This window comes from Serratia symbiotica (assembly GCF_000821185.2).
GTDB lineage: Bacteria > Pseudomonadota > Gammaproteobacteria > Enterobacterales > Enterobacteriaceae > Serratia > Serratia symbiotica.
The window spans coordinates 2,984,570-3,099,912 of sequence record NZ_CP050855.1 but is presented as its reverse complement, the minus strand read 5'-3'; the positions used below and the strand labels follow the sequence as shown (position 1 = coordinate 3,099,912).

Genomic DNA, 115,343 nt, shown 5'->3' with positions numbered 1-115,343 from the left:
CATGGCTGTCGTCAGCTCGTGTTGTGAAATGTTGGGTTAAGTCCCGCAACGAGCGCAACCCTTATCCTTTGTTGCCAGCGATAAAGTCGGGAACTCAAAGGAGACTGCCGGTGATAAACCGGAGGAAGGTGGGGATGACGTCAAGTCATCATGGCCCTTACGAGTAGGGCTACACACGTGCTACAATGGCGTATACAAAGAGAAGCGACCTCGCGAGAGCAAGCGGACCTCACAAAGTACGTCGTAGTCCGGATTGGAGTCTGCAACTCGACTCCATGAAGTCGGAATCGCTAGTAATCGTAGATCAGAATGCTGCGGTGAATACGTTCCCGGGCCTTGTACACACCGCCCGTCACACCATGGGAGTGGGTTGCAAAAGAAGTAGGTAGCTTAACCTTCGGGAGGGCGCTTACCACTTTGTGATTCATGACTGGGGTGAAGTCGTAACAAGGTAACCGTAGGGGAACCTGCGGTTGGATCACCTCCTTACCGAAAGATATTGATTTGTGTGGCGTGCTCACACAGATTGTCTGATGAATGTCGATGAGCAAGAAAACCCTTTCGTTGAAAGGCGCTAGAGGCGACTGAGTGGTTAACACCGTGGTTGCTTGACTTTGCCAGCAGAGTTGCGCCTTTACACGGAAATAGCCAATCAGCGATTTGCCAGGCAATTTCTGTGTCCCCATCGTCTAGAGGCCTAGGACACTGCCCTTTCACGGCTGTAACAGGGGTTCGAATCCCCTTGGGGACGCCATTGTGATAATGAGTGAAAGACATTATCACCGACTATCTCAAAGCTGACTTGCGAGTCGGGTTTGAGATAGTGCTCTTTAACAATCTGGAACAAGCTGAAAATTGAAAAATGACGGCTGAAGCTTATCCCTGCGTAGAGGTATTGGGGTAAGGGTCAAGCTGTCATGGTGACACTCACCTGTTTGCAATGCGAAGTGAGACACCTTCGGGTTGTAAGGTTAAGTGACTAAGCGTACACGGTGGATGCCTAGGCAGTCAGAGGCGATGAAGGGCGTGCTAATCTGCGAAAAGCACCGGTAAGGTGATATGAACCGTTATAGCCGGCGATACCCGAATGGGGAAACCCAGTGTGATACGTCACACTATCGTTAAGTGAATACATAGCTTGACGAAGCGAACCGGGGGAACTGAAACATCTAAGTACCCCGAGGAAAAGAAATCAACCGAGATCCCCCCAGTAGCGGCGAGCGAACGGGGGCCAGCCCAGAACCTGAATCAGCGGGTGTGTTAGTGGAAGCGTCTGGAAAGTCGCGCAGTAAAGGGTGATAGCCCCGTACACAAAAATGCACTGGCTGTGAGTTCGATGAGTAGGGCGGGACACGTGACATCCTGTCTGAATATGGGGGGACCATCCTCCAAGGCTAAATACTCCTGACTGACCGATAGTGAACCAGTACCGTGAGGGAAAGGCGAAAAGAACCCCGGCGAGGGGAGTGAAAAAGAACCTGAAACCGTGTACGTACAAGCAGTGGGAGCACCGTTGAGGTGTGACTGCGTACCTTTTGTATAATGGGTCAGCGACTTATATTTTGTAGCAAGGTTAACCGCATAGGGGAGCCGTAGGGAAACCGAGTCTTAACTGGGCGAAGAGTTGCAAGGTATAGACCCGAAACCCGGTGATCTAGCCATGGGCAGGTTGAAGGTTGGGTAACACCACCTGGAGGACCGAACCGACTAATGTTGAAAAATTAGCGGATGACCTGTGGCTGGGGGTGAAAGGCCAATCAAACCGGGAGATAGCTGGTTCTCCCCGAAAGCTATTTAGGTAGCGCCTCGTGAATTCATCTTCGGGGGTAGAGCACTGTTTCGGCTAGGGGGCCATCCCGGCTTACCAACCCGATGCAAACTGCGAATACCGAAGCATGTTATCACGGGAGACACACGGCGGGTGCTAACGTCCGTCGTGAAGAGGGAAACAACCCAGACCGCCAGCTAAGGTCCCAAAGTCATGGTTAAGTGGGAAACGATGTGGGAAGGCCCAGACAGCCAGGATGTTGGCTTAGAAGCAGCCATCATTGAAAGAAAGCGTAATAGCTCACTGGTCGAGTCGGCCTGCGCGGAAGATGTAACGGGGCTAAACCATGCACCGAAGCTGCGGCAGCGGCGCTGATGCGTTGTTGGGTAGGGGAGCGTTCTGTAAGCCGTTGAAGGTGTCCTGTGAGGGGTGCTGGAGGTATCAGAAGTGCGAATGCTGACATAAGTAACGATAAAGCGGGTGAAAAACCCGCTCGCCGGAAGACCAAGGGTTCCTGTCCAACGTTAATCGGGGCAGGGTGAGTCGACCCCTAAGGCGAGGCTGAAAAGCGTAGTCGATGGGCAACAGGTTAATATTCCTGTACTGGGTGTGACTGCGAAGGGGGGACGGAGAAGGCTAGGCAGGCCGGGCGACGGTTGTCCCGGTTTAAGCGTGTAGGGGGGCGTTTTGGGTAAATCCGGAACGCCATACAGAAACCCTGAGGCGTGATGACGATGCACCAAGGTGCAGAAGCTGTTGATGCCCTGCTTCCAGGAAAAGCCTCTAAGCATCAGGTCACCTTTAATCGTACCCCAAACCGACACAGGTGGTCAGGTAGAGAATACCGAGGCGCTTGAGAGAACTCGGGTGAAGGAACTAGGCAAAATGGTGCCGTAACTTCGGGAGAAGGCACGCTGGCATGTAGGTGAACTCCGTATCGGAGGGAGCTGAAGCCAGTCGCAGAGACCAGCTGGCTGCAACTGTTTAATAAAAACACAGCACTGTGCCAACACGAAAGTGGACGTATACGGTGTGACGCCTGCCCGGTGCTGGAAGGTTAATTGATGGGGTTAGCCGCAAGGCGAAGCTCTTGATCGAAGCCCCAGTAAACGGCGGCCGTAACTATAACGGTCCTAAGGTAGCGAAATTCCTTGTCGGGTAAGTTCCGACCTGCACGAATGGCGTAATGATGGCCAGGCTGTCTCCACCCGAGACTCAGTGAAATTGAACTCGCTGTGAAGATGCAGTGTACCCGCGGCAAGACGGAAAGACCCCGTGAACCTTTACTATAGCTTGACACTGAACATGGAGCCTTGATGTGTAGGATAGGTGGGAGGCAGTGAATCGTGGACGCCAGTCTGCGAGGAGCCACCCTTGAAATACCACCCTTTAATGTTTGATGTTCTAACTTTGCCCCGTGACCCGGGGTGAGGACAGTGTCTGGTGGGTAGTTTGACTGGGGCGGTCTCCTCCCAAAGAGTAACGGAGGAGCACGAAGGTCAGCTAATCACGGTCGGACATCGTGAGTTTAGTGCAAAGGCATAAGCTGGCTTGACTGCGAGAGTGACGGCTCGAGCAGGTACGAAAGTAGGTCTTAGTGATCCGGTGGTTCTGAATGGAAGGGCCATCGCTCAACGGATAAAAGGTACTCCGGGGATAACAGGCTGATACCGCCCAAGAGTTCATATCGACGGCGGTGTTTGGCACCTCGATGTCGGCTCATCACATCCTGGGGCTGAAGTAGGTCCCAAGGGTATGGCTGTTCGCCATTTAAAGTGGTACGCGAGCTGGGTTTAGAACGTCGTGAGACAGTTCGGTCCCTATCTGCCGTGGGCGTAGGAAGATTGAGAGGGATTGCTCCTAGTACGAGAGGACCGGAGTGAACGCACCGCTGGTGTTCGGGTTGTCATGCCAATGGCATTGCCCGGTAGCTAAGTGCGGAACAGATAAGCGCTGAAAGCATCTAAGCGCGAAACTGGCCTCGAGATGAGTCTTCCCTGGGTCTGAGAGGTCCCTGAAGGCACGTTTAAGACGAAGACGTGGATAGGCTGGGTGTGTAAGAGCAGCGATGCTTTGAGCTAACCAGTACTAATGAGCCGTGAGGCTTAACCTTACAACACCGAAGGTGTGTTATAGGCAGGGGTGGAGTTATTTTCAGCGAGTTCCGAGATTGGTTCTGGTGGTTACGTGAGTAACGGCCGAGAATGAAACAGACTTTGCCTGGCGGCGATAGCGCGGTGGTCCCACCTGATTCCATGCCGAACTCAGCAGTGAAACGCCGTAGCGCCGATGGTAGTGTGGGGTCTCCCCATGTGAGAGTAGGACACTGCCAGGCATCAAATAAACGTTATCAGTATGACCGCTGATAATACGCAAAATAGGCCAAGTCAATTTTGCGGGCATCGTGAGATGCAACGTAGAAGAACCGGAGGAGCGGTAGTTCAGTTGGTTAGAATACCTGCCTGTCACGCAGGGGGTCGCGGGTTCGAGCCCCGTCCGTTCCGCCACCTAATTGAATTAGGTCTGCCAACTTTAGCAGGCGCAATATTAGACGTAATTTAGGGGCGTAGCTCAGTTGGTAGAGCACCGGTCTCCAAAACCGGGTGTCGCGAGTTCGAGTCTCTCCGCCCCTGCCATATTAAATAGCCCTTTGCGAAAGCGAAGGGCCTTTCGTTGTGTGCCGGGTATGGCGCGTTGCACGTTAGCACAACCGGGTTGGCTGTGGTGACCGAAGCGGTGACTTGGAGGTGAAAGTCCTCTACACACCCGATAAGGGGAAGTGTTAGCCGAACGGCAACTCATCCAGCACAGTTTCCGCTGCCTCTTTTGATACCGTAGGGTAAACCGCTTTTCAATCAGCCATAAACGCCTTGTGGTGCGTTGAGGCAACATATTTAATTGAGTTGCGGATCGGGTGGATGACGAACAACGGGATTTCTGTATTGGGTAAATGTTGTTTATCGCTTCCGGGAACCCCATCAGGCCATCAACACAGGCAATCAGAATATCGTTCACGCCACGATTTTGTAGTTCGGTCAGTACCGACAGCCAGAAGTTAGCGCCCTCATTTTCAGACAAATAGAGGCTCAGGCTCTCTTTTTTACCGTCTAGAGCCAGCGAGAAAACGGGGAAAACTGCCTTGCTTTGATAGCGCCCGTCTTCACGGATTTTATAGTGGATCGTATCCAGCCATGCAAGGAGATACACCGTTTCTAGTGGGCGTTGCTGCCGTTTTTCAGCTCAGGAATAGCTTTATCGGTGACGGCGCTGAGCGTGGCACTGGAGACACTAAATGCGTATAAATCTTCGATTTCCTGGCTGATGTCTTTATAGCTCATATCCAGCGCGAACATACCGATGTTCTTGCGCTCGATTTTATCGGACAGCGTGGTCTGATGTTTTTTCATGAGATGAGGTTAAAAGGAGCCATTATGGTCGCCTAGAGTGGCCAGCTCAAAAGCATCGGTTGGCGTTTTGACCGTTTTTCTTGGCGAACCTTGGCTTCAACGCCCTAAGCCGGATGAGAGTCGAGCTCAGTAGCCAGTGCACTTCGGTTAACTGCTTGATCAGCATGGTTAAGATGCCGCTTTACCTGCCAGAGCCTGACCATTCTGAAGTGCTTTCAGGGCTTTATCAACATCGAAGGGTTGGGACATATATCATTAATTTTATCGGTATTTTACTGGAATGATACAGAATTTCTAACACTCCCTCCTACTCGATTTCTGTTATTCCTCTAACAGTCCCAAGATCAAGGCACTGTTCTGCTTTACCGGCTTAATGAGCATATTTTTCTGGTTTATACCGCCACCGGTGTCTGAAGCGGTTATAGCGCCTCATTCTGCGGTATTTAAGGGTATTTTCAGCAGTTGCCGGATCAATGTCTGCTGGTCACTGTTCTGTAGCCAGACAGCGTACAATGGGCGGACGATAGGTGGGATCTCACTGACTGCGACCAACTGCGGATATTCTTTTTCCCATTGTCTGGGCAGGAAGGCGCAGCCGCCAGTGGTTTCTAGTAACTGGCGGGTTAGGTGCGCGGAAGTCGTTGTGAGTATTGGAACGTTATCGCCTGCCTGCATCCTGCTTTCCTCTTGGTGAAAGTTGGCACCCCATTCCAGTTTGATATACGGCATCAGTGCCTGTTTTTCGCAGCGGCTGGCCGAGAACAGGCGCAGCGAGAAATTGCCCAATAGTTGGCTGGTCAACTCACCCATCTTGGGTGGCTCTGTGGTAATAAGTAAATCAAGCTGTCTTTCATGTAGCTGTTTTACCAAAGAATGCCTTAACGACACCCTGGCTTCTAACTGGAGCGCCTTGCGCTGCTGATAAAGCGATTGTACCCAGGGGGTCAGATAGGCTTCCCATAATAAAGCGGTAGCACCAATCGACAGCTCAGTATGCTGCAACGTTCGCACTACTTCTTTTTTCGCCAATTGCCAGGTGTTTATCAGGCTTTCGGCATAGGGGAGTAGCCGCTCACCGGCGGGTGTCAGGCGAATATTGTTGCGGTGACGGGTGAATAAATTTGCGCCCAATTGGTTTTCTAACTGGCGGATGCGGAAACTGACTGCAGACTGCGTTAAGTACAAGGATTCTGCGGCTCTGCCAAAGTGGCGTGTTCTACTGACCTCTAAAAAGGTTTTCAGTAATTCGGTATCCACACCTATCTCCAAAAATTTTTGTCGTTAAGATTTAAATGTTTTGTTTTACAGAATGTCAAGCCTATCTAATACTCCGCGCCATAACAGCACGACCATGAGAAGACTAGGAGCGTGTCAGATGGCGGATAGTTTCACCACGACCAATCGTTTTTTTGATAATAAACATTATCCCCGCGGGTTCTCCCGTCACGGTGATTTCACCATTAAAGAAGCGCAATTGCTAGAGCGTTTCGGGTATGCATTCAACGAGCTGGACGCTGGCAAACGCCAGCCAGTCACTGCAGAAGAACAACAGTTCGTCGCAGTGTGTCACGGTGTACGTGAGCCGGTTACCGAGCAGGAAAAAGTCTGGGCTAAATATCTGGTGCGCACACGCCGCCCGAAAAAATTCCATACTCTGTCTGGCGGTAAACCGCAGGCTGATGTCGTGGAAGACTATACCGACAGCGATGATTGATGGGGCCTGATGGCTTCATTTCACTCCAGGCGGCGATGCAACTGCAACAGCAGACGATCCATGCTGCGGTAGCCCAGTGCTTCGCCCAAGTGGCGTTTATCAATATCTCTATCTCCCGCTAAATCAGCCAGTGTGCGCGCCACTTTCAAAATTCTTTGCCAGGCACGAACCGATAATCCCAGGGTGTGTAAGGTGTTTTCCAGAAACTCAGCGTCCGCTGTCTGCAACGAGCAATCCCGTTCCACTTCTTGATTGCTCAGTAGTGCATTGATTTTACCGGCTCGATGAAGCTGCCTAACGCGCGCCTGCATAACTCGTGTGCGCACCTGAGCGCTATTTTCTCCCTCTGTCCGGCGCTTGCTGAGAATACCCGGCGGCAATAGTGGCACTTCGATCGACAGGTCGAAACGATCGAGAAAAGGCCCGGAAAGTCGGCTCAAATAACGCAACACCTGCTGAGGGGAAGCGCGGTTATGCGCACCCTGATGGTGCCCGGTCGGGCTGGGGTTCATCGCGGCGATCAACTGCACCCGTGCGGGAAAACAGACTTTTGCGTTGGCGCGTGAAATCACGATCTCACCGGATTCCAAGGGTTCACGCAGCGCGTCGAGCACCTTGCGTTCGAATTCAGGTAGTTCATCCAGAAATAATACTCCGTTATGTGCCATGGAGATCTCACCTGGCTGCGGCAAAGATCCTCCCCCGACCAACGCGGCCATCGAGGCGCTGTGATGCGGCGCGCGAAAAGGCCGCTGTCGCCAAGGTAAAGACTCTATATCATGGCGCAGCAGGCTGGCTAACGCCACGCTTTCTAACGCCTCCTGCTCGGTTAAGGGTGGCAGCAGGCCGGTCAGGCGGCTGGCCAACATGGTTTTTCCGGTACCCGGTGGGCCGATCAGCAGCAGGTTGTGCCCACCGGCTGCGGCGATCTCCAGCGCTCGCTTAGCCTGTCCCTGGCCGATAATATCTTGCAAATTGGCTGATTCTTGCTGTGTATTAGCAGTGGGTGGCGCGATGGCGGTTGGTAGTTCTCCCCGGCCGAGCAGGAAGGCACATACCTCCAAAAGGTGCTGCGCTACCCGTGTTTCGCCCTGCGCTATCAGGCCGACTTCGTGACCATTGTCTGCTGATAGGATCAGCCTACGCCCGGCTTCTGCTGCTGCCAGCGCTGCCGGGATCGCGCCTCTGACCGGTCGCAGTGCACCGGATAGTGCCAGTTCGCCGAGAAATTCATAGCGTGCTAACGTCTCGATGGGCAGTTGTTCGGAAGCTGCGAGGATCGCTAGCGCAATCGGCAGGTCATAACGGCCGCCTTCTTTGGGCAGATCGGCCGGTGCCAGATTAACAGTGATTCGTCGGGCGGGAAAAGTGAAGCCGTTATTAATCAATGCGCTGCGAACCCGGTCACGTGCTTCTTTTACCGTGGTTTCCGGCAGGCCGACTAACGTTAGGCCGGGCAGGCCATTGCTGATGTGCACTTCCACCATAACCGAAGGGGCCTGCACGCCGATCGTGGCACGGGTATAGATAACCGCTAGTGACATATTGCTCTCCTTACTGAGGACAACATGATGCGTGATCTATCCCGCTGTTACGTGTTGTCATGATGGTTTTTTCTGGATAATTCGCAGAAAAATTACATGATCCCATGTAGATAGCATTTTTTTGCGAACGGTTTCACAGTGGATGGTAATACCCACTAATAGAGTTCAGGTGCAGTATTGCGTCGGATAATAACGCAAAAAAGTGTTGTCATGCCGCATACGACTATGGTAACTCTATAAGTATTAGTTCGAAACGAGCACAGTAAACAAGCCTATTATGAAAGTTTTTGCCCAAGTGATTAGCCTAGTCGTGATTAGCGTGGTGGTGATTATCCCACCATGCGGGGCTACACTTGGACGAAGAAAGGCTTAGAAAACAAGCCGGAATCGCAAGAAAACCCCCGCACCGCAAGGTTCGGGGGTTTTTTATTGGCAAGAGAAAAGTGAAGCGAGAGGCAGAAAATGAAAAACAGAGCAAAATATTACAGTTGTTGCAATAAGGCGGGGAAATAACAATGAATGGAGCTCAATGGGTCGTTCAGGCGCTGTGTGCGCAGGGTGTGGAAATCGTATTCGGCTATCCGGGCGGCGCAATTATGCCGGTGTATGATGCGTTGTATGACGGTGGCGTGGAACACCTGCTGTGCCGCCATGAGCAGGGCGCGGCGATGGCCGCCATTGGCTATGCCCGTTCCACCGGCAAAGTCGGCGTGTGTATCGCCACTTCTGGCCCCGGTGCCACCAACCTGATCACCGGCCTGGCCGACGCACTGCTTGACTCTGTTCCAGTTGTCGCTATTACCGGCCAGGTGGGCTCTGCGCTGATCGGCACTGATGCCTTTCAGGAGATCGATGTTCTCGGCCTGTCCCTGGCCTGTACCAAACACAGTTTTCTGGTGGGATCCCTGGATGCGCTGCCGGGCATCATGGCGGAAGCTTTCTCCATCGCTGTCAGTGGCCGCCCCGGCCCGGTACTGATCGATATCCCGAAAGACATCCAACTGGCACAGGGCGAACTACGCCCGCATTTGATGCCGGTAGACGGGGCATTCGATTACCCGGCTGCGGCGCTAGCGCAGGCTGCTGATCTGTTGGCTCAGGCGCACAAGCCGATATTGTACGTTGGCGGTGGAGTTGGCATGGCGCAGGCGGTGCCAGCGCTGCGTGAGTTTATCGCGGTCACCGGTATGCCGCATGTCGTCACGCTGAAAGGGCTGGGTGCACCGCATGCAGAGCACCCGTGCTACCTCGGCATGCTGGGCATGCACGGTACCAAGGCTGCCAATCTGGCAGTGCAGGAGTGCGACCTGCTGATCGCCGTTGGCGCACGTTTTGATGATCGCGTCACCGGCAAGCTGAACGCCTTTGCCCCACAGGCTAAAGTGATTCACATGGATATCGATCCGGCGGAGATGAGCAAACTGCGTCAGGCGCATGTAGCGTTACAGGGCGATTTGAAAGCCCTGCTACCAGCGCTACAGCAGCCGCTGAACATCACCGCTTGGCAGCAATGGGTCAGGGAGCGAAAAGAAACCCACGCCTGGCGATATGATCACCCAGGCCAGTTGATCTATGCACCGCTGCTGTTGAAGCAGCTTTCGGCGCGCAAACCGGCCAACAGTGTGGTGACCACTGACGTCGGCCAGCACCAGATGTGGGCCGCGCAGCATATGACATTTGAACGCCCGGAGAACTTCATCACCTCCAGTGGGTTGGGTACTATGGGGTTCGGCTTGCCAGCCTCAGTGGGCGCTCAGATGGCTCGCCCGGAAGATACGGTGATCTGCGTATCGGGCGATGGCTCTTTCATGATGAACGTGCAGGAGTTGGGCACCATCAAGCGCAAGCAACTGCCACTGAAAATCGTGCTGCTGGATAACCAGCGTTTGGGAATGGTTCGCCAGTGGCAGCAGTTATTCTGCGATGGCCGCTACAGCGAGACCAACCTCTCCGACAACCCTGATTTTCTGATGCTGGCGGCCGCCTTTGGTATTCCCGGCCAGCACATTAGCCGCAAAGATCAGGTTGCAGACGCGCTAGACGCTATGTTCAATAACGCCGGGCCTTATCTGTTACAGGTAGCGATCGATGAACTCGATAACGTCTGGCCGCTGGTGCCACCGGGTGCTGGCAATGAGACCATGTTGGAGGGAATATCATGATGCAGCATCAACTCTCGATCCGGGCGCAATCTCGCCCTGAAATGTTAGAGCGTGTATTGCGTGTCGTGCGTCATCGTGGTTTTCAGGTTTCTAGCATGCATATGGTTTCGGCGCTAAATACCGACAATATTACTATCGAATTAACTGTTACCAGCCAGCGCCCGGTTAGTCTGCTGTCATCCCAGTTAAGTAAATTGATGGGTGTCTCTTGTGTTGAGATCCAGCAATAATCCTCACAACAACGCAAAGGAAGAAGGATATACAACAATGACGAAGAAAGCCGATTATATTTGGTTCAATGGTGAGATGGTTCCATGGGTTGAAGCCAAGGTGCACGTGATGTCGCACGCTTTGCACTATGGTACGTCCGTGTTTGAAGGGGTGCGCTGCTACGATTCCCACAAAGGCCCGGTAGTGTTCCGTCACCGTGAGCATATGCAGCGTCTGCACGATTCGGCGAAGATCTACCGCATGCCGGTATCGCAGAGCGTTGACGAATTGATGGAAGCCTGCCGCGCCACGTTGCGTAAAAACAATCTGGTCAGCGCTTATATTCGTCCGTTGGTGTTTGTCGGCGATGTAGGCATGGGTGCCAGCCCGCCAGCCGGTTATAAAACAGATGTGATCATCGCGGCGTTTCCTTGGGGAACGTATCTGGGTGAAGAGGCATTGGATCAAGGCATTGATGCGATGGTTTCCTCCTGGCAGCGCATGGCGGCAAATACCCTTCCCACGGCAGCCAAGGCTGGCGGTAACTACCTTTCATCGCTGCTGGTGGGTAGTGAAGCGCGCCGCCACGGTTATCAGGAAGGCATCGCGCTCGATGTGCACGGCTTTATTTCTGAAGGTGCGGGCGAAAACCTGTTCGAAGTCAAAGACGGTGTGCTGTACACCCCACCGTTCACTTCTGCGGCCCTGCCGGGCATTACCCGCGATGCCATCATCAAGTTGGCGAAAGACATGGGCTTTGAAGTGCGTGAGCAGATGTTGTCACGTGAGTCGTTGTACCTGGCCGACGAAGTGTTCATGTCCGGCACGGCAGTGGAAGTCACCCCGGTGCGCAGCGTTGATGGTATCCAGGTCGGTATCGGCACATGTGGCCCGGTGACCAAACAGATTCAGCAGGCGTTCTTTGGCCTGTTTACCGGAAAAACGGAAGATAAATACGGCTGGTTAGACTCGGTAAACTCATAATAAATAAAAATAAGAAAGCGGTTCATTCGCCGCCTTAATCAATGCATTTGGAGTGAAAAGAGCATGCCTAAGTACCGTTCCGCCACCACCACCCATGGACGTAACATGGCTGGTGCCCGCGCATTATGGCGCGCGACCGGGATGACCGATGCCGATTTCGGCAAGCCGATTATTGCGGTGGTCAATTCCTTTACCCAGTTTGTTCCGGGTCATGTCCATTTGCGCGATTTGGGCAAGCTGGTTGCCGAACAGATCGAGGCTTCCGGCGGTATCGCCAAAGAGTTCAACACCATTGCGGTGGACGATGGTATCGCCATGGGCCACGGCGGCATGCTCTATTCCTTGCCATCACGCGAGTTGATCGCCGACTCGGTCGAATACATGGTGAATGCCCACTGCGCTGATGCCATGGTGTGCATTTCCAACTGTGACAAAATCACCCCAGGCATGCTGATGGCATCGCTGCGCCTGAATATTCCGGTGATCTTCGTTTCCGGCGGCCCGATGGAAGCCGGTAAGACCAAACTGTCCGATAAGCTGATCAGGCTGGATCTGGTTGATGCGATGATCCAAGGTGCCAACCCGCACGTCAGCGATGCTGACAGCGCACAAATTGAACGTTCTGCCTGCCCGACTTGCGGCTCTTGTTCCGGCATGTTTACTGCCAACTCGATGAACTGCCTGACCGAAGCACTGGGCTTGTCGCAGCCCGGTAATGGCTCGCTGCTGGCGACACACGCCGACCGCAAATATCTGTTCCTTAATGCTGGTAAAGGCATCGTGGATCTGACCAAGCGTTACTATGAGCAAGGTGATGAGAGCGCACTGCCACGTGGCATCGCCAACAAGGCGGCGTTCGAAAACGCCATGACGTTGGATATCGCCATGGGCGGCTCGACCAACACCGTGTTGCACTTGTTGGCAGCGGCTCAGGAAGGTGCCGTCGATTTCACCATGGCAGACATCGACCGTCTGTCGCGCAAGGTGCCGCACATGTGCAAAGTGGCACCGAGTACCCAAAAGTACCATATGGAAGATGTGCACCGCGCTGGAGGTGTGCTAGCCATTCTGGGCGAACTGGATCGCGCTGGTCTGATGAACCGCGATGTCAATAATATCCTCGGTATGAAACTGCCTGAAACCTTGGATAAATACGACATCATGCTGACTCAGGATGAGGCGGTCAAAAAGATGTATCGCGCTGGCCCGGCGGGCATCCGTACCACTCAGGCGTTTTCGCAGGACTGCCGGTGGGACACGTTGGACGACGATCGTACTCAAGGCTGCATTCGTTCACTGGAAAACGCCTTTAGCCTGGAAGGGGGATTGGCGGTGTTATACGGCAACATGGCGGCAGACGGCAGCATTGTAAAAACCGCTGGCGTCGATAAAGACAACCTGACATTCCGTGGCCCCGCAAAAGTCTATGAAAGCCAGGATAGCGCAGTAGAAGCTATTCTCGGTGGCAAAGTGGTGGCCGGTGACGTGGTGGTGATCCGCTACGAAGGGCCGAAAGGCGGGCCGGGCATGCAAGAAATGCTGTATCCAACCACCTATTTGAAGTCGATGGGGTTGGGCAAAGTCTGTGCGTTGATCACCGATGGTCGTTTCTCCGGTGGCACTTCCGGCCTATCCATCGGCCACGTTTCACCGGAGGCGGCCAACGGCGGCCTAATTGCCTTGATTGAAGATGGCGACATGATCGACATCGATATTCCAAAACGCAGTATGGTGCTGGACGTGCCGGACAGCGAGTTGGCTGCACGTCGTGAAGCCGAATTGGCGCGCGGCGACCAGGCTTGGACACCCAAAAATCGTGAGCGTCAGGTCTCCTTCGCACTGCGTGCCTATGCAACATTGGCCACCAGCGCCGATAAAGGCGCAGTGCGTGACAAGAGCAAGCTGGGAGGCTAACGGCATGGCGGTATCACAACCCTTACCTGACGCCCCCTGCGGTGCGCAATATTTGCGAGCGGTGCTCCGCTCGCCGGTTTACGAGGTGGTTCAGGTCACCCCTTTGCAGGCCATGAACAAGATCTCTGCGCGCCTGGGCAACACTATTCTGGTAAAGCGTGAAGATCGCCAGCCGGTGCACAGTTTTAAGCTGCGTGGAGCCTACGCAATGATCGCCAGTCTGGGCGAAGAGCAAAAAGCACGTGGCGTGGTGACTGCCTCAGCGGGCAACCACGCGCAGGGTGTTGCCTTCTCCGGCAAACGGCTGGGGATCAAAACCTTGATCGTGATGCCAGTATCCACTGCGGATATCAAAGTGGATGCAGTACGCGGCTTTGGTGGTGAAGTGCTGCTGCACGGAGCCAATTTTGACGAGGCTAAAGCCAAAGCGATCGAACTTTCCCAACAGCAGGGCGTGACCTTTGTGCCACCGTTCGATCATCCAATGGTGATCGCCGGGCAGGGCACACTGGCGATGGAGTTGCTGCAACAGGACGCACATCTTGACCGGGTATTTGTGCCGGTCGGCGGCGGTGGCTTGGCCGCCGCCGTGGCGGTGCTGATCAAACAATTGATGCCGCAAATTAAGGTAATCGGCGTAGAAGCGGCGGACTCCGCCTGCCTACGGGCGGCGCTGGACGCTGGTCAGCCGGTGGATCTGTCACGCGTCGGGCTGTTTGCCGAAGGTGTAGCGGTGAAGCGTATCGGTGATGAAACCTTCCGCTTGTGCCGCCAATATCTGGACGATGTGATTACCGTAGACAGTGATGCCATCTGCGCTGCGGTTAAAGATCTGTTTGAGGATGTGCGTGCCATCGCTGAACCTTCCGGCGCGTTAGCATTGGCTGGGCTGAAGAAATACGTGCAGCGCCACAACCTTCAGGGTGAACGCCTGGCGCATGTGCTGTCCGGTGCCAACCTGAACTTCCACGGCTTGCGCTACGTGTCCGAGCGCTGCGAACTGGGCGAACAGCGTGAAGCCTTATTGGCGGTAACTATTCCAGAGCAGCAGGGTAGTTTCCTTAAGTTCTGCCAACTGCTAGGCGGCCGCGCGGTGACCGAATTCAATTACCGCTACGCTGATGCGAACAACGCCTGCATTTTCGTCGGCGTGCGTTTGACGAGCGGCCATGCCGAGCGGCTGGAGATCATCGACGAGCTAAATCGTGGCGGCTATCAGGTCGTGGATCTGTCCGATGATGAAATGGCCAAACTGCATGTGCGCTACATGGTCGGTGGGCGTCCATCGAGAGCGCTGTGCGAGCGTTTGTACAGTTTTGAATTCCCGGAGTCACCGGGAGCGCTGTTAAAGTTCCTGCAAACGCTGGGTACCTGCTGGAACATCTCGCTGTTCCACTACCGCAGCCATGGCACCGACTTTGGCCGTGTGTTGGCGGGCTTTGAGCTGTCGCAGACCGAACCTGAATTTGAACAACACCTACAGGCGCTGGGCTATGACTGCCACGATGAAACTGATAACCCGGCGTTCCGCTTTTTTTTGCAGGGCTGATATAAAGGTGGCCTACCCCAGGGGTTTAACGGAGACAGGGTTTTCAGCATTAACGCCCTGCCGAATTACGGGGGCAGTAAACGCCAAAATGCATTGATCAACGGATCGCTGAGGCGTTTCTTTTGTACGCAAACCCCCAGTTCAAAGGGGGCGACCATCGAAACATTTTCCAATGGTGAGATACGCTGGCGTACCGGTTCCGGGCTGTTATCCACCACCACACTGGGGATCAGTGCGATGCCACAGCCCAGAGCCACCATCGACACGATGGCTTCATGACCGCCAACGGTGGCGTAAATCAGCGGATTGCTGATGCGTTGGTGGCGGAACCACAGCTCGATGCGTTTTCGTGATGGGCCGTGTTCTGGCAGGATAAAAGGAATATCGGCCCAGATGGGCTGCTCGGTAAAGACCTGAGTGCGCACCGCACAGGGCAGTGCCGGGGCGATTAGCACCAGCGGGATTTTGCAGATTTGGGTAAACGCCACGCTGGTCGGCAGGGTTTCTGGCCGGCCAGCGATGCCGAGATCAGCCTCGCTGGACTGCACTTTGTCGACCGCATCGGCAGCATCACCCGTGGTCAGTTTAATTTCCACCAGTGGGTGCTGCGCGCGAAAGTGGTCGAGGATGGGTGGCAGGTGGCTGTAAGCAGCGGTGACCGAGCAGAACAGCCGCAGCTCGCCACTCAGCGAAGAGCCATGCTGGCCGAGCGCGTGTTTCAATTGCTGGTATTGCAGCAGCGTCTGCTGGGCAAACTGCTTAAGTTGTTCGCCGGCATCGGTGAGTTTCACCGTGCGACTATCACGTAAAAACAGCGGTTGCCCAAGGATCGCTTCCAGCCGCTGGATCTGGCGGGATAGCGTCGATGGGCTAACGTGCATCGCCTTGGCGGTGCGACCAAAGTGGTGACTATCAGCAAGATGGAGGAACAGCTTTAAATCACGCAAATCCATATCGTCACACTCGCGGTAAGTGGGTTGCATAAATTGCAATATAACGTTCGTAATATATCAATTTAAGCAACGGATTTCCTACGATACAGTGAGTTTAACGCCTCTTTGCACAGACAGAGCGGGGGTATGAAAATAACATCAATAACCTAAATCGAATCAGCATCTGACTGGAGTATCATCATGGCTAACTATTTCAACTCATTGAACCTGCGGCAGCAGTTGGCACAATTGGGTCAATGCCGCTTTATGGCACGCGACGAATTTGCTGATGAAGCGGATTACCTGAAAGGTAAAAAAGTGGTGATTGTTGGCTGTGGTGCGCAGGGCTTGAACCAGGGCCTAAACATGCGTGATTCAGGTCTGGACGTGGCTTATGCGCTACGCCAGGAAGCCATCGACGAGAAGCGTGCTTCATGGCGTAAAGCCAGCGAAAACGGTTTCAATGTAGGTACCTACGAAGAGCTGATCCCGCAGGCTGACCTGGTGGTTAACTTGACGCCGGACAAACAGCACTCCTTTGTGGTACGCGCGGTGCAGCCGCTGATGAAAGACGGTGCGGCGCTGGGCTATTCTCACGGCTTCAACATCGTTGAAATGGGCGAGCAGGTGCGCAAAGACATCACGGTAGTGATGGTGGCACCAAAATGCCCAGGCACTGAAGTACGTGAAGAATACAAACGTGGTTTCGGCGTGCCGACCCTGATTGCGGTTCACCCGGAAAACGATCCGAAAGGCGAAGGTATGGCTATTGCCAAGGCTTGGGCGGCGGCGACGGGTGGCCACCGAGCCGGCGTGCTAGGCTCCTCCTTCGTCGCCGAGGTGAAATCCGATCTGATGGGCGAGCAAACCATTCTGTGCGGCATGTTGCAGGCGGGTTCGCTGGTGTGCTTTGACAAGCTGGTGGCTGAAGGTACCGACCCGGCTTACGCCGAGAAACTGATACAGTTCGGCTGGGAAACCATCACCGAAGCGCTGAAACAGGGCGGTATCACCCTGATGATGGATCGCCTGTCCAATCCGGCCAAGCTGCGTGCTTATGTGCTGTCTGAACAACTGAAAGAGATCATGGCACCGCTGTTCCAGAAGCATATGGACGACATCATCTCCGGCGCTTTCTCCAGCGGCATGATGGCCGACTGGGCCGAAGATGACGTGAAGCTGCTGGCCTGGCGTGCAGAGACCGGCCAAACCGCGTTCGAGAATGCGCCGCAGTTTGCAGGAAAAATCAGTGAGCAGGAATACTTTGATCATGGCGTGCTGATGGTGGCGATGGTGAAAGCAGGGGTTGAGCTGGCGTTTGAAACCATGGTTGATGCTGGCATCATTGCAGAATCAGCGTATTACGAATCACTGCACGAACTGCCGCTGATTGCCAACACCATCGCACGTAAGCGTCTGTACGAAATGAACGTGGTTATCTCTGACACTGCCGAGTATGGCAACTACCTGTTTGCTAACGCTGCGGTGCCATTGTTGCAAAGGTTCATGACCACGCTACAGGCGGGTGACCTGGGTAAACCCGTTGCCAGCACTAGGGTAGACAACGCCCAACTGCGCGACGTTAACGAAGCGGTACGCAACCACCCCATCGAATCCATTGGCCGCACACTGCGTGGCTACATGACCGATATGAAACGCATCGCTGTAGCGGGCTAATCACCATACTAAAGGCCGATCACGGTAATGTGATCGGCATGGTTGCGTTGCTTCAGCGAACCGACTGCTTTGAACCTAATGGGATAGGTTCTTAGGTTACGGCAAAGTTTTATCCTCTTGGTACTGAGCGGTGGCGATCCAGGCGGCACAAAACAGCGTCAGGCGGGCAAAGAAGTAGAAAAAGGCCATCAGCCCAATCACCGAACCAAAGGCCGCACCAGAGGGTGACTTTGCCACCTGTGGCAGCGTCATGGTCATCACGAATTTGATCACTTCAAAACCGATGGCGGCCAGCAGCGTGCCGCGCAGTAGCGCCTTTTTCTTCGGCTTATGGCGTGGCAGCATCCAGAAGATCCACAAAAACAGCAGATAGTTGGCGAAAACGGAGATCGACAGTGCAATCAGCGTCATCGCTGGCCGCAGCCATTCGATGCCATCCAGCCCCAGTGCGTTGACGATCACCGCCTGAGCCGACCCGGCGATTGAGGTCAGCGACAGCGTAATGATCAGCGCCACCACCAAGCCGATCAGCGAGATAAAATCGCGGGTGTATTTGAAGTAGACTTTTTCCTGATCCTGCGGGTTGCGCTCCCAGATGTCGCGCGACTGAGCGCGGATCGCCTCACGCAGGTTACCCATCCAACTGATGCCCGAATACAGCGCCAGCACCAGACCTGTCAGTCCAACGGTGGTGCGTTGCTGAATGGCGGTATTGACCGTGTTTTTTAGCGTGCTGGCCAGCGTTGGATCGCTGATGCTACCGACAATCCGGTTGATCAATTTGGCCAAAAGATCGGGATTGGACGCCAGCACAAAGCCCACAGCAGCAAATGACACCATCAGGATGGGGATCAGCGATAGAAATGAGAAGTAGGTGATGGCCGCGCCGAACTGATTGCCCAAACGATCATTAAAGCGTTCTGCTGCGCGCAGCAAATGCGCCATGCTCGGCCTGGCTTTAATACCCGCCACCCAGCGTGAAAAACTGCAGATGCGTCGATCGATCTGCTCATGACCGGTTTTGATGGCGAAAAGCGGTTTGCTCTGCTCTTCCTGCTGCGATTGTTGGCATTTTTTATCTGAATTTGATCCTGTAGGCATTACTTCACGATTTCCTTGACGGTCAAAATGTGTCGCAAATTTGATTATAGCCAAAGCACCTGCTGATTTGGCTACCCAGTGCGGAAAACGGCCAGTTCCTGAACTTAGCGCGTTAGCTTTCGGTATGAAATACCGGGGGGAGCAATAAGTAAAATTCTTATAAAAACCCAGTGCTGGCGCGGCTTCTCTCACTCGTATCCCTCCAATTTTAGCTGTTTCATCGGCAAAAAAACGTTTACTGATGGTAATAGCGCTGCAGTTTATCGAGCGTGCATTTACAGCCATTAAGGCTCGAACAGTCTCACCTGAAATCAAGAGAAAAATGGAAGGTTATATGAAATTACTTAATCACCCCGCCTGCCGTCCGTTTACTGAAGCGGGTCATCTGTCGCAGATCTCCGCCTATTATGAGGAAGGACGGCACATCATGTGGATGCTGCTACGTGCTGAACCACGCCCGTGTTTTAATCAGGCATTGATCGAAGACGTCATGACGTTGGCGCAAGCCGCAAAAGAATCGTCACTGCCATTCGATTTTTGGGTCACCGGTTCACTGGTGCCGAAAATGTTCAATGCTGGTGGTGATTTGCAATTCTTCGCCAGCGCGATCAAAAACCGCAAGCGAGAGGCGATGATGGCCTACGCTCGCGCCTGCATCGATTGCGTGCATGCGGCTTCGCGTGGCTTTGATACCGGCGCAGTGAGCATTGCGATGGTGGAAGGTAGTGCGCTGGGCGGCGGTTTTGAAGCCGCCTTGGCGCACCACTTTGTGTTGGCACAGAGTAACGTCCGTATGGGCTTCCCAGAGATCGCCTTCAACCTGTTCCCCGGTATGGGCGGTTATTCGCTGGTGGCGCGCAAGGCCAACATGCGGCTGGCGGAAGAGTTAATCTGGGGCGGTGAATCACACACCGCCGAGTGGTTTGAAAATCGTGGCCTGGTGGATAAACTGTTCCAGCCCGGCGATGCTTATGTGGCCACCCGCACCTTTATCGACACTATCCGTCCCAAGCTGAACGGCATGCGTGCCATGCTGCGCGCGCGCCAGCGGGTATTGCAGCTCACGCGCTCCGAACTGATGGATATCACTGAGGACTGGGTGCACTCTGCCTTTACCATTGAGGAGAGAGATCACGCCTATATTGAACGACTAGTGACGCTACAAAATCGTCACACGTTTAACCTGCAACATACTAGCTGAGGGTTAATGTGCTCGTATCACATTGTGGAGGAAGACGAGCGATAAGATTGCAGCCAATGCTCCAATTGTTTCGGGGGCATTGGCTGCGCAAAGAAAAACCCTTGCTTTTCATCCACGCCAACTTCGTCGAGGAAATGATTCTCGCTTTCGGTTTCGACACCTTCGGCGATCACCCTGAATTTAAGTGCCTCCGCTGCGGCAACGATGGCACGCACCAGCGACTGCGACACCGGATTGCAATTCACCCCGTGCACGAAGCTTTTATCCAGCTTGATGGCGTCGAGCGGAATGCGTGCCAACTGAGCCAGTGAAGAATAACCGGTACCGAAATCATCGAGCTGCACCTGGGCACCCAACTCGCGCAGCCGAGCGATCAGGGTGCACGCACGCGTTTCATCTTCCATCAGGCTGCTTTCCGTCAGTTCGAAATCAAGCAGGCAAGGCGTCATTCGGTTATGTTGCAGGACATCGATCAGCGAGTTGACGATGCCGTCATCGGCTAACTGACGCGCTGAAAGGTTGATGGCTACTCGCAGGTTCAGCCCTTTCAAATGCCACTTTGCAGCTTGTTTGGCGGCAGTTTGCAGCACCCACTGGCCCAGCGGGATGATCAGCCCGGATTCCTCGGCGTAGGAGATAAATTGCAGCGGTGGTACCAAGCCGCGCTCCGGTGAATTCCAGCGTACCAAGGCTTCCACACTGCGCACTTCACCGCTGCGTGTATCGACTTTCGGCTGATAATAAACCACCAGTTGGTTCTGCTCTAGCCCTTTGCGCAAATTGGTATCTAACCACATATACTCGGCTACACGTTTGTTCATCTCCGATGAGAATACGGCAAAACTGCGCTTTCCATGATCTTTGGCGACATACATGGCGGTATCGGCGCTGCGGATCAGGCTGTCGAGATCATTGCCATGCTCTGGACACAGTGCGATGCCGATCGAGCAACTGGTATAGACTTCGATCAGGTCGATACGGAAGGGCTTTTTTAGCCGCTCGATGATGCGTTGCGCCAGGTTTTGCAGCATATCGTGGTCAGCTTGTTGTGCTAGCACCAGGAATTCGTCGCCGCCCAGCCGGGCCAGCACCTGATCCTGCTTTAGGCAGTCAAGGATCGCCAGCGACACCTCAACCAGCAGGCGGTCGCCGAACATATGGCCGTAGGCATCGTTCACCTTCTTGAAATTGTCGAGATCGAGATATACCAGCCCAACGTGGCTGTCCTTGCGTGTGGCGATGACCTGGGTGATCTTTTCCTGAATGGCATTGCGGTTGGGCAGGCTGGTAATGATATCGGTATTAGCTAGCACTCTCAGGCGTTCCTGCGCACGTCGTTCTTCGGTGATGTCGGTGCCGGAGCAAATCAGAAACATCTCGTTTTTGCCACTACCGCTGTGGACAAACTTGTTGCGAAATAGGAACAGCCGTTCGCCTTTCACCGTCTTTAGCCAGCGTTCTACTTCATAGGAGAAACCGTTGCGAAAGAAACCGGCGATATTGCGCTTGGATGCTTTGGCTTCCTCACGACTCATAAACAGTTGAAAGATGCTTTTGCCGATCACATCTTGCTCACGCAGGCCAGTATATTCCTCACTCAAGCGATTGAAGCGCTGAATGCGGCCATGTTGGTCAACAATCACAATCACCGAGTTGGCCTCCGAGACCACCTGTTCGGCAAAGGACAAACCATGCACCAGGTCACGCGCTACCGATTTGGTATCGCTAAAGGCCGAAGCGGTGCCAGCCCATTCCAGTTTGTTAATGCGTCGGCCCACCAGGTGCAGATGTATCGGCTCGCCAGCCAACTTAATGATGAGGTCGAGATTGGAGGTTACACCGCCCAGCCGGTGGATTTTTGCCGCCTGCGTAGCGCTGAGCGCCACCGCGACATGCGCTTTTCCTTTGACGGCGGACAGTACCAGAGCATTACTGTCAAATGCCAGTCGCCAATAAGGGCTATTAGTGCCGAAATGGGTGTGAAGTGTGGAGCTTTGGTCTGCGAACATGATGATCCCTCCAGAGAACCGCGCAGCCAGTGTTCGCGGTGAACATAGCGGCGAATACATGACCCGGTAGTGGTCGCTATGTATGTATTACCATCATATAACATGTCTTTCACCGATAGGTATGGACAATAAAACTATTATATAAGGAATAATTGATTTTATGATATACCAATCACTTTTGTCGGTGACTCGCTTAAAAAATTGAAACAGAAGCCTTGATTGTGAGGAATTGGTATGCGATTTGGAGCAGCAGTGGATCACGCTGGCGGTGGTGAAAGCCGTTGGCATACTGCTGCAATATTAACATATAAGCACATGTTATACTGTCGCAGGCCATAAGCTAATTGCCTCTCACAGGGTAGAATTCTGATTTGTCGGATAATTGAAAATTCAACCGAATAAACATTATTTTCATAGTACCTTCATCATTAGTGAATAAAATCATTACATATTTAAAAAACTTACATTGACTCACATTATTTTAATTTTACTCATCTATCATTATATCTGAATGACCCCATGCGCTTATTAACTGACAGCATTCCTGATGAAAAAAATTTTTAATGAAATGATTATGCATAAATTGACCGCTTTATTTTTCTCTTCTACCTTTGCTTTGGCACCTGCTTCTATGGATTTTGCTGCGGATGTTATTCCGATGTCAACGATGTATAACCTCGATATTCAAGCAAAAGGAAGCCTGCTTAAGGGGCCTAACTTGACCGGAAATCAAAGCTTGCAAATACGTGATACTCTAAAAGAGCTGCACCGAAAACTTGGCACAGAGGGGGTGAAAGGAGATCGCCATGCATTGCATAAACCTACTTGTGTCTTGCCGTTTCGATAAAGTGAAAAATAAAATTGATGCCATCAGTAAAGTGCAACCCGAACGCCTGTTGGAACACGCCAAAGTTGAAAATAAGATGTATAACCTGCTGAAAGAAGAACAGAAAGAGAAGTATAAAGAAAGTTATCGCAATACAGAAAGATAAATGAGAGATTACATGGGCAAGATGAGATCTCATATGGTGACTGAACAGCAATATATTCCCAAGGCCACAAAAGGGTCAGATCAGTAATCCTGGCCTTTTTTATCTTAATGTCGGCATTAGACGAAAGCTGCTTGGCACTGATGTCAGTAGGAGCGCTTATGCTGGGATTGTGGCCAGAAAGAACAACGGTCATCGTGGGTAAACGGCGGGCGGCGATAGTCTGGCAAATGGCTCCAGTGTTTGTTCTGTTGCATCAATATAAAAAATTTAAGTATTTAATATCATTCGCGCCTGATTTTTCTTAATTTTATCTATAAAATCATAATGTTATTTTATTTCTGGTGCTATAACGGTAGACAATTATGCTGAAATGATTAACATATCTGCATATGTGAACAGGAAATATCATTTATGCAAAACTAATGGAACCATAAGTGGCTGCGCTATTTCATTTATGGCTCTTTATACTGCCAGTAAAACGGGATGCTGTTGTGTGGATAGCTATCGCATTCATCTTGGCCTGGTGGGAGCGAAGCTGCAAAATGCGACATCTGACTTTTTTGAACTGGATCTGAGTAAAAATCACTCACCTGTGAAATGGTTACCATAGCGATTACCCATTGATGATTCAGGGAGTTGGGATGTTGTCACAGGAGCAGACTTGTGATGACAGGGACGAGTGGCGTTTGCTTGCTGACGAGCTTTCCCTGTTACCAGGAATGACCGATACAGGGCGCCTGGGATTTGCCATTCAACTAAAATTCCGACAGGTACAGGGCTATTACCCTGAATCATTAAACGATTTCCCTGCAGGTGTTGTACATGTTATTGCTGGGCAGATCGGATGTACTTCGGTATCTATTGAAAACTACCCGCTTCAGGGGCGGCAGGCTCAACGACACCGCCAGAATATTCGTCGCTATCTGGGTGTCAGGTTCTCTGATAAAACTGATATAGCAAGGCTCAGCGCCTGGTTAACCGAATTTATCCTCCCGTTAAACCCGCAGGCTGTACACGGCAGCGAACTTGTTACTGACTGGTGTCAGGAGCAGCAGATTGAACGCCCCGCCGCCGAGCATCTGGATCGGATTATACGATCAGCCGTACACCAGTTCGAAACAAAGCAACAAAACACTATATTTACCCGACTTTCACTCGACAGCAAGGTTGCCATCAATCACTTACTGTCAGCCGAAGAACCGGGCACTGCCAGAATAAACGAAGTCACCGTCAGTGGCCTCAAAGCTGACCCCGGAAGACCCAGTCTGGAGAATGTCCTTTCCGTCATCGCCCAGCTAAAATGTCTCGATAGTGTTGCGCTACAGCCGAATATTTTTCAGGGAATATCCCCTAAATTCATCGTGCAGTTTCAACAACGGTGTGCCAGCGAATCAATCAGGGAGCTTCGCCGCCACCCTTCAGCGATCCGTTACAGCATGGTAGCTATGTTTTGTTGGCGTCGCCGCCAGCAACTGACCGATGCGTTGATTGATATGTTGATGGTGCTAATCCATAACCTCGGCACCCGGGCTGAAAAAAAGGTCGATAAAAAGCAGTTCGCGGCGTTTAAAAAAGTCAGGGGAAAGGCGCGTCTGCTGTTCCGTATGGCTGAGGCCACCGTTGACCAGCCGGACGGCGTTATAAAGGATGTTGTCTATCCTGTTGTCTCTCAGAAAATGCTGCAAAATCTGGTTGATGAATTCAAAACGCTGGGAGTAAATACCGAACAGGAAGTACATGAATCCATGCGTTCTTCTTACGGTAGCCACTATCGCCGGATGTTGATGCCAGTACTGGATCGGCTTGAGTTTCAGTCCGGCAATGCCCTGCATCGACCCGTTATTGATGCCATCCAGATTATTAAGGAAAACAGAACCAGCAACCAGCATTTCTATGCGGTGGGTGATGTGCCTGTTGACGGTATTATTCAGAAAAAATGGCGGGATGTTGTCATCGTACAAAGCCAGTCCGGTGAAGAACGTATCAATCGTATCAACTATGAAATTTGTGTTTTACGGGCTTTACGCAAAAGTCTGCGTAACAAAGAAATCTGGGTCACAGGCGCTGATCGTTATCGTGATCCGGCAGAAGATCTCCCTGCCGACTTTGCCACTAATCGCGCATATTATTATTCCCTGTTGCAGGCCCCCACTGATGCGACAACCTTTATTAATCAAATCAAAGACAGGATGCGCCACTGGCTCGGTAGGCTGAATAATGGACTGCCGGATAATCCCAGACTTCGCATCAGGGAACAGGGGAAAAATCGTATCCACCTGACGCCGCTGGATAAACAAGCGGAGCCACCCAACACAGCACGCTGAAGCAGGAAATAGGCCAGCGCTGGGCCGATCTGGAGTTGATAGACATACTCAAGGAGGTGGATTTACGGGAACATTTCTCGTCGTTATTTCGCACATCTGCCAGTCGGGAAGTGCTTGAACCCGAGGTACTGCAACGTCGCCTGTTGTTATGTCTGTTTGGCCTCGGTACCAATGTAGGGCTGAAACGTATCGCCAGCCAACAACCCCGGGTTAACTATGATGAATTGCGCTACGTTAAACGGCGATTTATTCAGAAAGATGCTTTACGCTCAGCAATTGCTCATATTGTGAACGGTATTTTCCGTATTCGTCAGCCCGCTATCTGGGGAAACGCGACGACATCCTGTGCTGCGGACTCCCGAAAGTTCGGTGCTTATGATCAGAATCTGATGACAGAATGGCATGCCCGCTATGGCGGGCGCGGCGTGATGATTTACTGGCATGTCGATACGCACTCCACGTGTATTTATTCACAATTGCGCCGCTGTTCCTCATCGGAGGTGGCCGCGATGATGGAAGGCGTTCTGCGGCACTGTACCGACATGGAAATTAACCACCAGTATGTGGACAGCCATGGACAAAGTGAGGTGGCCTTTGCGTTCAGTGATGTACTGGGGTTCGATCTATTGCCGCGCCTGAAAGCGGTCGCCCGACAGAAGCTGTATGTGTGTGAAAAGGAAGATGCCTCGTTGTACCCACATCTGACGCCGATTTTAACCCGGGGGATCGACTGGGAGCTTATTGCACAGCAGTATGACGAGATAATCAAATATACAGCGGCACTGAGAACCGGAACAGCCGAACCCGAGGCCATATTACGACGATTCACCCGCAATAACATTCAGCACCCAACCTATAAGGCACTCGCAGAGCTGGGCAAAGCGATTAAGACTATCTTCCTCTGCCGTTATTTGCACGATGAGTCACTGCGTTGCGAAATTAATGCTGGCCTCAACGTCGTGGAAAACTGGAACAGCGCCAATAATTTTATTTTTTATGGCGAACACGGAGAATTCACCAGCAACCAGCCTGCGGATCAGGAGCTGTCGATGCTCTCTCTGCACCTGTTGCAAATCAGTCTGGTCTATATCAATACATTGTTGATCCAGAATGTGCTGGCAGAACCGGTCTGGCAGCAGCGAATGACAGAAGAAGACTGGCGTGGTCTGACGCCTTTGATATACTACCATGTTAATCCGTATGGTCGTATCGAGCTGAACATGGATCAGCGGCTGGCGCTGGCCGCCTGATAGTGTCCAGAACCGTTCGGTCTCGTACACCGGATCTCAATACTGTACGAAAGTAAGTGAAATTAGTTTCGGATAGACATTATAATTCGTACATCCTTTTCGGACGGAAATTTTCATCATGTCACGCGTTTTTGCCTACTGCCGCGTCTCCACACTGGAACAGAACACGGAAAACCAGCGCAGGGAGATTGAAGCCGCCGGTTTTGCCGTCAAATCCCAGCGACTGATCGAGGAGCACATCAGTGGTTCCGTTGCCGCCAGTGAGCGGCCCGGATTTACCCGTCTGCTCGACAGAATGGAAAATGGCGATGTGCTGATTGTCACCAAACTGGATCGCCTTGGACGAAATGCGATGGACGTCAGGAAAACGGTGGAAAAACTGGCTACGTCTGCTATCAGGATTCACTGCCTGGCTCTGGGCGGCGTGGATCTGACCAGTCCGGCGGGGAAAATGACCATGCAGGTGATCTCGGCAGTCGCTGAGTTTGAGAAGGATCTGCTAATCGAGCGCACACACGCTGGTATTGCACGGGCCAGGGCATCAGGTAAACGCTTTAGACGTCCCCCTGTGCTGAATGATGAACAGAAGAAATCGGTCCTGGAACGACTCAGTATGGGGATAACTGTGAGTGCTGTGGCCCGTGAATTCAGCACTACCCGACAAACTATTCTCAGGTTGAAAGCAGCACATCAGGACTAAACGCTGCAAAATTATAAATAACGTAAGGCAGATAAATGAAATCAGACGGCTCCCTGGATCGTAATAAAATCAACATACGTAAATCCATCATTGCCGAATTACCCGCACTCGCCGAACTACGCTGGGCTTTATGCAGTGATGATGTAGAAACTGAGCTACCTGTAGATAAAGCCCGTTTTACAGAGCAATTTCTGAAAAGAGAGAGGGAATTAGAAGCTATGGGGAACTTAATCAACTTCGTTGCAGAGAAAGATGAGGAGTTGATAGGTGTTATTTCTCTGATTTTAGTGAATAAAATACCATCCCCATACGAGATCAATGGTTGCTGGTGATATGTCACGAATGTCTACGTAAGACCTTCTTACCGGAATAACGGGGTTGGTAAGAAATTATTGAGTTTTGTCAAAGACCATGCAATTGCTGATAAGTGCGAGTTGCTAGTTGTATGGCCAAGTGACAGGAGCTATCCATTTTATAAACGAGCAGGATTCAAATCTGAAAAAAGGGAACAAGATCCTTTGGTTCTGGTGCTTTGACCCCGGACTCAGCTCACATGACTTGAATCCGAACCTTTTTTATAGCGGGATATTGTCCGTTTGCCAGGGAGCATCTGTCAGACACCTCTGTCAGCGAAACAGTAACGTCACAGCCATAATTCGCGCTTCGCTTTTGGCACCCCAGGGCGGGTCGCCACAGTGACCGGGATTAGTCTGAGCGTAAATGTCGCATTTTGCAGTTTCGCTCCCATCAGGCCATCTTGGGGTGGGCAGTGGCGAAGCAGTATGAGGTTATCGCGCCAATCAATGGTCTTGCCTGTGAAACTGGATAAGACTTTGACATCGTCACGGGCCAAAACCCACCATTACTGGTGGTTCACCATGGTGTTGTACCGACGAAGGCACTTTTTCTTCTATGCACCGAGTTGGCAGTGTTGCGCGACACCTCTAACTCGACGACGCCACAGTACCAACGCGGGGTTTACGTGCAGATGCTGAGGGATAACGCAGGATGGTCGCCAATGTGAATTGGCTGGCCAAAACGGCAATAAAAAACCGGGACTTTACAGTTCCGGCTCAAAAGTGGGTAAAACATTAGTGCTGACAGCCCAAGTTCCGTATTGTCTGCTTAGCTAAGCTGATGCGAACATCTTCTTAGCAACGGCAGCCGGAAGAATTTCCCTGATGTTATTATGTCTATTTATTATCAAAAACGCTTTAGTGTTCTTTTTTATAGTGTATTGCCGTATGTCTCTTTTTATACCATGTTTGACCATACCACATGGTATGTCAAGCAACATTTCTATCGCATAATTGCATGAAATGCCAGTTTTAGAGGGTGCTTCTTTATCAAAAAAATTAAAGCTACTGATAAATCAGCAAAAAAATCGCAGGAACAAATGGATAACAATCATCAAAAATTCGATTCACAGTCGATTGCAAAACGGGTTAGAGAACTGTTTTTACATCATGGACTTGCTAAGCGTCAGCACGCCAAAGAGCTGAGCCGTATTTTGGATCTTAGTTTTTCGCATGCGCACCGAAAACTAAAAGGGCAAAGCCCGTGGACATTGGAGCAGATCAACAGGGTCGCTGCCGCGTTGGGAGAAACGCCAGCGGCTATCGCCGATATGGGCGCAGAACATGACATGCCGCAACAGACCATGGCGCAGGATGCCATCTTTTTTGTTGCTGGCGTGGAAATTCCTTGCGTTGGGTACATTGGCGATGAACTGATGGCCGGGCAATGGTTGGAGTTCGTTGCGCTGCGGGTAGAACGACAATGGTATATTTACTGCGCTGATGATGCCCCAGCCGGAAAGCATTATGGCGTCGAACTGATAGCAATACGTCCAGGCAATAACGACGATGAGCGGCTGAGCATTGCAGTGCTGGATGATTCCCATCAGGCGGCCGACAAGCTGGCGCAATACCTCGGCAGTTGCGGGTTCAATGCGGTGGCGTTCTATGACATCAGCAGCTTTTGCCAAGCGTTGCAACAAAGCCCGTTCGATGGCTATGTCGTCGACTGGTTGATCGGTGAAGAAACAGCGGATAAATGCATTGAGGTTATTCGTGCCTCCGATAACCCGGATGCGCCGGTACTGGTGTTGACTGGCGAACTGGGTACCGATCGGTGCGAATCTGAAGTTGCCAGGGCGATGTGCGATTACGACGTGCTGGGGCCTTATGAAAAACCGGTGCGGCTTCATGTGATAGAAGCTGCCCTACAGCGTTGTTTCAATCTTTAACAGGGAAAACCTTGGCCAGTGCGCCAGACAACGCATCCAGTCGCACAGGCTTTATCAGGTAGTTGTCGAACAGCGCCCGCTGTTCCGCAGAGAGCTGTTCCAGATTATAGGCGCTGATGCCGATAATCGGCATGTGGCGATTAGGGCCACGGCGGTTGCGTAGCTGTCTGGCCAAGGCCGCGCCATCGATGCCCGGCATCTGCAAATCCAACAGCAGTGCATCGTAAGGGCGGCGCAGCAGCTTCTGTAGCGTGCGCTCTGGCGAGTTGCATTGTTCATGTTGGTAGCCGAGCTTGTCCAGCAGCGCCGCAAAGGCGTCCCCCACAGACTTGTTATCATCCACCACCAACACATGCTGTGGTTTTTGCGGTAGGTTGTGGTAGAGCGTGGCCTGTTCGCTTGCCCGGACTTCCTCGCTGATCTTCACCGGAATACTGACGATAAAGGTGCTGCCTTTTTTGATTTCGCTGTTGACCGTAATGGTGCCGTTGAGCAGCATCACCAGGCCATGTACGATCGCCAGCCCCATGCCCACACCAGCATACTGTTTGGTATGCGACTGATCTAACTGGGTGAAAGGTTTAAAGATCTGATCGAGCCTGTCTTTTTCAATGCCGATACCGGTGTCGGTGATTTTAATGATCAACGCGCTGCTGGCAGGTTGGCAACGCAGGCAGCTATGCAGAGTAATGCTACCGCTTTCGGTATATTTGTAAGCGTTGGTTAGCAGGTTGACGATAATCTGCCGAATACGCAGCGGATCGGAATCGACCAGCAGATGGCTATATTCCACCTCACAGCTTAGTGTGACCTGCTCCTTGCACGTTAGCATAGCGATTTCGTTGGCGGTTTCCCCGATCAATTTCTGTGCATCAAACGGCACGATGCGCAATTCCATCATGCCGCTGTCCAAATGCGCGTAATCAGTCAGATCTTTCATCTGGTTTTCGATTTGCTGCGCGGCGCTCTCTAGGCGTAGGAAGGTATCCGTATACTCTGCCGACATTCGAGTATTCACCAGCACATCAATGGCGGACATGATGCTTTGTAACGAAGTGCGCAGCTCATGGCCGATGGCACCCAGAAAGGCATTTTTAGTACGCGTGGCCTTTTCCGCTTCAATAGCCTTGGCCTGCTGCCGAATAGTCAGACGTTGCTGGCGGAAAACGATCAGGGTGATAGCAACCAGCGAGACCACGGAGAACATCACGATCACCAAACCATGGAAAATAATATACCTTTTCTCGATATAGTCTTCATAGGCGATGGCGCGCTGTTTCACTTCGGCATGGTCGGTCAGGTTGGCCATTTCGATGGCGTAGGGCTTGATTTGATGCATGGTCTGCGAAATCAGGCTGAAGTCGATCTGCGGGTCGCCCAGCAGATTATCAATACGATCCATTTGCTCACGCATATGTTTGATCATTTCTGGATAACCCGGCTCCGCATACAGTGGCTGGGTAGATTCGGAGATAGTTTCCAGCACGTAAAAACGTGAATAGAGGATTTCAAACTTCAGCCGCAGATTATCGTTGTCCACTTTTGGCGTGTGTTTTCGCTGTTCAACCAGCGTCTCAAACTCGGCGAGCTTAATAGAAAACTTAGCAATCGACCAAGAGTAGTTTTCCTGTGTGCCAGCGATGGCATACAGCCCTTTTTTGGACAAGATGGCACTGTAGTAATACAGCGTTACCGCTGAGGCTAATAAAAACAGCGCAGCGAAAATGGCCGGGATTGCCACTCTGCCGCTGCTTTTAACATTTATCAGCTTCATTTAATTACTATCCTGTCGACCTGCCAGATAAAACGTGAGTTGTATAACGGTGAGTTCAACTCAGGCCCGGCGGCGTCCCTTGGGTAAACTAAAAATAACGGGCCGAAGTTCCTGATCTTAAGCCGTTCCCCATCCATTTTATAAGCCAAAATCATATTGTATTTTTCAACGTCAGACAGCGGCACGTCGATGTAATAGTCATTCAGCGCATAAATGGTCAGCGTGTTGCCTCTGGCACCGACACGGGTCAAAATGTCTGTCAACGAAATCCCTTCAAACTTTCTTGGTGGCGTCCAGGAGGTAGAGGTGACAATGCTGCGAATCGGCATGGCCAGTAACTGTTTATCGGTGAACAGATAGTTTTTTTTAACCGGATCGGTCACGACATCGATCTTTCCCGCTACTTCGAGCGTGAAGCTTAGCGCACTGGCTTGAGTAATAACCATAACCAAACAGGCTAACGTTATGTTTTTAAATAGCTTTAAAAACATCAATATTCTCCATAAACGCGGATGCATTCGTGAGTTCCCTCGCTAATTTATCAGGTAGAATAATGGCAGAAAATGCCGATTTATGTCGAAGGGAATGATAAAAGCACAAATAGCATAGACTAGAATTGCCTTGAACGCGCAGGCAGCGCTGGCGACATCATCTTTTCAACAAGCTCCATGTGCCGTGAGTTATCAGGGTGAGGGTACAATACTAAGGTCGCTTACTTCACCGAATTTTTTGCGCTTTGAAACCACGGTCACGATGACCCTGGCTGGCTTTCTACTTCGAGGGGGGAAGGAATATCAAATCCAATTGGCGGTAGGAATGGAGGAAACGTCCGTGTACTTTAATTATTCAGTTATTTTTACAGAAAAGAAAGCTGAGTGATAAAAGAATAAATTAATGACGATTTTCATCAGATGCCTCTCGGTAATCCAACCCTATTATTAACATCAATGCCAACTGAAAAAGCACATCTGAAAGAATTTAAACTGCGGCGGTAAAATAAAAAAGCCCTATAAATATAGGGCAAAGACACACAACAACACCAGGTAATACTTTAACTAACTTTATACTATAGATTGCTAATCATATATATTTTTTTGTTATAAAAAATTTTTCATATAGCGATTTTTTTAAATATTGTTATTTTTCAGTTATTTAATTTTATCATGATTTCAGTAATTCAATAAACTATGCATATGGGATCTAGGGATATCGTTTGGTTAGATTACTGTGATACAAGTCTGCATCAGTATGATGAGCCTTTATGTCTTCCAAAAACCATGCTGATCATTTATTAGGTCGCCTCAAATAAAATATATTATTGAGATTTAAGCAGGGACGCTTTTTAACCACGTATTTCCCCATTACTTAGCATATTGAATGATTTTAGAATAACACCGGCATAGATTCTATACAGAAAATTTTGCCAGAAAAAATAAAACAATGAGGCCAAATACTGCTGACCTCATTGAATGCCTAACGCCTAAAGTTAGTGGGATTTTATTGTCAGCGTAGGGTAACGAACTCTTCCGCTGCCGTCGGGTGGATCGCTACGGTGTTGTCGAAGTCTTTCTTGGTCGCTCCCATCTTCACGGCGACAGCGAAGCCCTGCAAGATTTCATCCATACCGAAGCCGATGCCATGCAGGCCGACGATCTTCTCTTCCTTGCCTGCGCATACCAGCTTCACTTGGCACGGTTGGCGGTGTTGCGTCACTGCACTGTACATAGCAGTGAAGGAGGATTTGTACACCTTCACGTTATCCGCGCCAAATTTCTCGATGGCTTCCGGCTCGGTCAGACCGATGGTACCGATCGGCGGGTGGCTGAATACCACAGTGGCAATGTTGCTGTAATCCAAGTATTCTTCCGGCTTGTTGTTGAACAGGCGCTCAGACAGACGGCGGCCAGCCGCGACCGCCACTGGGGTCAGTTCGAGCGCGCCGGTGTTGTCGCCCACGGCATAAATGCCTTTAACGCTGGTATTCTGGAACTTATCAACATCGATATAGCCTTGCTCATTAGTTTTCACCCCGGTGGCGGCCAGGTTCAGGTTGTCGGTCGCTGGTTGGCGGCCGATAGCCCAGATCAAGCTGTCAACGATAAATTCTTGGCCGTTCTCCAGTTGCAGTGTCAGGCTGCCATCGGTGTTTTTGACGAGCGCTTTCGGCACTGATTCAGTGTGCAGGCATGGCCCTTCGGTGCTCATTACTTCCACCAGGGTTTCGACGAGCATTGGGTCGAAGGTGCGCAGCGGTGCTTGCTTACGCACGAACAAATGTGTCTCCGCGCCCAGTGCGTTCAGCACCCCGGCGATCTCGACAGCGATATAGCCAGCACCCACGATGGCGACGCGCTTTGGCATGGCATCCAGTTTAAAGAAGCCATCGGAGTCGATGCCGTATTCCGTACCCGGAATATCCGGGTGGCTTGGGCGGCCGCCAGTGGCGATCAGGATATGATCGGCGGTGATTTTTTCGCCGTTCACTTCTACGGTGTGGGCATCGACAAAGCGTGCGAAGCCCTTGATCACATCAACCTGATTCTTGCCCAGTACATTGTCGTAGGAACGATGAATACGGTCGATATATGCGCTGCGGTTGGCGACCAGCCTCTTCCAGTCAAAGGTGTTGACAGTAGTGTCAAAGCCATAATCTGCGCCGTATTGATGGATGGCATCGGCGATCTGCCCCGCATGCCACATGACTTTTTTCGGTACACAACCCACGTTGACGCAGGTGCCGCCCAGTTCCTTGGCTTCAATCAGTGCGCATTTTTGGCCGTACATGGCTGCCCGGTTGATTGATGCGATACCACCGCTGCCCCCGCCAATTGCTAGATAATCGTAATGTTTCGTCATCTGGGATTTCCATGAGTTGTGAAATTCGAAGAGGAAAGAGTTTAACGCTTGATGTGGGTTTGTCGCAAAGGTTGCATCGATGGCTGCAATAGGCACGGCGGATCGCGCCTGGATGCCATTATTCCGGCACCACCCAGTTCACTAAATAGTGGCCGATACCGGAGGGAACCAACGCATTGTGTAGCCACGGTAGCACGGTGTGCATCTGCTGTTCCAACTTCCACGGCGGGTTAATGACGATCATACCGGAAGCGGTCATGCCGCGTTGGTCACTATCGGGTTTCACTGCCAATTCGATTTGTAGAATGCGGCGGATACCGGTGGCCTCCAGCTCTTTCAGCATGCGTTTGATCTGCTGACGTATTACCACTGGATACCATAGCGCATAGCTGCCGGTGGCGAAGCGCTTATAGCCTTCCTGAACACCTTTGACCACCTCCTGATAATCCGTTTTTATCTCGTAGGGTGGGTCTATCAGGATCAGCCCACGGCGTGATGGTGGCGGCAATTGGGATTTCAACTGTTGGTAACCGTTGGCACGCTGCACTTTGGCGCGCTCATCTTTCTGAAATTCGCTGCGTAGCAGCGGGAAATCGCTGGGGTGCAGTTCGGTCAGGTAGATCTTATCCTGCGGACGCAGCAGTTGGCGGGCGATCAGCGGGGAGCCGGGATAGTAGCGCAGCGTGCCGGAGCGGTTAAAATTGTGCACGACGCTCATGTAGGCAGCCAGTTCTTCTGGCAGATCGTTGCGTTGCCACAGCAGGCCGATACCTTCCTGGTATTCGCCAGTGCGTTCGGCGTGCTCACTACGCAACTGATAGCGCCCCGCGCCTGAGTGAGTATCCAGATAGAAGAAGGGTTTCTCTTTCTCTTTCAACGACTCAATGATCAGGCTCTGGACGCTGTGTTTGAGCACATCGGCGTGGTTGCCAGCGTGGAAACTATGGCGATAACTTAACATGGCGGGGGCAATTCCTTGTACTCCGTAGGCGGAGCTTTCAATAAGGCTGATAATCTGTGCAGTATAAACTGTCTGGCCGGAAAAAACTGAACTGCGTTGCCGCAGGCACTATCAACAACGCCGGGCATTGATTTTCCTGTTGCATAGCTCCATGTTAATCTTTCATCTGCATTTTATGGCTTGCCCGCTATGGTGGGCGACAACACTAATCAGGACTGCCCTATGACCAATCCGTTGCTGACCCCGTTTTTCCTGCCGCCGTTTTCGGCGATCCGCCCTGAAGATATTGTGCCTGCGATACAATCCGCGTTGGCAGATTGCCGTGCTGCGGTAGAGCGCGTGGTCGCGCAGCCGGGGCCGTTCACCTGGGATAACCTGTGTCAGCCGCTGGCGGAGTCGGACGATCGCCTATCGCGCATGTGGTCGCCGGTTGGACATCTGAACTCGGTGAAAAACAGCCCGGAACTGCGTGCTGCCTACGAGCAGGCACTGCCGCTGCTATCTGAATACGGCACCTGGGTGGGCCAGCACGAAGGGCTGTATCAAGCCTATCGCAGCTTGAAAGAGGGGGCGGCCTTCAGCCAACTGAGCGCACCGCAACGCAAGTCGGTGGATAACGCGCTGCGTGACTTTGAGCTATCGGGCATCGGCCTGTCGGCGGACAAACAGCAGCGCTACGGTGAGATCGTCGCACGGCTATCCGAACTGGGTTCTACCTACAGCAACAACGTGCTCGATGCCACCATGGGTTGGAGCAAACTGATTACTGACCAAACCGAACTGAGTGGCTTGCCGGCCAGCGTCTTGGCACAGGCACAGGCAATGGCACAAGCCAAAGAGCAAGAAGGCTGGTTGCTGACGTTGGATATGCCGAGTTATCTGCCGGTGCTCACCTACGCCGACAACCGTGCGTTGCGTGAAGAGATGTACCGCGCCTTCGCTACCCGCGCTTCCGATCAGGGGCCGAACGCTGGCAAATGGGATAACAGTGCAGTGATGGCGGAAACGCTGGCGCTGCGCCACGAACTGGCCCAACTGCTTGGCTTTGAGACATACGCTGACAAATCGCTGGCAACCAAGATGGCGGAAAGCCCGCAACGGGTGATCAGCTTCCTGAACGATTTGGCCAAGCGCGCCCGTCCGCAGGCCGAGCAGGAACTGGCGCAACTGCGCATCTTTGCCAAACAACATTACGGCGTGGACGAACTAGAAGCCTGGGATATTACCTATTATGGCGAAAAACAAAAACAACACCTGTTCTCCATCAGCGACGAGCAACTGCGCCCGTACTTCCCGGAGCAACGGGTGGTCGAAGGGCTGTTCAAGGTGGTGAAACGTATCTACGGCATCACCGCCAAAGAGCGCAGCGGGGTGGATACCTGGCATCCTGACGTGCGCTTCTTCGATCTATTCGACGCCAACGGCGAACTGCGCGGCAGCTTCTACCTTGATCTGTACGCGCGTGAAAACAAACGCGGTGGTGCCTGGATGGACGATTGTGCCGGCAGCCTGCGCAAGGCAGACGGCACCTTGCAAAAGCCGGTCGCCTACCTGACCTGCAACTTTAACCGTCCGCTGGGTGACCAGCCGGCGCTGTTTACCCATAACGAAGTGACCACGCTGTTCCACGAGTTCGGCCACGGCCTGCACCATATGCTGACCCAAATCGACACCGCTGGGGTATCCGGCATCAGCGGGGTGCCGTGGGATGCGGTCGAACTGCCAAGCCAGTTTATGGAAAACTGGTGCTGGGAAGCGGAAGCATTGGCGTTTATCTCCGGCCATTACCAAAGCGGCGAACCGCTGCCGCAAGAGATGCTCGATAAGCTGCTGGCAGCCAAGAACTATCAGGCGGCGCTGTTTATCCTGCGTCAGTTAGAGTTCGGCCTGTTCGATTTCCTCATGCATTTCGAATACAGCCCTTCAAGCGGCGCGCAAATCTTGCCAACGTTGGCGGAAGTGAAGAAAAGGGTGGCGGTAGTACCTTCACCAAGCTGGGGCCGCTTTCCACACGCCTTCAGCCATATTTTCGCTGGCGGCTACGCGGCGGGTTACTACAGCTACCTATGGGCAGAAGTGCTGTCGGCTGATGCTTACTCGCGTTTCGAAGAAGAGGGCATCTTCAACGCCGAAACCGGCCAATCCTTCCTCGACAACATCCTGTCGCGCGGTGGTTCGGAAGAGCCGATGGTACTGTTCAAACGCTTCCGTGGCCGCGAACCGCAGTTGGATGCCATGCTGCGCCATTACGGTATTACAGGATAACCCGGCAGGTGAGGGTGTATTTAAGCTGTGAAGCAGGTGTCGATCCCGGCACCTTATCTATTTTGGCACAGCGTTGGCAGTTGACCTCGGACGACGATGCGCCGATGGCGCTGGTGCTGACCCCGGAACGATTGGAACTGCGCAAGCGTGACGAACTTAAACTGGGCGCGATCTACGTCGATTTCGTGTCCGGCACTCTGGCGCATCGGCGTCGTTTTGGTGGCGGCCGTGGTGAAGCGGTGGCTAGAGCGGTCGGCCTCAAGGGCAGCGAACTGCCGGATGTAGTGGATGCCACTGCTGGCTTGGGGCGCGATGCCTTTGTGCTGGCAGCATTGGGTTGCCGGGTAAGAATGCTAGAACGCCACCCGGTAGTGGCCGCATTGCTGGATGACGGCCTGCAACGCGGCTATCAGGATGCGGAAATTGGCCTGTGGCTGCGTGAGCGTTTGACGTTGGTGCATGCCACCAGCCTGACGGTGCTGGCCGATCTCGCCCCGCGACCAGAGGTGGTGTACCTTGATCCGATGTACCCACATAAGCAGAAAAGCGCGCTGGTGAAGAAAGAAATGCGGGTATTTCAATCGCTGGTAGGCCGCGACGATGACGCTGATGGGTTGTTAGCTCCGGCGCGCCGGCTGGCGACCAAGCGTATCGTAGTGAAACGCCCGGACTACGCGCCACCGCTGGGCAACGTGCCAGCCCATGCCGCCATCTTGACTAAAAGCCACCGCTTCGATATCTACATGCCGTTATAACCATGGGCCAGTAAAGATTTATCCATTCACCGCCTCGGCGATCCTCCGGCACGTAGCTGATGCCGTGACACACCGCTTCGTGGCTGTTGTGCAGCCGCACTGGCTGGCCTCCCACCTTGATCTCCCGCTATCGGGGTGGGTCATGCCGAACAGGCTGAGGCGCAGCTCGGTACGGCCAGCGGCGAGCAGTTCGACGATCGAGACGCCACCGGCAGGCGCGAGGTGACTTCAAACATCTTCGGGTATTTTGCTTTCTGATAGTTGATGGTGGAATCGGCCCAGGCGTTGTGCAGCGGTACGGTCAGTGAGTCAACGTAGATCGCATAGCCACCTTTGTCGCCCATGTCTTTTCGTTGGCCTGCGCGTACTTCTCGCTGTCGATCCCACTGGCCGATCTGCGGGTCTAGAGATCCATGGGTCAGCACTACGATGCCTTTGTCGCGCACTTTTCTAGCACCGGCTCCAACACTTTGGCATTGTTCTGCACCAGGATGATGGTGTTGACGTCGAGCTTTTTCGCCGCCTGGTTGATGCCCACTGCCATGCGGTTGAACCATGGAATGCCGGTCACTTTGGCAACCACGGTGATCTCATCTTTATCGGCGGCAAAAACAGGTGCTGTCGATAATAAGCACGCGGAAATCACATATGCATTCAACACTCGACATTGCGAAGTTAACTAAATCCGATCTACGCAAAAATAGGTTAAATTATGGCGTTTTTAATGTTAATTAAATTTTCGATAACTAGAGGTGGTAATTACACTACGTTAAAATGACTTTCGCATAACATAAGTTATTAAGAAACTATTTTTAGCAAATTCACTATGGGAAGGGCGCGTAAAAATGCTGGCAACTGAGCCAGCATTGAAGCATTTAACGGATGTGTGAACAAAATCACCTTTGATGCCGGTTACAGCACATCCTGCGCCGTCTCTTCTTCATTGCGCAGCGGCACGATCAGCATATCGATATGCACGCTGTTGATCAGTTGGCGTGCAGAAGACATCAGCTTACTCCAGAAGTCCTGATGGTGGCCGCATAGCAGCAGATCCATATCATATTTCTTGATGACATCCACTAGCACCTGTACCAGATCGCCGCTACCGCTGAGGGTTTCGGTAATTGGGTAGCCAGCATTGTGCGACAGTTCGGTCAATGCCTGGTGGGTTTCCTCGGAGATGCGCTGCTGCATATTGCCTAGGTTGACGTCAATCAGGCCGGTGTACAAGTCAGAATAATTAACATCTACGTGGATCAGAGAGACTTTGGCGTTATATGGCCGCGCCATAGTTACGGCTTTCTCTACCAAAATTTTGCTTTCTGGGGATAGATCTACCGCAATGAGAATGTGTTGGTAAGCCATGAGCATACTCCTTCCATATTGAATAATGCCAATACAGAGTATAGTGCCAAATACCCCAGCGGCTAGAACACGTTGCGCTGACATCTTGCCTGCCCTAAAGGAGTATACCGGGCAAATTTATTTGGGGGGTTGAGGGCCAACGGAACGAGAACGTACGTTAAAAAGATAACTTATTGAATTACGAAAAATATCGCTTAATAGTATGAGCCGTCAGAGTATCGAAATGTAAGATGGAATTTAGAGCCTATTCCATTAGGTGTGTGATTCATAGACATCGTTGTACTATCACGACTCACCATGAACAAGGAAATTCAGCAGCGGCTACAGTGGGTTAAACTTTATGAAACATCTGGTGATGCGGGACTTGTATGCCGTCGCTGCGGCATTTCCTGCCCCACATTGCGTAAATGGTGGCGCAGGTATCTGGCACAGGGCAGGACTGGAAAGCCACAGTCGTCGCCCTAAAAACTCTCCATTAACGAAAACCAGCGCTAGCGAAGTCGCTCTAATTCTGGAGTTACGTTCCCGGCGAAATCTGGGAGCAAGACGTATTCAGAGTGAGTTAAAGCGGCTTCATTCCATCTCTCTGGCGATGGCTACGATCCACAAGGTTCTTTGCCAGAATCAGGTTAAGCCAGTTGTTAAATTTCGGCGTAAAGCTGATTTCATTCGCGACGAACGCCCTGTTGCTGGTGATCGGGTTCAGATGGATACCTGTAAAATTGGCCCCGGCTTATGTCAGTACACCTCTGTTGATGATTGTACTCGCTACAGAGTCCTGAGGCTCTACTCTCGTCGCACGGCTGCAAACACACTGAATTTTATTGATTGTGTTATTGAAGAAATGCCTTTCCCGATACAGTGCTTTCAGACCGACCAGGGAAGAGAGTTTTTTGTCGTTAAGGTGCAGGAAAGATTGAAAGAATGCGGCATCAAGTTTCGTCCAAATAAACCAGCTTCGCCTCATCTTAATGGCAAAGTTGAACGTTCCCAAAAGACAGACAAAGCTGAGTTTTACGCTACCGTAGACCTCTCAACTGCTGACCTGGAGAAACTGCTGGCAGAATGGCCGCATTACTATAACTGGGAACGTCCTCATAGCGCTCACAGGGTAAAACACCGATGGAGCGCTACTTTGAACGTGCTGAGCAAACGCCATACTCTGATGCCGTTCACGCAAACTATCAGCCCAGTGACGAGCACATACAGGAACAGAATGACAAGCTTGAACTTGAGCTGAGAAAATTGAAACGATGTCTATGAATCACATACCTCAAGTGAATTAAATGCCGGCGGTCTCTTTGATATAACGGCGTGCTTTCACCGCATATTCAAATGGGTTGGCTAACGCCGGATCCTGCTCAGCCTCCACCACCATCCAACCTTTGTAACCGCGCTCATCCAGCAGTTTAAATACCGGCAGGAAGTCGATTACCCCATCACCTGGCACGGTGAAGGTGCCTTTCTTCACGCCGTCGAGGAAGCTTAGTTTGTTGGCTTTAACCTCTGCCACCACTTCGTCACGCACGTCCTTCAAATGCACGTGGTTGATGCGTGGTAGGTATTTTTCCAGGATCGCCATCATCGCCTGCTGGCTACCTTCGGAGTAGTAGGCGTGGCCGGTATCAAACAGCAGGTAGACATTGTCGTTCACCATGCTCATGTAGCGGTCGATCTCTACGTTAGTCTGGATGCCGGTGCCCATATGGTGGTGTAGGCAGACCTGCATCCCCTTGTCAGTGGCAATTTTAGCCAGCTCATTGTAGCCATCGGCTACCCGCTGCCACTCTTCATCGCTGAAATACGGCTTTTCTTCGAACACCCCTTTGGTGGTACCCTGAATACTCTTGCTCTGCTCGGAACAACCAATCACCTTGGCCCCCATTGCATGCAGGAAATTCATATGGGTAATAAATTCATCGATGGTTTTTTCTTTCAGACCATCAGCGAAAAAGGTACTGAGCCAGGCATTGCAGATCTGAATGCCTCGGATATCCAACATCGGTTTTAGCACCGCAGGATCGCGCGGATATTTGCTGCCCACTTCGCTACCGATGAACCCGGCCAGCGCCATTTCACTGATGCACTGTTGGAAAGTGTTCTCTATGCCCAAGTCGGGCATGTCATCATTGGTCCAGCCAATCGGGGCGATGGCCAGTTTTACGTTGTCTTTATTCATTATTAGCCTCAGTAATCAGATCGGCCTGGCGGTGATTTCCACCGCGGTTTCTATCATCCGGCACCAGTTTTTGACCGTTGCCGCCTGGCGACGATCTTCACCCGGGCCGGAGCAGCGGTACGCCACGATAAATGAGGAAATCGCCATGCCGGTGGCTTTCAGCGCGTTTTTGTATTCCGCCATAACTTCGCGCCCGGCTTTCGGATGTTTGTAGAACGGATTGATCTGCGGGGGCGGTGACTGCTTAATATACTGATAGCCGCAGCCAGCCACCTGCCGAACCATTTTGGTGATGCCTAGATCCTTGATGACATCAACATCAAAAGCGATCTTCATGGTGATTTCTCTTGAAACGTGAGTACAGCGCTCAACACACTATTTGTTGTAGAACGCCGGGCGCGGCGGCAGGGCCACCGGCACAATCTTACCGCTGAGCTGTGCAGCCACGCAGGCATCGGCAGTCACGGCAGCGGCATAGCCGTCCCAGGCAGAAGGCCCGGTCAACTTGCTGGCCAGTACGTCATTGATAAAGCCTTGCAGCTCAATGTCATAGGCATCGATAAAACGATCTTTCCAGTCGGTCAGAATTTCAGTAGACAGCTTGGCCCCGCTGCGCATCTGCACTGAAGATGGCTCTGGCAGTTTGGCGATGCCGGTTTCACCCACCACTTCACACTGGATGTCATAGCCGTACTGGCAGTTAACGAAGATTTCGACATCGATGCGCGTACCCTTGGCGGTTTCAAACAGCACAATCTGCGGATCTTTCAGGTGCGGGAATGCCTTTGGGCTTCTGCGCGGGAACACCACCTGTACCGAGACATAGTCGTCATCCAGCAGCCAGCGCAGCACGTCGATCTCGTGGATCAGGGTGTCGGTGATCGCCATATCCGTGGTGTAAGCTTCACCAACGGTTGGGTTGCGGTGTGCGCAGTGCAGCATCAGCGGTGCGCCGATCTGCCCGCTGGTCAGTACCTGCTTCAGTGCCTCATAACCCTGATCGTAAGGGCGCATAAAGCCTACCTGCACCAGACGTTTGCCGTGTTTGGTTTCGGCCTCAACGATGTTTTTGCAGCCCTGAGCAGTGACCGCCAGCGGTTTCTCACAGAATACCGGCTTACCGGCGGCAATCGCTGCCAGCACAAACTCTTCGTGGCTCGGCCCCCAGGAGGTCACCAGCACCGCCTGCACGTCCGTTGCCTTGATCAGATCGTGGCTATCGTGATACACCTTGGCGTCTAGCTTCAGGTCGCTCACCGCCTTGGCAGCGTTATCACGGTTGATATCGTTGACCGCCACGATGCGGCTGCCCTGTAACACTTTGCTGCAGCGACGAATGTGATCCCGACCAATTGCACCTGTGCCAATAACCCCCATGTTCAGTGTCATTTTCGTTATCCTTTTCAAATATTTGTGCCAAACGCAAGGTCTGGGTAATCAAGCAATGTGTTAATCAGTAGTCGCGGGCCTTGTCGATGTTCTCTTGCAGCTTGCGAGCCACGGTGACAATTTTTTCGCTGTCGGCAACTTGGGCACCGCCCACGCGCCACCAACTGAGATATTTGTGCACCATGGTTTTGGGCAATACTTTGATGTCCAGCAGAGTAGAAACGCTTTGCAGGCGAGCATCGGCCAGTGCCTCGATCAGTTGCTGTTCGGTGGTCACACTGTAGGTTTTACAACCGTAAGCCGCCGCCAGCATGGCGAAATTGACCGGCACCAGCTTGCCGTCGAGTTTGCCGCCCTGCGGGTTGCGGAAGCGGAACTCGGTGGTGTAGCTGTCCATGCCGTGTTCCATCTGTAGGTTGTTGATGCAACCGTTGGTCATGTTGTCGAACAGCACCACGTTAATTTTGCAACCTTCCTGAATCGAGGTGATCAGTTCGGAATGCAGCATCATAAAGGCACCGTCGCCGACCATCGCATACACCTCGCGCTGCGGCTCGGCCAGCTTGACCCCCAGCGCGGCATTGACCTCGTAGCCCATGCAGGAATAGCCGTATTCCACGTGATAGCCGTGTTCGCCGTGGTTTTGCCACACACGTTGTAAATCTCCCGGCAGACTGCCAGCGGCGGCGACGATCACGCTGTCCTGTGGCAGGTGCTGGTTAAGCACCCCCAGCACCTGGCTTTGGGTTAGCAGCGAGTCCGTCTTTTCGATAAATTCGGCAAAGACGCTGTCGCGATCGAGGTGATCGTCAATTTCCGGTACAAAGCCTTCGCCGGTGTATTCCACCGCATAAACGCGGGCGGTTTCCTGCTGTTGTGCGCTACGCGCTTCGACAATGGCATTGCCCCAGCCGGTGCGATAATCAGCTTGTGCCAACAGTGCGCTCAATGCGGACAGCGCTTCGCGGGCATCAGCCAACACTTGCACGCCGTCGAGCTTGCCGGCGTCAAAGGCGCTGACGTTAATATTGAGGAAATCGACGTCCGGATTCTGGAACAACCATTTTGACGAGGTGGTGAAGTCGGTATAACGGGTGCCTACGCCAATCACCAGATCGGCCTGACGGGCCAGCGTATTCGCCGCAAGGCAACCGGTTTCACCGATGCCGCCCAGGTTGAATTCATGGCTGCTCGCTACCGTGCCTTTGCCCGCCTGAGTTTCGGTAAACGGAATATGAAAACGTTCGGCGAATTCACGCAACGCCAGGCCGGCCTGCGAATATTTCACCCCGCCGCCGCATACCAGCAGTGGGCGACGTTTAGCAGTCAACAGCGCCAGCGCATCCGCCAGCATGCCTGCTGTCGCTGGGCGGCGATCGAGCCGATGCACGCGCTTCTGAAAGAAATAATCTGGGTAGTCATAGGCTTCGCCTTGCACGTCTTGTGGTAAGCACAGCGTCACCGCGCCGGTTTCCGCCGGATCTGTCAGTACGCGCATCGCGTTGATGCAGGCGCTCATCAGCTGTTCCGGTCGCACTATGCGATCCCAATATTTGCTCACCGCGCGAAAAGCGTCGTTTGTGCTGATGCTGAGATCGTAGGACTGTTCAATCTGCTGCAACACTGGATCCGGCTGGCGTGAAGCGTAAACATCGCCAGGCAACAGTAATAAAGGAATGCGGTTGGCAGTGGCGGTCGCGGCGGCGGTGATCATGTTGGCGGCACCGGGGCCGACGGAAGAGGTACAGGCATAGATCTGCTGACGCAACTTCTGCTTGGCGAAGCCAGTCGCTGCGTGCGCCATGCCTTGCTCGTTACGCCCCTGATGCACCACCAGCTCACCGCAGTCCTGTTCTAGCGCCTGCCCCAGACCCAGTACGTTGCCGTGGCCGAAAATCGCAAAGATGCCTTTAATGAATTTGGTTTCTACGCCGTCGACCAACAGATACTGGTTGTCGAGGAACCTGGTGAGTGCCTGCGCCATGGTTAACCGGATCTTGCCCATTTACTCACCCTTTTAGATTAGTCTCGTCCGATCCGGCACCATCTGCATGCCGAACTTGAGAAACTGTGTGATACCTGTCGTCTTCAAGCTTGCAGGCCTACTTAAGCCGACAATGTGAAACGTGTTGCGATTATAAATAAATATATGTTTCATAAAATATATTATAAGATTAAAAATTTCATTTTGAGATAAAGATCGCATAATGATGAAAAACCATTTTCATTCATGCCTTTAGAAATAAATTAGCAATCCCTATACCCACTGATGCCCCTGCCCCTCAACGGCCGAACTTGCCGCAAACCATGGTACCGTCTGCTTATGACACAAGGTAGCTCCTTGCCGTTGACCGGTGTTTTCGCATTAGTCAGGACGCGGTTTTCAGTACCTTCAGCTAGCGTATTAGCAGTGTTTTATATGCATCACGTTTTGGTGTTTAAATTTCATAAATAATTGAAATTGAAATTTTCATTCCTCATACTCCAACAGATGCTTAGCAGTCGGGGTTTGGCTTAATACAGAAGGAAACGGGTATGGCTACACAAGGAAAACAGCTTGATGTCATTTGTCTCGGGCGTATCGCCGTCGATTTCTATGCACAACAGATCGGCGCGCGCCTGGAAGAGGCCAGCACATTCTCTAAATATATCGGCGGCTCTTCCGGCAATGTGGCCTACGGCACCGCCATCCAGGGTCTGAAGTCCAGTATGCTGGCCCGCGTCGGTGATGAACATATGGGCCGTTTCCTGCGCGAAGAACTGCAACGCGTCGGTGCCGATACCCACAGCCTGATCACCGATCCCCAGCACCTGACCGGCCTCGTGATCCTTGGCATTAAAGATCAGGAAACCTTCCCGCTGATTTTCTACCGTGAAAACTGTGCGGATATGGCGTTGACGCCAGACGATATCGATGAATCCTACATAGCGTCCTCACGTGCGTTAGCCATTACCGGCACCCATCTTTCACATCCGAATACCCGCGCTGCGGTATTGAAGGCGTTGGAATACGCCAGTCGCCACGGCTTGCGCACTGTGCTGGATATCGACTACCGGCCGGTACTGTGGGGCCTAACGTCGCTGGGTGATGGTGAAACCCGCTTTGTCGAGTCAGCAAAGGTGACCCGCGAACTGCAGGAAGTCCTGCATCACTTTGATTTGATCGTCGGCACCGAAGAAGAGTTTCATATTGCCGGCGGCAGCATCGACACCCTGAGCGCACTGACAAATGTGCGTAAAGCGACCCAGGCCACGCTGGTCTGTAAACGTGGAGTACAAGGCTGTTCGGTATTCGAAGCTGAGATCGCCGCCGACTGGCAGCAGGTAAAACTGCATGCCGGCGTGCGCGTTGAGGTGCTCAACGTGCTGGGTGCAGGCGATGCCTTTATGTCCGGCCTGCTGCGCGGCTATCTTAACGATGAAGGCTGGGATCAGGCCTGCCGCTATGCCAATGCCTGCGGCGCATTAGTCGTTTCGCGCCATGGCTGCGCTCCGGCAATGCCCAGCAAGCAGGAACTGGATGATTATCTGCAACGCGAACAGGAAGTGAAACGCCCGGACTGCGATGAGCGGCTTAACCATCTGCACCGGGTCACCACCCGTAAGCAGCAGTGGCCGGAACTGTGCGTGTTCGCCTTCGATCACCGCAAACAACTGGCGGATATGGCGCGAGAAGCCAACGTCAGCGAAGAACGCATCCCCGTACTGAAAACCCTGCTGCTGACAGCGGCGCAACAAGCCGCAGAGGCAGCAGGGCTGCGGGGCAACAGCGGCATTCTGGCCGATACCACCTATGGTCAGGCTGCGTTGAACGCGATCACCGGCCAGGGCTGGTGGATCGGTCGACCGGTCGAACTGCCTGGGTCGCGTCCACTGCGGCTGGAGCACGGCAATATCGGCTCGCAACTGATCGACTGGCCGCAGGAACATGTAGTGAAATGCCTGGTGTTTTACCATCCATATGACGTCGCCGAACTGCGCCGCGAACAGGATGAACTGATTAGCGAGGTGTATCGCGGTTGCTGCAAGTCCGGCCATGAACTGCTGCTGGAGGTTATCCTGCCGGAAAGTAACGCCGATAAAGACGAGGGTTACTATCTGGAGATATTGCAGCACTTTTATCTGTTGGGTATTAAGCCGGACTGGTGGAAATTGCCTCCGTTGAGCGCCGAGAACTGGCAGCAGGTCGGTGCTTTGATCGACGCTAACGATCCGTTCTGCCGTGGGGTGTTGATCCTGGGGCAGGATGCGTCGGAAGAAACGCTGAAAGCCAGTTTCGCAGCGGCTGCGGAGGCTCGCTGGGTGAAAGGTTTTGCGGTCGGCCGCACCATCTTTGGGCAGCTTTCACGCCGCTGGCTGCAGGGAGAGCTGGATGATGCTGCTTTAATCGAGCAGGTGAAACAAAAATACCTGACGCTGATTGGTTTCTGGCGTCAATACCGCCCTACGCCTCATCAGCATTGATTGCCGAATCCTCCCCTTAAATGGCTTTTCGCCGCTTTAAGGGGATTTTTTGTCTGTTTTCTGTGAAGTAACGCTACTTGCAATCTAATCAATCGCTTTTTGGTGAAATGAAATTTCCAATCCATCTGTTAGAATGACCTGTTAATAACTCAGGCGTTAGGTCGATACGCCTTAGCCCACACTGCGAGCCGAATGGATGAAAAACCCAACTCAACTTTCGCTGTTACAGGACGAGATCCGCCACCGCTATGAAACGCTGAGCAAGCGTTTGAAACAGGTGGCGCGTTACATGTTAGATAACAGTAATAGCATTGCTTTCGATACCATCGCCTCCATCGCCGTGCAGGCCAGCGTCCCACCCTCTACCCTGATCCGCTTCGCCAACGCCTTTGGTTTTAGCGGCTTCAACGAAATGAAACAGGTTTTTCGCCAGCACCTGATGGAAGAAACGGTCAACTACACCGAACGTGCGCGCCTGTTTCGTCGAACCTCTACCGACGGTCATGTCATACCGGAAAAGCCGGCGGAAATCCTTAACGTTTTCACTATGGTCAATTCCCAGGCGTTGCAACAATTGGTGATGCAAACCAGCTCCGAGCAGTTGGATCGGGCGGTTGAGCTGCTGAACAACGCCGAGAATATCTACGTGATTGGTTTGCGCCGTTCATTCAGCGTCGCTTCCTACCTCACCTATGCGTTGCGTCATCTGGAGCGCCGGGCGTTCCTGATTGACGGACTGGGCGGCATGTTTACCGAACAGCTCAGCATGGTGAAGCCGAATGACGTGGTGATCGCCATCAGCTATTCGCCGTATGCGCAGGAACTGGTGGAATGGGGTGCCAAGCGCGGTGCGCAGCAGATCGCCATTACCGACAGCCAGGTCAGTCCGCTGGCCGCCTTCAGCGACGTGTGCTTTGTGGTGCGTGAAGCCCAGGTGGATGGTTTCCGCTCCCAGGTCGCTGCCATGTGTCTGGCGCAGACCCTGGCGGTATCGTTAGCATTGAATAACGCCAAAGAAGAAGAATAAATCATCCCCTCCGCTTTGGCAGAGAGGAGGTATAGCGACGTGAAATCCTTCACTCCGACCCTCTCCCCCTGATAGAGTGACGCTCACCTAAGCAACGTCGGAAATATTTAACATCGCAATAATTATTGGGTCACTGGATAACTGTCGGTATTAATCCAGGCGTGGTCTTTTTCCCAGGTGAATTTCCATCGCCGTACTGGCCCGGCCATTACGTTGAGATAGTAGCTGTCGTAACCGGCCAATGTCGCCACCGGGTGGTAGCCGCGTGGCACCTTGACCACATCGCGGTTATACACCGACATGCACTCATCCAGTGAGCGATCGTCGGTATATACCCGCTGCATGCAAAAACCTTGCTCTGGCTGGATACGGTGATAGTAGGTCTCTTCCAGATAGGTTTCATTCGGCGAGTCTTCCTGGTCATGTTTGTGGCTGGGATACGAACTGGTATTGCCCTCATCCGTATACACCTCCACCACCAGCAGGCTGTTGGCCGGTTCGCTGTCCGGCAGAATATTGTGCACCAGACGCTGGTTACGCCCTTTGCCACGATATTCGACGCCAACCTCCGCCGGGGTGATCAAGCGTGACGGCAGGTGCCCATTTCCCGGTGCGCTGCAGACCGCCAATTCCAAGGCGCTTTCCGCGCGCACTTCAATCTTGTCGTGATGCGGCACGTATACCGCGTAAGGCGGTGTGCGCTCAAACGGACTCATGCGTTTGCCGATGCTTGGGTATTGCGCACGTAGGGTGGTGAGGGAAGCAATGCCAGCGACCAATACCAGGCACAGCTCTTTGTTGCCGCTTTCCAACGGCAGCGACTGGCCAGCCTTAAGGTGATAGACATCAAACCCAACAAAGCGCCAGTTGGCATTCTCTGGGGTGACGTGCTGGATGCGGCCTTGAGCATTTGGCTGCTGGCACTTGGCAAGCAATGAAGGCATAGTGATTCTCTTGTAAATTGGCTATTCGGTAAAAACGACAACAGCCGCTACTCCCATTGGAATCACGGCCCCTGCTGCCTGAAGGATCTTAACCCAACGTCGGCATGCTGTATTCAGACACCGTTTGTTGCCCGGTAGGCCAGCGGACGGTGGCGGTTTTCATGCGGGTGTAGAAACGCACACCGTCGGTACCATGGACGTTCAGCGCACCGAACACCGAGCGCTTCCAGCCGCCGAAGCTGTGGAATGCCATCGGTACCGGCACCGGCACGTTGACCCCCACCATACCGGCCTGCACTTCCTGCACGAACTGGCGCGCGTAGTGGCCGTTACGGGTAAAGATGGCGCTGCCATTGCCAAATTCATGGCTGTTCACCGTGTCGATGGCGGTCTGGTAGTCCGGCACGCGGACAATACCCAGCACTGGTCCGAAGATCTCTTCACGATAGATACGCATATTCGGTTTAACCTGGTCAAACAGGGTGCCGCCAACATAGTAACCATTGGGGTAGCCCGACACCTGATAATTGCGGCCGTCGACCACCAGCGTTGCGCCTTCTTCCACGCCCAGATTGATATAACCCAATACCTTTTTCTGGTGTGCTGAGGAGACCAACGGCCCCATTTCATTTTCTTCGCCGCCCTGCTGAATGCCCGGGCCAACGCGCAGTTGGGTGATCAACGGTTTCAGCCTGACGATCAGTTTATCGGCCGTGTCGTCACCGACCACCACCGCCACTGGTAGCGCCATACAACGTTCGCCGGCAGAGCCGAACGCACCGCCCATCAGGGCCTTTACCGTCGCGTCGAGATCGGCATCCGGCATGATGATGGCCTGATTTTTCGCCGCGCCGAAGGCCTGTACCCGCTTACCGTGGGCGCTGGCCGTCGTGTAGATATGCTCCGCCACGGCGGACGAGCCGACAAAGCTCACCGCCTGAATATGTGGGTCGGTACACAATTGCGCAGCATCTTCGTTAGCGCAGTGCACCACGTTGAATACGCCGTCAGGTAGGCCAGCCTCTTTGAGTAATTCTGCCATCCGTACCGCAGCCGAAGGTGCCAACGCTGGCGGCTTGAGCACGAAGGTGTTACCGCAGGCCAGTGCGATAGGGAACATCCACATCGGCACCATCGCCGGGAAGTTGAACGGGGTGATACCCGCAACCACGCCCAGAGGCTGCATTAGCGAGAAGCTGTCAACGCCGCTGCCGACGTCCGCCGAATACTCTCCCTTGATCAAATGCGGGATACCGCAGGCAAACTCGACCACTTCAATACCACGGGTCAATTCGCCCAGCGCATCGGAGTAAACCTTGCCGTGTTCACTGACGATCAGCGTCGCCAGTTCGTCACGATGCTGTTCCAGCAGTGCCTTAAAATTGAACATGATGCGCGCCCGGCGCAGCGGTGTGGTGCGCGACCAGTCGGCAAAAGCCTGGTGAGCCACGTCAATGGCCTGCTTCACCTCCGTGGCAGTGCTCTGCGTGACGCGGCGTTCAACCTGCCCGGTAGCCGGGTTATGCACATCGATGGTTTGATTGCTGCTGCTCAGGCACACCTGCCCACCAATAAAGTTACCCACGGTTTTCATGTCTCACCCTCTTTTAAGGCCGTTGTCGCCAGATCGCCTGCGGCACTGTCCGCAGGCGGTAGCGTTTTCATCACACCGCTTGTTGGAGAGCCCCACAAGCAGGCTCAATCCTGACCGAATGAAGCAAACTCTATTTCATTGAAAAAAATGTTTCAAATAAATTATTTTAGAAAATTTATTTTTATTGCGGGAGATCGCAGTTTTGCCACGCTTTTGCGCAACGCCATGACGTGTCGGGAAAAAGCCGCCATTCCACTCATCCACAGGCCAGCGGGAATTATCCCTGACTTTTATACAGAAATAGGCAGCCAATTTAGCAATACGACAAAGCCTGACGCAAAGGGATAGCTTGGCAATGCCTGTTGGTTGTTTACGGTTTTTTTGAACTGGATCTAAAAATAAATATTTTATTATTCACTAATTATGAAATAAATGCTCTCGTTTAGCGAAGATTCACTCGACTACCATCGCCTGGATGACAGGCACGGTTCACACCCTTCTGCCTCGCTCTTCCCTACAACCTGCTGCGTGGATGGAAGCCAGGATAAAAATCGGAGTAACATATGTCACATCAGCGTAAGCATAATACCGGGTATATACTACGAATTTGCGGCATTGCAGCGCTCGGCGGCATTCTATTCGGTTACGATACTGCCGTGATCTCCGGTGTGATCGATGCCCTTAAAACCTATTTTGACCTCAGCTCAATCTAAACTGGCTGGGCAGTTTCCAAGGTAGTGATCGGCTGTGTCGTTGGCGCTTTTGGTGCCGGGCCGCTGGCTGCGCGTTATGGCCGTAAAAAAGCCCTGATGCTGGCGGCGGTGCTGTTTACCATCTCGGCTGTCGGCGCGGCCCTGGCCAGCACCTTCACCTGGTTTGTGATTTACCGCATCATCGGGGGTTTGGCAGTGGATATCGTCGCCATCGTCTCACCGATGTACATGTCGGAAGTCTCACCAAAAGATATGCGTGGTCGTGTGCTCAGCATGCAGCAGTTCGCCATCGTGTTCGGCCAAATTGTGATCTTCTACGTTAACTTCAAAATCGCCAGCGAAGCCTGGCTGGTAGAAATGGGCTGGCGTTGGATGATGGGTTCGGAAGTGATCCCTAGCGTGCTGTTCCTGATGCTGGTGTTTATCATTCCAGAATCGCCGCGCTGGAGCGTAATGGTCGGTCGTGACGATCAGGCTTTGGCGATGTTGACCAAAGTATCCAACGCTGCCCATGCGCAGAGCGTGCGGCAGGAAATCAAAGACTCGTTGCACCAGAATCAGCAAAAACTGCACTACGGTGACGAGCGGGTGTACTTCATTCTGTTTATCGGCTGCATGATCGCCATGCTACAGTAGGTCACCGGTGTCAACGTGATGATGTACTACGCGCCAATGGTGCTGAAAACCGTCACCGAAAATGCCCTGGAAGCACTGTTCCAGACTGTCTGGATCGGTGTGCTGCAGTTGGTCGGATCGGTGATCGGTGCCATGCTGATGGATCGCATGGGCCGTATCCCGCTGATGCGTTTCGGCACTCTTGGTGCCATCGTTGGGCTGTTAATCACCTCTTATGCACTTTACACCCAGGCTACCGGCTACTTTGCCCTGTTCGGCATGCTGTTCTTTATAGTGTTTTACGCGTTGTCATGGGGAGTGGGCACCTGGGTACTGGTGTCAAAAATCTTCCCTAACCGCATGCGTGCGCAGGGCATGAGCATCGCAGTCGGCTGCATGTGGCTGGCCAACTTTGTCGTTTCGCAAACCTTCCCGATGATCAACGACAACCCCTATCTGTTCTCTAACTTCCATGGTGCCTTCCCGATGTGGGTATTTGCCGTCTGCTGCCTGTTCAGCTACTGGTTTATCAGCCGCTATATTCCTGAAACCAAAAGCATCTCGCTGGAAAAAATGGAAGATATAGTGATGGCCAAACGCTATCGCCAGCCGCAACTCGAAACACAACGAACGCCGCTGTAAGTCGGCCACTCTCAGGTTCTCTCACATCATTTAGGAGTAGGGCATCATGGCCATTGCGCCAGGCCGCTTTTGCATCAACTTTTCAGCCTGGTAAACAAGTGCAGGCTCAGTAAAGTTGAGCTACGCAACGATATGCCGAGCGGCAAGGTGACAGATAACCTAAGCAACGATCAATTAAATGCTGTGGCGGCCAAATACAGCATCGAAATCATCACCATTAACGCCCTCGGCAGGTTTAACCTGCTGGACGACCAGGCCGAGTTGCTGAAAAACGCTGAGGCGCTATTGTCGCAAGCTCAGGCGATCCATAGCCAGACGCTGATGCAGCGCGGGCGATCAGCGCAGTGAGGAGGAGTAGAAACCGACACGCTGGCGACCCTGAAGCTGCTGGCACCGCTGTTGAAGCAATACGGCGTGCAGGGCTACGTCGAATCGCTGGGGTTCGGTATCAGTTCACTGCGTTCATCGTTGCTGACGTAGTCTCTGATTCGCGATTCAGGCGCGCCGTACAAAATCGTGCTGGATACCTTCCACCATTATTTAAGTGATGTGGCACAGCCTGAATTTGATACGCAGATTCAGATCGATGGTATTGGCCTGGTGCGCCTTTCCGGGGTGGAAGATGCGCGGATCAAAAGCGCGCTAAGCGACGAAGAGCGCATCATGCTGAGTGACCAGGTTCGGCTGGAGAGCATAAAGCAGGTGCAGAATTTGGAGCGCCTGGGCAACACCGCCATTTACGCCTTTGAACCGTTCTCTTCGCAGTTGGATAGCTGGGCAGAAGCGGATATCGTACGTGAAATTCGCCAAAGTATCGCCCTGCTGCAAGGATGATGAACACAGCTAGTGCTAAAGTAGGAGGCAAACATGTTCGATTACAATGTGCCTAAATCAGTGTCCGGTTTTAGTTGACCGTTACAATCTGACGTTTGCCTACCAGCCTGCCAGGGGTATCGCCGGGAGCGATACCGGGTCATTTGAAGCACCCAGTATTACCTTAGCCGCTAAAAATGCCGATCACCTTAAGAACCTATCCCATTAGGCTATTTTGGCCCTGGGTAGTGCGCACAATCCCCACCTACTCCCTGTACACGCCGGTTGTTGCGCGCTGTCGGTGTCCGAACTGGCTGTAACAATGGACGCCTACCGGGGGTAGGCTCTAAGTGACCGGCCCTCCTGGCCGTCTATTTTGGGCGATGAATCGTTTAAACAAACTTCAGGGCGATCCAGTACAGGCAGCCGGAAAGCAGCATCGAGATTGGCAGAGTCAGTAACCAGGCTAGCAGGATGTTCTTCACGGTTTTGCTTTGCACACCGCCGCCGTCCACGATCATCGTGCCAGCAACCGCCGAAGACAACACATGGGTGGTGGATACCGGCATGCCGGTATAGCTGGCTATGCCGATTGATAAAGCGGCGGTCATCTGGGCCGACACGCCCTGGGCGTAGGTCATGCCTTTCTTACCAATCTTCTCGCCGATGGTGGTGGCAACGCGTTTCCACCCGACCATGGTGCCGAGTGACAGCGCCAGAGCCACTGCGACGATGATCCACATCGGCGCATATTCGACGGTCTCTAGCAGATCCTGACGCAAGCTCTTCAGGAGGCGTTGGTCAGCCGCAGAAGTTTCCGGCAGCTTGGCGACATTGTTCGCCGTATCGGTGATGCACATCAGCAGGCGACGCAGTTGGCTGCGTTGCTCTACCGTGAGTTGGCTGTAGCTCTGCAAATTGTGCAGTTGCCCCAGAGTCAGCTCAATCGTCGCCATAGCACGGGAGATGTTGCAGTGGAACTCAAGGGGTTGGTTTAACACAGCGTCTTCATCCCGGCTTGGCACACTCGGCGTCAAGGACACCTCCTGTGGCAGCGCATCGCCGTGCTGCTGGTAATACTGCTGTAGGTGGGAGACCGCATCACGCGTACGGGTGATGTCATAACCGGTGGCATTCATATTGACGACGAAACCTGCCGGCGCAATGCCGATCAGCACTAGCATGAGCAAACCGATACCTTTCTGGCCATCGTTGGCACCGTGCGAGAAGCTGACGCCAATCGCTGACAGGATCAGTGCGATACGAGTCCAGAACGGCGGTTTGCGTTTGCCATCGACCTTTTCACGTTCCGCAGGGGTCATGTGGATACGCTGGCGTTTTTTGGTGGCACACCAATAGCGGCGCAAGGCGAACACTATCAGCCCGGCGGCCAGCATGCCGACCAACGGCGAGATGAGCAATGACAGGAAAATGCCAATCATTTTCGGAACGTTCAATGCATCCACTATCGATGTATGGGTCATCAGGGCATTGGTTAAACCGACACCGATGATTGCGCCAATCAGCGTATGGGAACTGGAGGCCGGCAGACCGAAATACCAGGTGCTGAGGTTCCAGATAATCGCCGCCAACAGCATGGAGAACACCATGGCTAATCCGTGCGCTGAACTGACGTTCAACAACAGGTCGGTAGGCAGCAAATGGACAATGGCGTAGGCAACACTCAAACCACCGAGCATCACGCCAAGAAAGTTGAACAAACCCGCCATAATGACCGCAAGTTGCGAACGCATGGCACGGGTATAGATGACTGTAGCAACCGCATTGGCCGTGTCATGAAAGCCATTGATGGCTTCATAAAACAACACGAACAACAATGCGAGAATTAACATCAGGCTAGTATCGAAATCTAACCCAGTAAACAAATGCAGCATAAGTGTTAAGCCAGTTTGTGGACATGAACGCCGCGCATTATCAGTGACAACCGGGCCAGGGGAAAAGGAAAATATAGCATTTTTTTTATTTATAGATGTTGGGTTTATGTTATCGACATGAAAAACATAAAGAATATTAGTGTGGGATGAGCATCTAGCTAGGGTAATATTTCTCACTATGGCGCTGACAGCGTTAGAGTTTTACAATCTGCGGTTGTCGTGAATGTGGAGGTTAGTGTTGGCGAAACGGCATTATGGGGGGATTTTTGGCCGCGACGGTGGGTTTTATTCAGAGAGGCGCAGGTGGAACAGTTTAAGGTCGTAGTGATAGGTGCGGGTGCCGCAGGCATGTTTTGTGCCGCACAGGCAGGGCAACTTGGTTGCCGGGTGTTGCTGCTTGATAACGGTAAAAAACCGGGGCGCAAGATCCTGATGTCCGGTGGCGGACGCTGTAACTTTACCAATAAATACGCCGAACCGGCTGCTTATCTGTCGAATAACCCGCATTTCTGCAAATCGGCGCTGGCACGTTACACCCAGTGGGATTTCATTGATCTGATCAACCGCTATGGCATCGCCTATCACGAAAAAACGCTGGGTCAGTTGTTTTGCGATGGATCGGCACAGCAGGTCGTCGATCTGCTGGTTAACGAGTGCGCACTGGGCCAGGTGACGATACGTCTACGCAGCGCAGTGCTAGGGGTAGAAAAAACCGAGAACGGATTTGAACTGGCGCTGAATGGCGAAAAAGTGAGTGCTCGCTCACTTGTTGTGGCTAGCGGTGGCCTGTCGATGCCAGGGCTGGGTGCGTCGCCATTCGGTTACAAGTTGGCGGCGCAGTTTGGCCTGGAAGTACTACCGACGCGTGCCGCTCTGGTACCGCTTACGTTGCATAAACCGCTGCTCGAACACTTACAGATGCTATCTGGCGTCTCTGTTCCGGCGGTGATCAGCGCCGAAAACGGCGTCAGTTTCCGCGAAAGCCTGCTATTCACCCACCGTGGTCTGTCCGGCCCGGCGGTGTTGCAGCTTTCCAGTTACTGGCAACCTAGTGAATATGTGAGCATTGACTTACTTCCTGAATTAGATTTAGCGAGCTTTCTTGATGAGCAACGCCAGGATCACCCCAACCAAAGCCTAAAAAATACCCTGGCGCAACATCTGCCGAAGCGGTTGGTGGAATGCCTACAAACGTTGGGGCAACTGCCAGAGGCGACGCTGAAGCAACTGACCCCGACCCAGCAGATGTCGCTGGTGGGATCCCTGCAAAATTGGCGGCTCCAGCCAAACGGCACCGAAGGTTACCGCACGGCGGAAGTGACGCTCGGCGGTGTAGATACCAAAGCGCTATCCTCAAAGACCATGGAAGCCAACAAGGTGCCGAATCTCTACTTTATCGGTGAAGTGGTGGACGTGACAGGATGGCTGGGCGGCTATAATTTTCAGTGGGCTTGGAGTTCTGCCTGGGCTTGCGCACAGGCGGTAGCGGCGCAGAGAAAATAGTGCAAGACCTGTTCCCGTATCACAGGGTTGCCACAATGCCTTCAAGTGCTGCACGCTGCTGTTCCCCAAGTCTATTCTCTGCTGCCGCTGCCTCGTTTTCTGCCAGCAGTGTCTGCAAACCGACCAACCAATCATAGATATAAAAGGCGGTATTTTTCGTCGGCGTGGGGGCCAGTTTGGCCAGCCGCTGCTGGTTACCCCAATCTACCGCTGGCTGCGGTGGCGGGGTAAAGATCGGTTGGCCGTGATTGATACGGCTGAGAGGACGCAACGCCGCCTCGCGCTGTTGGAAGCCCAGCCAGGCGATGAAATCACCCAATATCGCCAGTGCCTGGCTGACCTGCCGCTCTTCGCCCTGTTCTGGCAACGCCCCAGCCTCCAAGGCGCGTTCCAATGCTGCGTCAATCCCCAGGCGGCAGGCGGCGTTAATCAATGCATCGACCAGCATCTCCAACTGCGGTTTACCAACATTTAACAGTGCCAACAATTGGGCATTGTCCGGCAGGCTACGCAGATGGTTGACCCAATCTGCGAACACCCGTTCAGCAAACGGCGAAATGGCAGGCGCTGTTGGCGTCACTGCGACGGCCTCTGCCTCGCCAAACAGATCGATCTCAATGTCCAGCGGCGGAGTGACGGTAACTGGTGTGGGTGAGCTGTGCGTTTGCTGCACAAACAGTTGGCGTAGCGTATCGCGCGGCAGCAGCAGCCACTCCAGCAACTCGCCATGTACACCGGCTTGCGCCTGCAAAGCGCGCAGCAGTTGCTGGCTGCGCTGTTGCGCTAACGGTGGTTCCCCGCTGGTGAGCCAGTTGCCAAGCAAGCTTTCGGTCAGTTCGCGTTGCAGCTCCTGTTGCATTTCAAGGATACGCGCTTGTTTCAATGCTGGGCGCATCTGATTAGCCAGATACGCCGTCATGCGTTGGCAGTCACGCGGATCCATCGCCAGCAGCGTTGCCCAACTGTCGCCCGCTTCACCAACATAGCGTTGAACGGCATCATCGGGGCGTGGTTTGCCTTTATGGCGCACATCGAACGGTGTGATCGCCCAGATTAAGCCAGGTTTACGGCGGCGGCGCTCGGTTGCATTTTCCCCCTGGGTTTGTTTGACCCAATAGGCGAGCGCATGGCCTGTCCGACTGGCGTCCTGCGGTGAGCCAGCCGCATCGGCGATCAGTAGCAAATGGGTATGCAGGCCATCGGCACAGCGCATCAAGAGGTCGGCACGTTTCGCCTGTAACATACGCAGTGTCAGATCACTGCCCTGGCAGTAGATGCTAGCTGGGATATCGAGCAGCTCGCTATCGGGGGGCATTGCCCCTGGTGGCAGTATGGTGGTCACCTCGGCGGCTAACCATGCCAGGTCGGCCAGCGGGATGTCCACGGTGCTGCCGTTCCCCGCCAACACGGGCAGCGTTACCTCGGTTGGTAGGGTAAGGGTGCGGGTATGTAGAATGCCGGTGTCCGGTTCCAATATGTTGCCAGGGGCATATACGCGCCCACTGCCCCCTAGCGTGTGCAGGGTATGAGCCAACTGGCGGTAGTGGGCTGTTAGCGCCGGTTCCTCCCCCCACAGTGGTGCGAATAGACGCGCCCGATCATCAATGCTCAAATAGGGTGCCAGTGCGATGGCTTGCGGCCAGAAGTGTCGATCCAGTGCCTGTTGCCATTTGCCTCCGTAGCGACGAAAGCCGTCCCACAGCGCCAAAATAGTGTTGCTGTCCATACCGCTGATCGCGCTAAGTTGACGGTGGCGCTCTAGCCCATGCAGGTGAGCGGTTATCGCGCGCGCGTTCCAGTCCGGGCGGAAATCCTCCATGAAAGCAGCGCCGACCGCCATGGCAATCAATTGTGCTTCATCAAGCAAACAGATGGCGACTGGATAAGCGGGTGAGTTTTCGACGTCTGATGAACAATAACGCACCGTCAGGGCGGCATCTCCGGTTAACAGCTTGGCACCGGGTGCCAACGCTTGGAACAGGTGAATTTTGGCGGCGGTATTATGGCCATAGAGACCGATGGCCACAGACCGATGCGTTGCGTTGTCCAACTGTGTTGCCCGGTTGTAGCAGCGGCGCAGGCGAATAATCAGCCTGTCTGCTTCCCGGTTTAGGCGTGTGGACTGTTGCCGCGCGTCGGCTACCCAGTCAATCGCTTGAAGAATGCCGTTGCTGAGGCGGTTTATTGGATCGGAGGTGATAGATTTCATCGTTGATAAATGCTCCCGCTGTCTATCCAATAATGGGTTGCGCCAGAGGCGCTGGCAGCCAGAGTATTAAGTTTAAGTTGCAGTTTATGTGTGGATATTGGGCTGCCATCGGCCAGCAGGGCTTGGGCGATTTTGACGCCTTCTGCGCCTTGCTCGTCGCTGCTGGTAATGGCTAACTTCAGGGTGATTACCGTATCGCCAGCCAGTTTACGTGCTAACTGGGGATCGGTGATAGTGAGCGTATAGAGTGGCGATGCTGGCCAGCGCTCATTATCCAACTGGCGGAATCCTAAACGCAGGGGGCCACGCAGTTGGAAAGAGCGGGTAGGATCCAGTGCAAAGTCAGCGTGATCCAGATCGATATCGCGATAGTAGACGTTATCATCTGCCAGCATGTTATTGCCGTCCAGCATGCCTAGATGGCGAATAGTGGAGTAAGGCAGCAAATCCCCGACGTTAAAATAGAAACTTGCCAGGCGTAGATCGATGGCCAGCAGGCACAGCATGGCACCCACAGCAGCGGTGGATTTGGGGTTTTCGATACACCCGCGTCTATTAAATGGATACCAACTGCGGGTGTGGTAGCCCTCAAGTGGCAAGATACGGCTGGCGGGTAGCGGCTGCAACTGGCGCAATAGCGCCTGAACGCCTGGAAAGCGCGCCGGACGGCCAGTGAGTAGCAGCACATCGCAGGTGTATAGCGCCACAACTTCGGAGAGCAGACGCAGGCAATGGGCGATGCCGAGTTGGTCGGATAGGAAAGCGGTGTGCAAGGCGCTTAGACGGATGACTAGCGGGGTCTGCAAAATGTCGAAGGTGGTGGAACCCGCAGCGCGCTGAACTTCACCGTTGATAAATGCCAAAACCTGTGGGGTGGGTGTCTGTGGTAACAGTTTGCCTAGATTGGCGGCAATTTCCGCCTGTGCGTCTAACGGGTCGTAGTTCTCATATGCTGCGAGCAAAGCATGCCCGATAGGCATAAAAATTTGCAATGTGGCCTGCTGGCGCAACGTTGAAAATCCGTCCATGCGGCCTGCATTGCCAAACAGTTTATCCATCACGACCGTCGGTGCAGCGACGCCAGCGTCTTCGATCGCCTGCTGTATGGCGGGCAAGATAAACAGTTGAATGACATCCAGCAGAATATCATCGCCGGCGACTTTAAACCCTTCGCGGAATAACAGGCGCGGATTGATCTTGATGTTGTTGCCCACGCCATCATCCAGCACATATTGGGTGATGGCCAGGTCTGTGGTGCCGCCACCGATGTCGATGGAGGCGATGCGCAGGGATTTTCCCGCCGCTTCTCCCGGCGTCAGTGGCCGATCCGGCCTGGCCATAGCGGCAAAAAAGGCATCGGTGCGGCCGGCGAAATTCACCTGTGTTTCGTTATACAGATAAACCATTTGGCCACAGCTAGCCTCGTCCCATTCCATATGCACGTGTGGAACGGGAACACGGGTTTGCTCGCCATCGAACGGCGCATCCAGCGGGTGCCAACCCATGGCTTTCCAGACCAGGCTAATGGCCTCCTGCATACGGCGGCGGAAAATTTCACGTTCCGGCTTTGGCATCGCCGAAGGCAACGTCAGGATGATAGTGCGCAGGTGGCGTGGGGCGGTAGCGTTCGGCATTTTCGTTCGTTGGGCGACGCTGTTGATCTGCATCAGTGCTTGTGCCAGCAACTCGGTCAGCATCAGGGTCATTACCGCACTGCGGCTGTAATGAGCGGCAAATACTGGCAACCTTTCCGCTAGTGGCAACGCAGACAGCGGCACGCCTTCGTCATTGATCAGGAAAGTCAATGGCGCTGCGGCAGCCATTGGTTCTTGTGTGCTGTTAAACCGCCAACCGGGCGTATAACGCTCTTCATCCCACAGATAGCGGCGTGGGCTGGAAATCCCGGTAGTGCCTTCATTGCCCGCCCGCTGTTGCGCCAACTGTACTGCTTCTCGGCCTACACGGGTGATGGAAGGCCAGATAAAAGCATCATCGCGTCCGCTCTGGAACGAGTAGCTCGGTTTGCCAAACGTGGCTTGGGAGAACTCTACCCGGCTTTCGAACAACTCGTTGTAAACACAGTGTGGCGCGGACAGCGAGCGCAACTGCAGTTCATAGGTTTGCTTCAGGCCATGGTTTTCTTCTGGATGGTCTTCGACCAGCACGCCGCAGGTATGAGAATTGCCGACATCCAGAATGACGTCCACGTTGACGGCAGGCTGTTGCAACGTGGTGCCGATGATCTTTATCTGTGGCACCGCCAACTGGCTGCCAAGCATGTGCAACAGATTGAGGTAATGCGCCTGATACTCGAAGGTTTTTAGCCCGGTATCAAGCGCCGTTGTGGCACGTTGTTCCTGTATTGTTGCACTTTGGGTAAAGGCTTCGCGCAGCCAGCCATCCACCCAGGTGAGATCGAGGAACTCGCCCAGATCATGGTTACGTTGCGCCAGCGCGAAGCTAAGTCCGGTATTGAGATCGCTCTCGCTCGGTGCCAGCCTCTCCTGGCTCGGCGCAGCGATGCGGGTGTCAAAAGCCAGCACCACCCGCAGCGAGTTACCGTCCTGATCGGGCGCATCCAACTCAATGATCTGCATCCGCGCCCAGTTTTCTGGCCCGGCTAAAAACGCGCCTGATGGGGTGTAACGAAAGAAAGGCAGCGGTAGCCAGGTTTTATCCAATAGACGCAGTGATTGTTGCAGTGGATAACTGAATTCCGGGCGTACCACCTCCGGGGCTTGCCCTGTTTGGGCGGGCAACAAGTATTTGCCGCTGTCGGCATCCCATTGCAGGAGCAATAGCGGGCCGCTCGCCGTTTGACGGACAAACTTGCCAGGGAAGTCGGCATCCAGAATTGGCGTCAGAGCAAAGTCCAGAAATTGAATGCCGCTGTCCTGAATCAGCGTAATGCTGTGTGGGAAATCGGTAACGGGTGCCAACATCATTTATTCTCGCGCTTCAACATCATGGGGTAGGTTGTTTCCGCATTGTAGCGGCCGAAGCACTCTGCTGGCCCGGTTTCATTTTGCTTACAGGTGATTTCCGGCAGTGTGTAGCGGCTACCATCGTTGCAGCGTGCTTTGGTGCGGCTTTTGATCACCAAATTGCCTGATGGCATCAGCCCAGCCTCAATGGATGCCCGGCAACTGATGGCGTTACCGTTGCCGTGACGGAGACTCACTGTGCCTTTACCGCCGTTTAGGTGGTATTGCAGGCTGGGGTATTTATCGCTAAAGGGGACTTGCAGCGCCACTGTGGCTTGCCATTTGCCGTTTAGAAAACGGGTAGATCCGGCTTTGACCGACTCGGTGGGCAGCACCAGTAAGTTTTTATCCGCCGGTGGCAAGGTGACGGGTTCTGGTGGCAAGTTGACGGGTTTCGGCGGCAAGGCGACGGGTTCTGGTGGCATCAACGTCGCAGGCGCTAACGGCAGTTGCAGGCTAAGCGCTGGCACCGTGAAGGGGGCCAGCGGAGCGGGTTGTTGCACTGCGGGGATTGGCGGCAGCGGACTGTTAAGTTGGCTAAGCCAGCCGACCAGCAGAGTAAGCAACATCAGCGCCGCTACTATCCACACATAGCGGTGGCGCTGCTGGCGTGCTGGTGGTGCTGTGGCTGGTGTTTCTGGTGCTGGTATTGGTGGCATTGTTGGTGGCGTGACGGCTGCGGGTTTAGACACCGGTTTGGGTATGGATATCGCCACCTTACGTGCTGCTGTGGCTACTGGCATCGGTTCTTCTGCCGGTTCCTCGGCCAGGCGCAGGCAGGCCAGAGGGTCGTCCTGGAATTGTGCTTGCGGCTTGATAAAGCCCCAAAAGGTCAGCACCGGTTTATCATCAACCAGATAGACATGGTGCTGATCGGGGATCTGCATCGCTTTGGCTAATAATGCGCCGAACAGACGTTGGCTGGGGTGTTCGGTGTTCTGCGTTTGGGCGACTAGAGTAAGGAAGGTCGACAGGTGGCGCTCTAATTGGTGTAGAGCCTGCATGCGTTGAGCATCGCTGGCTGCCAGCCAAGAAGTCACTTTCCCTGGGAAAGGGGCATACCAATCGATGCGAGTCCCTGCCTCGTTGGGTTGGGGGATTGCCAGGCAATCGGCGGCCAACGGGTGCTGGCGAATGCGCAAGGTTTCCCGCAACTGTAGCGCACAGGCGTAAACCGGTTGTCCATTTTCGCCCAATGCAAGCACATCATGCATACTGCCACTGCGTAAAAAGGGTTTCATCACCGCAAAGCACCTTATTCTGTACCGCACTACCCAAATTACTGGCGCTACATCAAAGCGGCCAGTCAAGTGACGGGTTTAAGCGTATAAACAGTCATGATAACCCAGGATGCAAACAGATCAAAAGGTCAAAGACAAGCGTAAAAATGTACTTCATTGCCGTTATCGGCATCAGGTAGCTATTTTTTTTGCTGTACTGTCAAAATTATGGAACTGGTTTTGCCAGCACGTCCAATTTGATATCAGCGTAATTCCCTAGCGAAACTTACCCGCAGTCACCTGACTGAAGATCGTTATTAGGGGGAGCGTTTGCATGGGTGAAGATGATTTGCCTCTCTGGCGTTGTATCTTTATTTTATGCTGTGTTGACAAACCCGATAGCTATAAAGAGATTGGTGATGGAAAGTGATAACCATAAAAAAATTAACCGTCGGGAAACGTATGTTTTATATACAAGCCGCTTATTTGGTGCACCCAACATCACACGCGACTTGTTTCGCGCTCACATGACCGCCAACGTCGCTCATGTGCCATTGCGTGACATTGCCTGATATAACCATCAGCAATTTAGAACCTATTCCATTAGGCTATTTTATTTGCCATTTTGGCCTGGGCAGTGCTGACAATCCTCATGTACTCCCTGCACTCCCCGGTTGTTGCGCGCTGTCCGTGTCCAAACTGGCTATACCTACTGGGATAGGCTCTAAGTTGAGGCGATGTTTCCGTCCCCACAGAGGCAATCAAAGGCCCTACGCCTTTTTCGCATTGTGAATAGTATGTGGGGGAAACACCGCTGGTACTGGGCGCTATGGTGCCTTTGGCCACCACATCCAAGTGCGATGCGGTGGGTCAGAGGGTATCCGATCATGATCCCTGCACTTCAGTTCAGCCCCATCTGATTTAATAGTACTCTGCTCAGTTCCGCGTTCTTACGCAAATTAAGCTTGCGCATCGCCGAGCGTTTGTGGGTGCTGATGGTTTTCTGGCTACGGTGCAGCATGTTTGCAATAGTGCAGGCGGACATACCGGTACTCATCAGTCGCAGCACTTTCTTCTCGCAATTGCTCAGCGCGGCGATGCGGCACTGCTGGCATTTCCACATGTTCCCGACGTGCAGATCTAACCAGGGTTGTTGACAAAAGTGCGTCAGTGCCTCATGCAGCTTGTTGCAGATCACGTTGGTGGAATCACGCCGGTAGATGCTGAGCAAAAGGGGGTAGGTCTGTATATAGTGTTGGGTGCTGTCGTCCAGAATCACAATATTCAATCGACGATGCGGTGGCGTCTGATATTGGCTCTGGTAGCAACAGGCGCATCCCCAGCGATTTTCCAGCGTGCGGAGCACTATCTCAACCTGCCCAGGTTCCTCCGATGCTAACTGAGGATACGTATGATGGCATTCATTCAACGCATGCAGATAATCCTCCAACAGCAGGCGTAATCCTTGCAGGTAAAAATTGTTGCTGTCAAATAGAGTGAATTGAATTTTTCGCATGGTTTACTCCTCGAAGCGTCCATGTTGTGTAAAGCGTTGGGGTGTCATAAACATGCATGGCAACCGGCAAATGCCAGGACGTTTTTTGTTTGCCTATAGCACGGCTTCTTCAAGAAGCCGTGCTTATTGATAAGCCAACACGAAGTTGGCCACAGAATTGAACTCGCCTTCGGTAATGGTTTTATTCTTAATGGCGCTCGGCTGGCCCTGCACATAGGCGGCGAAGTTCAGCACGTTGTGACCCTCTTGCAACCTTACCGTGCTACTCGCCTGGTTGAGATCAATACCCGTTCCCTGATGATCAAACAGGGCGATGGCGGCACCCTGTACGCCATTGTTGATCGCCAGTTTGCCTGGCAACTCAGGATCTTCAATACCACTAAAGATGATGTTGACGGATTTAAATACCGTGTTTTTGCAGTCCATCAGCTTGATGGTGAACGGCACCGGAGCCGTGTGACCATAGCGGTACAAGGTGGTGACGATCGCCGTACCCATGTCTACCAGTTGGTCGGCCGACTGTGGCTCGATATGACATGGCCGACTCACCACGGTGCCGTGGAACTGTAGCTGTGCACCGTACAGCTCGGTATCTGCCGTGGCTGACAAGGTGGCAAACCACCAAAGGGCGCAGCCCAATATCGCTAAAGTATGTAGACGCATCTTCTGTTTTCCCTCAGTTACTGGAATGACGCCACAATAGTGGCTGACGCGTTGAACTCCCCTTCATCGATCTCTTTGTTGCCGTTGGCCAATGGCACCGCCAACAGATTCCAGGAACCGCCATTACCGATATTTGGCACTGGATAAAACACGTTCGGGATAACCAATTCACCGTTATGTGTGAGCTGGATACCGAGATCACTCTTGTTAGTTTTAAATGCGTTATCGTTAAAGGAAGCGGCTGTACCGGAGACCGCTAATTTGATATTCAGGCTGCCGTCTTCAAAGCTGCCACCTGCGCATTGGAAGTGCACCGGAATGTGCTGCGGATAGCTCGAACCGTTTAGGTTGCTGCCGCTGATTTCACCGAACTCTACGTTGATCAACTGGCCTTCGTTGACAACGCATTTGTCCGGTACAAAGAGTATGGCGGACTGAATATACACTTGTGCCATTGGGTTAGGGCCGAATCCAGCGTCGCTCGATCCTAAGCGGCCATATAGCTCGATAATTTGCCGATCATTAATCTGCACACCGTTGATGATCTTTTTGCGCACCCGGAAGGTGACACGACCTTTTGAACCACTTCCGTATTCGTTTACCTGAACGTAAGGCGGTGTACAGGAGTATCTGAAATATTCATTGGATTGGTTGTAAAAAGGTACGGTGACATAGGTTTTTTTATTGCCGGCGATCCAAACCTCGGCCTTTAAATCAAGGAACTCATTCAGTTGCAAATAGCCGTGGCCATAATCAGAGGCAGGCAGCGAGGTATCCGATTTATAATAGTGCGGGCTTTTAGGAATAGTGGTGTCGCAATAAGCTTTGCCGCTATAACTACCGCCCAATGTATAGGTGAAGAGCTTGGTAAAGCCGATCTGGTTGGTGATGTTGCTTGAGTTTAAGTTAATATAAAACTGTTTTGGCCCGCTATCCGGTGTTACATAGCCGTTGGCACATGCAGCGGGAGGTAACAATGCGAGCGCCAGCAAGCAAATTTTAACGTATGGGTTTTTCATGCTATCGAACCTCACAGGTAAATCACCTGAATATGCGCCACAGCGGCAAAGCCTGCTGCCATTACCGCCCGCTGGGTAGACTCCACGTTGGCGGTGAACCACAGTGTGTTGTTGCCAGGATGTAGAATGTAGGGTCGACTTTGCTGGTTCAGAGCCAGCGCGTGACCCTGCTGATCTTTCAGCCGCAGACCGATGCCCTCTACCCCGCCGCTCAATTTCAGCAACTGCGGATTATTGATGTCGCTTTCGCCGAGAAACACCAGCGTGGCGGCCTGTTCACCCTGCAAATAGAGCCGATTGGCATCGCCGTTACGTTGCCCGGTCGGGTTATCCACCAGCGCCCGAGCACCCAACAGGCAGTTGCGCAACGAGAGGTGAAAGCGCACTGACGGGCTCTGATCGCCAGCATTTTGCAAGTCGCGGATATTGACATCACCTAGATCGATGGACTGATCCTGGCTGTCCGGCGTCAGGCTACAAGGTGAACTGAGCAAGCCACCATGAAAACTGACGGTGGCGGTAGTGCCCTCGATCACGCCCAGCGGTGTCATCGCCGGTGCACTGCCGCTAAATAGCAGTACATAAAACAGTAAGGCCAGGGATCGCAGGCGACCAGTGAATTCATCCATGCGTGATCTCCTTATTTTTTTCTGTCGCCGCGCTGCAGATGTCGCCGCGACAGGCGAAGCGCAACTCGGGATGTCCGCCGTAGTCATTGATATAGGAGACGACAAAACTATTCAGCCTGTTGTCGCCCAGCCTGATATTTTCGCTGGATTTAGGTCTCAGCATCAGCGGCTGGAAACCGGCGATCGCGCCGCCGCCCTGTTTCTGCGTCTGGTGCGTGATGCCAGTCAGAGTGATGTAAAACGGCGTTGGGTTCTCGATGGTGAAACCGCTGTTGCTTTTACGAAAAATCAGCTTTTCCTGCCAGATTTCTCCTCTAGGTGCGACGATGGCCTTGGGTCGGTAAAACAGCTTGATCTGCGTTTGCAAAGCCAATTGCATCACATTGGTTTTGGTGCTCTTCGGCGGTATCTCGCGCAGGTTAAAATAGAACACCGATTCGCGATCCTGTGGTAGATGCTCAGCCTCCGGGGTCTTGGTAATACGCACTACGCTGCGTTCGTTTGGTTCCACCCGTTGCAGCGGCGGCAGTACGACTAACGGTGAGGTGATCTTTTGGTGTTGCTCATCTTCCAGCCATGACTGAGCAAGGAATGGCAACGCTTTGTTCTCGTTTATGATATTCAGGCTGATGGACTTGGCGTCGCTCAGGTAGACAGCACGAGTGCGATCCAGAGAGATGGCTGCGTTGGCGGCTGGCACCGCAGCCATCAGAACCAGGCCAGCGGCGGTAAGCAGGGTTGTCGAGTGTAGGTTCATTTCATCAGTTCTCAGTATTACGGATTATAGTTTGGCGCATGGTAGCAGCAGCGGAGCCAATGGTTTGGCAGCATCCGGGATCAGGATGCGGCACTGGTGCCGGTTTTCCCAAGCTACATCCAGTTGTTCTCCCGGCTGCACGCCGGTCAGGTAAACTGATCCGCCATCATTTACCACTGCCACCTCACGCCCTTTTTCACTCAGCACGGTGGCACCGAATGGCGGTTCGCTACCATCGGCTAACCGAAGGGTGGCGAGTAGTTTGCGGCCTTTCACCACCTCAAAGTGGCGATAGCCGATGGCACCTTCGGTTAGCGTGCTATTTACCACGGCGCGGGTTGCCTCGATATCATCCGCCAGTGTGTTAACGTCAATGCTGGTGTCGGTGTTGTAGTAACTGGTGATGTCGGAAATCACCGCTAGCCCGAAGCGGTTGCTGTAGGTGTGATCGTCATTGATCGGTATGCCGGCGATGCCATCGGTATCTAGCATTATCCTGCTGCCGCCATTGCTGGTGTTCTGGTGCGCTGCTACCCCATGACGGGTGGCAGTTAGGCCACCACGGAAGGTACCGCTGACTGAGGAATAGCTACCTAGCTGGTAGGCGACGCTAGCGTTGAGCGAACCGAACGAGGCGTTATGGGTGTAGTAGGCGTGCGCCAACGGTTTGCCGGACTGATTGAAGCCGCCACTGACCTGCCAGGTATTTTTCGGGTCGGTATAGTCGTTGTAGGATGCCATCTGCGTGACATCGTTATTGGTGGCTTGCAACGAATAGCCAATGTTCCGACGATCACCGATAGGCACGCTGAAGTTCAGCATCACGTTGTCATCGGTACGGCTCTGGTAGTGAGTGCGATAGGCCGACAACGATGCGGTGATATTGCTGACATCGCCCATGCTGAACAGTTTGCTGGCAGACAGCCCGTAACGATCTTGTGTTCTGGTGTCCCAGTAGGTTTGGTGTGAATAGGTTAGGTAGGCGGTGATCGCTTTGGTGCTGTCTTCCGCCATAAAGGTCTTGCTGGCGGTGAGGATGTACAGCTCTTTTTGCCGTCCATAGTAGCGCCCATTGTCGGCGTTGTAGCGTTCTTGCAGGTACTGCGACATGTTCATGAATCTGCGCTGCGAGAAACGGTAGCCAGCGAAGGTGATCTGGCTGTTCAGTTCATCGAAATGCTTGGCATAGTTGACCTTGAACGACATGCCGCTGGCAGTGGGTGCGCCGGGCAAGCGGGCAATGGACTGGGTAATGTCTACCGACATGGCACCGAACAGGTTGAGATCGCGGCCCAGGCCGAGCGCCCAAGCGTTATAGTCGTTGCTGAGCAATGCGCCACCGTACAGTGACCAGGCATTGCTCAATCCCCAGGAAAAATCGCTAGCGGAAAACAGCGGCCCTTGTGTGCGGTGATCGTAAGCCGAAGGTTTACCCAGCGCTACGTTGTAGCGCACGTAGCCGGGGCGGGTCAGGTAAGGAATAGTGGCGGTATCCACCTGGAAGGTAGAGATGCTGCCGCCTTGTTCCTCCACCTTAACGTCCAACCGGCCACGCACTGAACTGTTGAGATCTTGGATGGCAAACGGCCCAGCGGGCACCGTGGTTTCGTATAGCGTGTGGCCTTCCTGCGATACGGTGATTTTGGCGTTGCTTTTGGCAATGCCACGGATTTCCGGCGCATAGCCTTGCAAGTTTGGCGGCAGCATGCGCTCGTCAGTGGTTAGATTGATGCCGGTGAAACGGTAAGCATCGAACACCCCAGAGTCGAGGTAAATTTCACCCAGCGTCAGTTTGGCGGCTTGCATCGGCAGCGCGCGATAGGCATAGATTTGGTTCCAGTCGAAACGGTTGTCGCGCTTGTCCGCTTGTTGGTTGGTGTTGATCTGATAGTCAGCGCGCAGTCGCCAGGCACCCAGATTGGCACCCAGCGTACCGTAACTACTGAAGTTTTCAGCGGTGTTGTTATTGTGGCTTTGCTTGCTGAATTGGCCGCTAAGGCTGTAGTCCAGCAATAGGCCGGGGATGCCGTCATCCCACTGTTCGGGTGGTGTCCAGTTTGGATCGGAATATTTCATCCAAGCTTGTGGGAGGGTGATCGCCAGCACGCCACTACCAATGTGGTCAGAAATGGTCGCGCCCTTAATGTTGCTGATATCGGCGCAACTGTGGTGGTGCCATAAGGTGATCTTCTTGACAACCTCTTCTTTCAGCGCCATTTTTTCCACCAGATCGGGGGGTAAGCACACCCGGCTACATCCTTTGTTGTCCGGCGACGGAAAATATTCGATACTGCGTTGCGGCAGTGTTCTCTGGTTGATTTTAATGTCTAACAGGTAAGTGCCAGGCATCACGTAGTCGGCATCGGAGAAGCGGGATAGATCCACTTTGCTGCGGTCACTGATATCCAGTACATCGATATTGAATTCCGTGGTCGCAAATGCCGAACGCACCCAGAGGGAAGATAGCATGACGATGATGGGTAATTTTTTCCGTGTCGGTACTGACGTCATAAAATAATCACTCAAGGTAAATCCGCGTCTAATAGCAGGTCATTGGGTATGACCTGAGTAAGTATTTCGTCAGGCAGCGCCTGCTGGCGATGCTGGCGGGAAATCGGCTAAAGATATGACAAGGTGAGCCTAGCCAGCGAACTGAACCTGCCTGCCCGCGCCTTATCAGGATGAATGCGCAACTGAGTACCGAAGCGCAGCGTATTATCGCCAGCGACACTCAGGTAATCCGCCGTGGTGCTGCCAAGTGGGATGGGAGCGCCCGTGCTGTTCAACAACTCAATGGCGATCCCTTGTGCCTCGCCATAAACGCCGAGTAATTCGGGGTCTAGGCTGTCAGCTATGCCATCAAAAGTGATATTGGCTGTGCGATAAAGAAGGCCGGGTCTTACCCTGCTTGCCAACTCGCAATTTATTAGCTTGATCTCAACGTTGCGGCGGCTACCCACTAGCACCGGCTGGGCACCTTGTGCCGCGTCTCTCATCGAAATCAGACCAAAATCGACGGATTGATCCACGTTTTCGCCAGCGATGCCGCACGGCGTTTCAACGATCTCGCCACCCAGGCTGATCTTGCCATGTCCCTGTTCCTTCGCTAACGCCGCCATGCTACAAACGCTGAGCATGATAAGCAGTGCGGCCCAAAAGTGGGTGGTCATGTTGGGTCTCTCTCTATCCCATTACCGGTGTTGCGGCAGGCATAAAACGGGGGGAAGCCATCGAGACATCCCCCAAAGGGGGCTTACAGGTAAGCCAGCGTGAAGTTAGCCACGCTGGTAAAGTCACCCGGCACTACGGTGGAAGAGGCGCTGCTACCTTGCAGGTAAGCGGCAAATTTCAGTGAGCTGTCACCCTTGTTCAGAGCCTGACCCACAGTTTCAGTACCTAGCTCAACGTCTTTGGAGTGAAGTTTGTCATAGATCATGATACCCGCCCCGGATGCGCTACCGATCAGTGCCAGCATCTTGCGGTTGTTCGGATCTGCTGTGCCAGTAAAGGTCACTTTCACGTTATTCATGGTCGATAATGCGCAATCTTTCAGCTCAATGCTGAAAGGTTCCATATGGGATTTACCCTGTTTGGCCAAAAGATTACTGCTGATCTGCCCCATAGCAACAGTTTGATCGACGGATTCTGCTGCAACGCTGCATGGTGCATTAATGATCTCACCGTTAAATGTTACTTTACCGTGGCCTTGATTAGACGCAGTAGGAGCAACAGGGGGGGATGCAGCATGAGCAACAGAGGTTAAAGCGATAGCTATCACGGTGGGCAACATTAATTTATTGAATTTCATTTCTCAGATTCCTCCTTAAAGAGTATTGAAATAAAAATAACGACACATCAAAACCCTATGGTGCTAGCAACATGTATGTTAATAGCACCCTAGTTAGATTCAGCACTTTTTACTCTGCGCAATAAGTATCCCTCATTATTGTGTGGGATAGCGGAAGTTGCTGGAAATCGGTAATGGATCTCCATGAAATTAAAACATGAATATCAGTGCTGGTATCTTGCCGGGGGGGATTCTGGCAAATAACAGGCTTGTATGTAAATATCTTTTGTTGAATTTTTTTAAATTCAGAATATAAAACTAAAAGAAAAAAGAAACATCTTTTTACTAGAATCAAAAAGTCGCATCAAAATATTATCTAGTATAAATAACCTGATAAATACAAATATGCGATATGTTAGATAGGACTGAATAATGTTCGTACTAAAATTTACAATATTGTTTTGCTAATATCGTCTTCATGCCCTAGAGTCTCAATATCCGCAAAGGGACATGGTTAAAACACAACACATTGTTTTTTATTTATTTTTTATATTCTCTGGAATGATATATGGATAGAAAGGCATCGCCTTATTAAAATTAACAAAAAAATAACATTGATGAGAGCGATGAGTTACTCAACTCCTCCTATGTTTTTCAGGGGGTTTAAGGTTTTTTTTGGGTATGTATTAATCAGAAACAATTAGGAAAAGTGGAATAAATGATTATCCTGCTTTTTACTGGCCGTTATGCGGGGGGAGTGTTATTGATAATGTCAATTGTTATACCTTTGGGTGGTATAAGAAGAAATAACGTGGCCGTGAATGCGATGAAACATCGCATAGAATAATCTTAATGAAAAGTCTGATGTGCAACACCAAAAAAATATTAATGCGATATGAAATATCAATCCACAAGTATTCAGAAATGTATTACTTATTTTAATGGCCTGCGATCCTATGAGTCCTGATATATCGGTTTTATAACTATATGGCTGAAAGCACCTGTAAGCCATTGATGAATTTTATACATATAAAAAGAAAATTCTGTTCTGACGTCAAGCATGAGCGGTTATCAACTCGCTTCAATCGGGTTGAGAGCTTAAGCAAAGCGGCGGTTAACACCATGATTTACGCCCTGCGCGTGGCTGACGTGCTGCCACTTGAACAGGGATGCTCAGAGTAACCACTCAGGAGGGATGCCATGGCTAAGGCACCAAGCACATATGAAAACAGAAAGTTGCAGATGCTGAATGTGTTGAAGGGATTGTGTAGGGAACGCGGGGCGGGGGGGGAAGGGAAGCCACTGCCACAGGAACAATGGCCGAAAACGCGTGAGCTGGCGGATAAATGCGATGAGAATATTTATACCACCCGCACTCTGCTGCTGGCGTTGGAAAAAGAGGGGAAAATCCGTTGCTCCCATCGCAGTATTAATAATTCTCTACGTTGGTATATTTGCACCGAGTGCACATCTGCCAAAAAAGAGTAACATGGCGTTCTTGCTTTTTATTGAGTCCCTTTTCTTCGTGGAAAATCATTAAAAATATTTATCACTCTGGTAGAATCACTGATTCTGCCGGAGGGGCGATGTTGTTATCGCTAGTGACCAGATATTGCCAGTATTTTTTTTATGGTTATATACTCAATGTTTACTGCACACTGATGTCTGGAAGCGGTGTCTTATGAAAAACAGCAAAGAAATACTCAGATTAGATGATATTCATTATCAAATGGATAGACAGGTGATCCTCGATTCAGTCTCTTTTGGCCTTAGCAAAGGGGAGTTCAAATTGATTACCGGCCCTTCTGGTTGTGGAAAAAGTACCCTGCTCAAAATCGCCTCCTCACTGATTGATCCCACCAGCGGAAGCATTACTTTTGATGGCAAAGCTATTACCGCAATGCCGCCGGAAGAGTACCGTAAACGGGTGTCTTACTGTTTTCAGACTCCGGTGCTGTTTGGCAATACGGTCTATGACAATATCGCGCTGACTTACCTGATCCGCAAGCAGCAGCCGGACGAACAGAAAATGAAGGCTTATCTGGCGCGTTTCAGATTGCCGGACAGCATGCTGAAAAAAAGCATCAACGAATTATCAGGCGGTGAGAAACAGCGCATCTCGCTAATCCGCAACTTACAGTTCCTGCCTAGAGTGTTACTGCTAGATGAAGTCACCAGTGCGCTGGATGAAGAGAACAAACGTCACGTCAACGCGCTGATCCATCAGTTAGTGGCTGAACACCAGCTAGCGGTGCTGTGGGTGACGCACGATGTGGAGGAAATCAGGCATGCGGATGAGGTGATCACCTTGCCTGTGCATACGGCCCAGCAGCAGGAGTACGCCGATGAACCAGCATAACATCACCAATGAATCATTAGCGCTGTCGATAGTATTGGTGGTTATCGCCATGCTGATCAGCCACCGGGAAAAGCTAGCGCTGGAAAAGGACATTATCTGGAGTATCTGCCGGGCGGTAGTGCAACTGATTATTATCGGCTATGTATTGAAATATATTTTCGATCTGAACAACGCGTTACTGACTGTGCTGATGGTACTGTTTATCTGCTTTAACGCGGCCTATAACGCCAAAAAGCGCAGTAAATACATCGAACATACGTTTGTCACCTCGTTTATCGCCATCACTACCGGCGCGGTGTTAACGTTAGCGGTGTTGGTATTGACTCACTCGATTGAGTTTACGCCGATGCAGGTGATCCCGATCTCCGGCATGGTAGCCGGTAATGCCATGGTGGCGGTGGGCTTGTGCTATAGTAACCTTGGGCAGCGTTTTAAAGGCGATCAACAGCAGATCCAAGAAATGCTCAGCTTGGGCGCTTCACCGAAGTTCGCTTCGACGGTGCTGATCCGCGATAGCATCCGTGCTTCACTGATTCCTACGATCGACTCGGCGAAAACCGTTGGGCTAGTGAGTTTGCCGGGCATGATGTCTGGCTTGATCTTTGCTGGCATCGATCCGGTAAGGGCGATTAAGTATCAGATTATGGTGACCTATATGCTGCTCTCTACCGCCAGCCTGTCGAGCATTATCGCTTGCTATCTGGCCTACCGTAAGTTTTACAACGCCCGCCATCAATTGATGGTCAACATGCTGAAATAGTGCAAAAACGCTCGCTTCAGAGGCTGTTTTTCCGTCTATCACCCTTGCAGCAGGGCGATGTTCTGGCAGATTTCGCCTTTGATATCTGCCTTTGTGCCACTTTCCGTTTTGATAAAAAAGCTCAAGGGCGTAGCGGCCGGTATGTCGGTGGTGATGTGCGCTGTTGCTATTGATAAGTCAGTTTAAATGATGCATTACTGTTGGCACTGACCGCTGCGTTATCGACGCTGCAAGCCAATGTTGTTACGTTGAAGTTGTTGATAACAATATCGGGTTCTGGGTAGAACCACCGAGATCCATGATTATTACGCAAAATAAAAGAGGCAACTTTGAATGAATTTACCTGGCCAGAATCGGTGGTGGGTGACGTCTTGTAAAAGTAATCATCACCTGCCCGGTGAGAGGCTAATGAGCGAATTGACCTTTCGCTGAGCAAAGCATGAAATGATTAGGATCACCACCGCTATCGGTACCCACCCAACCACTTTTACCTGAGCAATTATTGCCCGATATTCCGCCGATGCTGTAGCCAATGCCATCAATATTAGTGCTATACACCCGGCGGCCGTTGATGGATGTGACGTAAGTTCCAGGCCATTTGGCACCAAATTCCTGGGAATTTAGCGGAGGAGGAGGCGTTGTCCCAGTTAAAGGTTGACCCACTGCTGAAAGTCGGTTGGCTTCCGATCTGTGAACCGACTGGGAGGTACGTTGAATAGTGACGTCCGGCGGGTTGACCTTCGTCGTTCTGGTAACGGTAATGCTGGTAGGCTTGTGCATCGTTGCTCAATAGCAGTGCAACCAAGTTTTTTGATGGCAGCGAGGTCTGTGTGACATATCACGGTAGCCCTGCCGCAGAGAGTCGCGCTGATGAGTGAAAATTTCTATCCTCTTTCTCAACGATTAGATAACCCTTTAATTTATCCGTGCACTGAGATGTATTGATGTTATTTAGTTTTGTTCAAAAAAGCGCTTTACAATCGGTAATGATAATGATTATTATTACCTGGCGTTCTGGAGAGGGCATTAACCTATGATGCCCTCTCCGAGAAAGCATGACATTGCTCACATTGCTTCCAGTGTTTACTTAGCCAGCTCGGGTGCTGGCTTTTTTTTGTCTGCTTTCCACTCGCCCCTCGCGCAATAAATCTGTTACTGATTCCTCCGGCCATCTCATGCTTTGAACAGAGGCAATAAGCTTTCTTACTTTTGTTGCCAGAACCAGATTGTAGGAAACATTGCGGAGAGTTGAGTATGATCTACGAGCGCGGTTTTCGGCACTGCGAATGATTTTAGCCGCTGATTTGATCCTGGTGGTTGCCCTGTTATTGCTAACGATGATATCAATGATATTGTAGAAACTCGAGTGTGAAAACCAACAAAAATAAGATAACTTAATGTTATTAATAGATAAAATAGAATGCTAAACCTTTGCCTCAATACCCCTGCTGCATGCCTTATAACATCGGGGAAAAGCCTGAAAATACAATGGCTTTACGCTTTACCGCCTATTGTAAAAAGAGTTTATGCTAAAAAGGTGGGAGAAAAATTATGCCATTAGTGATTGTTGCAGGCGGTGTAGCGCTACTATTGTTGCTGATGATTCGTTTTAAATTGAACGGCTTTATCTCTTTGGTTCTGGTTGCTCTGGTGGTAGGGATTGCGCAAGGCATGCCGGGGGATAAAGTGATCGGTTCCATCAAGGCTGGCGTTGGCAGCACCTTGGGTAGCCTGGCGTTGATCATGGGCTTTGGTGCCATGCTTGGCAAGCTGTTGGCAGATTGTGGTGGTGCTCAACGCATCGCTACCACGTTGATCGACATATTCGGTAAAAAATACCTCCAGTGGGCGGTGATGTTGACCGGCTTTACCGTTGGCTTCGCGCTGTTTTATGAGGTTGGTTTCGTGTTGCTGCTGCCATTGGTGTTCAACATCGCCGCCTCCGCGCGCATTCCGTTACTGTATGTCGGTGTGCCGATGGTGGCCGCGCTGTCGGTGACCCATGGTTTCCTGCCCCCTCACCCTGGCCCAACGGCGATCGCCTCCCTCTTTCATGCCGATATGGGCAAAACCCTGTTATACGGCACGCTACTGGCTATCCCAACGATGATTCTGGCCGGCCCAGTCTACGCCCATTTTCTTAAAGGCATTGATAAGCCGGTGCTGGAAGGGCTGTATAACCCGAAAACGTTTACCGAAGAAGAAATGCCAGGTTTTGCTGTCAGCATTGCTACCTCTCTGGTGCCAGTGATCCTAATGGCGCTGCGTGCGCTAGCCGAAATGGCGTTGCCTCAGGAGCATCGCTTGCTGCATCTCGCTGAATTCTTCGGCGACCCGGTGATGGCGACACTGATTGCAGTGCTGATCGCGATTTTCACCTTTGGCCTAAACCTTGGCCGTACTATGGATGAAGTGATGGGTACTGTCAGCGACTCAATTAAAATCATCGCGATGATGATGTTGATCACTGGTGGTGGCGGTGCGTTCAAGCAGGTGCTGGTTGATAGCGGCGTAGAGCAATATATCGCCAGCCAGATGGCAGGCAGCAACGTCTCACCGATCCTGATGGCCTGGTCGATCGCTGCCGCGTTGCGCCTAGCGCTGGGGCCTGCCACTGTTGCAGCCATCGCTGCTGGTGGCATCGTAGCGCCGCTGATCGCTACTACCGGCGTCAGCCCGGAACTGATGGTCATTGCGGTGGGTTCTGGCAGCGTAGTTTTCTCTCACGTCAACGATCCGGGCTTCTGGTTGTTTAAGAAGTACTTCAACCTGAGCATCATGGAAACCATCAAATCTTGGTCGGTGCTGGAAACCATCATCTCGGTGTGTGGCCTGGTCGGTTGCTTGCTGTTGTCGACAATCATATAAGTGTTACCGCTTCCGGCTCCGGTTTTTTTACGGCATTTTTGAGTATCTTTATCAGTTGGGGCAGGTGATGATGTTGACGGCGTAAACTGCTGTGAAGATGCGCATCAGATCCCATAAGGGCATGAGATAATGAGTCACCCGCAAAACCACGTATTTATCTTGATGGGGGTTTCAGGTAGCGGCAAATCCGCCGTGGCTCGTGCCGTTGCCCATGACATCAATGCCGCCATGCTGGATGGCGATTACCTACACCCACGGGCTAACATCAACAAAATGGCTGCCGGGCATGCACTAGACGATAACGATCGTACCCCGTGGCTGGTGGCGTTGAATGACGCTATCTTCGCCATGCAACGCACCAATGGGGTGTCGCTGCTGGTGTGCTCAGCGCTGAAAAAGCGCTATCGTGACCGTCTGCGTGAGGGCAACAGCAACGTGCATTTCATCTACCTGAAAGGGGATAAGGCGGTGATTGAAGCACGTCTAAAGCAGCGCAAGGGGCATTTCTTCAAACCGCAGATGTTAGTTTCCCAGTTTGCCACGTTGGAAGAACCAGATGCGCAGGAGCAGGATGTGCAGGCGATCGATATCAACCAGCCGCTGGACGGTGTGGTTGCTGATATTATCGCTTATGTTCAGGGCGTGGCGTCCCGTTAACCACGCATCTATTGCTGGTGCTTCAGGTACCAGTATTCCCGCTACAGTTTCATGTAATCCCGCACGCCGTCTAGGAACATCTGGGTGGACAGCATCACCAGAATCAAACCCATCAATCTTTCCAACGCACTGACCCCTTTGCTACCCAACAGGCGCAGGAACAGATTAGACATCAGTAGGATAGCCGCAGAAATCCCCCATGCAACCAACAGTGCTATCACCAGATGAGGCAGCAAGTTTGGGTACTGGTGCGACAGCAGCATCAGTGCTGCCAGAATCGACGGCCCAGCTACCAGCGGGATCGCCAGCGGCACTAAAAAGGGTTCCTCACCAACGGAAAGCCCAGAGCTGTTGCCCTCCTGCGAGGGGAAAATCATCTTGATGGCGATCAGAAACAAAATGATCCCGCCGGAGATGGAAACGGTCTCGGTGCGTAGGTTGAGGAACGCCAGGATCTTCTCACCAGCAAACAGGAAGATCAGCATTAGCAGCAGGGCGATCAACAACTCGCGGATCAGTACCACTCGCCGGCGACGCGGCTCCAGGTGCTTGAGTACCGACATAAAAATCGGCAGGTTTCCCAGTGGATCCATGATTAAAAACAGCAACACCGTAGCTGAAATCATCTCTGTCATTATTACCTCGAAATAGAGAAAACGTGCCGCTCTCTCCGTGCGTATGGTGACTTATAAGCAGGATTGCTGAAAAATGCCTCGCCATCGAATAAATTCACTTTGCGCCTGCACTAACATTTTGTAAGGTGAAGAGATATTACACATAACTCAACCTAATAGCCCTTTCCAAGGCAGGACACAGTCATTATGAAAAATGTTGGTTTCATCGGCTGGCGCGGAATGGTCGGCTCGGTTCTCATGCACCGTATGATGGAAGAGCACGATTTTGATGCCATTCGCCCAGTCTTTTTCTCCACTTCACAGCCCGGTTCCGCTGCGCCAGCATTCGGTGGCCAGCGGGGCAGGTTACAGGATGCCTATGATGTTGATGCACTGAGCGCGCTCGACATCATTATTACCTGCCAAGGCGGAGAGTATACCAACGAAGTTTATCCTAAGCTGCGTAAAAGCGGTTGGCAGGGTTACTGGATTGACGCCGCCTCTTCACTGCGCATGTGGGATGATGCCATCATTATCTTGGATCCGGTCAACTACGCGGTGATCCAACAGGGGCTGGATAAAGGCATCAAGACCTTTGTTGGCGGCAACTGTACCGTCAGCCTGATGCTGATGTCGCTCGGTGGCCTGTTCGCCAACGGCTGGGTGGAGTGGGCATCAGTCGCCACCTATCAGGCGGCCTCTGGCGGTGGGGCGCGCCACATGCGTGAACTACTGACCCAAATGGGCCTGCTGCACGCTGAGGTCGCGCAAGAGTTACATAACCCTGCCTCGGCGATTTTGGATATCGAACGTAAGGTAACCACAGCCACCCGCAGCGGCAAGCTGCCAATCGATAACTTCGGTGTACCGCTGGCTGGCAGTCTGATCCCATGGATCGACAAGCCGCTTGATAACGGACAGAGTCGTGAAGAGTGGAAAGGCCAGGCGGAGATCAACAAAATTTTGAATACCTCCAGTGTGATCCCTATAGATGGTCTGTGCGTACGCGTTGGTGCACTGCGCTGCCACAGCCAGGCGTTCACCCTGAAGCTGAAAAAAGACATCTCGTTGCCGGAAATCGAACAAACGCTGGCAATGCATAACGACTGGGTACGGGTGATCCCGAATGACCGCGAACTGACCCTGCGTGAACTGACGCCAGCAGCGGTGACCGGCACGTTGAATACGCCGGTCGGGCGGTTGCGCAAGCTGAATATGGGGCCGCATTACCTGTCTGCATTTACCGTGGGTGACCAACTGCTTTGGGGCGCGGCCGAACCGCTGCGCCGTATGTTGAATATCCTGTTGTGAGATGGCTGTCCCCTGTTTTATCGCGGTGCGTTTAGTCTCAATCTCTGGCGACCTTGAAAGCCACATTACAGTGCGGCGAAGGTAAATCCGCAGGGGAAACTATCCGCACCTTTACAGAGGACAGATTGGAGATCGGAAATTATGGTACAAAAAACAGGCTTAATTCTTATCTCTATTGGCCCCATACAGCCTGGTACTTGGAACCCATCCCAGTAAGTTATTTTATTTGCCATTTTGCACCTGGGCGGTGCTCACCCTCCTCACGTACGCCATGTACACTCGGGTTGTTGTGTGCTGTCGGTGTCCAAACTGGTTACAACAATGTACGCCTGCTGGGTTAGGTTCTTAGTAAACCAGAGATAGCCTTTTTGTGTATTTCGCCAGCCAGGTTTTCACCCGCGCCTGCTGCGCCGCGTCGAGCCACAGGCCCAGCTTAGTGCGTCGCCAGATGGCGTCGTCTAGTTCCACTACCCATTCTTTCTCGATCAGGTAGTGTAGCTCGGCTTGGTACAGGCCGTGGCCGAAATCTTCACCCAGATCACCTAGGCTGTTGGCAGCGGCCAGGATCAATTCGCTGTGGCTACCATAGGTGTGAGCATAGCGGCGCGCCATGGATCCCGGTAGCCAGTCGCGCTCACGGCACAGTTTGGCGGCGTAGCTGTCGCGATCGCCAGCGATGTCGCCGCCAGGCAGCGTAATATTTTTGGTCCACGCCGGGCCGCAGCCCGGGTAGTAGTGTGCCAGCTTTTCCATCGCATGCTCAGCCAGCTTGCGGTAGGTGGTCAGTTTGCCGCCGAACACCGATAGCAACGGTGCTTTGCCCTGCTCATCCTGTATGTCCAGTGTGTAGTCGCGAGTGACTGCTTGTGGAGAATCAGACTCGTCATCGCACAGCGGACGGACGCCGGAGTAGCTCCAGACGATGTCGTTGCGGCTCAACGGTTTCTTGAAGTAGTGGTTGTACACGTTTAGCAGGTAGTTGATTTCATTCTCGTCGATCTTCACCCCTTGCGGATCACCATGGTATTCCATATCGGTGGTGCCGATGATAGAGAACTCATCATTCCATGGGATCACGAAGACGATGCGCTGGTCTTCGTTCTGCAAAATGTAGGACTGTGGCTGACGGTGCACGCGTGGCACCACGATGTGGCTACCTTTGCTCAGGCGGATGCGGTAAGGTGATTTCAGCTTAAGGCTGTCGTCGAAGAAGTGTTTCACCCAGGGGCCAGTGGCGTTTACCAGGCCCTGAGCGCGCCAGGTAAAAGTTTTGCCGCTGTTGATGTCGAGCGCTTCCACCCTCCACAGGCCGTTTTCACGCCATGCGCGGGTCACTTTGGTGCGGGTGCGCACTTCGCCGCCGTGCTTTTCCACTTCCTGCGCATTTAGCACCACCAGGCGTGCATCGTCGACCCAGCAGTCAGAATATTCGAAACCGTTCTTTAGCTCAGGCTTCAGAACCGATTCTGCTCCAAAGCGCAAGCTTTTGCTGCCCGCCAGACTGGTGCGTTTGCCCAGGTGATCGTACAGGAACAGGCCGAGGCGGATCATCCAGGCCGGACGTAGCTGCGGCTGGTATGGCAGACGGAAACGCATCGGGAATGTGATGTGCGGTGCCAGTTTCAGCAGCACTTCACGTTCGGCCAGCGCTTCGCTCACTAAACGAAATTCGTAGTGTTCCAGATAGCGCAGGCCACCGTGGATCAGCTTAGAACTGGCGGAAGAGGTCGCACAGGCCAAATCTTGCGCCTCCAGTAGCAGTACCGATAGCCCACGCCCGGCAGCGTCCGCCGCGATGCCGACACCGTTAATGCCGCCACCGATCACTATCAGATCCTTGGTTTCCACGTCATGCCCCCTAAAATGTTCTTTTAAGTTCGTTTATGCTCGTTATGGTAATCAAAAACTCACGAACAAGCTAAGAATTAACCAAAAAAAATATGTAGGCGTGATAGAGGTAACAGTTTGGTGGTAGGGGTCATACCCAGAGAAAAGCTATAGGTGCAGGCTATAATAGGTTCAGCAGGCTGATGAACCCGCAAGCCACAGCCTTGGAAGTGGCAATGGCGAGCCGAGGGTCAGCACAACTCCAGTTGCACATCGTATTGCTCAATGATCTTCATCATGCTGGGCGAGGGACGTTGATCAGTGAACAGGTAGTCAATCAGGTTCATGTTACCCAGGTTGACCATGGCGTTGCGGCCGAATTTGGAATGGTCAGTAACCAACATCACGCAACGGGAGTTTTCGATAATGGCACGTTTAGTGCGCACTTCGTGATAATCGAATTCCAGCAGCGAACCGTCCATATCGATGCCGCTGATGCCGAGAATGCCGTAATCCAGTCGGAACTGAGAGATGAAGTCCAGTGTGGCTTCACCCATGATACCGCCATCGCGGGCGCGTACCTCACCGCCAGCCAGGATTAGACAAAAGTCTTCCTTGGCGGTCAGCAGGGTGGCGACGTTCAGGTTGTTGGTCACCACCCGCAGGTTCTTGTGGTTGATCAGCGCATGAGCCACCGCTTCCGGTGTGGTACCGATATCGATAAACAGCGTAGCACCATCTGGGATCTGGCAAGCGACGCGCTGGGCGATGCGCGCTTTCTCTACCGACCACATCACTTTGCGATCGTTATAGGCGGCATTGACCGAACTGGAAGGCAACGCAGCGCCACCATGGTGGCGTTGGATCATGTTCTGATCGGCCAGCTCATTCAAATCACGGCGAATCGTTTGTGGGCTGACGTCAAAGTGTTCAACCAGTTCTTCTGTGCTGACATAACCCTGTAGACGCAGCAGTTCGATAATTGCGCCATGACGCTGTGCTTGCTTCACGATAATCCCCTAAATGCTCGCTATACTCAGTGATGGGCATAAGTTCTGGCCGTTATTGCTCTAGGCGCGTGCGCTGGCGTGTGTCCCAAAATGCCATCAGTAGACCTATCATTAGGCCGGCCACATGTGCCGCGTTGGCGATCGACATTCCTAAAATATCGAAATATCCAACCACTAGCCATAGTACTGAAAATACCATCAGGCCGCGTGGCAGCATTAGGCCGCATGCAGGTGCCCGTTCGCCAGAGAGCCAGACATAGCCTATCAGTGCGTAGACCACACCAGACAGGCCGCCAAACAGCGCACCGCTGAACAACGATTGCACCCAACCGCTGAAAAATGCTGAGGCCACTGTCAGCACCAACAGTTTGCCAGTACCGAGGCATTTTTCCACCGGGCCGCCGAGATACCACCACCACAGTAGATTAAAGGTGATATGCAGCAGGAAGAAGTGCAGGAACGCGTGGCTGAACCCGCGCCATAGCTGTAGGTATTGACTGCGATCCCGCGGCCATGATAGCCAGTACATCAGGGTACTATCGCCCAGCAACTGCATCAGGATGTATACCGCGATGCACAGCCCCATCACGCTCAATGTCAGCGGCCCAGCCTTGCTGCACAGTGCCTGAAGGTAGGAATAGCCTTGATAGTGCAGCCTGGCGTCGGTATGGCCGGTTTGCCAACTCGCAGCCTGATAGCGACGGCTAAGTGGATCGACCAAAAACTGCTGCAACTCATGCTGCACGTGTTCCAGGTGGTTGGCGTCAGTCAGCCAGATTTCTGCCGCGTTGCTGCTGTTACGCAGCGTCAGCGTTATGCCCTGGGTCGCCATATAATCGACAAAGGCCAATGCCAGGCGCGGGTTGGAGACGGCGGTTACTCTAACCATTTCACTTCCGTTTAAAAAAGAAACCCGCCAGTGTTCGGCAGGCAAGATTATGCTGAGGTTTCAACGTGCTGTGGATACTGGCGCACCCAGGCTTCAAAGCCGCCGTCAATGCTATAGACCGTGTCAAATCCCTGATGCAACAGGTATTGCGCCACGCTGCGGCTACTGTTGCCGTGGTAGCACATCACCATGACCGGGCGGGCGATGTCATGTTGTAGCATGAATGCTTGCAGGCTGGTGTTAGTGAGGTGGAAGGCACCCGGCGCATGCCCGGCATCAAAACTCTGCGGATCGCGAATATCAACCAGAGCGGCACTGCCATCTTTCCAGCGGGTGTAAGCTTGCTCAACGTTGATCGCTTCAAACTGTTCCATACTGCTGACTGCCTCATAATAAGAATATAGCGCCATTCTAGTCAATTATTAGGCCATTTAGACCAGATTAACACTGTGGTTTTATCATACCAAGCACGTCGCCTCCCTGTTAGTGCAACGGCCCTACGATGACGGTCACCCTGCTTTCACCCGGCTAGCAAAGCTGCGCCGACGTGCATTTTCTTGTCTAGATGCTGGGTTTGGTAAATGTTGAGCGGCGTCCATGCGGGTTATAGAGTCTACGTGGCTTCAGCGCCGTTGCGGGCTTGGCGCAACTTGCCAATTTCATTCGGCTTATTGATGTCGTGGAGCGGGGTGGTTGGAGAGATATTAAACACTGCTATCACGTCCGCCACGGAAATTTGCTCCTGACGCGGTAAGAGATTGAGAATGGCATTGTGGCGCTGGCACTCAGTCACGCAGGCTCCATCGGGAGATGGCGGATTGGTCAATGCTGGCACTGCCGTTGATGCAGGAGCCGAGCCTGTGCATCTCGCCTTTGCGATCCTGCCGCCAATACAGCAGGTTGCGCTTGAGAACGCTCATCATCCACAGCCAGCGGGGATTATCGATCAACTCATCCAACACTACTGACGATCTGCCTACGCTGTGCGGTTATATACACGCCGCCAACAACGCTGCAAGTTCAAGTAAGAAGGGCATTAGTAGTAGGAGTGCTCACCGCGCTGATGCTCGGTCAGATCGCGCACGCCTTTCAACTCCGGGAACTTCAGCAACAGCTCTTTCTCGATCCCTTCCTTCAGCGTCACGTCAACCATGGAGCAGCCGTTACAGCCGCCGCCAAATTGCAGGATCGCCAGGTTGTCATCGGTGATCTCCATCAACGTCACGCGGCCACCGTGGCCAGCCAGTTGCGGGTTGATCTGCGATTGCAGCAGGTATTCAACGCGTTCCATCAGCGGCGCATTATCGTCCACCTTGCGCATTTTGGCATTTGGCGCTTTTAGCGTCAGTTGTGAACCCAGCTGGTCGGTGACGAAGTCGATTTCGGCATCGTCCAAATACGGTGCGCTCAGTTCATCGACAAAGGCAGATAATTTTTCGAACTGTAGTTCGGTGTCCGTGGCTTCTACTGCGTCTGGTGGGCAATAAGAGACACCACATTCCGCCGTTGGCGTGCCGGGGTTGATCACGAATACACGGATTTGGGTGCCTATTTCTTGATTTGCCAACAGTTTGGCAAAGTGTTCCTGTGCAGCATCTGTTATATGGATCATAGCATTAGCTCAATAGTTGACTTCTATAGCAGGTTATAATACGCCCATCGCCATGGCACTACAACGTGCGGCAGATGCACCATATTTGTAGTGATGCGGCACCCTGCCGATGCAACAATGTAGCGATTTCCGCCACCGTACTGCCCGTGGTGACCACATCATCCAACAGGGCGATATGCCGCCCTGCGACTTGCTCATCGCAATCAAAGGCGTTGCGCAGATTGCGCCGCCGCCCACCGGCATTGAGTTGCTGCTGTAGGAGAGTTTTGCGTATCCGGCGCAATGCCGCTGGTCGATAGGTACAGCTCAGCCAATATGCTAGTGGCCAGGCTAACAGATCGCTCTGATTATAGCCGCGATGCCAGCAGCGTTTTGCTTGTAAGGGGACAGCCAAAATCAGATCGGGTTTGTTCAGATACAGCTCTCTGCGTGCTTGCAACCAGCTTAACAGCATCAGGCGCGCCAGTGTGGGTGCTAGCTCGGGGGCGTGTTGAAACTTGAACCTCTTAACCAACTGGCTTAGTGGGGGAATATAGTCGCTGGCGAACACCAACCGTTGCCAGGGTGGCGGCTGTTGCAGGCAGCGGCCACAGGGGAGTAGCGGACTGCCAGCAGGCAGCGCACAGCGCGGGCAGCACAGTGGTTTGGCCGGTAGATGACGCAGGCAGTAGCTACAGATGCCGTGTTGGATAAGCTGTAATGGTTGCCGACATAGCCAACACCGGCTGCGGATTGATAGCATAGGTTCCCGGTAACGAACGAACTTGCAAGGACATTAACCGATGACAGCGTTGTATCGGCAAATAATAGGTGAAGGTGGACGCGATCTTGTGCTGCTGCACGGTTGGGGTTTGAATGCCGAGGTATGGGGCTGCATGCTGGCGCGGCTGACGCCGCATTTTCGCCTACATTTGGTCGATCTGCCCGGCTATGGCCGCAGCCAAGGGTTTGGCGCGATGTCGCTAGAGCAGATGGCGGAGAGGGCGCTCACGGCCGCGCCGCCACAGGCTTGGTGGCTCGGCTGGTCACTTGGTGGGCTGGTGGCCAGCCAGGCAGCGCTGATGCAGCCGAAGCGAGTACGCGGGTTGATCACCGTCGCGTCCTCGCCGTGCTTTGCCGTGCGAGGCGATTGGCCAGGTATCCGCCCGGACGTGTTGAGTGGTTTTCAGCATCAGTTGAGTCAGGATTTCCAACGCACCATTGAGCGCTTTTTGGCCTTACAGACGTTGGGTACTAATAACGCGCGTCAGGATGCCCGCCTGCTGAAATCGGTGGTGCTCAATCAGCCGATGCCCACAGTTGAGGTGTTGAACGGCGGCCTGGAGATATTGCGCACCGCTGATCTACGCCAGCCGTTGGCGGGATTGGCTCTGCCGCTGCTGCGTGTCTATGGCTATCTCGATGGATTGGTGCCGCGCAAGGTCGCTGAACGGCTCGACATTAGTTGGCCGCATTCAGCCTCGGTGATGGTGTCTAAAGCTGCCCACGCGCCTTTTATTTCTCATCCTGACGAGTTCGCGTCGATTATTGTGTCTTTTAGTGCAGCACATTAAGAACCTATCCCAGTAGGTGTGCATTGTTGCCGCCAATTTGGATCAGGACAGCGCGCAATTACCGCAGCGTACAGGGCGTCCGTAAGGAGGGTGAGCACTGCCCAGGGCCAAAATGGCAAATAAAATAGCCTTATGGGATGGGTTCTAAATATTGATGAGAAAGGCAGGATAGGGCGCTTCATACGCGCCCTGATGAGATCACTTCAATCGATACACCACCGTACTGCACCCTTGCCCTTGCGGGCAGCTTTTGCAACTGCCGCTCAGGCAGGTGTTGTTATCCTGCTCAATGCGCATCACCTTACCCATGGCCGTTAAACGTTCCAGCATCGCCTGCACCAGCGGTGCCGGCGCACCTAACAGACGGCTGAGCTGTTGCGCCTGTACGTTGCCGTGCAGTGCAAGCGCATCACGCACTTGCAGCAGACTGGTCATCAGTGGCAGTTCCCCTGGGAGCACTTGCAGCAGGAGGCTGGTGTGGCGTTGCCCAGACGCACCGTGACGCGGCTGCGCGCCTGGCGTAGGCTACACAGGATCAACAGGTTAACCAGCGCTACCACCAGGATAACCGTCAGGCTGTACTGTGGATGCTGATTGAAAGTCGCCACCTGATAGAACAACGTCGCCAGCGAGTAAGCGATGTTCAGCCCCCACAGAATGGAGAACGTCATCCAGCCACGGCTTGATTCACGGGCGATGGCACCCATTACCGACGCGCAAGGGACATACAGCAGCACGAAAATCAAGTAGCTGTAGGCGGAGATGTTCGAACCGAACTTGCTGCTCATCACCCCCATCGAACTGACCTCCATCTCCCCTTCGCCCTTGTTGGCTTCGATAGGATTGGACAGTACGCTTAGGCTGAAGGTGTTTTTCAGCCCTTGCCAGGTTTTCCGCAGCGCGCCGTCCAGCTCATCCAGCAGATTGAAGCTGGCGGCGTCGAATTCCTGGTTGCTGATACGTTCGGCGGTATAAAGGGTGTTCAGCGTGCCGACCACCACTTCTTTCGCCATGGCACCGGCCACCAAGCCAACGGTGGCCTGCCAGTTATCGTTGTGCACGCCCATCGGCTGTAGCAGCGGCGTCATCATTTTTGACACCGACGCCAGCGCGGAATCGTTGATGTTGTCGACCGGTTTGCCTCTGAACGTGAAGCTGTTTAGGCCACCGATAAAGATGCTGGCTATCACGATCACTTTGCCAGCGCGTAGCACGAAGTCTTTCAACCGTTGCCAGGTCTGCAGCAGCAGGCTTTTCAGGTGCGGTACGTGGTAGACCGGCAACTCCATGACGAATGGTGAGGCTTCGCCGCGCATGAGGGTGTATTTCAGCACCAGGCCGGTGAGGATCGCGACCACGATGCCGAGCATATATAGCGAAAACACCACCCCCGTGCCGTCCTGGCCGAAGAAGGCGGCGGCGAACACCGCGAAGATCGCCAGGCGGGCACCGCAGGACATGAAAGGTGCCATCATGATGGTGATCAGTCGTTCACGCTGGGTGTCCAGCGTTCGGGCACCCATGATCGAAGGCACGTTGCAGCCGAAGCCGACGATCAGGGGTACAAAAGATTTGCCCGGCAGCCCAAGCGCCTGCATCAGACGATCCATGACGAACGCCGCACGAGCCATGTAACCGGAGTCTTCAAGGAAAGAGAGGAACAGATACATCATACCGATCTGCGGCACTAGCGGTAGCACGGTATGGATGCCGCCGCCGACCCCTTGTGCCAGGAAGAGGGTTAGCCATTCAGGGAAGTGTAAGGTATAACCGAGCCACTGAATGCCCTGAATGAAGATGGCCTCCGACCCGATATCGAAAATCGGCTGTAGCGCGCCACCGATGTTGATCGCCAGCAGGAACATCAGGTACATCACCAGCAGGAAGATCGGCACCCCCAGCCAGCGGTTGAGGATCACTTTGTCCAGCAGTTCTGTCAGGCGGTTCGGCATCGCCTGCTGCGAGTTGCTGACCTCATCGCATAGGGTGGTGATCGACTGGTAACGGGCATCGGCGATCATCAGCGCCGGATCTTCCTGCTGTTGCAGCGCCAGCTTGGCCGCCGGCAGCAGCGTGGTGGCGGGGCCAGCCAGGCTGTGGCTGTAGATATCACCTTCCAGCATCTGCAACGCCAGCCAGCGGCGTTGCTCCGTCGGCAGGTGCTCCGGCATGGCGTCGCTTAGCGTGGCGACCTCTTTCAGCAACAGCGATGGGTAGCTCACCAGCGCTTTCAACTCGTTGAACTGATGATTGTCGATCATCTGCTTCAGCACGCCGATGCCATCGGCCTTGGTGGAAACCATCGGCACCACCGGGCAGCCCAGTCGCGACGACAGCGCGGCGATATCGATATCGATATGCTGACTTCTGGCGATATCCAGCATGTTCAGCGCGATGATGCACGGGATGCCCAACTCCAACAGTTGCAGCGTCAGGTAGAGATTGCGCTCCAGGTTGGAGGCGTCGATCACGTTGATCAGCAGATCGGCATCGCCACTGAGGATGTAGTGGCAGGCGATCTGTTCGTCGAGCGAGGTTTGCTCCGAGATGGTGGTCAGGGAATAGGTACCTGGCAGGTCGACCAGCTTAACTTCAGACTGTGGCGTAGTGAACTGACCTTCTTTGCGTTCGACGGTGACGCCCGCCCAGTTGCCAACCCGCTGCTTGGCACCGGTCAGTTGATTGAATAGTGTGGTTTTACCGGAGTTCGGATTGCCTACTAAGCCGATGGTGAGTTTTTTCATAATCAAAGATGATACTAGTTAGTGAAAACAACGCCGGCGCAATGGAACGGCGGCAATCGAACCCAATGACGACGGCTCAGGGTTGCTCGTCAAGCAGCAACAGGGCTAGATCTTTTCTGCGCAGCACCAGGTTGACGCGGCGGGTCTTGATTGCTATCGGATCGCCGAGCGGCGCAACGCGCACTATCTCGAATGAGGAGCCGGGCAGCATACCGAGCGATAGCAATTTCTGGCGATAAGCTGGCCCAATTTCGCTGGAGAAGCCGGCGATCTTATAAGTGTGTTTGGGCAGAATAGGCATGTCATTAACCTTCCGGGAGTCGGGGTAGTAGAGCTGATGATTATTGCGCGTTGTCGGCGAACAAGATGCGCCATCGGCGTTACTCACCTATAAATCTGCGCAAGAAATAAAAAAAGCAATAATAGTGAGAATCGTTATTGCTTTCAATGCGCAAGGAAAGGGTATTGGTAACCAATTGTTATTGTGGTAATCGCAACCGCCAGCAACATTGCTTTGATGAAAGCTGTATGACTAATGGCACAGATGAGAATGATGAGCAATCAGTTGCGTAGTTGTGATTGATTTCATAGCCTTGACAATTATGGCGGCAGTTCCGTCGCCTTTTATTTTTACCGCAGGGAATTTAATAATATTTTAATGGTGGAATACGGGCGGTAACCATAGGTGTTTCGCCCATAAAAAACCAAATGAACACGCAGTGTTAATTGAAAAGTTAGAGCCTATTCCAGTAGGCGCATATTGTTGCAGCCAGTTTGGACACGGACAATGCGCAACAACCGCAGCCTGAAGTATGTGAGGAAGGTGAGCGCTGCCCAGGTGCAAAATGGCAAATAAAATAGCTTAATGGGATAGGTTCTTAATATACCCGCCATACTTCAAGTTGCCTGGGCGTGAGCTTTCCTCGCTCAACCCAGTCACTGAATGATGTAAACTCCTGGGGATTAATGCACCTCATCCCTGAGGTTCAGCCTGCGGCCCAGCGCAAGCACGGTTCAAATCGGTTCCCCACCGATTTGTCGCTGCTTTGCCGCCTTCCTGCTAGGCGCATGATTTAGGGTATAAATGGCGAGCGGGAGATATTTGCCGATTGGCATTCTGGATGGCGTGTTGAAAAAAAGTGCGAGATAGTTTATCGGCAAGGGCGCAACTCGCTGCGCCCTAATAGTCCGATTTAACGTTTTTTGCCGAGTGCCGCCGATAGGGCATCGCCCATGGCACTGTTGCCAGCCGGGGTACTGCTGCGTGGTTTGGCCGTTTTCGCCGCTGTGCGGCTGAGGTTATTCTGCGCTGGTGCCGCGGGGTTGCCGCCACGGCGCGCTGAACCTTCACCGGGTTGTTCATCTAAACGCATGCTTAGCGCGATGCGTTTGCGCTGTAAATCGACTTCCATCACTTTTACTTTGACGATATCACCGGCTTTCACCACGGTGTGCGGATCTTCCACAAACTTGTCTGCCAGCGAGGAGATATGTACCAGGCCGTCCTGATGTACGCCGATATCCACAAAGGCACCGAAATTGGTGACGTTGGTGACTGAACCTTCCAGGATCATCCCTGGTCGCAAATCATTGAGGGTTTCAACGCCCTCGGCAAAGGTGGCAGTTTTGAACTCCGGCCGTGGGTCACGGCCCGGTTTCTCCAGCTCTTTCAGAATGTCGGTTATCGTTGGCACGCCAAACTTCTCGTCGGTGAAATCGCTGACTTTCAGGTTGCGTATCGCCGATGCATTGCCCATCAAGTCCTGCAACGTCTGGCGGGTAGCGGCCAGAATGCGCTCCACTATCGGGTAGGTTTCCGGGTGAACGGTGGAGGCGTCCAGTGGGTTGTCGCCATGGTTAATGCGCAGGAAGCCAGCGCATTGTTCGAAGGCTTTCGGCCCCAGGCGGCTGACTTTCAGTAGCTGCTCGCGATTGCTGAAACGGCCATTCTCATCCCGCCAGTTGACGATATTTTGCGCCATCATGCGCGTCAGGCCGGCTACGCGGGTCAGCAGCGGTACTGAGGCAGTATTCAAATCGACGCCAACGGCGTTCACGCAGTCTTCCACTACCGAGTCCAGCTTCCTAGCCAGTTGGTTTTGGCTGACATCGTGTTGGTACTGGCCAACGCCGATGGATTTCGGGTCGATCTTCACCAACTCCGCCAGCGGATCTTGTAGACGGCGGGCGATGGACACCGCGCCGCGCAGCGACACGTCGAGGTGCGGGAATTCCAGCGCTGCCAGCTCGGAGGCAGAATACACTGAGGCACCCGCTTCGCTGACGATCACCTTCTGTGCCTTTACCTTGTTGAACTGCTTTTGCAGGTCGAGATAAAAACGCTCGGTCTCGCGTGAGGCGGTGCCGTTGCCGATGGCCACCAGTTCTACCTTGTGCTTGATGCACAGCGCCGCCACGCTGGCGGCGGCTTTCGCCGCTTGGCCCGTGTGCGGATAAACGGTGTCGGTGGCGATCAGCTTGCCGGTGGTGTCCACCACTGCCACCTTCACCCCGGTGCGCAGGCCAGGGTCGAGGCCCATGGTGGTGCGCATGCCCGCTGGGGCAGCCATCAGCAGATCCTGCATGTTGCGGGCAAAAACGTTGATTGCTTCATCTTCCGCACGCTCACGCAGCGTGCTCATCAGTTCGCTTTCCAAGTGTAGCAGCACCTTGATACGCCAAGTCCCGTTGACTACCGCTTTGCGCCAAGCATCGGCTGGGGCATTGTTCAGGTGTAGGCCGAGGTAGTTAATGATAATCAGCTCCGCCTGACTTTCGCGCGGCGTTTCTTCAAACTGTGGATCGGCATTCAGCGCCAATTGCAGCACGCCAGCGTTGCGGCCACGGAACATCGCCAGCGCACGGTGCGAAGGCACCTGAGCAATAGGTTCGCGGTGGTCAAAATAGTCGCGGAATTTGGCACCTTCTTCCTCCTTGCCTTCCACCACCCTGGAAGCCAGATGGGCGTTTTTCCACAGATAGCTGCGTACCTTGGAAAGCAGGGTGGCGTCTTCGGCAAAACGCTCCATCAGGATGTAGCGTGCGCCATCAAGGGCGGCTTTTACGTCCACCACACCTTTGTCGGCGTTGACGTAGCGCTCGGCTAACTGTTCCGGCTGCTGTTGCGGCTGTTGCCACAAGCTATCTGCCAACAGTTCCAGACCGGCTTCGATGGCGATCTGCCCACGGGTGCGGCGTTTCGGTTTGTATGGCAGGTAAAGATCTTCAAGTTCGGTTTTGCTCAACGTTGCGTTAATCGCCTGTGCCAACGGTTCGCTCAGCTTGCCCTGTTCTTCAATCGATTTAAGGATGGTCTGACGGCGATCTTCCAACTCGCGTAAATACCCCAAACGGGTTTCCAACTGGCGCAGTTGGGTGTCATCCAAGCCCCCGGTGGCTTCCTTACGATAGCGTGCAATAAAGGGCACAGTATTACCCTCATCCAGCAGACGGATGGCGGAGTCAACTTGCTGTGGCCGGGCCTCAAGCTCTGTTGCAATAATGCGGCTCAGTGGGTGATTCATAAGTCTATTATCTGTGTTAAGAACGGTGAATAAACAGGGAACAGTTATACGGATTGATGGGGGAAAATGCCAGTGGAGCAGGCCACCGGAGTGGGTAAACCGGCGTATTCCGGTGGCCGAGTGGCTGTTAGGAAAAAACGAAACTTTACTTTGGGTATTCGATCTTGTTGATATGCCACCAGGCTTCACCTTGCGGGGTGTTGACGATGGCGGTATCGCCCACTTCTTTCTTCAGCAGGGCGCGAGCCATGGGCGCGTCAATGGATATATAATCCTTGCGACCAAAAATTTCGTCATAACCGACGATACGAAAGCGTTTGACATCACCATTGTCATTCTCCACCTCAACCCAGGCACCGAAGAATACTTTACCTTCCTGTTGGGGAGCATAATCGATGACCTTCAATTGCTCCAGGCACTGGGCCAGATAACGGACGCGACGGTCGATCTCGCGTAGCCGTTTCTTATTGTACTGGTAATCGGCATTCTCACTTCTGTCTCCCAGACTGGCGGCCCAGGCCACTTTTTTAGTCACCTCTGGGCGTTCCTCGCGCCAAAGATAGTCCAGTTCTTGCTTGAGTTTACTGTAGCCTTGGCGGGTTATCAGTTGAGTTTTCATGGTAATTTATCTTTATTGAGTCACTGCCACAGGGTCAGTGAATGTGAAACGATAACCGGACATTTTGTGCTGTTGCATTGTTTTATCAGCCTGCGCAGTCTTTAATAATCGGGAGTATCCTTAGCAATAGCGGCATAATGAGGGTTTTTGCTATTCTTCCATCGTATTACCGGGAAAGGAGAGCGATGAAAAGGAGGCATTATCTTAACAAAAAACAAGGAATTTGAGCGCATAACCCATCAAATTGAAGGTATTACTGCATGGAATTTAAAGACTACTATGCGACGATGGGAGTCGATCCCGCCGCCGACTTGAAAACCATAAAAACCGCCTACCGCCGACTGGCGCGCCAGTACCATCCTGATGTCAGTACTGAGAAGGATGCTGAAAGCAAGTTCAAGGAACTGGCGGAAGCGTATGAGGTGCTGAAGGATGAAGAGCGCCGCGCCGAATACGATCAGTTCAGGCTGCACCGCAACGATCCTCGTTTCTTTGAGCAGACGCACGGCTATGGCGGGCAGAGAGAAACGGGGTATGGCGCGGGTGCACACGATTTTTCCGACTTCTTCGAGAGCATGTTCGGTGGCCATACCGCAAGAGGCCGACGCTCTGCCGCGCACGGTTTCCGTGGGCAGGATCTTGAGATGGAAGTTCCGCTGTTTCTTGAGGAAACGCTCAATGGCCAAACCCGAGCAATTTCTTATCAACTGCCGATCGTGGATGAACTGGGTCGACAGGTGAGTGAAACCAGCAAAACGCTGAATGTGAAAATCCCGGCGGGCGTGGCTGATGGTGAACGTATTCGCCTCAAGGGTCAGGGAGTCGCTGGCGTGGACGGCGGCCAGAATGGCGACCTCTACCTGATCATTCGCTTTGCGCCGCATCCGTTGTTTGAGGTTGAGGGTCACAACTTGCATATCGTGGTGCCGCTAGCACCATGGGAAGCCGCGCTGGGGACCAGCATTGAAGTGCCGACGCTGACCGGTAAGATTGCGCTGACCATTCCCTCCGGCAGCCAAAGCGGCAAGCGGCTGCGGGTCAAAGGTAAGGGGGTGGCTGGCAAGAAAGAAACCGGTGATCTGTACGCCGTTCTCAAGGTAGTGATGCCGCCGAAACCGGATGAAAAAATCAGCGCCCTATGGCGAGAGTTGTCTGAGCAGGTGGCGTTTGATCCCCGGACGGAATGGGAGCCAAAATGATGAGCAAAGAGATAACCTTTACCCTGGTGGAACTGTGCCAGACAGTGGATATTTCACAGGATGAACTGGTCGAGATTGTAGAGCTGGGTGTGATTGTGCCGTTGCAACCAGAACAAGTGCGTTGGGAGTTTGATTATCCGGCGTTGAGCCATCTAAGACGCGCACGGCGGTTGCGTGCTGAGCTGGATCTGGACTGGCCGGGGATTGCCATGGCGCTTACGCTGCTTGAAAGGGTTGGTGAATTGCAGAAAGAGAACCGGCGATTGCATCGCCAACTTGCGCGTTTTTTGCAGACGCCTGAAACAAGATAGCCATGCTATGCTCACCGAGCAATTGTCTGCCGGTGGCGTTTTTTATTCTTATGGACAGTATGGCGAGGCGGCTCTCTAACGGAGGGATGCCCTATTTAGCTGATTAAGCGCCGGAATTTTGGTGAGCCCAATGCAATAATTGATGAAAAGTATTGATAAATTGGGAAAAAATATGATTTGTAACAATTCCGGCTTGAATATATACCTTTTAAAGTTGTCCAGACTGGCAGGGTTTTTTAACAATAGTCGACTTAGGCAATAAAGCCTTTGGGAGTAATAACATGCAAGAAAATCATAAGATCCTAGTCGTCGACGACGATATGCGACTGCGCGCGCTTTTAGAGCGTTATTTAACCGAACAGGGCTTTCAAGTACGTAGCGTTGCCAACGCGGAGCAAATGGATCGCTTGTTGACGCGTGAATCCTTTCACCTGATGGTGCTGGATCTGATGCTACCAGGCGAAGATGGTCTCTCAATTTGTCGCCGTTTGCGTAGCCAAAGTAACCCGATGCCGATCATTATGGTGACGGCTAAAGGTGAAGAAGTTGACCGTATTGTTGGCTTGGAGATCGGTGCCGATGACTACATCCTAAAACCATTCAACCCACGTGAACTGCTGGCTCGCATTCGTGCTGTGCTACGTCGACAGGCCAATGAGCTGCCGGGCGCACCTTCGCAAGAAGAAGCAGTGATTGTCTTCGGCAGATTCAAACTGAACCTCGGCACCCGCGAAATGTTCCGTGAAGATCAACCCATGTCGCTGACCAGTGGCGAGTTTGCGGTGCTGAAAGCGTTGGTAAGTCACCCGCGCGAACCACTGTCACGAGACAAGCTGATGAACCTGGCACGTGGCCGTGAATACAGTGCGATGGAGCGTTCCATCGATGTACAAATTTCCCGTTTGCGCCGCATGATTGAAGAAGATCCTGCGCATCCACGCTATATCCAGACTGTCTGGGGGCTGGGCTACGTCTTTGTTCCAGATGGCAGCAAGGCATGAGACGATTGCGCTTTTCACCGTGTAGTTCATTTGCTCGAACCCTGCTGTTAATCATTACCTTGCTGATTGTCAGCCTGGTGACGACTTATTTAGTGGTGCTGAACTTCGCCATCCTGCCTAGCCTGCAACAGTTCAACAAGGTATTAGCTTATGAAGTGCGTATGCTGATGACCGATCGGCTGCAACTGGAAGATGGCACCGTGCTGCCAGTGCCGCCAGCGTTCCGTCGTGAAATCTATCGCGAGCTGGGCATTTCCCTCTATACCAACGCGGCGGCGGAGGAAAATGGCCTACGCTGGGCGCAGCACTATCATTTCCTCAGCCAGCAGATGGCGCATCAGCTTGGCGGGCCGACCGACGTGCGGGTAGAAGTGGACAAAAACTCTCCGGTGGTGTGGCTGAAAACCTGGCTACAGCCCGATATCTGGGTGCGTGTTCCGCTGACTGAAATCCATCAGGGCGATTTCTCGCCATTGTTCCGCTATACCCTGGCGATTATACTGCTGGCGATAGGGGGGGCCTGGTTGTTTATCCGTATTCAAAACCGGCCGCTAGTGGAGCTGGAGCATGCCGCTTTGCAGGTGGGTAGAGGTATTATTCCGCCGCCACTGCGTGAGTATGGGGCCTCTGAGGTGCGTTCGGTTACACGGGCATTTAACCAGATGGCGTCAGGGGTTAAGTTACTGGCGGATGACCGCACGTTGCTGATGGCTGGGGTCAGTCATGATCTGCGCACCCCGCTGACGCGCATTCGTCTGGCGACCGAAATGATGAGCGTGGAGGATGGCTATCTAGCTGAATCGATCAATAAAGATATTGAAGAATGCAACGCCATCATTGAGCAGTTTATCGATTATTTGCGTACCGGTCATGAAATGCCGATCGAAACCAGTGATCTGAACGCTATCCTTGGTGAAGTAGTGGCGGCAGAAAGTGGCTATGAGCGGGTGATTGAAACCGCCATGTTGCCAGGTACACTGATGGTGAATGTCCACCCATTATCCATTAAGCGTGCGGCAGTGAACATGGTGGTCAATGCGGCGCGCTACGGTAATGGCTGGATCAAAGTCAGCAGTGGGCGCGAGCTGCTGCGCGGATGGTTCCAGGTTGAAGACGATGGCCCAGGTATTGAGCCGGAAAGGTTGCAGCATCTTCTACAACCTTTTGTGCGCGGCGACAGTGCGCGTAGCACCAGCGGTACCGGGTTAGGTCTGGCGATTGTGCAGCGCATTATTGACTCGCATGACGGCGTGCTGGATATTGGCACTAGTGAACGTGGCGGGTTGCTGATCCGCGCTTATATTCCCCTGCCAGTGTTGCCAATCGATAAAAGAGCATCGGAAAATGGGCATCAACCCCAGAAGGACAACGCCTGAAGGTTCTGACAACGGGCCGGTGGAGCGCCAACCGCTAGCACTTCCTGTTCATTACAGCGTATTCCGCCGCATCTTCATGCAGGTGCCGAGTATTATTGCTCATCAGCCAAGGGTCGATTAGGGTGACGCCGCTATGGATGAAATCCTTAGTATTGCGCGTGGCTAATGTAGCACCGTAATGCAGGCAGGTGGCGGCGATTTGGTTGTCCGGAATGCTGATGGCAATGCCTCGGCGGTGATTGGTACCCATTAATTCCGCATGCTGCATCGCGCAACCTATATCAAAGGGCAAAATCCTTTCTGGAAACTCCTCTTGCAGCATTTCGCTGAGGTTGTTTTGCAGCTCGATCTGTCTCTTACCATAGGGCATACAGAAGATGCCGGTATAGAGTTCTGCGACCACGATAGCGCTCAAATAAAATTGATACGTGTCCTGTTCATCCAACCACTTTAATACATTGTAATGAGGGGCTGGGCGCAGCAACTCCGAAACCACATTGGTATCGAGTACAATCATTTTTCGTCATCTTCATCAAATTTAACGATGCGGGGTGGCACTTTATCACGCGGCGGTATGTTTAATTCGACGCCGCCAAATTTAGCAAAATATTGATGCATGCGTGTACCCAAGCCATAGCGCGGCGTTTTTTTCACTAATGCCTGTTGCAAGATCATGCGTGCTTCCTCCTCCATGGAATGACCATTTTTAGCTGCCGAAATGCGTAGTAGCTCTTTTATTTCATCGTTTAGATTCCTGACGGTTATAGTTGCCATTTAAACCTCCTTTGCTAGCAATGATTTCATTGCTGTATTGTCGCGTCTGGCTGGATGAAAAGCAATCAGTGAAAGCAAAAAGGTGTGGAATTCCACACCTTAGCTGTAGGGGTAAATCTAACGGGTTACAGTTTGGGACCAGCGATGATCAGCGCCGCCCCCGCTGGCGTATCGGTATATTTGTCGAAGTTGGTGATAAAGCGTTCGGCCAGATCCTGCGCTTTTTCCTGCCACTGCTTAACGCTGGCGTAGGTGGTGCGTGGATCAAGAATATCTGGGTTCACGCCAGGCAGGGCAGTCGGCATGGACAGATTGAAGATGGGCAGCGTGACGGTTTCCACCTTGTCGATTTCACCGTTTAGGATAGCGTCGATAATGCCACGGGTATCTTTGATCGAAATGCGTTTGCCAGCGCCGTTCCAGCCCGTGTTCACCAGATAAGCTTGGGTGCCGGCAGCCTGCATGCGCTTCACCAGCACCTCAGCGTATCGAGTTGGGTGTAATGACAGGAAAGCAGCACCGAAACAGGCGGAGAAGGTCGGTGTGGGGTCGGTCACGCCGCGCTCGGTGCCAGCCAGTTTGGCGGTGAAGCCGGATAGGAAATGGTACTGAGTCTGGTCGGCGGTCAAACGTGATACCGGCGGCAGTACGCCGAAGGCATCGGCGGTCAGGAAGATCACCTTGGTAGCGTGACCCGCTTTGGAAACCGGTTTGACGATATTCTGGATGTGGTAGAGCGGGTAGGAAACACGGGTGTTCTCGGTTTTCGAACTGTCGTTGAAATCGATGGTGCCATCGGCCTGTAGTGGTCAACTAAAACTGGCCACCGCGTTAGAGTTTTTCCAGTATCGGTTTTCCGATTCGTTTGGTGGTAACCCACCGTTATATTCATGCGGCCTGAGCGCGCTGTAATACCCAACGATATAGTCCGTTATTGCGTGGGCTGCATCGCTGAAGTTTATGTAACCCGTCACCGGTACCCATTCGTTCTTCAGACTCCTGAAGAAGCGCTCCATTGGGCTATTATCCCAGCAGTTTCCACGCCGACTCATACTCTGTCTGATCCGATACCTCCACAGTGACTGCCGGAACTGTCTGCTTGTGTAATGGCTGCCCTGATCGCTGTGGAACATCACTCCGGCTGGTTTTCCCCGGGCCTCCCACGCCATCTCCAGCGCTTTGATGGTCAGCCTGCTGTCCGGTGAGAACGACATTGCCCAGCCCACCGGTTTTCTCGCGAACAGGTCGAGAACAACGGCGAGGTAGGCCCAGCGCCTGCCTGTCCAGATATAGGTCACATCGCCACACCACACCTGATTAGGCTCTGTCACTGCGAACTGCCGCTCAAGGTGATTCGGGATAGCGATGTGTTCAAGGCCACCGCATTTATACCGATGAGTGGGCTGTTGACAACTGACCAGCCCCAGCTCTTTCATGAGCCTGCCGGCGAGCCATCGTCCCATCCTGAAGCCCTTCATGGTTGCCATAGTTGCGATACTCCTTGCGCCAGCAGAGCCATGGCTGACGCTATGCAGTTCCAGTACCTGGCTGCGTAATACAGCTCGTCTGCCATCTGGTTTTTCAGGACGGTTTTTCCAGTATTTGTAGCTGCTGCGATGAACCCCGAACACGTGGCAGAGTGTGACCACCGGATAATGCGCTCTGAGTTTCCCGATTATCGAGAACTGTTCAGGGAGTCTGACATCAAGAGCGCGGTAGCCTTTTTTAATATTTCGTTTTCCATTTCAATACGTTGTATTTTTTTCCTCAGCTCACGTATTTCAATTTGTTCAGGAGTAATGGGAGAGGCTTTAGGTATTTTTCCCTGCCGCTCATCACGCAACTGCTTCACCCATCGCGTCATTGTGGAAAGGCCGACATCCATAGCACTGGCTGCATCTGCCACGGTGTAGTTCTGGTCAACGACCAGTTGAGCGGATTCGCGTTTGAACTCTGCACTGAAATTTCTTTTTTTCATTGAAGCACCTGTAATGTCCTGAGGTGAGCATATCACCTCTGTTCAGGTGGCCAAATTCAGTGTGCCACTACAGCCACTACAGTGTGGTTTTACCGGTGCCAGACAGGCCGAAGAATACCGCTACATCGCCTTTATCGCCCACGTTGGCTGAGCAGTGCATGGAGGCGATGCCTTTCAACGGCAGCAGGTAGTTCATCATTGAGAAGATCCCCTTTTTCATCTCGCCGCCGTACCAAGTGCCGCCGATTAACTGCATGCGTTCGGTCAGGTTGAATGCAACAAAGTTTTCCGAATTTAAGCCTTGCTGCTGCCAGTTTGGGTTGCTGCACTTGGCACCATTCATCACCACAAAGTCCGGCACGAAATCTTGTAGCTCTTCGTCGTTTGGGCGGATAAACATGTTTTTCACGAAGTGTGCCTGCCAGGCCACCTCGGTGATGAAGCGCACTTTCAGACGGGAGTCGGCGTTAGCACCGCAAAAGGCATCCACTACGAACAGGCGCTTGCCGGAGAGTTGCTCGGTGACCAGGTGTTTCAGATCGGCCCACACTTCCGGGCTAAGGGGTTTGTTGTCGTTTTTGCCTTTACCTTGATCGGCCCACCAAACGGTATTGCGGGTGATGTCGTCACGGACGATGTATTTATCTTTCGGAGAGCGACCGGTAAAGATCCCGGTATCGACGGAAACTGCACCCAATTTGGTGATTACCCCACGCTCAAAACCTTCCAAAGACGGGTCTGTTTCTTCCCTAAACAGCAGTTTATAGCTTGGGTTATAAAAGATTTCGCTTACGTTATGGATGCCGTAAGCAGCCAGATCCTGCGGGGTGATACCTTTAACATGATGCATGCTACTACTCCTTGGTCACAGAATTTCTGACGGCAATTGTAGGGATACAATAGGGTGTAACAGCGATGAGTATCAAATAATTGCAAATAGTTAATGTTTTAAATGGTGTTTCGTTACGTTCTGAGAGATAGCACACGGAAAAAAGCAAACGTGCAAGCGGTGGGCGTTGGCGATCACGGTCGCCCACCGACCAAAAAAAGTGACTAAGAGCCTATCCCAGTAGGCGTACACGGTTACAGCCAGTTTGGGCACGGACAGCACGTAACAACCGAAGCGTACAGGGAATACGTGAGGAGTGTTAGCACTGCCCAGGGCCAAAATGGCAAATAAAATAGCCTAATGGGATATATGCTTAATGCAACGGGCTGCTTTTACCGCTATTACCGCCGTACAGTGCGGTGACATCACTTGGATCAAAGAGATAATGATTACCGCAGTAATCGCAATGCATATCAATATTGCCGTCTTGCTCCAACATTTCCGCCACTTCTTCGGTGGGTAGCGTCAGCAGCGCATCGGCACAACGTTGGCGCGAACAGGTGCAGCGGAACAGCACATCCTGCGGTTCATATAGGGTAACCTTTTCTTGATGGTACAGGCGATACAGCACTTCGTTTGCTGGCAGGCCGAACAGCTCTGCGCTTTTCACTGTGTTGGTCAGTTGCACCAAATGGTCGAAATCGTCGGCGTTGCCCTCCTGCGCCGGTAACGCCTGCAATAGCATACCAGCCGCTGCTGTTTCATCAGTGTGGATGAACAGGCGGGTTGGCAGTTGTTCTGATTGGCGGAAATAGGCTTCCAGACATTCGGTCAGGGTTTCACCCTCCAGACCGACCACCCCCTGATAACGCTCACCTTCCGTTGGCGAAATGGTGATGACCATGACGCCATTGCCGATGAGCTGATGCAGGGTGCTATCTTCGGTAACGGGGGCTTGTACGCGCGCCACGCCGCGCATTTCCTGGCGGTTGTTGCCATTGATCACCGCCAGCTTCAGCGGGCCATCACCTTGTAACTGGACGGTGATGTCGCCATCGAATTTCAAGGTGGCGGTCAACAGGCTGGTCGCGACTAGCAGTTCGCCCAACAGTTTCTGTACCGGTGCTGGATAGTCGTGATTGCTCAGTAGCTGCTGATAGGTTTCGCTGACGGTAACCAGCTCACCGCGAACCGCATAATTTTCAAACAGGTAACGGTGCAATTGGTCAGGGTTGGACATAATGTGCTCTCATTGCGGTGAGGGATTATTCCGGCTCACCAAATTTGAATTTTATCAGGTTGCGCCGCTCCTTTTTATCAGGACGGCGATCTGGATGCGGCATAGTCAAGGCGTTCATCTTGCGTGCAAGCGCCATTTTTTCGCGCTTGGCGATACTGGCCCCGGTTTCCTGATATGCCTGCTGCGCCTCACAGGCACTGCGTCGCTGGTCAGTCAGTGACAGTACGATCACTGTGCGCTCTTCGTTGCCTTGGCGCAGTGTGATCTCGGCGTTGAGTTCAACCATCTTGCTCGGCTTACCGCGCTGCCCATTGTAGTGCACTTTACCACCGTCAATCATCTCCCGCGCTAACGCACGGGTTTTGTAGAAACGCGCCGCCCACAACCATTTATCCAGCCGAATTGCCTGGTCGCGTGTTTCCTGTTCTTTCATGTTTATCCCCCTGAGAGCTGTTGGTATCAACAGCCGGAACGGAGGGTGCTGGAAGGTTTCTCCGCACCGCGTCACAAAAGCTGATCTGCTTTCAGATAACCCGATATGTGGGTGTAAAATTATAAATCAAGGTATTGATCCAAAGCCTGAGCGGGGTATGGCGGCCAAACTTGACCACCTTGGCACCTACTGGGATAGGCTCTAAGCTCTGTTTACTCATATTGAGATAGAAATAGGGGGGCGTGCAGGCTACGCTGATTAAAAAAGTAAGTATACCCGTCATACTCCGAGTTGCCTGTACGTGAGCTTTCCTCGCTCACTCCAGTCACTGACTGGGGTGAGCGCCTGTGGACTGCTGCGTTGCCGCCATCCTACAACTCGAATTATTTTGGGTATAGTTTTATGTGCGTTGCCGTCAAGGTTCTCATTAACGCACAATGTGACCAAGATTGAATTTGGTTGATGTTTGAGCACTGACGAAGCCTGTGCTGTACCGATCATTATTTTGGCTAGCCCTCTGCACGCCTGATATTGCCGCTGGCTGACGGGTAACCCCTGTGAGGCAATCATGAATAAACACCCGCAACAACCTAAAATTCTGAAAGTGGTCACGGTCGCGCGTTCACGTCTATTTCACGTTGAGTCGGTCGATTTGGAATTCAGTAACGGGGAACGGCGAGTGTATGAACGCATGCGACCTTCACCGCGTGAGGCGGTGATGATTGTGCCGGTGATCGGTGACCATCTGTTGTTGATCCGCGAGTATGCGGTGGGTACCGAGTCCTATGAACTGGGTTTTCCGAAAGGTTTGATCGATCCGGGTGAAAAGGTATTGGAGGCGGCCAACCGTGAATTAATGGAAGAGGTGGGATTTGGGGCCAAACGCTTTGATTTCCTCAGCAAGCTGAAGATGGCACCATCGTACTTTTCCAGCACAATGAATATTGTGCTGGCGCACGATCTCTATCCACAGAGCCTGGTAGGGGATGAACCAGAGCCGTTGCCGCAGGTACGTTGGCCGATTGCCAGCATGATGGCACTGCTGGCGGAGCCGGACTTCCGCGAAGCGCGTAACGTCTGCGCGCTGTTCCTCAGCGAAGCTTTTTTACGCGGCTCGCGCTAAGCGTTATCCCACTGCTGAATCAAAAAAGGCCAGAGATGGTTCTGGCCTTTTTGATCAGAACAGCTCGTGTCTTTCGCCACCAGGAGCCATCAACGTGATGCCGGTATCGCGCGATGGATAGTCCGTCGGTTGAGTGCCTTCGATGAAATACTCAGAACGGCTACTATTGCCACCATCAGAGAGCTTGCCGCTGCTCTTGTCGATGATGACGCTGATAATGCCCGCAGGTGGGGGGGCCTCCTGCTCTGGAATACCTTCCAGCGCAATTTTCATGAAATCATTCCATGCCGGTTGTGCGCTCTTGGCACCGCCTTCACCGCCGGAAATTTGATCTGGGATGGCTCCTGAGGCCGTTGAACGGCCCAAATCACGGCGATGATCATCGAAACCGATCCATACAGATGTCACGGTATCCGGGCCATAGCCAGAGAACCAAGCGTCTTTCGAGCTGTTGGTGGTACCGGTTTTACCGCCGATATCATGACGTTTCAAATCACGCCCTGAACGCCATGCAGTGCCCATCCAGCCCGGTTCGCCATAGATATTGCTGGTTAATGCATCGTGGAGCAGGAACGCCAATTGGCTGCTGATGACGTGCGGCGCATACTGCTGATCGCCCTCCTGCTGAACTTGGGCAGGGGTAACTTGCTCTAACTGAGGCCTCGGTACGTTACTGTTATTGCTTTCCTGCGACATGGCAATGTTTTCAACGTTATCGTCGGAAAGCAGCATTGAACGTTGGGTATCACCGTAAATTACTGGCAGGTCACACTGACGACAAACCTCCTTAGGCTGGGTTACGAATAGCGTGTTGCCGCTATCATCTTCGATTTTGGTGATGAAGTACGGCTCCACCAGATAACCACCGTTCGCCAACACTGCATAGCCGCGCACCAACTGCATGGGGGTGAAGGATGCTGAGCCTAGCGCCAGTGATTCGGTGTGCACGATATTCTGCGCTGGGAAACCGAAACGTTGTAGGTATTCCGCTGCGTAGTCAACGCCCATGGCACGCATCACGCGTACCATCACCACGTTCTTGGACTGGCCCAGTCCTTGGCGCAAGCGAATCGGGCCAGCGTAGGTGGGAGGTGAGTTCTTTGGTCGCCAGTCGGTGCCAGCACCGGCATCCCAGCGGGTGATCGGCAGGTCGTTCAGAATGGTGGCCAGTGTCATCCCTTTATCCAACGCAGCGGTATATAGGAACGGTTTGATATTCGAACCGACCTGACGCAGCGCTTGAGTGACGCGGTTGAATTTGCTCTGATTGAAATCAAAACCGCCGACCAGCGCTTTTACCGCGCCATCGTTCGGGTTAATCGACACCAGCGCCGAGTTGACATCCGGTACCTGCGACAGCCACCAGGCATGGTTGACCCTGCGCACCCACACCTGCTGGCCGGCCAGCACCACATCGGTGACGCGTTTTGGCGTTGGCCCTTGTTGGATATCGGACTTGTAGGGGCGAGCCCAATGCATGGTGACCAGCGGCAAAACAATATTGCTGCCGTCTGCCAACATTGCTATAGCTTCCTGAGCGTTGGCGGCGGTGATCACCGCTGGCACCAGCGAGTCGTAGTGGGGCAGGTTTTTTAGTGTGTCAACGATCTGGTTTTGATCCCAGGCTGTGGCACCGACTCTCCACAGCACCTTGGACGGGCCACGGTAACCGTGGCGCATATCGTAAGCCAGCACGTTGTTGCGCACTGCCTGCTGCGCCGCCAGTTGCAGCCGCTTAGTGATGGTAGTGTAGACCTTGTAGCCATCGGTATAGGCGCTGTCACCATAGCGGGTAATCATTTCCTGACGCACCATCTCGGAGAGATAAGGGGCGGAGAAGCTGATTTCTGGCGCATGGTAGTGGGCCACCAGATGTTCAGCACGGGCCTGATCATACTGCGCCTGGGTAATGTAATGCTCCTCCAGCATACGTGTCAGCACCACGTTGCGGCGGGCGACGGCACGACGGTTAGAGTAGAGCGGGTTGAAGGTGGAGGGGGCTTTCGGCAGACCAGCGATGGTCGCCATTTCGCTTAAGCTAAGCTGGTTGACGTTTTTACCGAAGTATACTTGTGCAGCGGCACCCACGCCGTAGGCGCGGTAACCTAAATAGATCTTGTTCAGATACAGTTCAAGGATATCGTCCTTAGACAACATTAGCTCGATGCGCACCGCCAGGAAAGCTTCCTTGATCTTACGCATCAGGGTACGTTCCGGACTCAAGAAGAAGTTTCGCGCCAACTGTTGGGTAATGGTACTCGCTCCTTGCGACGCGTGGCCAGAGATCAGCGCAATAGAGGCAGCGCGGAAGATGCCGACTGGATCGACGCCATGGTGCTCATAGAAACGGCTATCTTCGGTAGCGATAAATGCGTGCACCATCACCGATGGGATCTGATCCAGCTTCAGCGGGATCCGGCGTTTCTCGCCGAACTGAGCGATCAGTTCGCCATCAGTACTAAAAACCTGCATCGGTATCTGTAGCCGTATGTCTTTCAGCGTTGCAACATCAGGTAGCTGTGGCTCGATGTATTTGTACAAGCCAAAAATCGAGGCTGCTCCCAGCACAATGCAACACACTGCGAAGATTAAAAAATACTTTACGAACTTCACCTGAGATTTCCCATTTTCATGTCATTGGGCAGTCTAGAAACAACCGCGCGGTAGTATAAAGGCAAGCCTGCAACATGGATATGTTCTTTTATTTATCATCATCGGATGGGGGCTTGGCGAAAAATATGTTCTATCAATCATGGCAGGTGGGGCTGGATATACAAAACCACAGTGTGCGAGCCTTGGCCGTTCAACGTCGCCGCAATGGATGGCAACTACGCCACTGGTGGCAGCATAAGCTGTCGCAGGCGGTATTGCGCGACGGTTGCCTGGAACATTCCGATGCCCTGATCCAGGTGCTACGGCAGTGGCGTGTCCAGTTACCAAAATATATTTCCCTACGCATTGCATTGCCAGCGCAACGGGTTTTGCAACAGAGAATGCCGCAGCCGGATGCGCGGCTGAAAGAACCGCAGCGCAACGATTATATTAGTATCCAAGGGCTGAAACAGTTCCCCCTCGACGGCCAGACGCTGGCGCTGGATCACCGTCTTTCACCTCCAGATACGGCAACACTGCTGCTAACTGCGGCACGCCGACAAGAACTGCAACAGTGGCTGCACTGTTTGCATCAAGCCGATTTGCAGCCGCAGGTAGTCGATATCACCCCCTGCGCGCTGCGGGTGATGGCCCTCGCCGCAGGCTTGCCTGCCGTTGCGGGGCTGATGCACCGTCTCGATCATGAGTGGCTATGGGTCGCGCCCCATGGCGGCCCTTTCGCTTATGGAGTGTTGCCTGCTAGCGAGCCTGATGGCTTGATATCAGCGTTGCGGGCGTTGCAAACAGCCGTTGGTTCGCCTGGTACCGATTTACAGGTCTGTTACAGCAGCATACTGGAGGGGCCACCCCCTGCGGGTTGCCAGCTCTGGTCGCCGCTCAGTGCCTTCCGCCAGTTGCAGCCGCCGCTGCCCACGCAGCCTTCTGCGTTTGTATTGGCTGGTGGTCTGGCGCTGCGGGAGGAGGACTGATGTATCAGGTGAACCTATTGCCTTGGCGGCGACAACGTCTGCGTCGTCGCGGTGTTTTCTGGCTATGCATGTTTGCACTGCAACTGGTATTGCTGCTGCTGGTCACGGTGGCGGTATTCAGCTTGCAGCATAGCCGACAGGTGCAGCGGCAAGAGAGTCTTGAGAGCCTGAGCGAGGCGTTGACAGTGCTGACGCAACGTTATCAGCAGGCACAGCAAGCGTTGGCACAGTTTGAACAGCAAAAAGCCCGGGTGGAATTGCAGGCGCGTAATCTGCAACACAACCAGCGTTATCGACAATTTTTGCAGCAGCTTTCTGTCGCGGTGCCTCCCCCACTGTGGCTGATTGCGCTGGATGGTAGCCTGCAAGGCGGGCTTCAGTTGCGCGGTTTCAGCCGCCACTCTGCGGCCATTGCCCAGTTTGAACAGCGGCTGACAGCCATGCCGCTGCTACGGCAGCATCGGCTGGAGGAAGTGGTACAGAGCAAAGATAGCCTGCTGGCATTTACTCTGATGGCATGGGGGCGGGATGGATAGCGCCTTACCTCCTTGGCTATGGCGCTGGCTGAATTTGCCTGCCGGGCAATTGCTGGCGATGCAATGGCTGGGGTTGAGCATTCTGGCGGTACTTGCCATCGGTTGGCTATGGCAGGACGAAGGGCAACAGCGCGCGCGTATCGCCACACAGCGGCGACAACTCATGCAGCAAATTGAACAGCGGCAACGGCAGTTGGCACAAATACCAGCGATGGAAACAATGGATCGGCATTGGCAGCTGGCAACGGAGCCCCCCGCCGGGCAGGGCGATCTGACGGAAGCTCTACAGCAGGCAGGGGCCACGCTATTGCACTGGCAGCGGCTGGAAAAACCGCTGCGGCAGACGCTGAGTTTGCGTACCGACTATGCCGGTTTATTAACCTTGTTGCAGGTGTTGCCCGCCGGTTTACGCATTGAACAAATAAATATTGAAATGCAGTCGGAAAACATGACGGTACGCTTCGTACTGCAAGATGCCACCGGGGGGGGATGTCGATGAGTAAAAGGCGTTGGTCAGGGTTGCTGTTGCTGCCGTGGGTGTTGGCCGCACAGCCGCGCAATCCTTTTATCCCGTTGCCTGACTGCCTGATGGCGTTGGAGTCGCCGGCTGGCTGGCGGCTGAAAGGCATTATCGGACAGCCTGCGCTGCGTTATGGCTGGGTCGTCACGCCAGCGGGGCAATGGCTGCGCCTCAGACCGCAGCAGATATTGCTCGCCGGGCGCTGGCGGGTAGATCAGATAAACGCCGACAAGCTGACGCTAGCCGAACAACCGACTGATCCTGACTGCCCAGTGGCTATCGGTCATGTGCAGTTGATGCTAAACAAATCATAGGGAATGACGATGAAAGGATGCCATTGGCTGGGGTTCGCCCTGTGGGGGCTGGCGGTTGCGGTGGTCCCTGCACAGGATAATCAGACAATTTCATTGGAGTTTCAGGATGCGCCTGTCACGGTGATACTGCAAGCGCTGGCCGATTACCGTCAACTGAATCTGATCACTGCAGCGGGCGTTGACGGCAACCTGACGCTGCGATTGGATAATGTCCCTTGGCCGCAGGCGCTGGCATTGGTATTGCGTATGGGCAATCTGTCGATGACCAGGGAGGGCTCTGTGATGATGGTTTCCGCAGAGTTGGATGCGCAGGAAAAACAGCAGCATCAGCAGACATTGGCGCTGCAACAGCCGCTGCACAGTGTGACGCTGGCATTGAAAAACGCTGATGCCGCAGAGATCGCCGAAAGCCTGAATGCACAGCGCGGTGCTTTACTGGGCGAAAGGGGCAGTGTGGTGGCTGACAAGCGCACCAACGCGTTACTAATCCGCGATACTGCCCCGGTGCTGGCGCTGCTGAAAAAGCGGGTGGCGGAAATGGATATTCCCTTGGCGCAGGTACAACTGGCGTCATATATCGTGACCATCAACAGTGAAAACCTGCATGAACTGGGCGTGCGCTGGGGGTTGGCAGCGGATGAACGGCCAGCGCAGCCGCTGCGGTTGGATAATTTCAACGTTGGCTTGCCGCAGCAAAAAAGCACGCTGAGCGCAGGTTTTCATTTAGCGCGCCTTAGTGGGCGTCTGCTGAACTTGGAACTGACCGCGCTGGAGCAAGAAAACCGGGTGGAGATTATCGCCAACCCGCGCCTGCTGACGGCACATATGCAAACCGCCAGCATCAAGCAGGGAACGGAAATTCCTTACGAAGTCTCGAGTGGTGCCAGCGGCGCAACCTCGGTGGAGTTTAAAGAAGCGGTATTGGGCATGGAGGTGACGCCTAAAGTATTGCCTGACGGGCGCATCACGTTGACGCTGCACATCAGTCAAAACATGCCTGGGCGCTCAGTCAGCAGGGGGGAGGGAGAAGCGCTCACCATCGATAAGCAGGAGATAAAGACGCAGATCACGGTAAAAGACGGCGAAACCATTGTGTTGGGGGGGATTTTTCAACGGCTTAACGGGCAGGCAGAAGACAAAGTGCCTGGGATCGGCGATGTTCCGCTACTGGGATCACTATTTAAACAGAGCAGCAAGCAGCATAAAAGGCGCGAACTGGTGATCTTCATTACGCCGACGTTGATTAAAGATTGAAGCGTGTCGCCTTTGCCATAAATCACCTAAAGTTGATCGCAGAAACATTTTTTATCACCTTGGGGGCATCTAGGTTTGACGCTGCGACCGATTTAGCTTACAAGGGTTACCGAATTGAGCACCAAGGTTTTTTAGTGCCAAGATGCCGTTAAAAACGTAGTTTTCCCTCCTGCGGCGCGGATGGTTATTTATTCGGTTGCCAAACAACCAAGAGTGTTGAGATAATTTTTCGTCTGATCCTGCACTATCGCTTATGAGGTTTCAGTTTAGGTCCCGCCGCTAATTTGATTGGCGGGGCGGGTTAACATTAACGCATTGTCTTAGTAATACCGAAAAACATGGCAGAGAAACGCAATATCTTTCTGGTTGGGCCTATGGGTGCTGGGAAAAGCACTATTGGCCGTCAGTTAGCTCAGCAACTCAATATGGAATTCTTCGACTCTGATCAAGAAATTGAGCAACGTACCGGAGCTGATGTGGGCTGGGTATTCGATGTGGAAGGCGAAGCAGGTTTCCGCGATCGTGAAGAAAAAGTCATTAATGAACTGACGGAGAATAAAGGGATTGTACTGGCTACCGGTGGTGGCTCGGTGAAGTCGCGTGAAACACGCAACCGTTTGTCGGCGCGTGGCGTTGTAGTCTATCTGGAAACCACTATCGAGAAGCAGTTGGCTCGTACCCAGCGCGACAAAAAACGCCCGCTGTTGCAGGTCGATTCTCCTCCGCGTGAAGTGCTGGAGGCTCTGGCGAAAGAACGCAATCCGTTGTACGAAGAAATTGCCGATGTGACTATCCGCACCGATGATCAAAGCGCCAAAGTGGTGGCCAATCAGATCATCAACATGCTGGAGAACAATTGATTGCGGTTTCCGTATTCGCTGTGGGCGAATGCGCAAAGACTGATTTGTGTTTCCGCAGCAGCGGGGATAAACCACACTGGGAACTGGGCGCGATATGGAGAGAATTACCGTAACGCTTGGGGAGCGCAGCTACCCGATTACCATAGCCGCCGGATTGTTTAACGATCCGGCCTCTTTTATGCCGTTGAAAGCCGGTGAACAGGTGATGCTGGTCACCAACCAGACGTTGGCACCGCTCTATTTGGAACAGGTTCGCAAGGTGTTGGAGCAAGGTGGCGTGAGGGTGGATCAGGTGATTCTGCCTGATGGCGAACAGTACAAATCCCTGGCGGTACTCGAACAGGTGTTCTCAGCACTGCTGCAAAAGCCTCATGGCCGTGATACAACGCTGATCGCGCTTGGCGGTGGCGTTATCGGTGACCTTACAGGCTTTGCCGCTGCCTGTTATCAGCGTGGTGTGCGTTTTATTCAAGTTCCTACCACTCTGTTGTCGCAGGTAGACTCTTCCGTTGGCGGTAAAACCGCTGTCAATCATCCGCTCGGTAAAAACATGATCGGCGCGTTCTATCAACCTGCTTCGGTAGTGGTTGATTTGGACTGCTTGCAAACTTTGCCAGCGCGTGAACTTTCCTCTGGCCTGGCTGAAGTGATCAAGTATGGGATTATTCTTGACCGTGACTTTTTCATCTGGCTTGAAAACAATATCGATGCGTTGGTGGCGCTGGATATGCAGGCTCTGGCCTACTGTATCCGCCGCTGCTGCGAGCTGAAAGCCGAGGTAGTAGCTGCTGATGAACGCGAAAGCGGTTCGCGTGCCCTGCTGAATTTAGGCCATACTTACGGTCATGCGATCGAAGCTGAAATGGGCTACGGTGTATGGTTGCACGGAGAAGCCGTCGCGGTTGGCATGGTGATGGCGGCGGAAACCGCGCATCGCCTCGGCCAGTTCTCCGTTGATGATATCGAGCGCATTAAAGCGTTGCTGCTGCGTGCTGGCCTGCCGGTTTGTGGGCCGCAGGAAATGACGCCAGGAAGTTATCTGCCGCATATGATGCGTGATAAAAAAGTGCTGGCTGGCGAGTTGCGTTTGGTACTGCCGACGGCCATTGGCCAGGCGCAAGTCCGCAGTGGCGTTGGGCATGAGCGGGTGCTGACGTCGATCGCCGCCTGCCTTCCCATGGGGAATGTTTAGCTAAATCAGGCAAAGTCACCGTGGCTTAGCCGCCGTTGATATCTATTACACCCTAAATAATTCGAGTTACAGGAAGGCGGCAACGCAGCGACAAATTGGTTGGGAAGCGATTTGAACAGCGCTTGCGCTGGGCCGCAGGCTGAACCTCAGGGATGAGATTCATTAATCCTCCAGTCGCTTATACCCGTCAGTGACTGGGGTGAGCGAGGAACGCTAATGCACAGGCAACTTGAAGTAGGGCGGGTATATTACTAATGAATAAAGCATGACAGGTGTCGCTTTGCTATCATCGGGTTAATCTGCCCGTGCCACAATGGTGGGCTTTTGCTTCTAGTTGGAGGGTTTCAGATGGATGAGTTTAAACCGGAAGACGATCTCAGACCTGATAGCCGTGATCGTCGTCCTATGCACTCGCGCAAACCGGCTGTGGTATCTCGTTTTGCCGTATCGCGTCAGCATTTGATGATAGGTATCGGTGTTTTGGTGTTGCTACTGCTGGTTGTCGGTATGGGTTCGGCGTTGAAGGCACCGACCAAACATGAAACAGCGCAGGAAGGCACGCAAAACGGCGTGGCCAAAGATATCAACCTGTCCGGTTCTTCGGCACTGGTTACCAGCAACAATGGCGTAGTAGGTGGTACCACCGATACCCATGGTAATGTTGGCGTGAGCACAACGTCTCAGCCACAGAATGTCAGCGTTCCGCCGATCGCCAGCACGCCGACGCAAGCCCAGCCGTTACCCCCGCAAGGTGGGGCGCGGCAGCGTATCGAGCTGCCGGGCAATATGGTGGATGCGCTCTCTTCGCAGCAAGGGCAGGTTGACACAGTGACTCAAGGCAAAATCGGGGTGCAATCAACATTGCCGACGGCGTCGGCGACAGTAATGAACAGCGCAGCGGCGAGAGAAGCCATGCATCCGCTTCAGGGGAGTGCGCCGCAGGCCAAAACCGCCAGCAAATCGGCCACTACGCACCATAAAGCGCCAACCACGGTGTCAGCATCAACCTTAGCCTCTTCTGCCAAGGCGGGAACGGTAAGCGGCAGTGCCTTGCAGTCCGCAGTGGGGAACCACTATACCCTGCAACTGAGCAGTGCCTCGCGCCCTGATACATTGCATGCCTACGCTAAGCAGCAGAAGCTGCAAAACTACCTGGTATACCCCACCCAACGTAACGGCAAACCCTGGTATGTGTTGGTGAGTGGTAACTATGCGTCTTCTGAGGAAGCGAAGCGTGCCATAGTCACGTTGCCGGCGGATGTGCAGGTGAAAAAACCTTGGGTTCGGTCTGCACGTCAAGTCCAGCAAGAGCTTAAAAAATAAATCATTTAGATATGCGCACTGACGTGCCGTCTGAAACAGAGTACAATCCGCCGCTCTGCATTATATAAGTAGCTAATTGACGGCATGAAGAAAAACCGCGCTTTTTTAAAATGGGCTGGTGGAAAGTACCCGTTGGTGGACGAGATCCGTCGTCATCTGCCAGCGGGAGACTGCTTAATCGAGCCATTTGTGGGGGCAGGTTCAGTTTTCCTGAATACAGAGTACGATGCCTATATTCTCGCCGACATCAACAGCGATCTTATCAACCTGTATAACATCGTTAAGCTGTGCACAGACGATTTTGTGCGCGATGTCCGTATTCTTTTCACCAATGAATTTAATAACTCAGATCAATTTTACCTGTTGCGGAAAGAGTTCAATGCTAGCATCGATGCCTATCGTCGGGCACTGCTGTTTCTATATCTGAACCGCCACTGCTATAACGGCTTGTGTCGCTATAATCTACGCGGCGAGTTCAACGTGCCTTTTGGTCGTTATAAGAAACCCTACTTCCCTGAGGAAGAGCTGTACTGGTTTGCTGAAAAATCCCGCAATGCCACTTTTGTCTGTGAGCATTACCGTACTACCATGGCAAAGGCGATACGCGGTACGGTGGTGTATTGCGATCCGCCTTATGCGCCCTTGTCGGCGACGGCGAATTTCACTGCTTATCACACCAATAACTTCAGCATTATCGACCAGCAGGATCTAGCGCGGATGGCGCATCAGCTTTCTATAGAGAGCCAGGTGCCAGTATTGATTTCCAATCATGATACTGAGTTGACACGTGACTGGTACCAGCAAGCTTCATTGTATGTGGTAAAGGCACGCCGTACTATCAGCCGCAATGCTTTTGGGCGTGGTAAAGTGAACGAGCTTTTGGCACTGTATTGCGGAACCGGGAAATGCCCCGGCGTATAAACATTCG

The 115,343-nt window shown here is 53.0% G+C and carries 88 protein-coding genes, 3 tRNA genes, 3 rRNA genes and 11 pseudogenes (1 of these 105 cut by a window edge); 52 read left to right on the top strand and 53 right to left on the bottom strand.

Annotated features, from left to right (window positions below; genetic code table 11):
- From SYMBAF_RS15355 to SYMBAF_RS15330, 6 genes are all read left to right on the top strand, one after another.
- A 16S ribosomal RNA gene (locus SYMBAF_RS15355) occupies positions 1-489 on the top strand; it begins 1,053 nt to the left of the window's first position.
- A 189-nt stretch (positions 490-678) separates the two neighbouring features.
- Positions 679-754 (top strand) — tRNA-Glu (locus SYMBAF_RS15350).
- A gap of 215 nt (positions 755-969) precedes the next feature.
- A 23S ribosomal RNA gene (locus SYMBAF_RS15345) occupies positions 970-3,881 on the top strand.
- A gap of 106 nt (positions 3,882-3,987) precedes the next feature.
- Positions 3,988-4,103 (top strand): 5S ribosomal RNA (rrf, locus tag SYMBAF_RS15340).
- Together the 16S, 23S and 5S rRNA genes with 3 tRNA genes alongside form the textbook arrangement of a ribosomal RNA operon.
- Before the next feature lie 95 nt (positions 4,104-4,198).
- Positions 4,199-4,275, top strand: a tRNA-Asp gene (locus SYMBAF_RS15335).
- A gap of 53 nt (positions 4,276-4,328) precedes the next feature.
- A tRNA-Trp gene (locus SYMBAF_RS15330) sits at positions 4,329-4,404 on the top strand.
- Positions 4,405-4,622: 218 nt separating this feature from the next.
- Here the strand turns inward: SYMBAF_RS15330 and SYMBAF_RS15325 are convergent.
- Positions 4,623-5,424 (bottom strand): annotated as a pseudogene (locus SYMBAF_RS15325) (IS256 family transposase); the annotation flags it as partial.
- Between the two features lie 180 nt (positions 5,425-5,604).
- The gene (hdfR, locus tag SYMBAF_RS15320; RefSeq protein ID WP_040263801.1) at positions 5,605-6,432 is read right to left on the bottom strand and encodes an HTH-type transcriptional regulator HdfR; all 828 of its coding nucleotides are present in this window, start codon (positions 6,430-6,432) and stop codon (positions 5,605-5,607) included.
- Between the two features lie 118 nt (positions 6,433-6,550).
- Here hdfR and SYMBAF_RS15315 point away from each other — a divergent pair, with 118 nt between their 5' ends.
- Positions 6,551-6,889 (top strand): MaoP family protein, encoded by a 339-nt coding sequence (locus SYMBAF_RS15315; RefSeq protein WP_006709302.1) that lies wholly within the window; start codon positions 6,551-6,553, stop codon positions 6,887-6,889.
- Between the two features lie 20 nt (positions 6,890-6,909).
- Here SYMBAF_RS15315 and SYMBAF_RS15310 read toward each other — a convergent pair whose 3' ends face one another.
- Positions 6,910-8,433: a YifB family Mg chelatase-like AAA ATPase gene (locus tag SYMBAF_RS15310; RefSeq protein WP_040263799.1), complete on the bottom strand. Its 1,524-nt coding sequence runs from the start codon at positions 8,431-8,433 to the stop codon at positions 6,910-6,912.
- Between the two features lie 277 nt (positions 8,434-8,710).
- Between SYMBAF_RS15310 and ilvL the strand changes: the two genes are divergently transcribed.
- From ilvL to ilvA, 6 genes are all read left to right on the top strand, one after another.
- Positions 8,711-8,806, top strand: coding sequence for an ilv operon leader peptide (gene ilvL / locus SYMBAF_RS15305; RefSeq protein ID WP_071985801.1), 96 nt, complete (start codon positions 8,711-8,713; stop codon positions 8,804-8,806).
- A gap of 142 nt (positions 8,807-8,948) precedes the next feature.
- Positions 8,949-10,595, top strand: coding sequence for an acetolactate synthase 2 catalytic subunit (gene ilvG, locus SYMBAF_RS15300; protein WP_040263797.1), 1,647 nt, complete (start codon positions 8,949-8,951; stop codon positions 10,593-10,595).
- Entirely contained in the window at positions 10,592-10,825 is a 234-nt protein-coding gene (gene ilvM / locus SYMBAF_RS15295) for an acetolactate synthase 2 small subunit (protein ID WP_040263794.1), read from the top strand. Before ilvG ends, ilvM begins: the two co-directional genes overlap by 4 nt.
- Before the next feature lie 37 nt (positions 10,826-10,862).
- Positions 10,863-11,789: a branched-chain amino acid transaminase gene (locus SYMBAF_RS15290; RefSeq protein ID WP_040263792.1), complete on the top strand. Its 927-nt coding sequence runs from the start codon at positions 10,863-10,865 to the stop codon at positions 11,787-11,789.
- A gap of 63 nt (positions 11,790-11,852) precedes the next feature.
- A complete protein-coding gene (ilvD, locus tag SYMBAF_RS15285) occupies positions 11,853-13,703 on the top strand; it encodes a dihydroxy-acid dehydratase (RefSeq protein WP_040263790.1) in 1,851 nt (616 codons plus the stop codon).
- A 4-nt stretch (positions 13,704-13,707) separates the two neighbouring features.
- Complete coding sequence (gene ilvA / locus SYMBAF_RS15280) at positions 13,708-15,252, top strand: threonine ammonia-lyase, biosynthetic (RefSeq protein WP_040263788.1); 1,545 nt, start codon at positions 13,708-13,710, stop codon at positions 15,250-15,252.
- Positions 15,253-15,317: 65 nt separating this feature from the next.
- Here ilvA and ilvY read toward each other — a convergent pair whose 3' ends face one another.
- Positions 15,318-16,205 (bottom strand): HTH-type transcriptional activator IlvY, encoded by an 888-nt coding sequence (gene ilvY / locus SYMBAF_RS15275; protein WP_040263786.1) that lies wholly within the window; start codon positions 16,203-16,205, stop codon positions 15,318-15,320.
- 180 nt (positions 16,206-16,385) lie between these two features.
- Here ilvY and ilvC point away from each other — a divergent pair, with 180 nt between their 5' ends.
- Complete coding sequence (gene ilvC, locus SYMBAF_RS15270; RefSeq protein WP_040263784.1) at positions 16,386-17,861, top strand: ketol-acid reductoisomerase; 1,476 nt, start codon at positions 16,386-16,388, stop codon at positions 17,859-17,861.
- A gap of 96 nt (positions 17,862-17,957) precedes the next feature.
- On the opposite strand, the gene yhjD is transcribed toward ilvC, so the two are convergent.
- Positions 17,958-18,962 carry an inner membrane protein YhjD gene (yhjD, locus tag SYMBAF_RS15265; protein ID WP_040263782.1) on the bottom strand — a complete coding sequence of 335 codons (1,005 nt, stop codon included), beginning with the start codon at positions 18,960-18,962 and terminating at the stop codon, positions 17,958-17,960.
- A gap of 334 nt (positions 18,963-19,296) precedes the next feature.
- Here yhjD and SYMBAF_RS15260 point away from each other — a divergent pair, with 334 nt between their 5' ends.
- Positions 19,297-20,163, top strand: coding sequence for a crotonase/enoyl-CoA hydratase family protein (locus SYMBAF_RS15260; protein ID WP_040263780.1), 867 nt, complete (start codon positions 19,297-19,299; stop codon positions 20,161-20,163).
- 17 nt (positions 20,164-20,180) lie between these two features.
- Here SYMBAF_RS15260 and pdeR read toward each other — a convergent pair whose 3' ends face one another.
- Positions 20,181-22,172: a cyclic di-GMP phosphodiesterase gene (pdeR, locus tag SYMBAF_RS15255; RefSeq protein WP_040263778.1), complete on the bottom strand. Its 1,992-nt coding sequence runs from the start codon at positions 22,170-22,172 to the stop codon at positions 20,181-20,183.
- Between the two features lie 547 nt (positions 22,173-22,719).
- Between pdeR and SYMBAF_RS18220 the strand changes: the two genes are divergently transcribed.
- From SYMBAF_RS18220 to SYMBAF_RS15225, 7 genes and pseudogenes are all read left to right on the top strand, one after another.
- A complete protein-coding gene (locus tag SYMBAF_RS18220) occupies positions 22,720-23,019 on the top strand; it encodes a hypothetical protein (protein ID WP_318839312.1) in 300 nt (99 codons plus the stop codon).
- Position 23,020: 1 nt separating this feature from the next.
- Positions 23,021-23,164, top strand: a complete 144-nt coding sequence (locus SYMBAF_RS18215) for a hypothetical protein (protein WP_318839311.1) — start codon at positions 23,021-23,023, stop codon at positions 23,162-23,164.
- A gap of 623 nt (positions 23,165-23,787) precedes the next feature.
- Positions 23,788-26,738 (top strand): annotated as a pseudogene (locus tag SYMBAF_RS15245) (Tn3 family transposase).
- A 118-nt stretch (positions 26,739-26,856) separates the two neighbouring features.
- Positions 26,857-27,438: a recombinase family protein gene (locus tag SYMBAF_RS15240; RefSeq protein ID WP_040263776.1), complete on the top strand. Its 582-nt coding sequence runs from the start codon at positions 26,857-26,859 to the stop codon at positions 27,436-27,438.
- Positions 27,439-27,473: 35 nt separating this feature from the next.
- Positions 27,474-27,770: a hypothetical protein gene (locus tag SYMBAF_RS15235; RefSeq protein WP_040263773.1), complete on the top strand. Its 297-nt coding sequence runs from the start codon at positions 27,474-27,476 to the stop codon at positions 27,768-27,770.
- Between the two features lie 12 nt (positions 27,771-27,782).
- Positions 27,783-27,974 (top strand): annotated as a pseudogene (locus SYMBAF_RS18550) (GNAT family N-acetyltransferase); the annotation flags it as partial.
- 860 nt (positions 27,975-28,834) lie between these two features.
- A complete protein-coding gene (locus SYMBAF_RS15225) occupies positions 28,835-29,686 on the top strand; it encodes a helix-turn-helix domain-containing protein (RefSeq protein ID WP_040263771.1) in 852 nt (283 codons plus the stop codon).
- Here SYMBAF_RS15225 and SYMBAF_RS15220 read toward each other — a convergent pair.
- From SYMBAF_RS15220 to SYMBAF_RS15205, 4 genes are all read right to left on the bottom strand, one after another.
- Positions 29,676-31,460: an ATP-binding response regulator gene (locus SYMBAF_RS15220; RefSeq protein ID WP_040263769.1), complete on the bottom strand. Its 1,785-nt coding sequence runs from the start codon at positions 31,458-31,460 to the stop codon at positions 29,676-29,678. The genes SYMBAF_RS15225 and SYMBAF_RS15220 overlap by 11 nt on opposite strands.
- Positions 31,457-31,951, bottom strand: a complete 495-nt coding sequence (locus SYMBAF_RS15215; protein WP_040263767.1) for a putative pterin-binding protein — start codon at positions 31,949-31,951, stop codon at positions 31,457-31,459. The genes SYMBAF_RS15220 and SYMBAF_RS15215 overlap by 4 nt, the downstream gene beginning before the upstream one ends.
- Before the next feature lie 1,012 nt (positions 31,952-32,963).
- Positions 32,964-34,316: a glutathione-disulfide reductase gene (gene gorA, locus SYMBAF_RS15210; RefSeq protein ID WP_040263763.1), complete on the bottom strand. Its 1,353-nt coding sequence runs from the start codon at positions 34,314-34,316 to the stop codon at positions 32,964-32,966.
- A 118-nt stretch (positions 34,317-34,434) separates the two neighbouring features.
- Positions 34,435-35,277 carry a 23S rRNA (adenine(2030)-N(6))-methyltransferase RlmJ gene (locus tag SYMBAF_RS15205; protein ID WP_040263761.1) on the bottom strand — a complete coding sequence of 281 codons (843 nt, stop codon included), beginning with the start codon at positions 35,275-35,277 and terminating at the stop codon, positions 34,435-34,437.
- A gap of 222 nt (positions 35,278-35,499) precedes the next feature.
- Between SYMBAF_RS15205 and prlC the strand changes: the two genes are divergently transcribed.
- Together prlC and rsmJ are read left to right on the top strand one after the other, a co-directional pair.
- Positions 35,500-37,542, top strand: a complete 2,043-nt coding sequence (gene prlC / locus SYMBAF_RS15200) for an oligopeptidase A (RefSeq protein ID WP_040263930.1) — start codon at positions 35,500-35,502, stop codon at positions 37,540-37,542.
- Between the two features lie 8 nt (positions 37,543-37,550).
- Positions 37,551-38,297: a 16S rRNA (guanine(1516)-N(2))-methyltransferase RsmJ gene (gene rsmJ, locus SYMBAF_RS15195; protein ID WP_040263760.1), complete on the top strand. Its 747-nt coding sequence runs from the start codon at positions 37,551-37,553 to the stop codon at positions 38,295-38,297.
- 37 nt (positions 38,298-38,334) lie between these two features.
- Here rsmJ and SYMBAF_RS17955 read toward each other — a convergent pair.
- The 3 genes and pseudogenes from SYMBAF_RS17955 to uspA form a co-directional block, all read right to left on the bottom strand.
- Positions 38,335-38,501: pseudogene (locus SYMBAF_RS17955) on the bottom strand (sugar ABC transporter ATP-binding protein); the annotation flags it as partial.
- Positions 38,501-38,958 (bottom strand): annotated as a pseudogene (locus SYMBAF_RS15190) (substrate-binding domain-containing protein); the annotation flags it as partial. The pseudogenes SYMBAF_RS15190 and SYMBAF_RS17955, both read right to left, overlap by 1 nt.
- Before the next feature lie 251 nt (positions 38,959-39,209).
- Complete coding sequence (uspA, locus tag SYMBAF_RS15185) at positions 39,210-39,662, bottom strand: universal stress protein UspA (RefSeq protein WP_040263757.1); 453 nt, start codon at positions 39,660-39,662, stop codon at positions 39,210-39,212.
- 297 nt (positions 39,663-39,959) lie between these two features.
- On the opposite strand from uspA, the pseudogene SYMBAF_RS15180 reads away from it, so the two are divergent.
- Positions 39,960-40,925: pseudogene (locus SYMBAF_RS15180) on the top strand (IS481 family transposase).
- 19 nt (positions 40,926-40,944) lie between these two features.
- Here SYMBAF_RS15180 and iolE read toward each other — a convergent pair.
- The 4 genes and pseudogenes from iolE to iolD form a co-directional block, all read right to left on the bottom strand.
- Positions 40,945-41,841, bottom strand: a complete 897-nt coding sequence (gene iolE / locus SYMBAF_RS15175; protein WP_040263755.1) for a myo-inosose-2 dehydratase — start codon at positions 41,839-41,841, stop codon at positions 40,945-40,947.
- 18 nt (positions 41,842-41,859) lie between these two features.
- A pseudogene (locus SYMBAF_RS15170) lies at positions 41,860-42,177 on the bottom strand (sugar phosphate isomerase/epimerase); the annotation flags it as partial.
- A gap of 39 nt (positions 42,178-42,216) precedes the next feature.
- On the bottom strand, positions 42,217-43,230 hold the full coding sequence (gene iolG / locus SYMBAF_RS15165) for a bifunctional inositol 2-dehydrogenase/D-chiro-inositol 1-dehydrogenase (RefSeq protein WP_040263753.1): 1,014 nt from the start codon (positions 43,228-43,230) through the stop codon (positions 42,217-42,219).
- Positions 43,231-43,294: 64 nt separating this feature from the next.
- A complete protein-coding gene (gene iolD, locus SYMBAF_RS15160; RefSeq protein WP_040263751.1) occupies positions 43,295-45,235 on the bottom strand; it encodes a 3D-(3,5/4)-trihydroxycyclohexane-1,2-dione acylhydrolase (decyclizing) in 1,941 nt (646 codons plus the stop codon).
- Between the two features lie 530 nt (positions 45,236-45,765).
- Between iolD and SYMBAF_RS15155 the strand changes: the two genes are divergently transcribed.
- Together SYMBAF_RS15155 and SYMBAF_RS15150 are read left to right on the top strand one after the other, a co-directional pair.
- Positions 45,766-47,694, top strand: coding sequence for a bifunctional 5-dehydro-2-deoxygluconokinase/5-dehydro-2-deoxyphosphogluconate aldolase (locus SYMBAF_RS15155; protein WP_040263749.1), 1,929 nt, complete (start codon positions 45,766-45,768; stop codon positions 47,692-47,694).
- 196 nt (positions 47,695-47,890) lie between these two features.
- A complete protein-coding gene (locus SYMBAF_RS15150; RefSeq protein WP_040263748.1) occupies positions 47,891-48,721 on the top strand; it encodes a MurR/RpiR family transcriptional regulator in 831 nt (276 codons plus the stop codon).
- A gap of 122 nt (positions 48,722-48,843) precedes the next feature.
- Here the strand turns inward: SYMBAF_RS15150 and iolB are convergent, their stop codons facing one another.
- Positions 48,844-49,665, bottom strand: a complete 822-nt coding sequence (gene iolB, locus SYMBAF_RS15145) for a 5-deoxy-glucuronate isomerase (protein WP_040263746.1) — start codon at positions 49,663-49,665, stop codon at positions 48,844-48,846.
- 88 nt (positions 49,666-49,753) lie between these two features.
- On the bottom strand, positions 49,754-51,259 hold the full coding sequence (locus tag SYMBAF_RS15140; protein WP_040263743.1) for a CoA-acylating methylmalonate-semialdehyde dehydrogenase: 1,506 nt from the start codon (positions 51,257-51,259) through the stop codon (positions 49,754-49,756).
- 138 nt (positions 51,260-51,397) lie between these two features.
- Between SYMBAF_RS15140 and SYMBAF_RS15135 the strand changes: the two genes are divergently transcribed.
- The 3 genes and pseudogenes from SYMBAF_RS15135 to SYMBAF_RS15125 all read left to right on the top strand — a co-directional run bounded on the left by SYMBAF_RS15135 (position 51,398) and on the right by SYMBAF_RS15125 (position 54,063).
- On the top strand, positions 51,398-51,607 hold the full coding sequence (locus SYMBAF_RS15135) for a hypothetical protein (RefSeq protein ID WP_152609038.1): 210 nt from the start codon (positions 51,398-51,400) through the stop codon (positions 51,605-51,607).
- Between the two features lie 215 nt (positions 51,608-51,822).
- Positions 51,823-53,229: pseudogene (locus SYMBAF_RS15130) on the top strand (sugar porter family MFS transporter).
- Between the two features lie 69 nt (positions 53,230-53,298).
- Positions 53,299-54,063 (top strand): annotated as a pseudogene (locus SYMBAF_RS15125) (TIM barrel protein).
- 371 nt (positions 54,064-54,434) lie between these two features.
- Here the strand turns inward: SYMBAF_RS15125 and pitA are convergent.
- A complete protein-coding gene (gene pitA, locus SYMBAF_RS15120) occupies positions 54,435-55,937 on the bottom strand; it encodes an inorganic phosphate transporter PitA (protein ID WP_040263739.1) in 1,503 nt (500 codons plus the stop codon).
- Between the two features lie 303 nt (positions 55,938-56,240).
- On the opposite strand from pitA, the gene SYMBAF_RS15115 reads away from it, so the two are divergent.
- Positions 56,241-57,440, top strand: a complete 1,200-nt coding sequence (locus SYMBAF_RS15115; protein ID WP_040263737.1) for a BaiN/RdsA family NAD(P)/FAD-dependent oxidoreductase — start codon at positions 56,241-56,243, stop codon at positions 57,438-57,440.
- A gap of 19 nt (positions 57,441-57,459) precedes the next feature.
- On the opposite strand, the gene SYMBAF_RS15110 is transcribed toward SYMBAF_RS15115, so the two are convergent.
- The 11 genes from SYMBAF_RS15110 to SYMBAF_RS15060 all read right to left on the bottom strand — a co-directional run bounded on the left by SYMBAF_RS15110 (position 57,460) and on the right by SYMBAF_RS15060 (position 72,245).
- A complete protein-coding gene (locus SYMBAF_RS15110) occupies positions 57,460-59,649 on the bottom strand; it encodes a virulence factor SrfC family protein (protein ID WP_040263735.1) in 2,190 nt (729 codons plus the stop codon).
- Positions 59,646-62,591, bottom strand: a complete 2,946-nt coding sequence (locus SYMBAF_RS15105; protein WP_040263926.1) for a virulence factor SrfB — start codon at positions 62,589-62,591, stop codon at positions 59,646-59,648. Before SYMBAF_RS15105 ends, SYMBAF_RS15110 begins: the two co-directional genes overlap by 4 nt.
- Entirely contained in the window at positions 62,591-63,874 is a 1,284-nt protein-coding gene (locus tag SYMBAF_RS15100; RefSeq protein WP_228457137.1) for an SrfA family protein, read from the bottom strand. Before SYMBAF_RS15100 ends, SYMBAF_RS15105 begins: the two co-directional genes overlap by 1 nt.
- Before the next feature lie 880 nt (positions 63,875-64,754).
- Positions 64,755-65,369, bottom strand: a complete 615-nt coding sequence (locus tag SYMBAF_RS15095; RefSeq protein WP_040263730.1) for a helix-turn-helix transcriptional regulator — start codon at positions 65,367-65,369, stop codon at positions 64,755-64,757.
- 123 nt (positions 65,370-65,492) lie between these two features.
- Positions 65,493-66,032, bottom strand: a complete 540-nt coding sequence (locus SYMBAF_RS15090; RefSeq protein ID WP_040263728.1) for a fimbrial protein — start codon at positions 66,030-66,032, stop codon at positions 65,493-65,495.
- A gap of 17 nt (positions 66,033-66,049) precedes the next feature.
- Positions 66,050-67,051: a fimbrial protein gene (locus tag SYMBAF_RS15085; protein ID WP_040263924.1), complete on the bottom strand. Its 1,002-nt coding sequence runs from the start codon at positions 67,049-67,051 to the stop codon at positions 66,050-66,052.
- A gap of 11 nt (positions 67,052-67,062) precedes the next feature.
- Positions 67,063-67,680 carry a fimbrial protein gene (locus tag SYMBAF_RS15080; protein ID WP_040263726.1) on the bottom strand — a complete coding sequence of 206 codons (618 nt, stop codon included), beginning with the start codon at positions 67,678-67,680 and terminating at the stop codon, positions 67,063-67,065.
- A complete protein-coding gene (locus SYMBAF_RS15075) occupies positions 67,673-68,389 on the bottom strand; it encodes a fimbrial biogenesis chaperone (RefSeq protein ID WP_052447648.1) in 717 nt (238 codons plus the stop codon). Before SYMBAF_RS15075 ends, SYMBAF_RS15080 begins: the two co-directional genes overlap by 8 nt.
- Positions 68,390-68,461: 72 nt before the next feature.
- Positions 68,462-70,948, bottom strand: a complete 2,487-nt coding sequence (locus SYMBAF_RS15070; protein WP_040263724.1) for a fimbria/pilus outer membrane usher protein — start codon at positions 70,946-70,948, stop codon at positions 68,462-68,464.
- Between the two features lie 107 nt (positions 70,949-71,055).
- Positions 71,056-71,607 (bottom strand): fimbrial protein, encoded by a 552-nt coding sequence (locus tag SYMBAF_RS15065; RefSeq protein ID WP_040263723.1) that lies wholly within the window; start codon positions 71,605-71,607, stop codon positions 71,056-71,058.
- 83 nt (positions 71,608-71,690) lie between these two features.
- On the bottom strand, positions 71,691-72,245 hold the full coding sequence (locus SYMBAF_RS15060) for a fimbrial protein (protein ID WP_040263721.1): 555 nt from the start codon (positions 72,243-72,245) through the stop codon (positions 71,691-71,693).
- 1,179 nt (positions 72,246-73,424) lie between these two features.
- Between SYMBAF_RS15060 and SYMBAF_RS15055 the strand changes: the two genes are divergently transcribed.
- The 5 genes from SYMBAF_RS15055 (at position 73,425) to gntK (ending at position 78,868) form a co-directional block, all read left to right on the top strand.
- On the top strand, positions 73,425-73,712 hold the full coding sequence (locus SYMBAF_RS15055; RefSeq protein ID WP_040263719.1) for a hypothetical protein: 288 nt from the start codon (positions 73,425-73,427) through the stop codon (positions 73,710-73,712).
- A 193-nt stretch (positions 73,713-73,905) separates the two neighbouring features.
- A complete protein-coding gene (fetA, locus tag SYMBAF_RS15050; protein WP_040263717.1) occupies positions 73,906-74,583 on the top strand; it encodes an iron efflux ABC transporter ATP-binding subunit FetA in 678 nt (225 codons plus the stop codon).
- Positions 74,570-75,343, top strand: coding sequence for an iron efflux ABC transporter permease subunit FetB (gene fetB / locus SYMBAF_RS15045; protein ID WP_040263714.1), 774 nt, complete (start codon positions 74,570-74,572; stop codon positions 75,341-75,343). Before fetA ends, fetB begins: the two co-directional genes overlap by 14 nt.
- A gap of 1,551 nt (positions 75,344-76,894) precedes the next feature.
- Complete coding sequence (gntT, locus tag SYMBAF_RS15040) at positions 76,895-78,211, top strand: gluconate transporter (protein ID WP_040263712.1); 1,317 nt, start codon at positions 76,895-76,897, stop codon at positions 78,209-78,211.
- Between the two features lie 129 nt (positions 78,212-78,340).
- A complete protein-coding gene (gene gntK / locus SYMBAF_RS15035) occupies positions 78,341-78,868 on the top strand; it encodes a gluconokinase (protein WP_006709024.1) in 528 nt (175 codons plus the stop codon).
- A 41-nt stretch (positions 78,869-78,909) separates the two neighbouring features.
- Here gntK and SYMBAF_RS15030 read toward each other — a convergent pair whose 3' ends face one another.
- Complete coding sequence (locus tag SYMBAF_RS15030; protein WP_040263710.1) at positions 78,910-79,503, bottom strand: YhgN family NAAT transporter; 594 nt, start codon at positions 79,501-79,503, stop codon at positions 78,910-78,912.
- 186 nt (positions 79,504-79,689) lie between these two features.
- On the opposite strand from SYMBAF_RS15030, the gene asd reads away from it, so the two are divergent.
- Entirely contained in the window at positions 79,690-80,793 is a 1,104-nt protein-coding gene (gene asd / locus SYMBAF_RS15025) for an aspartate-semialdehyde dehydrogenase (RefSeq protein WP_040263708.1), read from the top strand.
- A 345-nt stretch (positions 80,794-81,138) separates the two neighbouring features.
- On the opposite strand, the gene glpD is transcribed toward asd, so the two are convergent.
- The 8 genes from glpD to gntX form a co-directional block, all read right to left on the bottom strand.
- Positions 81,139-82,641 carry a glycerol-3-phosphate dehydrogenase gene (gene glpD, locus SYMBAF_RS15020; protein ID WP_040263707.1) on the bottom strand — a complete coding sequence of 501 codons (1,503 nt, stop codon included), beginning with the start codon at positions 82,639-82,641 and terminating at the stop codon, positions 81,139-81,141.
- A gap of 230 nt (positions 82,642-82,871) precedes the next feature.
- Entirely contained in the window at positions 82,872-83,630 is a 759-nt protein-coding gene (locus SYMBAF_RS15015) for a DeoR/GlpR family transcriptional regulator (protein WP_040263704.1), read from the bottom strand.
- 52 nt (positions 83,631-83,682) lie between these two features.
- On the bottom strand, positions 83,683-84,519 hold the full coding sequence (gene glpG, locus SYMBAF_RS15010) for a rhomboid family intramembrane serine protease GlpG (RefSeq protein WP_040263702.1): 837 nt from the start codon (positions 84,517-84,519) through the stop codon (positions 83,683-83,685).
- A 47-nt stretch (positions 84,520-84,566) separates the two neighbouring features.
- Complete coding sequence (gene glpE / locus SYMBAF_RS15005; protein WP_040263700.1) at positions 84,567-84,893, bottom strand: thiosulfate sulfurtransferase GlpE; 327 nt, start codon at positions 84,891-84,893, stop codon at positions 84,567-84,569.
- A gap of 239 nt (positions 84,894-85,132) precedes the next feature.
- Positions 85,133-85,312 carry a DeoR family transcriptional regulator gene (locus SYMBAF_RS15000; protein WP_052447643.1) on the bottom strand — a complete coding sequence of 60 codons (180 nt, stop codon included), beginning with the start codon at positions 85,310-85,312 and terminating at the stop codon, positions 85,133-85,135.
- Positions 85,305-85,481 carry a hypothetical protein gene (locus tag SYMBAF_RS14995; RefSeq protein ID WP_160289773.1) on the bottom strand — a complete coding sequence of 59 codons (177 nt, stop codon included), beginning with the start codon at positions 85,479-85,481 and terminating at the stop codon, positions 85,305-85,307. The genes SYMBAF_RS15000 and SYMBAF_RS14995 overlap by 8 nt, the downstream gene beginning before the upstream one ends.
- A 74-nt stretch (positions 85,482-85,555) precedes the next feature.
- Entirely contained in the window at positions 85,556-86,131 is a 576-nt protein-coding gene (nfuA, locus tag SYMBAF_RS14990; protein ID WP_040263698.1) for a Fe-S biogenesis protein NfuA, read from the bottom strand.
- Between the two features lie 58 nt (positions 86,132-86,189).
- Positions 86,190-86,873 (bottom strand): DNA utilization protein GntX, encoded by a 684-nt coding sequence (gene gntX, locus SYMBAF_RS14985; RefSeq protein WP_040263696.1) that lies wholly within the window; start codon positions 86,871-86,873, stop codon positions 86,190-86,192.
- A gap of 40 nt (positions 86,874-86,913) precedes the next feature.
- Between gntX and bioH the strand changes: the two genes are divergently transcribed.
- Positions 86,914-87,684 (top strand): pimeloyl-ACP methyl ester esterase BioH, encoded by a 771-nt coding sequence (gene bioH / locus SYMBAF_RS14980; RefSeq protein WP_040263693.1) that lies wholly within the window; start codon positions 86,914-86,916, stop codon positions 87,682-87,684.
- 198 nt (positions 87,685-87,882) lie between these two features.
- Here bioH and SYMBAF_RS14975 read toward each other — a convergent pair whose 3' ends face one another.
- The 5 genes from SYMBAF_RS14975 to greB form a co-directional block, all read right to left on the bottom strand.
- Positions 87,883-88,119 (bottom strand): FeoC-like transcriptional regulator, encoded by a 237-nt coding sequence (locus SYMBAF_RS14975; RefSeq protein ID WP_006709014.1) that lies wholly within the window; start codon positions 88,117-88,119, stop codon positions 87,883-87,885.
- On the bottom strand, positions 88,119-90,428 hold the full coding sequence (gene feoB, locus SYMBAF_RS14970; RefSeq protein ID WP_040263691.1) for a Fe(2+) transporter permease subunit FeoB: 2,310 nt from the start codon (positions 90,426-90,428) through the stop codon (positions 88,119-88,121). The genes SYMBAF_RS14975 and feoB overlap by 1 nt, the downstream gene beginning before the upstream one ends.
- 76 nt (positions 90,429-90,504) lie before the next feature.
- A complete protein-coding gene (feoA, locus tag SYMBAF_RS14965) occupies positions 90,505-90,729 on the bottom strand; it encodes a ferrous iron transporter A (RefSeq protein ID WP_040263689.1) in 225 nt (74 codons plus the stop codon).
- Positions 90,730-91,621: 892 nt separating this feature from the next.
- Positions 91,622-93,952, bottom strand: a complete 2,331-nt coding sequence (locus tag SYMBAF_RS14960; protein WP_040263687.1) for a Tex family protein — start codon at positions 93,950-93,952, stop codon at positions 91,622-91,624.
- Between the two features lie 145 nt (positions 93,953-94,097).
- Positions 94,098-94,571 (bottom strand): transcription elongation factor GreB, encoded by a 474-nt coding sequence (gene greB, locus SYMBAF_RS14955; protein ID WP_040263685.1) that lies wholly within the window; start codon positions 94,569-94,571, stop codon positions 94,098-94,100.
- A gap of 260 nt (positions 94,572-94,831) precedes the next feature.
- On the opposite strand from greB, the gene cbpA reads away from it, so the two are divergent.
- The 4 genes from cbpA (at position 94,832) to envZ (ending at position 98,458) form a co-directional block, all read left to right on the top strand.
- Complete coding sequence (gene cbpA, locus SYMBAF_RS14950) at positions 94,832-95,770, top strand: curved DNA-binding protein (protein WP_040263683.1); 939 nt, start codon at positions 94,832-94,834, stop codon at positions 95,768-95,770.
- The gene (locus tag SYMBAF_RS14945) at positions 95,767-96,081 is read left to right on the top strand and encodes a chaperone modulator CbpM (RefSeq protein WP_040263680.1); all 315 of its coding nucleotides are present in this window, start codon (positions 95,767-95,769) and stop codon (positions 96,079-96,081) included. The genes cbpA and SYMBAF_RS14945 overlap by 4 nt, the downstream gene beginning before the upstream one ends.
- A 281-nt stretch (positions 96,082-96,362) precedes the next feature.
- Positions 96,363-97,082, top strand: coding sequence for an osmolarity response regulator transcription factor OmpR (gene ompR / locus SYMBAF_RS14940; RefSeq protein WP_006709007.1), 720 nt, complete (start codon positions 96,363-96,365; stop codon positions 97,080-97,082).
- Positions 97,079-98,458, top strand: coding sequence for a two-component system sensor histidine kinase EnvZ (gene envZ / locus SYMBAF_RS14935; RefSeq protein WP_040263678.1), 1,380 nt, complete (start codon positions 97,079-97,081; stop codon positions 98,456-98,458). The genes ompR and envZ overlap by 4 nt, the downstream gene beginning before the upstream one ends.
- A 34-nt stretch (positions 98,459-98,492) precedes the next feature.
- On the opposite strand, the gene SYMBAF_RS14930 is transcribed toward envZ, so the two are convergent.
- From SYMBAF_RS14930 to hslR, 7 genes and pseudogenes are all read right to left on the bottom strand, one after another.
- The gene (locus tag SYMBAF_RS14930) at positions 98,493-98,975 is read right to left on the bottom strand and encodes a type II toxin-antitoxin system VapC family toxin (protein ID WP_040263676.1); all 483 of its coding nucleotides are present in this window, start codon (positions 98,973-98,975) and stop codon (positions 98,493-98,495) included.
- Positions 98,972-99,232: a FitA-like ribbon-helix-helix domain-containing protein gene (locus SYMBAF_RS14925; RefSeq protein WP_040263674.1), complete on the bottom strand. Its 261-nt coding sequence runs from the start codon at positions 99,230-99,232 to the stop codon at positions 98,972-98,974. The genes SYMBAF_RS14930 and SYMBAF_RS14925 overlap by 4 nt, the downstream gene beginning before the upstream one ends.
- A 125-nt stretch (positions 99,233-99,357) precedes the next feature.
- Positions 99,358-100,032 (bottom strand): annotated as a pseudogene (locus SYMBAF_RS14920) (phosphoenolpyruvate carboxykinase (ATP)); the annotation flags it as partial.
- 9 nt (positions 100,033-100,041) lie between these two features.
- Positions 100,042-101,210 (bottom strand): IS3 family transposase gene (locus tag SYMBAF_RS14915; RefSeq protein ID WP_152609001.1). Its coding sequence is split into 2 segments (ribosomal slippage): positions 100,042-100,961 and positions 100,961-101,210, totalling 1,170 coding nucleotides; the frame shifts between segments, so codons are not numbered across the junction.
- Between the two features lie 79 nt (positions 101,211-101,289).
- Positions 101,290-102,060 (bottom strand): annotated as a pseudogene (locus SYMBAF_RS14910) (phosphoenolpyruvate carboxykinase (ATP)); the annotation flags it as partial.
- 352 nt (positions 102,061-102,412) lie between these two features.
- The gene (gene hslO / locus SYMBAF_RS14905; RefSeq protein ID WP_006709002.1) at positions 102,413-103,279 is read right to left on the bottom strand and encodes an Hsp33 family molecular chaperone HslO; all 867 of its coding nucleotides are present in this window, start codon (positions 103,277-103,279) and stop codon (positions 102,413-102,415) included.
- 25 nt (positions 103,280-103,304) lie between these two features.
- Entirely contained in the window at positions 103,305-103,712 is a 408-nt protein-coding gene (gene hslR, locus SYMBAF_RS14900) for a ribosome-associated heat shock protein Hsp15 (protein ID WP_040263672.1), read from the bottom strand.
- A 568-nt stretch (positions 103,713-104,280) separates the two neighbouring features.
- Here hslR and nudE point away from each other — a divergent pair.
- The gene (gene nudE, locus SYMBAF_RS14895; RefSeq protein WP_040263670.1) at positions 104,281-104,835 is read left to right on the top strand and encodes an ADP compounds hydrolase NudE; all 555 of its coding nucleotides are present in this window, start codon (positions 104,281-104,283) and stop codon (positions 104,833-104,835) included.
- A gap of 54 nt (positions 104,836-104,889) precedes the next feature.
- Here the strand turns inward: nudE and mrcA are convergent, their stop codons facing one another.
- Positions 104,890-107,448, bottom strand: coding sequence for a peptidoglycan glycosyltransferase/peptidoglycan DD-transpeptidase MrcA (gene mrcA, locus SYMBAF_RS14890; RefSeq protein WP_040263668.1), 2,559 nt, complete (start codon positions 107,446-107,448; stop codon positions 104,890-104,892).
- A gap of 125 nt (positions 107,449-107,573) precedes the next feature.
- On the opposite strand from mrcA, the gene pilM reads away from it, so the two are divergent.
- The 9 genes from pilM (at position 107,574) to dam (ending at position 115,336) form a co-directional block, all read left to right on the top strand.
- Positions 107,574-108,416, top strand: coding sequence for a type IV pilus biogenesis protein PilM (gene pilM / locus SYMBAF_RS14885; RefSeq protein ID WP_040263915.1), 843 nt, complete (start codon positions 107,574-107,576; stop codon positions 108,414-108,416).
- The gene (locus SYMBAF_RS14880) at positions 108,416-108,952 is read left to right on the top strand and encodes a PilN domain-containing protein (RefSeq protein ID WP_040263666.1); all 537 of its coding nucleotides are present in this window, start codon (positions 108,416-108,418) and stop codon (positions 108,950-108,952) included. Before pilM ends, SYMBAF_RS14880 begins: the two co-directional genes overlap by 1 nt.
- Positions 108,945-109,451, top strand: coding sequence for a hypothetical protein (locus tag SYMBAF_RS14875; RefSeq protein WP_040263664.1), 507 nt, complete (start codon positions 108,945-108,947; stop codon positions 109,449-109,451). The genes SYMBAF_RS14880 and SYMBAF_RS14875 overlap by 8 nt, the downstream gene beginning before the upstream one ends.
- The gene (locus SYMBAF_RS14870) at positions 109,448-109,786 is read left to right on the top strand and encodes a DNA utilization family protein (protein WP_006708995.1); all 339 of its coding nucleotides are present in this window, start codon (positions 109,448-109,450) and stop codon (positions 109,784-109,786) included. The genes SYMBAF_RS14875 and SYMBAF_RS14870 overlap by 4 nt, the downstream gene beginning before the upstream one ends.
- A 9-nt stretch (positions 109,787-109,795) precedes the next feature.
- Positions 109,796-111,040, top strand: coding sequence for a DNA uptake porin HofQ (gene hofQ, locus SYMBAF_RS14865; RefSeq protein ID WP_082026844.1), 1,245 nt, complete (start codon positions 109,796-109,798; stop codon positions 111,038-111,040).
- 338 nt (positions 111,041-111,378) lie between these two features.
- Positions 111,379-111,900 carry a shikimate kinase AroK gene (gene aroK / locus SYMBAF_RS14860; RefSeq protein WP_006708993.1) on the top strand — a complete coding sequence of 174 codons (522 nt, stop codon included), beginning with the start codon at positions 111,379-111,381 and terminating at the stop codon, positions 111,898-111,900.
- A 94-nt stretch (positions 111,901-111,994) separates the two neighbouring features.
- Positions 111,995-113,092 carry a 3-dehydroquinate synthase gene (gene aroB / locus SYMBAF_RS14855; RefSeq protein WP_040263661.1) on the top strand — a complete coding sequence of 366 codons (1,098 nt, stop codon included), beginning with the start codon at positions 111,995-111,997 and terminating at the stop codon, positions 113,090-113,092.
- 348 nt (positions 113,093-113,440) lie between these two features.
- The gene (locus SYMBAF_RS14850) at positions 113,441-114,415 is read left to right on the top strand and encodes an SPOR domain-containing protein (protein ID WP_040263659.1); all 975 of its coding nucleotides are present in this window, start codon (positions 113,441-113,443) and stop codon (positions 114,413-114,415) included.
- Between the two features lie 84 nt (positions 114,416-114,499).
- Positions 114,500-115,336: an adenine-specific DNA-methyltransferase gene (dam, locus tag SYMBAF_RS14845; protein ID WP_040263657.1), complete on the top strand. Its 837-nt coding sequence runs from the start codon at positions 114,500-114,502 to the stop codon at positions 115,334-115,336.
- The last annotated feature ends 7 nt before the right edge of the window (positions 115,337-115,343 follow it).

Excerpts from the sequence above, each read along its gene's own strand:
- SYMBAF_RS15315 (WP_006709302.1), top strand. The coding sequence starts at position 6,551 with ATGGCGGATAGTTTCACCACGACCAATCGTTTTTTTGATAATAAACAT.
- SYMBAF_RS15310 (WP_040263799.1), bottom strand. The coding sequence starts at position 8,433 with ATGTCACTAGCGGTTATCTATACCCGTGCCACGATCGGCGTGCAGGCC.
- ilvL (WP_071985801.1), top strand. The coding sequence starts at position 8,711 with ATGAAAGTTTTTGCCCAAGTGATTAGCCTAGTCGTGATTAGCGTGGTG.
- ilvG (WP_040263797.1), top strand. The coding sequence starts at position 8,949 with ATGAATGGAGCTCAATGGGTCGTTCAGGCGCTGTGTGCGCAGGGTGTG.
- ilvM (WP_040263794.1), top strand. The coding sequence starts at position 10,592 with ATGATGCAGCATCAACTCTCGATCCGGGCGCAATCTCGCCCTGAAATG.
- SYMBAF_RS15290 (WP_040263792.1), top strand. The coding sequence starts at position 10,863 with ATGACGAAGAAAGCCGATTATATTTGGTTCAATGGTGAGATGGTTCCA.
- ilvD (WP_040263790.1), top strand. The coding sequence starts at position 11,853 with ATGCCTAAGTACCGTTCCGCCACCACCACCCATGGACGTAACATGGCT.
- ilvA (WP_040263788.1), top strand. The coding sequence starts at position 13,708 with ATGGCGGTATCACAACCCTTACCTGACGCCCCCTGCGGTGCGCAATAT.
- ilvY (WP_040263786.1), bottom strand. The coding sequence starts at position 16,205 with ATGGATTTGCGTGATTTAAAGCTGTTCCTCCATCTTGCTGATAGTCAC.
- ilvC (WP_040263784.1), top strand. The coding sequence starts at position 16,386 with ATGGCTAACTATTTCAACTCATTGAACCTGCGGCAGCAGTTGGCACAA.
- yhjD (WP_040263782.1), bottom strand. The coding sequence starts at position 18,962 with ATGCCTACAGGATCAAATTCAGATAAAAAATGCCAACAATCGCAGCAG.
- SYMBAF_RS15260 (WP_040263780.1), top strand. The coding sequence starts at position 19,297 with ATGAAATTACTTAATCACCCCGCCTGCCGTCCGTTTACTGAAGCGGGT.
- pdeR (WP_040263778.1), bottom strand. The coding sequence starts at position 22,172 with ATGTTCGCAGACCAAAGCTCCACACTTCACACCCATTTCGGCACTAAT.
- SYMBAF_RS18220 (WP_318839312.1), top strand. The coding sequence starts at position 22,720 with ATGAAAAAAATTTTTAATGAAATGATTATGCATAAATTGACCGCTTTA.
- SYMBAF_RS15240 (WP_040263776.1), top strand. The coding sequence starts at position 26,857 with ATGTCACGCGTTTTTGCCTACTGCCGCGTCTCCACACTGGAACAGAAC.
- SYMBAF_RS15235 (WP_040263773.1), top strand. The coding sequence starts at position 27,474 with ATGAAATCAGACGGCTCCCTGGATCGTAATAAAATCAACATACGTAAA.
- SYMBAF_RS15225 (WP_040263771.1), top strand. The coding sequence starts at position 28,835 with ATGGATAACAATCATCAAAAATTCGATTCACAGTCGATTGCAAAACGG.
- SYMBAF_RS15220 (WP_040263769.1), bottom strand. The coding sequence starts at position 31,460 with ATGAAGCTGATAAATGTTAAAAGCAGCGGCAGAGTGGCAATCCCGGCC.
- SYMBAF_RS15215 (WP_040263767.1), bottom strand. The coding sequence starts at position 31,951 with ATGTTTTTAAAGCTATTTAAAAACATAACGTTAGCCTGTTTGGTTATG.
- gorA (WP_040263763.1), bottom strand. The coding sequence starts at position 34,316 with ATGACGAAACATTACGATTATCTAGCAATTGGCGGGGGCAGCGGTGGT.
- SYMBAF_RS15205 (WP_040263761.1), bottom strand. The coding sequence starts at position 35,277 with ATGTTAAGTTATCGCCATAGTTTCCACGCTGGCAACCACGCCGATGTG.
- prlC (WP_040263930.1), top strand. The coding sequence starts at position 35,500 with ATGACCAATCCGTTGCTGACCCCGTTTTTCCTGCCGCCGTTTTCGGCG.
- uspA (WP_040263757.1), bottom strand. The coding sequence starts at position 39,662 with ATGGCTTACCAACACATTCTCATTGCGGTAGATCTATCCCCAGAAAGC.
- iolE (WP_040263755.1), bottom strand. The coding sequence starts at position 41,841 with ATGAATAAAGACAACGTAAAACTGGCCATCGCCCCGATTGGCTGGACC.
- iolG (WP_040263753.1), bottom strand. The coding sequence starts at position 43,230 with ATGACACTGAACATGGGGGTTATTGGCACAGGTGCAATTGGTCGGGAT.
- iolD (WP_040263751.1), bottom strand. The coding sequence starts at position 45,235 with ATGGGCAAGATCCGGTTAACCATGGCGCAGGCACTCACCAGGTTCCTC.
- SYMBAF_RS15155 (WP_040263749.1), top strand. The coding sequence starts at position 45,766 with ATGGCTACACAAGGAAAACAGCTTGATGTCATTTGTCTCGGGCGTATC.
- SYMBAF_RS15150 (WP_040263748.1), top strand. The coding sequence starts at position 47,891 with ATGAAAAACCCAACTCAACTTTCGCTGTTACAGGACGAGATCCGCCAC.
- iolB (WP_040263746.1), bottom strand. The coding sequence starts at position 49,665 with ATGCCTTCATTGCTTGCCAAGTGCCAGCAGCCAAATGCTCAAGGCCGC.
- SYMBAF_RS15140 (WP_040263743.1), bottom strand. The coding sequence starts at position 51,259 with ATGAAAACCGTGGGTAACTTTATTGGTGGGCAGGTGTGCCTGAGCAGC.
- pitA (WP_040263739.1), bottom strand. The coding sequence starts at position 55,937 with ATGCTGCATTTGTTTACTGGGTTAGATTTCGATACTAGCCTGATGTTA.
- SYMBAF_RS15110 (WP_040263735.1), bottom strand. The coding sequence starts at position 59,649 with ATGAAATCTATCACCTCCGATCCAATAAACCGCCTCAGCAACGGCATT.
- SYMBAF_RS15105 (WP_040263926.1), bottom strand. The coding sequence starts at position 62,591 with ATGTTGGCACCCGTTACCGATTTCCCACACAGCATTACGCTGATTCAG.
- SYMBAF_RS15100 (WP_228457137.1), bottom strand. The coding sequence starts at position 63,874 with ATGAAACCCTTTTTACGCAGTGGCAGTATGCATGATGTGCTTGCATTG.
- SYMBAF_RS15095 (WP_040263730.1), bottom strand. The coding sequence starts at position 65,369 with ATGCGAAAAATTCAATTCACTCTATTTGACAGCAACAATTTTTACCTG.
- SYMBAF_RS15090 (WP_040263728.1), bottom strand. The coding sequence starts at position 66,032 with ATGCGTCTACATACTTTAGCGATATTGGGCTGCGCCCTTTGGTGGTTT.
- SYMBAF_RS15085 (WP_040263924.1), bottom strand. The coding sequence starts at position 67,051 with ATGAAAAACCCATACGTTAAAATTTGCTTGCTGGCGCTCGCATTGTTA.
- SYMBAF_RS15080 (WP_040263726.1), bottom strand. The coding sequence starts at position 67,680 with ATGGATGAATTCACTGGTCGCCTGCGATCCCTGGCCTTACTGTTTTAT.
- SYMBAF_RS15075 (WP_052447648.1), bottom strand. The coding sequence starts at position 68,389 with ATGGCTGCGGTGCCAGCCGCCAACGCAGCCATCTCTCTGGATCGCACT.
- SYMBAF_RS15070 (WP_040263724.1), bottom strand. The coding sequence starts at position 70,948 with ATGACGTCAGTACCGACACGGAAAAAATTACCCATCATCGTCATGCTA.
- SYMBAF_RS15065 (WP_040263723.1), bottom strand. The coding sequence starts at position 71,607 with ATGACCACCCACTTTTGGGCCGCACTGCTTATCATGCTCAGCGTTTGT.
- SYMBAF_RS15060 (WP_040263721.1), bottom strand. The coding sequence starts at position 72,245 with ATGAAATTCAATAAATTAATGTTGCCCACCGTGATAGCTATCGCTTTA.
- SYMBAF_RS15055 (WP_040263719.1), top strand. The coding sequence starts at position 73,425 with ATGGCTAAGGCACCAAGCACATATGAAAACAGAAAGTTGCAGATGCTG.
- fetA (WP_040263717.1), top strand. The coding sequence starts at position 73,906 with ATGAAAAACAGCAAAGAAATACTCAGATTAGATGATATTCATTATCAA.
- fetB (WP_040263714.1), top strand. The coding sequence starts at position 74,570 with ATGAACCAGCATAACATCACCAATGAATCATTAGCGCTGTCGATAGTA.
- gntT (WP_040263712.1), top strand. The coding sequence starts at position 76,895 with ATGCCATTAGTGATTGTTGCAGGCGGTGTAGCGCTACTATTGTTGCTG.
- gntK (WP_006709024.1), top strand. The coding sequence starts at position 78,341 with ATGAGTCACCCGCAAAACCACGTATTTATCTTGATGGGGGTTTCAGGT.
- SYMBAF_RS15030 (WP_040263710.1), bottom strand. The coding sequence starts at position 79,503 with ATGACAGAGATGATTTCAGCTACGGTGTTGCTGTTTTTAATCATGGAT.
- asd (WP_040263708.1), top strand. The coding sequence starts at position 79,690 with ATGAAAAATGTTGGTTTCATCGGCTGGCGCGGAATGGTCGGCTCGGTT.
- glpG (WP_040263702.1), bottom strand. The coding sequence starts at position 84,519 with ATGGTTAGAGTAACCGCCGTCTCCAACCCGCGCCTGGCATTGGCCTTT.
- glpE (WP_040263700.1), bottom strand. The coding sequence starts at position 84,893 with ATGGAACAGTTTGAAGCGATCAACGTTGAGCAAGCTTACACCCGCTGG.
- nfuA (WP_040263698.1), bottom strand. The coding sequence starts at position 86,131 with ATGATCCATATAACAGATGCTGCACAGGAACACTTTGCCAAACTGTTG.
- gntX (WP_040263696.1), bottom strand. The coding sequence starts at position 86,873 with ATGCTATCAATCCGCAGCCGGTGTTGGCTATGTCGGCAACCATTACAG.
- bioH (WP_040263693.1), top strand. The coding sequence starts at position 86,914 with ATGACAGCGTTGTATCGGCAAATAATAGGTGAAGGTGGACGCGATCTT.
- SYMBAF_RS14975 (WP_006709014.1), bottom strand. The coding sequence starts at position 88,119 with ATGACCAGTCTGCTGCAAGTGCGTGATGCGCTTGCACTGCACGGCAAC.
- feoB (WP_040263691.1), bottom strand. The coding sequence starts at position 90,428 with ATGAAAAAACTCACCATCGGCTTAGTAGGCAATCCGAACTCCGGTAAA.
- feoA (WP_040263689.1), bottom strand. The coding sequence starts at position 90,729 with ATGCCTATTCTGCCCAAACACACTTATAAGATCGCCGGCTTCTCCAGC.
- SYMBAF_RS14960 (WP_040263687.1), bottom strand. The coding sequence starts at position 93,952 with ATGAATCACCCACTGAGCCGCATTATTGCAACAGAGCTTGAGGCCCGG.
- greB (WP_040263685.1), bottom strand. The coding sequence starts at position 94,571 with ATGAAAACTCAACTGATAACCCGCCAAGGCTACAGTAAACTCAAGCAA.
- cbpA (WP_040263683.1), top strand. The coding sequence starts at position 94,832 with ATGGAATTTAAAGACTACTATGCGACGATGGGAGTCGATCCCGCCGCC.
- SYMBAF_RS14945 (WP_040263680.1), top strand. The coding sequence starts at position 95,767 with ATGATGAGCAAAGAGATAACCTTTACCCTGGTGGAACTGTGCCAGACA.
- ompR (WP_006709007.1), top strand. The coding sequence starts at position 96,363 with ATGCAAGAAAATCATAAGATCCTAGTCGTCGACGACGATATGCGACTG.
- envZ (WP_040263678.1), top strand. The coding sequence starts at position 97,079 with ATGAGACGATTGCGCTTTTCACCGTGTAGTTCATTTGCTCGAACCCTG.
- SYMBAF_RS14930 (WP_040263676.1), bottom strand. The coding sequence starts at position 98,975 with ATGATTGTACTCGATACCAATGTGGTTTCGGAGTTGCTGCGCCCAGCC.
- SYMBAF_RS14925 (WP_040263674.1), bottom strand. The coding sequence starts at position 99,232 with ATGGCAACTATAACCGTCAGGAATCTAAACGATGAAATAAAAGAGCTA.
- hslO (WP_006709002.1), bottom strand. The coding sequence starts at position 103,279 with ATGTCCAACCCTGACCAATTGCACCGTTACCTGTTTGAAAATTATGCG.
- hslR (WP_040263672.1), bottom strand. The coding sequence starts at position 103,712 with ATGAAAGAACAGGAAACACGCGACCAGGCAATTCGGCTGGATAAATGG.
- nudE (WP_040263670.1), top strand. The coding sequence starts at position 104,281 with ATGAATAAACACCCGCAACAACCTAAAATTCTGAAAGTGGTCACGGTC.
- pilM (WP_040263915.1), top strand. The coding sequence starts at position 107,574 with ATGTTCTATCAATCATGGCAGGTGGGGCTGGATATACAAAACCACAGT.
- SYMBAF_RS14880 (WP_040263666.1), top strand. The coding sequence starts at position 108,416 with ATGTATCAGGTGAACCTATTGCCTTGGCGGCGACAACGTCTGCGTCGT.
- SYMBAF_RS14875 (WP_040263664.1), top strand. The coding sequence starts at position 108,945 with ATGGATAGCGCCTTACCTCCTTGGCTATGGCGCTGGCTGAATTTGCCT.
- SYMBAF_RS14870 (WP_006708995.1), top strand. The coding sequence starts at position 109,448 with ATGAGTAAAAGGCGTTGGTCAGGGTTGCTGTTGCTGCCGTGGGTGTTG.
- hofQ (WP_082026844.1), top strand. The coding sequence starts at position 109,796 with ATGAAAGGATGCCATTGGCTGGGGTTCGCCCTGTGGGGGCTGGCGGTT.
- aroK (WP_006708993.1), top strand. The coding sequence starts at position 111,379 with ATGGCAGAGAAACGCAATATCTTTCTGGTTGGGCCTATGGGTGCTGGG.
- aroB (WP_040263661.1), top strand. The coding sequence starts at position 111,995 with ATGGAGAGAATTACCGTAACGCTTGGGGAGCGCAGCTACCCGATTACC.
- SYMBAF_RS14850 (WP_040263659.1), top strand. The coding sequence starts at position 113,441 with ATGGATGAGTTTAAACCGGAAGACGATCTCAGACCTGATAGCCGTGAT.
- dam (WP_040263657.1), top strand. The coding sequence starts at position 114,500 with ATGAAGAAAAACCGCGCTTTTTTAAAATGGGCTGGTGGAAAGTACCCG.